The organism is Zavarzinia aquatilis, from assembly GCF_003173035.1.
In the GTDB taxonomy this organism is placed as follows: Bacteria; Pseudomonadota; Alphaproteobacteria; order Zavarziniales; family Zavarziniaceae; genus Zavarzinia; species Zavarzinia aquatilis.
In genome coordinates, this window is the sequence record NZ_QGLE01000002.1 from 506,996 (window position 1) to 597,761 (window position 90,766).

Here is a 90,766-nt window from a genome sequence, read left to right on the forward strand (position 1 = left end):
GACACCGCCGTCGCCGCCATTCTCGTGCCGACGATCAGCGCCGCGCTCGACGCCGCCGGCCTTGAGGCGGGCGACATCGCCGCCGCCGTGGTGCACGAGCCGGTCACCGGCACTTACAAGGCCGTCGCCGGGGCCCTCGGCCTGAAGGTCGCCAATCTGGCGGAGGCGGTGACGGAAGGCGCGGGCGACCTTGGCACGGCTCATGTCTTCTTCGCCCTCGGCCTCGCGCTCGAAAAGGCGGTGGTCGGCGACCGCATCCTGCTGGCGGGATTCGGTGGCGGCTGCGACGTGCTGGTGCTCGAAGTGCGCGCGCCGGTCGCCGGGGCCGGCCATGCCGGGGCGGCCCTCGGCCAGGGCCTCGGCCTTGCCGACTACGTCCGCTTCCTCAGCCTGACCGGCAGCCTCGACCTCGACTGGGGTCCGCGCTCGGAGCTGGAACAGAAGACCTCCGCCTCGGTGCTGGAGCGTTACGGCCGCGACATGGCCGGTTTCATCGGCGGGCGCGACGCCGCCGGCAATACCCAGTTCCCCAAGACGCGACTGCCTGTCGCCCCCGGCGTCGAAGCGGCGCCGATGACCGATGTCCGTCTCGCCGACGAGACCGGCACCATCGTCTCGATCACCGCCGACCGGCTGAACTACTGCCCGGACCCGCCCTTCTATTTCGGTCTCGTCCAGTTCCCGGGCGGCGCTCGCGTGTTGATGGAAGTGACCGACATCGCCGGCACCCCGCCCGCCGTCGGCGATCCGCTGGCCATGCGATTCCGCGTGAAATCCGCCGACCGGCGCCGGGGCTTCCGCACCTATTTCTGGAAGGCCGCCCCGGTGGCCCGTCCGTCGCTGGAGGGTTGAGACATGGCAACAGGCATTCGCGACAAGGTCGCCATTCTCGGCATGGGCTGCACCAATTTCGGCGAGCGCTGGGACGCAGGTTCTGAAGACCTGATGGTCGAAGCCTTCACCGAGGCGCTGGCCGACGCCGGCATCGCCCGCGAGGATATCCAGGCCGCCTGGCTGGGCGCCGCGCTCGACGATGTGAATGTCGGCAACTCCGCCCTGCCCCTCGCCTTCGCGCTGCGCCTGCGGCCGATGCCGGTGACGCGGGTCGAGAATATGTGCGCGACCGGCACCGAGGCCCTGCGCGCCGCGGTCTATGCCGTCGCCGCCGGGGCCTGCGACATCGCCCTCGCGCTTGGCGTCGAGAAGCTGAAGGACACCGGCTATGGCGGCCTGCCCTTGCGCACCAAGGGCCTCGCCAATGACCTGTGGATGCCCTATGGCTCCGCCCCCGGCTCCTTCGCCCAGCTGGCCGGGGCCTATGCGAGGCGCCACGGCATCGAGGCCGGCGACCTGAAGCGGGCCATGGCCCATGTCTCATGGAAGAGCCACCAGAACGGCGCCCTGAACCCCAAGGCGCATCTGCGGAAGGCCGTGTCCATGGACACGATCCTGAACGCGCCCCTGATCGCCGATCCGCTCGGCCTGTTCGACTGCTGCGGTGTCTCGGACGGCGCCGCCTGCGCCATCGTGACGACGCCCGATATCGCCCGGGGCCTTGGCAAGCGCGACATCGTCACGGTGAAGGCGATCCAGCTGTCCGCCAGCAACGGCTGGGAAAGCCAGCATGGCACCTGGGACGGCTCCTATGTCCGCAACACGCGGGAAGCCTCGCGCCGCGCCTATGCCGAGGCCGGCATCAACGACCCCCGCGTCCAGCTCGGCCTGACCGAGGTGCACGACTGTTTCTCGATCACCGAGCTTGTGACCATGGAAGACCTCGGCCTGTCGGACGAGGGCCGCGCGCCCTTCGATATCCTGGACGGCAGGTTCGACCGGGACGGCACCCTGCCCTGCCAGATCGACGGCGGCCTGAAGTGCTTCGGCCACCCGGTCGGGGCATCCGGCCTGCGCATGGCCTATGAGGTCTACAGCCAGTTGCTCGGCCGCGCGGGCGAGCGCCAGCGCGCCACCGTGGACTTCGGCCTGACCCACAATCTGGGCGGCGCCCCCTTCAATAGCGTGGCCGCGGTTTCGATCCTCGGCCGGCTCGACTGACAATAACGGGAGGAAAACATGGCAGGGCGTTATTTCGAGGAATTCGAGGTCGGCCAGACCTTCGTGCACGAGGTCCGGCGCACGGTGACGGAGATGGACAACATCCTGTTCTCCAGCCTGACCTATAATCCGGCGGCCATTCACATCGACGCCGAATACGCCAAGGGCACGGAATTCGGCAAGCCGCTGATGAACAGCATCTTCACGCTGGGCCTCGTCGTCGGCCTGTCGATCTATGACACCACCCTCGGCACCACGGTCGGCAACCTCGGCTGGGAAGAGGTGCGTTTCGCGAAGCCCGTCTTCGCCGGTGACACGCTGCGTTCCGAATCCGTCGTCGTCGGCATCCGCGAGTCGAAATCCCGCCCGACCCAGGGCATCGTCACCTTCGAGCACCGCGGCTTCAACCAGCGGAACGAGGAAGTGGCCTATTGCCGCCGCGTCGCCCTGATGCTGAGGAAGCCGGCATGAGGCTGCGCTCCCTGCTCTTCGTGCCCGGCGACAGCGAGAAGAAATTCGCCAAAGCCGCCACCGTCGGCGCGGACGCCCTGATCCTCGATCTCGAGGACGCGGTGGCGCCCAGCCGCAAGGCCGAGGCCCGCTTCATCGTCCGCGACCTGATCGCGGCGGCGACCGACCGACGCTGGCATTGCGTCGTCCGCGTCAACGCCCTCGACACCGGCCTCACCCTCGAGGACCTCGCCGCCGTGGTGCGCCCCGGCCTCGACGCCATCCTGGTGCCGAAGTCGAACGGCGCCGCCGACATAATGCGCATCGGCCATTATCTCGACGCGCTGGAAGCCCAGGCCGGCATGGCGCCCAGCACGGTGAAGATCCTCGTCGTCGCGACCGAGACGCCGAGCGCCATGTTCAACCTCGGCACCTATGCCCCTGCCCATCCCCGCCTCGCCGGCCTGACCTGGGGGGCGGAGGATCTGGGCGCCGCCATCGGCGCGACCGCCAACAAGGACGCGGATGGCGACTGGAGCTTCCCCTACCGCGTCGCCCGTTCGATGTGCCTTTTCGCCGCCGCCGCCGCCGATGTCGCGCCCATCGACACGCTCTATACGGACTTCCGCGACCCCGAAGGTCTCGCGGCGAGCTGCCGGATTTCGCGGCGCGACGGTTTCACCGGCCGCATCGCCATCCATCCCGATCAGGTCGAGGTGATCAACCGCTGCTTCACCCCGGCGGCCGAGGACATCGCCCATGCAAGGCGCATCGTCGACGCCTTCGCGGCGGCGCCCGACGCCGGCACCATCGGCATCGACGGCAAGATGTACGACATCCCCCATCTGAAGCAGGCGCGGCGCGTGCTGGCCGCCGCCGAAGCCTGAGGACGCGCCATGAACGCCTTTACCCCGACCGACCTGACCGACAACGAGGACCACCGCGCGATCCGCGAGGGCGTGCGCGCCGTCGTCTCCCGCTTCGACGACGAATATTGGCTGGAACGCGACGAGGACGGAAAATTCCCCTTCGAGTTCCACCGCGCCATGGCCGAAGCCGGCTGGCTCGGCATCACCATGCCGGTCGAATATGGCGGCGCCGGCCTCGGCGTGACCGAGGCGGCGATCATGATGCATGAGGTCGCCAGCCACGGCGGCGGCATGGCCGCGACCTCGGCCGTGCACATCAACCTGTTCGGGCCGCACCCCATCGTCGTCCACGGCACGCACGAGCAGAAATCCCGCTGGGTACCGCGCCTGATCTCGGGCGAGGATCAGGTCTGCTTCGGCTTCACCGAACCCGACGCCGGCCTGAACACGACCCGCATCAAGACCTTCGCCGAGAAGGTCGAGGGCGGTTACATCGTGCACGGCCAGAAGGTCTGGACCTCGACCGCGCAGGTCGCCAACAAGATCATGCTGCTGACCCGGACGACGCGCTACGAGGATGCGAAGCGCCCGACCGACGGCATCACCATCTTCTATACCGATCTCGACCGCTCCAAGATCGAAGTGCGCAAGATCCCCAAGATGGGCCGCAAGGCGGTCGATTCCAACGCGATCTTCATCGACGGCTTGTTCATCCCCGACGAAGACCGCATCGGCGAGGAAGGCAAGGGCTTTTCCTATATCCTGCACAGCCTGAACCCGGAGCGGGTGCTGATCGCGGTCGAGGCCATCGGCATCGGTCAGGACGCCCTGCGCCGGGCGGCGAAATACGCCCAGGACCGCGTGGTGTTCGACCGCCCCATCGGCCAGAACCAGGGCATCCAGCACCCGCTGGCGGAACGCTGGATGTATCTCGAAAGCGCCTGGCTGATGGCGATGCGCGCGGCCCAGCTCTATGACGCCGGCAAACCCTGCGGCGCCGAGGCGAATTCGGCGAAATTCCTCGGCGCCCGCGCCGGTTACGACAGCTGCCTGCAAGCGGTGCTGACCCATGGCGGCTTCGGCTACGCCAAGGAATATCACGTCGAGCGCCTGCTGCGCGAGGTGACCGTCACCCGCATCGCCCCGATCACGGAACAGCTCATTCTCTGCTTCATCGCCGAGAAGGTGCTGGACCTGCCCAAATCCTATTGAAGCCCGCGAGGTCCAGCATCATGACATCGACAATCGCCAGCATGGCGGGCAAGACCGTCCTCGTCACCGGCGCCGGCCGGGGCGTCGGCCGGGGTATCGCGCTCGAGATGGCGGCGGCCGGCGCTGCCGTCGTCGTCAACGATCTCGGCACCTCGCTGAAGGGCGAAGGGGCGGAGGATGGCTCCCCCGCCGAACAGGTGGTCGCGGAAATCCGCGCGGCGGGCGGCAAGGCCATCGCCAACCACGGCAGCGTCGCCTCGAATGCCGACGCGAAGGAGATGATCAGGGCGGCGGTCGAGACCTTCGGCCGCATCGACGCCGTGGTGAACAATGCCGGCAACCTGCGCGACACGCTGTTCCACAAGATGGAAGAGGCGGATTTCGACGCCGTTCTCGCCGTCCACCTGAAGGGCTGCTTCAATACGAGCAGCGCCGCCGCGCCCTATTTCAAGGAACAGGCCTCGGGCGCCTTCGTCCATATGTCCTCGACCTCGGGCCTCATCGGCAACATGGGGCAGGCCAATTACATGGCGGCCAAACTCGGCATCGTCGGCCTGTCGAAGTCGATCGCCATCGACATGGCGCGCTTCAACGTCCGCTCCAACGCCGTCGCGCCCTTCGCCTGGACCCGCATGGTCGATTCGATCCCGGCGACCACGCCCGAGCAGATCAGGCGGGTGGAGGGGTTGAAGAAACTCGTGCCCGAGAAGATCGCCCCCTTCGTCGTCGCCCTGACCTCGGATGCCGGGGCCAAGGTCACCGGCCAGATCTTTGGCGTGCGCAACAACGAGATCTATCTGTTCTCGCAGCCGCGCCCCATCCGCACCGCCCACACCAGCGACGGCTGGACCCCGGACACCATCGCCGAGCGCGTGTTCGCGATGTTCGAGAATGACTTCTATCCCCTGCACCGCTCGGGCGACGTCTTCACCTGGGCCCCGGTCTGAGGCCGCGATGACCATCTCCGCCGAACGGCTTCTCGACTGGGTGTTCCCGGTCAGGAGCCAGTCCTATGACGCGCGGGACGCGATCCTCTACGCCCTCGGCCTTGGCCTCGGCCGCGATCCGCTGGACGCGGCCGACCTCGGCTTCCTGCTCGAGGACCGGCTGAAGGTCCTGCCCACCTTCGGCGTCACGCTGGCGACGCCGGGTCTCTGGGTGAAGGAGCCGGAACTGGGCATCGACTGGGTGCGCCTCGTCCATTCGGCGCAGGCCGCGACCTTCCACGCGCCCCTGCCGGCCAGCGCCCGCGTAACCTCCCGCGCGCGCATCGTCTCGGTCGCCGACCGGGGCGCGGGCAAGGGCGCCGTCGTCGTCCTTGAGCGCCGGATCGAGAGCGAGCTGACCGGCCTTCTGTTCTGCACCCTGCGCCAGACCCTGCTGCTGCGCGGCGACGGCGGCTTCGGCGGTCCGCCGCCGGTCCGGGACGAGCTGCCGGCGCGCCCGGAGCGGGAAGCGGATGCCGTCGTCGCGGTGCCGACCTCGCCCCGCGCCGCGCTCATCTACCGCCTGTCCGGCGACTGGAACCCGCTCCACGCCGATCCGGCGGTCGCCGCCAGCGCCGGCTTTTCCCGGCCGATCCTGCACGGTCTCGCTTCCTATGGCATGGCCGGGCGCGTGGTGCTCGGCGCCTTCGCCGGCAACGACCCCTCTGCGCTGCGCCATCTCGCCATGCGCTTCTCGGGCATCGTCCTGCCGGGCGATACCCTGAACTTTCGTCTGTGGCGCGAAGGCGACCACATCCATTTCACTGCCCACCTCGGCGAGCGCCTGGTGCTCGACCAGGGTTACGCCGAACTGAACGGGGAGAGCACGCCATCATGACCGTCATGCACAAGGGCTCGCGGGAACTCGCCCATTCCCTTCGCCGGGGCCTGCGGCTGCCGGTCTTCGCCGGCCCCATGTTCATCGCCTCCACGGCGAAACTGCTGGTCGAGCAATGCAAGGCCGGCATCATCGGCTCCCTGCCCGCGCTCAACCTGCGCTCGACCGCCCTTCTCGATCAGGCGCTGACCGAAATCCGCGCCGAGCTCGCCGCCCATGACGCGGGCCATCCCGGCAAGCCGGCGGCGCCCTATGCCATCAACATCGTGGCGCATAAGTCGAACGACCGGGTGGCCGCCGACCTCGAGGTGATCGTCGCCCACAGGGTGCCCATCGTCATCGTCTCGCTAGCGGCGCCGGCCGAGATCGTCGACGCCATCCACGGTTACGGCGGCCTCGTCTTCAACGACGTGATCAACAACCGCCATGCCGTCCGCTGCGCCGAATCCGGCGTCGATGGCCTGATCGCCGTCGCGGCCGGGGCCGGCGGCCACACCGGCAATATCTCGCCCTTCGCCCTGATGCAGGAAATCCGCGCGTGGTGGGACGGGCCGCTCGCCCTGTCGGGCTGTATCGCCAACGGTCGCAGCGTGCTCGCCGCGGAAGTGCTGGGCGCCGACCTCGCCTATATCGGCTCGCCCTTCCTCGCCAGCGAGGAAGCGAATACCCAGCAGGGCTTCAAGGACATGATCGTCGCCTGCGGGGCTTCCGACATCGTCGTGACCAATTGCTTCACCGGCGTGCCGGCGACCTTCCTGCGCCCCTCGATCGAGGCCAACGGTCTCGATCCCAAGGCGCTGGTCCGCGCGCCCGACGCCGAGATCAACATCAAGGACGGCGGCAGCAACGCCAAGGCCTGGCGCGACATCTGGAGCGCGGGACAGGGCATTGGCGCCATCGACCGCAGCGAAAAGGCATCCGAGTTCATCGGTCGTCTCGCCCGTGACTACGAGCAGGCGAAACAAGGCCTGGCGGGTTACTGACTCTCCTCCCCCGCCAGGGCCTAAACTCGAACGCCCACCGGAGATGATCCGGTGGGCGTCTTTTTTTGTCCGCTCGTCGTCAGGGTTACAGCGATGCGAGCGATGCCAGCGGCAGAGACAGCGGCGACGGCAGCGGCACGTCACCGAGCACACCGCCCAGCAGATTGCCGAGCGACCCCGTCCCGAGATTGCCCAGCATACTGGTCAGGGTCGCCGGGTCGGTCAGGCCGCCGAGCAGGGACGGTACCAGGTTCTCGAGAACGAACTGCGGCTGTAGGCTGCCCAGCAGCGCCGGCACGCCCTGAGCGGGCAACAGGCTGACGAGATCGCCAACCAGCGGCAGATTCGCGAGCGCGCCCGGCGCCGTCGGCAGATCGCCGACCCGTGTCGTCTCCGGCGACAGGAGATTGACCACCGAGCCCAGCAGATCGCCGACGACGGGCACGCCGTCCAGCGGTGTACCGGTATCCGTGGTGGGAAGGACCGAGTTCAGCACATCCGTGACCAGCGACAGCGGATCGCTGGCCGCCGCGGCCGCGTTGGCCCCGACCGACGAAGAGGGCGTGGAGACCGGCTGGATTTCACCGAAACCATCGCCGCCCGAGAGCGCACCAGCCGCCTGGCCGATGAAGCGCGTGCCGACCACGGACGACGACGCCAGGAAGATGTTGCGCCGGCCGAGGTTACGGTGAATTTCCTTCAGCGAGGGCAAGCCGGATTCGGTCTGCCCCTTCATGTCGTTGAGGTAGAAGCGCACCCCGGCGAGGCCGAGATCGCCGTTCTTGTCGAAGGCGCCCGAGGCAAAGAGCGCGATGCCGTTCTCGGGCGCGATGCGGTACTCCATCTCGACATCGGCGCCGAGCTTGTTCTCGTCCGAATAGCTGACCCCGCCACCGAAGCGGAAATCCTCGCCGCCATAGAACGAGAAGCCGACACGGGCGAAGGCGCTGCCGTCGAGCAGATCGCCGCTGTTGAAGCCGGCCATGGCCTCGAGCGTGACTTTATCCAGGTAATATTCGCCGATCGCCGAGACGCTGAATTGCGTCTCGCCGTCGACGACGAGGCCGGTCACCGCCGCGCCGAGCAGGAGTTGCTGCGGGTCACGATAGAACAATTGCGCCGCGCCGCCGTAGTAATCGACGGAATCCGAGGCCATGCCCCCGATGCCGTCGATCTGCAGCCCGAGGTTCTGGCTGAGCGGCACTGTAACGCTGGGCGCGCCGCCCCAATAGCCGCCGTTCTCGTCGCCGCCACCGAAGGCATCGAGCTGGAAGCTGGTCTGCGCCACCGCGGCAGTGCTGGCTTCGCCCGTGCCCTGCGCGGCGACCCAGGGCGCCCCGATGACCATGGCGCCCGCGGCGACCGACGCCCAGATGTGTGAGAGTCGCATTCTTTCCCGTCCCCTGTTCCATCCCCAAACCGGCTCCTGTGCGGCCGGCATTTCGATGGCTTATTCTAGCCGAGCATGGCCCGGGCAGACGGGGGTTCGTGCCGAAACGGGACTAACCTAAGTATGGGAGTCCAACCGCTTTGTGGCACGAAAAAGGGCGGCCGAAGCCGCCCTTCCGGACTGTTCGCCGTCAGGCGACAGAGCGTTGCAGGCCGGACCAGTATTTGGTCCGAAGATCCTTCTTCGATATCTTGCCGGTTCCCGTCATCGGCATGGTCTCGACGATGTCGAAGCTCTTCGGAACCTTATAGGTGGCGAGATGCTCGCGGCAGAACGCGGTCAGCTCGGCCGGGTCGATCTCGGCGCCGGCCGCCGGCACCACGACCGCCTTGATCGCCTCGCCCCAACGCTCGTCCGGTACGCCGATGACGGCAACGGCGCCCACGGCGGGATGGACCGACAATACATGCTCGATTTCAGCGGAATAGACATTCTCGCCGCCGGTCACGATCATGTCCTTCGCCCGGTCGACGATGTAATAGAGACCTTCGGCATCCTTCAGCGCGATATCGCCGGTGCGATACCAGCCGTCCCTGAACACCGACTGGGTCGCCTCCCTGTTCCGCCAGTAGCCGAGGGCAATGGCGGGGGAGCGGACGAAAAGCTCGCCCGGGCAGCCGTCGGTCACCTCCTCGCCCCTGTCGTCGAGAATGCGCATCTCGATCAGCGGCAGAGGCCGGCCGCAGGATTTCAGCTTGGCCTCGTCGGTCAGGTCATGCTCCTCGGGCCGCAGCAGCGAGACGGCGCCCGCGGTCTCGGTCGCGCCATAGAACTGCATGAAGCGGCAGGGCATGGCGGCGATCGCCCGCTTGATCAGGCCAAGCGAGATGGGCGAGCCCGCGTACATGGTCAGGCGCAGCGACGAATAATCGGTCTTGGCCGAATCCGGATGGTCCAGCAGCATCTGGATCATGGTCGGGGTCAACACCAGCAGGGTCGGGTGCTCCTTGCTGATCGCCGCCAGCGATTCAGCGGGATCGAAGCGGCGCAGGATGGTCAGCGACAGGCCGTTGTAAAGGCACTGCAGCGACAGACCGATGCCGAGCAGGTGGAAGTTCGGCAGCGCGAACAGGAAACTGTCGTCGTCACGCCACTGATAGGCGGCTTCGAGATGCTCGCACAGGCGCATCCGGTTGATGCCGCCGTGGGACAGCATGACGCCCTTGGGCCGGCCGGTGGTGCCCGAAGTATAAAGCAGGATCGCCGTGTCATCCTCGGACACGAAGAGGTCGGGCGCCGTCGCCGCCTGATCGGCGGCATAGGAATCGAGCGCCAGCCCCTCGCCGATCCGCATCATCGGCGGCAGGACGAAGGGCGCGCCCGGCAGCTGGGCCTGATGCTCCTTGTCGGCGATGATCAGCCTGGGCTGGCTGTCGGCCAGCACATCGGCCAGTTCCCCGGCGGCGAGGCGCCAGTTCAGCGGCAGGAAAGCCGCGCCCACCTTGGCCACGGCCAGCATGGCGACGAAGAACTCGTCGCTGTTCTTGCCGAGGAAGGCGACGCAATCGCCGCGCACGATCCCTTCCGCGATCAGGCGATGGGCGAGGCGGTTGGCGCGCTCGTCGAGCGCCTTCCAGGTCACCTCTCGCCCCTCGAACGAGAAGACGCGGCGGTCGGGGGCCTTGCGGCCGTAATAGGTGCTGAGATCACCAAGGGTGCGGATTTCGGGATAGACCCACATCGTTTCTGTCTCCTGGCCTTTCGTCGCCGTCAGCGGCCCGCGAAGGTCGGGCGTTCCTTGTCGCGGAAAGCCAGCAAGGCCCCCCGCGCATCCTGCGTGCCCGCCGAACGGGCGATCGAAGCCGCCTCGAGGGCGAGCTGCGCCTCCAGCGGCTCGTGGCCGACGGTCTGGAACAGGCGCTTGATCTCGCCATAGGCGAAGCTGGGGCCGGCGGCCAGCTGGCGGGCCAGGGCTTCGGCCCGGGCGGTCAGCTCTTCCGGCGCGGTCACCTCGTCGGCGAGGCCGGCCGCCTGCGCCGCCGCGGCATCCAGCGTCTCGCCCAACAACAGGAAACGCTTGGCCCGGGCATGGCCCAGCCGGCGCGACAGCATGATCGAGGCCCCGGCGTCGCAGCTGTAGCCGATGCCGGTATAGGCCGAGACGAAACGGGCCTTGTCGGACGCCAGCACCACATCCGCCCCGGCGACGAAGGCCGTCATGCCCCCGGCACAGATACCGTGAACGGCGGCGATCACCGGCGCGTTCAGGCGCTGCAGGCGGGCAATGCCGTCATGCAGATCGCCGGCCCAGCGCGTGACCTTCGCCGGCAGGCCATCGAGGTCGGCGGTGAAGGCATTGATGTCGCCGCCGACGCTGAAGGTCTTGCCCTCGGCGGTGACAAGGACGGCGCGGACGTCGGCCCGGGCGCCGAGTTCGATCGAAACCGTGCGGATATCGGCGCAGAAATCGCCGTCGATCGGATTGCCGCGTTCGCCTTGCGTGAAGGTCAGGTGGGCGACGCTGTCACGCACGTCGAGCCGCATGGACGGCAGGTTCATGGTCATTCCTCCTCAGCCGACGGTGCGCTGCTGCTTGTCGCGTTCCGACGCGGCGCGGATTCTCTCGCGCGCGGCCGACCATTGCATGTCGGTGAGATCGGAGAGCCCGGCGAAAGTACTGGGGGCCGCGAGATGGTGACCGCCGTCGACGGCGATGGTCTGGCCGGTCAGATAGTCGCAACCGTCCGACATCAGGAAGATCATCAGGTTCTGCAGCTCCGGCATCCGGCCAAAGCGGCGCAAGGGCACCTGATCCGACTGGGTCGCCCCGGCCGAGGTCTCGGGGATGGGGTTCAGCTTCTCCCACGCGCCTTCCGTCGGGAACGGCCCCGGCGCCACGGCGTTGAGGCGAATGCCATAAGGCCCCCATTCGACGGCGAGGGACATGGTCATGGCATGGATCGCCGTTTTCGCCATGGCGGCGGGCACGACGAAGGCGGACCCGGTCCAGACCCAGGTGACGAGATTGCTGATCACCGAACCGCGGAGGCCCTCCGCGATCCAGCGCTTGCCGAGCGCGAGGGTGACGAAGAAGGAGCCGTCCATGACGGTCGAGCGCACGGCCTCGTAGCCGCGCGGCGACAGGGTCTTGGTCGGCGCGACGAAATTGGCCGCCGCGTTGTTGACGAGACCGGTCAGCGGCCCGTCGGCCCAGATCCGTTCCAGCATCTCGTCGATCATCTCGGGCCGGCGCAGATCGCAGACCACCGGCAGAACCTTGCCGGACACACCTTCCGCGGCGATTTCCGCCGCCGTTTCCGCCAGCACGGCCTCGCGCCGACCGCAGATATAGACCGTCGCGCCATGACGGGCGAACCCCCGCGCGATTTGGGCGCCAAGGCCGCTGCCACCGCCGGTGACCAGGATACGCTTGCCCGCCAGGGCATCGTCGCGGAAAGGCAGGCCGACCGGCGCCGCCGCATCACTCTTCGTCATTTCCCCCCCATGGGCCCGCGGGCCATTAGGACATATGATTATTGTTAGCTAGTGTATTATTTGTTATGCCCCTGTCAACCTCCCCGTCCGGGAGCCTGTGGACAGCCTGAAAGGACGACATGGTGACGCGAGCGAAAAAGGTCTACCCGGACGCGGTGACGGCCCTTGCGGGGCTGCTGCGCGACGACATGGTGATCATGGCCGGGGGCTTTGGCCTCTGCGGCATTCCCGAGAACCTGATCGAGGGCATCCGCCTGTCGGGCGTGAAGGGGCTGACCTTCATCTCGAACAACGCGGGCGTCGACGGTTTCGGCCTCGGCGTCCTCCTCGAGACAAAGTCGGTCAGGAAGATGATTTCGTCCTATGTCGGCGAGAACAAGCTGTTCGCCCAGCAGTATCTGTCCGGCGCGCTCGAGCTCGAGTTCAACCCGCAGGGCACGCTCGCCGAGCGCATCCGCGCCGGCGGCGCCGGCATCCCCGCCTTCTTCACCAAGACGGGCGTCGGCACCCTGGTCGCCGAGGGCAAGGAGCTGCGCGAATTCAACGGCGAGACTTACGTGATGGAGACCGGCCTCGTCGCCGATCTCTCCATCGTCAAGGCCTATTGCGGCGATACCGCCGGCAATCTCGTCTACCGCAAGACCGCGCGCAACTTCAACCCGATGATGGCGACCGCCGGCAAGGTCACCGTCGCCGAGGTCGAGAATCTGGTCGAGCCCGGCAGCATCGACCCCGACCATATCCACACGCCCGGCATCTTCGTCCAGCGCATCATCAAGGGCGCGGCCTACGAGAAGCGTATCGAGCAGCGCACCACCCGGAAGAAGATCTGAGGAGACCGCCCATGGCCTGGACCCGTGAACAGATGGCCGCCCGCGCCGCCAAGGAGCTGCAGGACGGTTTCTACGTGAACCTCGGCATCGGCATTCCGACGCTGGTCGCCAACTACATCCCCGACGGCGTGCATGTCACCCTGCAGTCCGAGAACGGCATGCTCGGCATGGGGCCCTTCCCCTTCGAGGGCGAGGAAGACCCGGACCTGATCAATGCCGGCAAGCAGACCATCACCGAGCTGCCGGACAGCTCCTTCTTCTCCTCGGCCGACAGTTTCGCGATGATCCGCGGCGGCCATATCGACCTGTCGATCCTCGGCGCCATGCAGGTCGCCGAGAACGGCGATCTCGCCAACTGGATGATCCCGGGCAAGATGGTCAAGGGCATGGGCGGCGCCATGGACCTGGTCGCCGGGGTGAAGAAGGTCGTCGTCGTCATGGAACATGTCGCCGGCAACAGCCCGAAACTGCTGAAGGCCTGTAACCTGCCCCTGACCGGCACCAAAGTCGTCGACATGGTCGTCACCGACCTCGGCGTCTTCAGGATCGACAAGCAGGGCGGCACCGGCCTTACCCTCATCGAACTCGCCGAGGGCGTCACCCTCGACGAAATCACCTCGAAGACCGAAGCCGCCTTCGACGTCGACCTGTAAACGAGCCGCTTCGCGTGCCCGTCACCAGGCGGGCGCGCGAAGCAGCCTCAATCCGCCATTCCCTGCCATGGCAGACGATAGCCGGTCTCGTGCAAACCGTAACCGATGGTGCCGTCGGCGAGGCGATATTCCATCATGTGTTCGCGCAGGACGAAAGTATCGAAGGGGAACAGCCAGCCGAACAGGGGGCGGGCGGTCATCTCGTGGCGGCGCCCCAGTTCGTCGGTGAATACCCAATGCGCATGTTCGACCGCGAGACCGTCCGGCGAGAAGGTCAGGCGGTCCTCGATCGCCGTCACCCTGCGCCAGGCCTCGCCATCGTGCATCATGCGCATATAAGCCGAGCCGCCAGCGGTCGAAATCCCCCGGATGCCGCAAAACGCCATGCCATTGTCGAACACCGGCCAGGCCAGCCGATAGTGAAGCAGGGCGTCCCAGTTGCGCGGACCGGCGGCGATGTCGCGAAAGCCCTTGCCGTCGAGCGCGGCCATTTCGCCCCGGTGAGTGATGCTGCCCGTCACCGTGCTGGTGCCTTCGAGGTGGATGTGGGCGACCTCTCGGGCGAAGGCGCCGTCCTTGTCCTGCGTCATCGCGATACAATCCGCGAGGGGATGCAATTCGCTCCACACCAGATCGAAGCTGCAATCGGGTGAGGAGAAGGTGATGCGGGTGCGTTTCAGCGGCACCTCCGCATGGATGCGCATTCCCGCGATCTCGACCCCATCGGCGGGCCGGGCCAGCGTATGGGGCAGGTTGAGGTTGGTGCGCGTGAAAAGGGGGGAGCCATTCCTGAACACGATCACCCAGCTGTTGGCCTCCCCCTGGTTTTCGAGAAAGCCGAGGCGGATGAAGACGCCCAGGCACCGCACGGGATCATAGGCATTATAGTAGTAGCTCTGACCCCAGCGCGGATGGCCGTCGCCAGGGATGAGGCCTTCAAATTTTTCGTAACTCTCGCTCATGATGAACTCATATCCCTGAATGGCGGATCAACGGACAGTGTCTGCAGGCAGAAGCAGGGCGATATCGGGCGGCGCGCCTGGCCCCGTTTCCCAGCCCTGCGTCGCCATCAAGGCGCGGTCGCGCAGCAACTGCTCACGCGACTGGGCCAGGATTGGGGCTTGCAGGCGCTCGAATTCCGCGGTGCTTGCCTGCGGGGCAACCCTGTCGATCACCTGGGCGAGGGCGGCATTCAACCGGCGCAGGCCACCGCACAAATCCTCCGGTCCGGCCTGACAACGGGCAAGCAGATCGCGACCGGCCTGCAGGGCCGCCGTCAGGTCCGCCGCCGCCTCGGGCCAGGGAGCCATCGCTTCCGCCAGACCATCGCAACAGTCGAGCAGGCGGGACAATTCGTCCCGGTCGAAGGCGAATTGCAGCGGCAGCTGGCACGCCATCAGTTTCAACATGCCGACGACGAGGCGGCCCTGTTCGGCCGCGAGGCCCTGCCCGGCCGGGATCGCCGGCAGGATGGTGTCTTCCAGCGCCTTGATCATGCTGGATATCTGGACATCGGGACGCATCTGCATGATCAGGCCCCCTTTTCCAGCTGGTCGCGCATGTCGTCCAGGATCGTGTAACCGATACCGATCAGCCAGGCGACCAGCACATCCTGATGAGTCTTGCCGGCACGGGCGACCCGGTAACCGGTGGCGAGCAGGAGGACGACGAGACTGAAGGCGTTGTAAACCTTGTGCCAGTGCAGCGATTTCGGCTGGACTGTCAGACCCGAGGCTATCTCATAAGCCTCGAAGAAGGCTGCCTCCGGCATCATTGAACAGATCAGCGGCGTACTGCCGTCGTCGGCCGGGGTCGAGAAGGCCCGGCTGGTGGTCCAGGCCAGATCCTGGTGACGGTCGCCGATCCGCCCCAGTTCCCAGTCCAGCCAGGCGGAAATCCGGCCGTCCTCCTCGGTGAACAGGAAATTGCCCAGGCGATAGTCGGCATGAACGATCGATGCCCGGTCGAGTGGCGGCATGTTCCGGCGCAGCCAGGCCGCGGCGAGGCGCAGCAGCGGAATATCCTCGTCGCCATCCTCCGCCCACACACGCTCCCACCAGTCGAGACCCCAAGCGGCACATTCCGTGGTCCCGGTTGCCGGACGGTCGAAGGCGGAGAGATCGGCGCCCGAGAAGTCGACCGTATGGATACGCGCGAGATGCTCGACGAATTGGGGCGCCAACCGCGCCCGCAGATCGGCATTCAGCACCGAGCCGACACCGGAAACCCGGTCGCCGTCGTGCCGCGGCTTGGCGACACCGGGTGCGAAGCCGTAGACGAGACCTGGATAGGGCAGGAAATCACCATCCTCGTCGCACCAGAAGACCGGCGGCACGGGCACCACGCCCTCCATCGCCCTGATCAGCTGGAATTCGCGCAAACGGCTGGTCTCCACGATGGATTCGGCCGGTTCCATGCGCAGGACCATGGCGGTGCGCTCCCGCCCCACCCCCGGCCGATCCCATTCGAGGGTGAAGGCGACCTGCAATTTCGACGCCCCACCCCAGAGCCAGCGCGTATCGCGAATGGCGAAGCCGCCGCCGATGCGGGCGGCCAACAGCCGCCCCAGCGCCGCTTCCATTTCCTCGAGTGCCAGCGGCCGGAAACCTGGGCCGGCCCGCCGTTCCAGTTTGCGGGTCAGCAGACGGTCGATATGCCCCTCGGTCCGGTAACGGCGTCGCAAGGCAGCGATCCAGGCCGGCGAAGGCCTTGCCTTGTCGACCGCGGGCAATCTGTACATTTCGTTCATCTCGTGTCCTCACCCTTGCCGGTGCTCCGTCACCGGCCCTGTCCGGCGGGATCTGCGTCCCGCTTGGCCCGTGCAGGATAGGTTGGGCCGGAACGCGAAAACCCATCCTCGCGGCGGGGGTGGAGGCCGGCCCGGATCGGTAGAGTACGGACAGGAAACGCTGACCCCTAAGGTGCGGAGACACCGAGATGGCGCGGAAAGAACAGATTCAGAACCGCAACATGGGTGAAGGCCGGCACGAGCCGCCCGTATTCATGTTCACCCCTGTCGATCTGGCGGCGCTCGGCAGCCTCGCCAGCCCGGCGGGCCTGTCGCACAAGGCTGTGGCTTTCGCCGCCCCGGCCGGCTTCGGCAAGACGCTTCAGATGGCGCGCATCCACGAGACGCTGCGGCAAGCCGGGCATGATTGCCGCTGGCTCTCGCTCAGGGAACAGGAGCAGAGTGTCGATGCCCTGCTCTCGGCCCTGGTTTCTCTGATCACACCCGGCGGCGCCCCCCGCCATCCGACCGAGGCCCTGTTCAGCGGCGAGCCGCTGGACAAGCAGATCGAGCGCTGTCTCGCCCCGCTTGCCCAGGCGGGCCGTCCCGTCACCATCTTCATCGACAATCTCAATTTCTGCTACGATCCCGGCCTGCCCAGGCTGCTGAACCGCCTGCTGTTCGACACGGACCGCGCCGTCCGGCTGGTGCTGGGTAGCATACTGCCGCTGCCGCTGGACCGGACGCGCGCCCGGCTGGAAGGCCATCTGCTCGAAATCGGACCTGCCGACCTGTCCTTTTCAAGGGCCGAGGTCACCGCCGTCCTGGGCGACAGGCTCTGCGAACAAATCGAAAGGGATGGCATCGCGAAAGTCGTCACGCTGACCGAAGGATGGCCAGCGGCCGTCCGCCTGTTCCACATCATGCTGGAGCGCGCGGCCGTCCCCCGCGAGGCACTCGCCGCCATCGCCGGTCCGGACGAGAACATTGCCAGCCTGCTGAACGACCGTGTGTTGTCCAGTTTCGATGATGCCTCGCGGCTTTTTATCGTCGGCCTCGGCCAGTTCGACCGCTTCTGTCTCGAGTTGTGCCGCGACGTGGGCGGCGGCGTGGTCGCCGACAAGGTTCTCGGTCAACTGATCACGGGCAATATCCTGATCGCCCCGCTCGATCCGGATCGACGCTGGTATCGCTTTCACGGCCTGTTCCGCGATCACCTGCGGCAGGAGGGCCTCAGGCTGATCCCGCCCGACGCGCGGCGCGCGCTTCACTGCAGGGCCGCCGTCTGGTTTGGTGGACAAGGGCTTTGGCAGGAGGCCATCGAACACGGCCTTGCCGCCCACGATCTCGACTTCGCCGAAAACTTGCTGGAATCCCTGGCCGCCCGTTTCGTGCGGAACAAGGGCGATGTCCTCAACTTCATCCGCTGGATGGAGACGCTTCAAGAATGGGGCCGAGGCGCGACACCCGAAGCTTCCTATTGGTACACTTGGGCGCTGGCCCTGTGCCGGCGCTATGACGACGCCCGGCGCCACGCCGACCGCATGGCCGGGTCCACCGGAAACACAGCGCCCGATCTCGACCAGCGCCTGACCATGCTGCGCGTCTCGCTCGACAGCATCGCTGACCGCATGGCCGAAGCCAGCGATGGCGCGCGGCGCTGGATTGACCGCCGCGCCGGTCCCTCCGACCCGTTCGACGGCACTGCCGCTCATTGCATCGTCGCCTATCACCTGACCGCCAGTTTCGCCTTCGCCGACGCGCGCCGGATCCTCGTCGCGGCGCGGGAAGCCGCCTGCCAGTCCGGCAGCGCCTATGTCCAGGGCTGGGCCGCCGCCTACAGCGCGCTCGTCACCATCTGCGAGGGCCGGCTGGACATCGGCCATCACGAACTGGGCGCCGCGCTGGGCCGGGCCCGTGCCGGCCTCGGCGAAGACGGCGGCATTACCGGCACCCTCGCGCTGATGCAGGCCAAATGCGCCCTCGAACTCGGCCGCGACGACGAAGCCCGGCGATTGCTCGACTATGGCTTGCCGACGGCGCGGACGCATGGCTTTCTCGAATCCGCCGCCTGCGGCCTCGAGGCGGCAGTTAAACTCGCTCCGGCCGATGGCGGGGACAGCGCCCTGTCCCTGGCCAACCTGAGGGATGTGACGACCGCCTATCCTTCCCGCCTATCGGACATGCTGTCGTGTTTCGTGGTCCGCCGCCTCCTCGAGCGGGACGATGTCGAGGCCGCGACGGCGGAAGCCCAACGCTCCGGTCTCGTCGGCAAGGCCCGCGTCACAGGGGTCATGGCCACGGTCTGGTCTCGCCTGCCCCTGATGCGCGACCTGATAAGGATCACGGAGACAGAATTGATGATCGGGGCCGGACGCCTGAAACAGGCACTGCCCCGGCTCGACGCCGACCTGCGTCAGAGCCGGCTGGAAGGCCGGGCGGCGCGGGCGGTCGAGCTCGCCCTGCTACGCGGCATCGTCGCCAGCCGGCTCGACCAGCGCGACCAGATGCTGCGCAGCCTCACGCTGGCGCTGCGGCTGGCGACGCCGGCGCGATTGCTGCGGCCCTTCCTTGTGCGGGCGGAGGCCCTCGTTCGCTGCTTCGAGGCGGTTGGCCTTGGCGAATGGGCATTTCCCTCGCCGGACGAACGCGGCTTCTTCCTCCAGGTCTGCCGTGCCCTGCCGTCAGCGCCGAAAGGCCTGCACGATCTGTCGGCTGGTCCGACCCTTCTCGCGCCGCTGACGCGGCGCGAAATGGAACTCGTCACGCTCATGGCTTCCGGCCTCAGCAATCGTCAGATGGCCGAGCGAATCAATCTCTCCGTCCCCACGGTGAAATGGCACCAGAACAATCTCTACGCCAAACTGAATGTGGGCAACCGCCAGGCCGCGCTCGCCAGCGCGAAAGCCCTCAACCTTCTGCGGGAGTGATCAATGGCCTCGGCCCGCCGCGAGGGGATGATCGAAGCCGATGCTGGTGATGCTCTGGATCAGGTGATCAATCAGGCGATCAATGGCGCTTTCCTCGCCGCCGGCAAAACGGAACAGAGCCACCGTGTGGCCGCCGCCGACGAAAAGCTGTGCTCCGGCCCCGGGATCGAGGCCGGCTGACAGTTCGCCAGACCGGCGCCCGCGTTCCAATGCGCCGCGAACGATGGCATACAGGCGCTCCTGCATCTGCAGATAGCGCGGCCAGACATCGGCCCGAAAACCAGTGCTCCAGTCGAGCCAGATCTTGACCACGTCGGGATCGTCCTGCGCTGCCTTGTCGAAGCCGCGCACCATGATGGTCAGGGCTTCCCGTGCAGAAACCTCGGCGATGCGAGGGTCGGCGAGGATCGCCAGCAAGTGTTTCTCCACCTCGACCAGCGTCTCCGCGACCAGATCCTCCCGCGTGCGAAAGTAGGAATGGACCGCGGGGACCGAAACCCCTGCCCGCTCGGCGACATGAGCGTGCGTGGCCCGGGCGATGCCATGTTCTGCAAAAGCGGCGAAAGCGCAGCGGATCAGCTGCGCCCGGCGTTGAGCCGGAGGCAGGCGGGTTCTCGAAATACTACGGGTCATGTCCAAGGGGGGCTGAGCTTCCATCGGTGTCTTGGCTTCAGTGTGCCGCATTCCAGCCGGCAGCGAAACCGTTCGCAAAATATTATTGACTAAATACTCAATATCATTATTGATATTTTAATCAATAAGGCACGGCAAGCCACAGGGAGGAACCATATGGATATCGCCGTCTCCGACATCGAACGCGCGCGCAGCATCCCTCTGGACAAGATCGACGTCAGCGCCCCCGATCTCTACCTGCGGGACGCGGCCCATCCCTATTTCGCCCGCCTGCGGAACGAAGCCCCCGTGCATTACTGCCGCGAAAGCCTTTATGGCCCCTACTGGTCGGTCACGAAGTTCAACGACATCGTCGAGATCGACACCAACCACAAGGTCTTCTCGTCGGACGCCAGCGTCGGCAGCTTCGTGCTCGACGACACGACGCTGAACCCGGTCGAGGGCGGCATTTATCTGCCCAATTTCCTCGGCATGGACCCGCCGAAACACGATATCCATCGCCAGACCGTCAGCCCCATCGTCGCCCCGCAGAATCTCGCCAATCTGGAAGGCCTGATCCGCCAGCGGACGCGCGGCGTACTGGACGGATTGCCGGTCGGCGTGCCGTTCAACTGGGTCGACAGGGTCTCAATCGAACTGACCACCATGATGCTGGCGACCCTGTTCGACTTTCCCTTCGACGAGCGACGCAAACTCACCCGCTGGTCGGACGTCGTGACAACCCGCCCTGGCGACGGCGTCGTTGACAGCTGGGAACAGCGTAATCAGGAACTCTACGAATGCGCCGCCTATTTCCAGCGCCTCTGGGCCGAGCGGGCGGCGGCGGCGCCGCGGCCGGACCTGATCTCCATGCTCGCGCATTCCCCGGCCATGCGGACGATGTCACCGGAGGAGTTTCTCGGCACGCTCGCCCTCCTGATCGTCGGCGGTAATGACACGACCCGCAATTCGATGTCGGGCGGCGTTCTCGCCCATCACTTGTTTCCGGCCGAATGGTCCAGGGTCAAGGCGGACCGCGCGCTAATCCCGAACATGGTTTCGGAAATCATCCGCTGGCAGACCCCCATCGCCCACATGCGGCGCACGGCGCTTGCCGATTTCGAGTTCAGGGGCCAGCACATCCGCAAGGGAGACAAGGTGGTGATGTGGTACCTCTCGGGGAACCGGGACGACAGCGTGATCGACCGGCCCTTCGATTTCGTCGCCGACCGCCCGCGCGCGCGCCATCACCTGTCCTTCGGCTTTGGCATCCACCGCTGCCTCGGCAACCGGTTGGCCGAGCTGCAACTGCGCATCCTCTGGGAAGAAGTATTCGAGCGTTTCAGCGCCATCGAAGTCGTCGGCACGCCTGTCCGCATTCCTTCCAACCTCGTGCGCGGCTACGCCGACCTCCCGGTCGTCGTTCACGCCTGAAGCCAATCCCAGCGGAGAGCGACGCTCATGGTCAAGATCACCTATATCAGCCACGCGGGCGAAGCCCGTCTTGTTGAAGCCGCCTCGGGGCAATCGGCCATGGAGGCCGCTGTCCACCATAATATCGCCGGCATCGACGGCGATTGCGGCGGCGTCATCGCCTGCGGCACCTGTCACGTCCATGTCGACGGCACCTGGACCGACCGCCTCGCCCCGCCCGGCGAGAAGGAACGCGACATGCTGGCCTATATCGACAATGCACGACCGAACAGCCGCCTGTGCTGCCAGATCGTCCTTGGCGAAGAGCTGGACGGGCTCGTGCTGCATCTGCCAATCGCCCAACACTGAGCCCGCGACCATGCCCGACTATGTCATCGTTGGCGCCGGTTCTGCCGGCTGCGTGCTGGCCAACCGGCTGAGCGCCGACCCTTCCATCCATGTCACCCTGATCGAGGCCGGCGGGCGCGATCGCTCCTTTCTCTACCGGATACCCGCAGGTTTCTTCGCCCTGATGAAATCCGGAAAGGGCAACTGGAACTACGAGACCGTGCCTCAGCCGGGCCTCGGCGGCCGCACCATGTATTTCCCGCGTGGCAAGGTGTTGGGCGGCAGTTCGTCGATCAACGGCCTTGTCGTTTCACGCGGCAACCCGGGTGATTACGACCGCTGGTCCCAACTCGGCAACCCGGGCTGGTCCTTTCGGGATTGCCTGCCCGATTTCCGCCGGATCGAGGCCTATGCCGAAGGCGATCCCGAATGGCGAGGACAGGCCGGTCCGATCACCGTATCGCTTACACCGGTCGAGGCGATGAATCCGATCTCGCGCGCCTTCATCGAAGGCGGCCGACAAGCGGGCTTTCCCCTCAACCGCGACGTCAACGCCGCCAATCCACACGGCATGGCACAGATGCAGGGCAATTACGCCCATGGCGAGCGCCAGAGCGCTGCGGCCCGTTACCTCCGGCCGGCGCTGACGCGGCCCAATCTCAGGGTGATAACTGGGGCACTGGTCACCCGTGTCGTCGTTCGGGCGGGGCGGGCCGTCGCTGTCGAATACCGGCATGGAGGCCGACTGAACACGGTCGAAGCCGAACGCGAAGTCATTCTGGCCGGAGGCGCGGTCAACTCACCGCAACTTCTGCAACTGTCGGGGATAGGCGATCCAGGCGACCTCCGGCCCCACGGCATCCGGGTGATCGCGGAATTGCCGGGGGTCGGAAGGAATCTTCGAGATCACCTCGCCATCTCGCTCAAACAGCGCCTGAAACAACCCATATCTCTGCTCTCTGGCCTGAAACCCTTGGCGATGGCGCGGGCCCTCGGCCAGTATCTGCTGTTTCGCGGCGGCCCGGCGGCGGTCAGCGCGCTGGAGGCCTGGGCCCACCTCAAGTCCCGCGAGGGCCTCGAATACCCGGACTTGCAGCTTTATTGCGTGCCCCTGATGTACAACGACCACGGACGCGATGTGATCCCCGTCGAAGGCTTCATGACGACTATCACGGGCCTGCGCTCTGAAAGTTGCGGAAGGATCGCCATCCGTTCCGCCGATCCCGCCGAAGCCCCGGCTATCGACCCACGATATCTCTCGGCCTCCGAGGATCTGCGCGTATTGCGTGACGGCATCCGTCTGTCGCGCCGGATCGTCGCGCAGCCGGCCTTCGATGCCTTCCGGGGCGACGAATATGCCCCCGGCGCGGCTTGCACCTCCGATCAGGAGCTCGATCACTATATCCGCGACCAAGCGGCAACGCTTTATCATCCCGTCGGAACTTGCCGCATGGGATCAGACGACAAGGCTGTGGTCGATCCACAGCTGAAGGTCAGAGGCATCGACGGCTTACGCGTTGTCGATGCCTCGGTAATGCCGGATATTGTCAGCGGCAACACCAACTTCCCGACCATGATGATCGCGGAAAAGGCGGCCCGTTCGATACTTGGCCAGACTGCCGGCCCCTGACCGGGATCGCTGCCGCGATCCCGGCGACCAGCCAGACATGTTCTGGCCGTACGGCCTGCCAGGTCGACGAATCGCAGCCAGGTCAAGCCTCACGCAAGATCCGAGCCCTGCAGCCTGTTCGGCGCGGGGGCTTTGAACTGGAGATTTCGACGACCCAATGGGCTGGGCGCCGACTTGTCCGGGACCATCGTGCGGATCGGCCTCCCGCGAATGATGCTCTGCCGGCTCATCAACCTCATCAGCTCGCCGGCGGCGCAACGGGCGACATAAAATCTCGCCACGGTCGCCGCCTCCAACACGGGGAATGGTGTTTGTCCGCTCTAGCTTCCCAGAATCGCCCCGGCACCGAGGCCGAGCCGCGCCAACGCACGCCGGTATTCGATCGACATACGATCCGCGGGGATATGGATCTCGTCCCGAAGATCGAGAGGTAACTCATGCGGTGATTGCGCCTCGACGAGGGGGGCGTCCTCTGAATTGATCCTTTGCTGAAAGTCGATCATATCCCGTTCGGAAAGCCCGCCCGTCATGTCGACGAGAATCTGGAAGATCTTCGACACATCTGTGGAGACCGGGGAAGCCACGTCGAAGATGTGGAATGCCGAGCCCTTGGCCTCGTCGGTAATCTCCAGCCAGGAGGCAAAGGGCAAAGTCAGGTGGTAGTTGTAACGGCGACGGTTCAGTGGATGGAGGCCGCCGTCCTGGCGCTGGCCGGCGTACCTAGTCTGCTCGACATATTCCGTTTGGAAGGTCAGGCAACCATCCCCGATATCGACGCCGTAGGCCTCGATGGTACGATCCTCTTCGCCGCCGAACGTGCCCCGGTGGACAAAGGGGATGTGGCAGAGATCGTTGAAATTCTCGACATGCCTCGCCGCCGCCGCACGCCAGACGCCGGGCGGCACGACGACGACCTTTCCCTCTCCAGCCTCGATCAACGACCAATCGGGCAACGGGAGCGGCTGTTCGTCCGACAGGCAGACCCACACGAGCCCGTAGCGCTCCTGGCACGCATAGCTCTCGATCCGCAGCTTCTTGGGAATGGGTACCGCCGGCGCCAGTGCCGGAACCTTGCGACAGGCGCCATCACCGTCGTAGCGAAAACCGTGCAATGGACAAACGATCATCCCGTCGCACACCTGCCCGAGGCTCAATTGGCCACCGCGGTGCGGACACAGGTCTCGTGCTGCGTTAACGCCATCGCCATCGCGCCACAACACGAGTTGCCGATCGAGAAGCCTGACGGAAGCGGGCTTGTCGACGATGGCCGCCGACGCCGCCACCGGGTGCCAGTAACGCGAAAGGATCGTCCAGTCCCCGGGACAGAATCTGGTATCCGCAGGAATGCCGGACGTGGGGGTATCGTTTTTCGCTGGCAGGAACATGTGAAGACGCCCTATCAAAGGTCAAGAATGAGGTTACTGCCCGGCTTTGCCCGGGAGACGCAGATGACGATTGATCGCCCCTCCGCCTTCTCCATGTCCGACAGGAAATAATCCTGGTGCAGAATCTCACCGGCGATCACGGCCGTCCGGCAGGTTCCGCAAACACCGCCCTCGCAACTCGTGTCAGGGTTACAGCCATGCGCGCGCAGTACCCCCAGAATGGTGCTGCTCTCATCGACCCGGAAGCGGCGTCCGTCCGACGCCAGAGTGACCTCGAACGCCTCGCCGGATCGTGGCGGCGCGGCTGAGAACCGCTCGGTGAAGAGCGTCAAATCCCAGCGCGCCTCTAGCGCCGTCTCGACCGCCTCCAGCATACCCGTCGGTCCGCAGACATAAATGTCCGCACCCTGGGGCGCTGCCGCGATGATGGCGGGAATATCCAGCCGGCTTTCGCTGTCGACATGAAATGCCACGGTTCCCATCGCGTCCGTCGACAGTTCGTCGGCAAAGGCGAGATGCCGTCGGCTTCTGGCGGCGTAGTGCGTCCGGGTCAGGCAGCCCGCGTCGGCCAGGGCCCGCCGGATCGAGAGTATCGGGGTGATGCCGATGCCACCGACGATCAATAACGCCTCTCTGGCCTTGCCGAGGGGGAAATTATTGCGGGGCGCGGAAACTTCGATCTCCCGTCCCATTTGCCAGAGCCGGTCGATGGCGCGGGAGCCACCGCGGCCATTCTGGTCGATCGCGACGGCGATGTCGTAGCGCGCGGGATCATCGCCGGTCAGCGAATAGTGTCGCAAGCCGACACCTTCGACCCGAACCTCGATATGGCTGCCCGGACCATATGCCGGCAAGCATGTGCCGTCGGCATGTGCGAGGCTGAAGCCGACGATGCCTTCGGCGACCGTGCGGCGGCCGACCACTACCAGCTTCAATTCAAGTGCCCTCATCGTCTAAATTCCCGTCGCGACGCCAAGCTCCTCGATCCACTTCTGATATTCGATCAGCGGGAGATCGCCGGGGCCGAGTGGCAGTTCGATTTGAGTCCAGAACGGGGGAAGCAGCCATGGACGCTGGCTTTCGATCACCGACCGGTCCTGCTCGCGCACATGCGCTGACATGTTCCGGTAGACATCGTCCTGGGCCGGATCGAGATCGTAGTTGCGTGCCGAGACCCAGAAATTGGACGTGATATTGTAGTCGACCGGGCAGGTCGCCAGCCATACGACATAGCGGCCGGCCGGCATATCCTTGACCAGACGGATCACATTCGGCATTCCGACGTGGTCGGTATAGGTAAGCCGCACCTGCGTTTCGCGGTTCGAGCCCGATTGCGACATATCCGCCGTCATGAGGCCGGCAGGTTGCTCGACCTCATATTGGACAATTAGTTCGTTGCGCTCGCGCCAGGCCCGGTGCGAGGGCGGCTCGGGCCGGTCCCGGCTGCCCAGGATGCCCTCGTGCACCCAGGGAAAATGTGTGTCGTCCAGCGTTCCCATGATCATACGCGTCGCACTGGTTCGCATCGGTTGGCCTTCAAGCAGCCGTACCTTGCGGAAGGCCGGATCGTCCATTTCGGGGAAGTCCGGAATCGGGAACATCGCTTCCGCCGCCAGGCAGACCCAGATGATGCCGTGCCGCTCGGAAACGAGATGAGACGCGATACCCGCGCCCTTCGGAATGGCACGGCCCTCAGGCAGCTGCGGGATCAGCACGCAACCGCCATCCTTGCCAAAGCTCCAGCCATGGTAGCCGCATTGGAGCGCCGCCCGGCCGTTCACGCGAACGACCCGGCCCAACGACAATTGGGCCTGGAAGTGCCGGCAGGTATCCGGAAATGCGGCCAATTCGCCGTCAAGCCGCACAAGGACGAGACGGCGGCCGAGCAGTGTCACGGAAACCGGCGTGTGACCGAGATCCCCAGCCAGGAATACCGGATGCCAGAATGGCGCCATGCCCTTGCGGAAGGCGTCGATCGCTTCGGCACTCGGCCCATCCTCTGCGTTCAGGGCCGGTCCCTTTGATCCAGCCTGCATCATCGACATCATGAAATTCTCCCAGCAAAACGCATTGCACTGGCGCACCACGGGCTCCGGAACAGCGGCGCGGCGTCCATGCCGATGTCGGCGGCGCCGTCCCGGGTCGCGGCGGCCGCCTTGCGGATCGTGCCGAGTTCCGCGACAACGCCGGAGTAGTCGAGAGGCCATCTGCGCATAACGGCCTCACTTGCCAATATCGCGAAGGCCGAGATGGGCGGGCTGTCCGGAGCGGCTGCGAAAAATCATCAAGGTGGCGAGCGACGCGATGTAGGGCAGCGCCAGCAAGAACTGATAGGGCACAGGCAGGTTCAGGACCTGGGCGTGACTGGCAATCGCCTGCAGGGCGGCAAACGCGAAGACGGCGGTAATCGTGCCGAAGAGGCTCCAGTTTCCGGCAACTAGGGCCACCACCACGAGCCATCCCCGGCCGGCGGTAATCTCGGGAATGAAGCGGTCGGAAAGGCCGAGCACAAGGAAAGCCCCGCCAAGGCCCGTCAGGCCGGAACCGGCGACGATGATGAGCCAGAGCCGGGGCGCGACGGCGATGCCACGCGTCTGGAGCACTTTCGGATTCTCTCCGAGAACACGCAGCTCGAGCCCCTGGCGCGTCCGGTGCAGAAAAAACCACGCCAAGGGTATCAGGGCCAGCGCCAGATATGTGGGAAGCCGTTGCTGGAAGAAAATCCGGCCAATGACCGGGATGTCGGCGAGAAACGGGACCGCCACCGGCGCAAAACCTGTAAAGTTACCTGCGCTGAACACCGCATGATTGCTTCGAAATAGGTAGAGCGTCAGGCCACTGGCGACGAGATTGATGGCGAGGCCGGTCACGAATTGGTCGAGTTTGAGCGCGACGGTCAACATGGACGTCAGCGCGCCCACAAGAGCGCCCACGAGAACCGCCGCCACGGTGGCGAGCGGGAGCGACCCGGTCGCGACGACGACTGCATAGGCCGCGAAGGCGGCCGACAGCATCGTCCCCTCGACACCGAGATTCCAGATGCCGGCTCGCTGGATCGCCAATTCCCCGATCGACGAAAGCAACAGCGGTGTCGCCGAACGCAACATCGTCACGAAAACCGATATCAGCAGCGCATTGTCCAGAAGGGCATCCATCATCAGGCCCTCTCGATCCGGTAGCGGCGAACGGCGCCCGCGATCAGGAACAGGATCAACACCACGCCCTGGATGGCGGTCACCAGCGCCGTCGGAACACCAGTGATAACATTCATGAATAGCGACCCATTATGAAGTGCGCCGAAGAACAGGCCCGCGACGAGAGTTCCGAGCGGTGAAAGACCGCCGATCAATGCAATGATGATGCCGTCGAATCCCATGCCGCTCAGGTTGTCGCCCGTGAGACGGTGACTGACACCAAAGACTTCGCCGACCCCAGCCAGCGCGGCAATGACACCCGAGATGACCATCACCGTCAGGACCAATCGCCGCTTGTCGACGCCACGCTGCGACAGGGCCGTAGCGTTGAAACCCATGGCGCGTATCTCGTAGCCGAGGGGCATACGCTTGAGCAGCACCTGCAGCCATATGACGACAATGAGCGCCAACACCACGCCGATGTGCATCTTGCCGACATCGACAATGTTCGGCAGCCAATAGGCCCGCTCCAGCAGCCCCGTTTGCTGGTAGCTCGCCGTGCCGCCGCTCGCCATCCAGGGGCCCGAGATCAGCCAGGCCAGCGCAAAGAAGACGATATAGTTGAGCATCATGCTCGAGACGATTTCGCTGATACCGAAGCGCGTCCTGAACCAGGCGACCAGGGCGCCGAGAGCGGCTCCACCGGCGAGCGCCGCCAGAACACAAAGGACGATGACGACAACAGGCGCCATGCCGGTCGTCCACAAGCTCATCTGCCAGGCAGCCGCCGCTCCGGCGACGACCTGCGACTCTTGCCCGACCGTCCAGAGACCGGCCCGATAGGTCACGCAGGTCGCCAGTCCCGTCAATATCAGGGGCGTCGCCTTGACGACCGAGGATGCGATCGAGGCCGGGCTTCCTGCCGCGCCTTGCCCCAATGCGACGAGGGAGGCTCCAACCGGAGCCCCTGAAATGGAAATCAGCACGATGGTCATGAGCAGGCCGACCACCGCCGCAGCGCCATAGACAGCGATCGACCAGGTCACGGACGGCCCGGATCGGGTGATTATGCGCATGTCGCGCCCCCTGCTGGAGCGCGGCCGACCATCATGCTCCCGACAATATCCCGCGACGTGGTTTCCGGGCTGACGATCCCGACGATCCGTCCGGCGAACATGACACCGATACGATCACAAAGATCGAACAGGTCGTCGATATCCTCGGAAACAAGAATGACGGCGACGCCTTCGTCGCGTTTCCGACGCAGCTCCTCATGCACTGTCGCGACAACGCCGATGTCGAGGCCACGCGTCGGTTGATTGGCGAGAAGCAGCACGCTTGCCTGATCGAGTTCACGCGCCAGCACGACCTTCTGGGCATTTCCGCCCGACAGGCGGCTGACAGGGGTGTTGATGGCCGGCGCGGCGATGCTGTATCGCCGCATCGCCTCTTCGGCCTTGGCGACCACTCTGTCGCCCGCGATGAAGAGCCCCCGGCACAGATCCTTGCTGCGGTGCCGCCCCAGTATGATGTTCTCGGCGATCGAAAAGGGACCGACGAGGCCTTCGGCATAGCGGTCCTCGGGAATGATACCGACGCCGGCCCGCATGAAATCAGCCGCGCTCAATCCCTCGAGTTGCCGATCTCCGATCAGAAGCGATCCGCTTTCGGGCTCGCGGATGCCCGCGAGCATTTCCAGCAGGGGCTTCTGGCCGTTGCCCGCCACCCCGGCAATGCCGAAAATTTCTCCCGAGCGGACCATCAGGGAAACGTCATCGACGATGGTTTCCCCCCAGGAGCCTTTCGCCATCAAGCCGGTCGCCTGAACAGCCACGCGCCCCGGGGAATTTGACGACCGGGCTGGAGATGACGCGAGATCGCCGCCGATCATCAACCTTGTCAGGCTTTCCACCGTGGCATCCCGGCCATCCAGCGTCCCCACCTTCCGGCCTCGCCGGAGGACGGTGATGGTATCGGCTTGCAGAACTTCCCGCAGCTTGTGCGTGACGATGACGACCGCGAGTCCCCGGTCGCGCATCTTGCCGATCATCCCGAACAGCTTGCCGGATTCCTGCGGTGTCAGAACCGCGGTCGGCTCATCCAGAATGAGCACCCGGGCGTCGAGATAAAGCGCCTTGAGGATCTCCACCCATTGCTGCTCACCGACCGACAATTGCCACAACGGCGCATCCAGTTCGATCGCAATGCCGAGATCGCCACATAGTCTGGAGAGACGCTCACGCGCCTCGGTCAGCCCGAGACGCCATCCCGACCGGCTGGTGCCGGCAACAATGTTCTCGATCACGGTCAGGGCGCGCGCCAAGACGAAATGCTGGTGAACCATGCCGATGCCTTCGGCAATAGCATCAGCCGGCGAACGGAAATCGGTCCGTCGCCCGTCGACCTCGATATGCCCCGCGTCCGGCTGCAATTCGCCGTGCAGCATGGCGGAGAGGGTGGACTTACCCGCTCCGTTTTCGCCGAAAAGGCAATGCAGCTCGCCGGCGGCCACATCGAGGGAAACGTCGTCATTTGCGACGACGCTCCCAAATCGCTTCGTCAGTCCCACGGCACGCAGGACGGGGCGATGCAGGGTCATTTGGAGACCGGCAGCGAAACGTCCAGCGGGATCTGCAGCTTGCCGGCGTCATACGCCGCCTTTGCCGCCTCGAAGGCGGCGATCGCCTTGGCCGGCACCAGGCTTTCGCGGCCATGGAAAGACGCGACGGCGGCCCCCCCTTCGGCCATCGTGGACCACAGCATCTGTGTATTGCCGGCGTAGGGCGTGCCGTTGGCCTCGTGGTCATACCAGACGTCGACCAGTCGCTCGATATCGGGATCCCAAAGGGCCAGCGGCGCGGACAGAATGCGCGGCGAACGCTGCCAGTCGTCACGGAAGTTGCCGATGCAAACCACCGTCTCCTTGTGCTCGTCGCAAGGCGAGAAGTTGTCAACGAGCGAGAACATGACATCGACGCCGGCGGCGATCTGGCTGTTCATGTATTCGGCGGCCTTGGCCGGATCGTACCAGCTCTGAATAAACGCCACCTTGGTCACGATGCCGGGATTTACCGACCTGGCGCCGGCGAAGAACGCGTTGATCTCGTCGTTCACATCGTCCGCCGGCAGCGTGCCGACACTGCCGACGACACCGCTCGTGGTCGCGTGGCCGGCGAGGACCCCGAGCAGATAAGCCGGCTCATGCACGCGCTTGTAGTTCCAGTAGACATTACCGCCCAGCGGCGCATTGCCCGAGCCGGTCATCACGAACATGAGATCCGGAAACTCGTCCTTCAGCTGCGCGATCTGATCGCTATAGGTGGAGTGGCCCCAGATGATGTCGAACTGGCCCGACTGCGCGTAAAGGCGCATGGCGCTCTCGACGTCATTGCCCCACAGGGGATCGGAGACTTTCGTCGTGATCGTCAAGTCGTGCGGCTTGGCCTTCTTCACCCGCTCCAGCGCCTCGAGAAAAGTTCCGTCCCAGGCGGATTCCGGGCCATTGCCGATGATCACGGCAATGCGCAGCTGCTTGGGCGGGTCCGCCTGCGCAAGCGTCACCGGGGCTGTCGAGAACAGAAATGCGGCGATGAAGGCTTTCCATTTCAGGCGAATTTGCATGATGTCCCCTTAAGATCAGGAAGAAGGCGGCGTTACGGCGGGTGTCTCGGGAAGGATCGGTCCGTGGACGAGCTTTAAGCCGCCATGGGAGCCCCCAGGCCGAAGCGCTCGATCAGGCCGCGGCGATACTCCAGCGATACCCGGTCCGCCGGGATGTGTATTTCAGCACTCAGGTCGAGCGGCAGATCTTCGGGCCGCTGCTCTTCGACCATGGGCCGGTCCTCTTCGTTGACGAGGGCCTGGTCTTTCACCCAGAAGTCGCGATCCGGCATACCGGCGGTATCGCTCAGAACCTGAAAGATGCGGGAGACGTGGGCCGACTCGGGACATACGACATCACCAATGAAATAGCGGGCCGCGGACCCCTCGGGTTCCATGATCAGCAGCGTCGCGAAGGGATACGTCAGCTCGTAGGTGTATCGGACCTCGCGTTCGGCGCCCTCGAATCCGTCCTGATACCGGTTGGCGCCCTCGACATAGTCAACGACGAAGCGAAGTCCGAAATCGGTGCGTTCGACCTCGTGCCGCGGAATGGCCACCGCCTTGTCACCGCCGAAGGTGCCGGCATGGACCCAGGGGAAATGGGCGAGATCGTTGAAATTCTCGACATGGCGGGAAGCCGCCGCCTTCCAGACGTCGTTGGGCAGAAAAATCGGGCGCGCGGCGCCTCCGACGGCGGCGTCCCAATTCGGCATCGGATGACGAGGTTCATCGGCCAGGCAAACCCAGACCATGCCGTATTTCTCGACCGCCTGGCAGCTTTGCAGACGCAGCTTGTCGGGCACCCGGTAAGGTTTCGGCATGGACGGAATTTCGGTGCAGCGGCCGTCAGCGGCGAAATGCAGGCCATGCATCGGACAGACAAGGTGGCACCCTTCGACCCAACCGGCAGAAAGGCGCGTACCGCGATGAGGGCACAGGTCGCGAGCAACGCCGATGCCCTCCTCTGTCCGGTAGACGACCAGATCGACATCGAGCAATCGAGCGCGTGCCGGTTTGCTTGTAACTTCGCTCGAAAAAATGACCGGGTGCCAAAACGACGACAGGATATGCCAATCGCCTTCTGCGAAAGTGCACTGGCGCGGCAGCGGAGAGGCGCATTTTTGGGCGTCTCGAGGGCCGAACATGTCGATTTTTCCTTCGCTATCCGTCTGGTGACATGACTAGGGTCGAGCAGCGCAGCCGAATTCACAATGACCCGCTCAATTGAGAATTTGTCTAAAACTACGATTCAAATGCCGACCCACTTCGTGCAAATTTAGCCGGTTCGGGCACGAGTCCCGGTTGACGGAAAACCAAGACAAAAGGAGATCGAGGTCCATGGAGGAGCGGATCATGGCCGTCCTGAATGAGCAGCAGGCGGGCATTTCGCCTACCGATTGCACCATTGGCGCTGAGACGCCGCCCCGTTCGTCCGTCGCCACAGGTACGACTCCGCCCACCTTGGCCAGACGCATCCACCTCGGGCAGATGACGAGCGAGGCAGCGCAGATGGATCGAGTGAATGTCCATCATTGAGCTGATCGAAACAGGCCGCGGCCTGACTTTCGGAACGCGGAGCTACCTCAACGGCGGTGTTTACGGTGCCCTGCCGCCCGGTTTCATGACCCTTCTCGTCGTGCATCGCGGGGCGGCCAGCGTTACCTACGACGGCCGGCAACTCGTCCTTGTCGGCGGCGAATGTGGCATCATCGTCAACGAACAGCTCGCTCACTTCACCTACCAAAAACATCTGCGCACCGAAGTCAGCTGGTGTGAGGCGCGGCTTGGCGCGAGGAAGCAGGATGAGGCAGTTTCCGGCAGAGGGGTGGCGCCGAAGCTCCCGATCTCCGACAGGATCAAGTCCATTCTGGACATGGGACTTGAGACCGGTCTCGAATCCTCGACAACGCGCAACGAGCTGCGTGACTCTCTCGGCCGCGCCATCTTCGCCGCCTATCAGTTCGAAAGTTCGCAAAGCGAGTCGGCGCAAAACACGTCACGCGGATTGCTGCGGGTGCGGACCTTCATCGACGAGCACTTCTCGGAGGACATAACCCTGCTGAAGCTCGCGGACGTCGCGGCCATGACCCCCAATCATCTCGTCTCGGCCTTTGGCCGCAAATTCGGCACGACGCCGATACGCTATCTCTGGAAACAGCGGGCGGCCCACGCCGTGCGATTGCTTGTACACACCGCGATGACGGGCTCCGAAATCGCCTATGCTTGCGGCTACAAGAGCCCCTATCACTTCTCGCGCAGCATCCGCCTCTCCTACGGCAGTACCCCGACCGAAATTCGCAAGCAGAAAGGCTTCATCGCCCCCAGCGATATTCGCGAGAACGTTCAAAACGTGCTGTTCTGACCACCTCCACCGATTTTCGTCCGGGTCGCCCAACCCGCCCCGCGGCCTCCCGCCGTGCCGGAAATGTGGCCGTGTCGATCGGTCGACCTTGGCCACGGCCTTTCCGCATGGCCTGCCCCCTGAGAGGACTTCGCGGGTGGAGCAGAATCCGACCGTGCGGGAAGGATTTTGAGATGAAGCGGAAGCCGCTCGGCGGCAAGGCCGATCATCTCGCGCAGGAAATCAGTATCGCGGCTGTTCTCCCCCAGGCCCGATTAATCTCGGTCGGAGGTGGGGGGGTCAATCCTCGGTGAAGGTTCGGGCGATCTGATCCTGCAGGGGTCTGACGAGGAAGCTGAGCACGGTGCGGGGCCCGGTCTCGACGAAGACTTCGGCCGGCATACCCGGCCGCAGTTCGGTGGCGACGGTGTTGGGCAGATCGGCCCGCTCGACACCGATCCGCGTCAGATAATGAGTGAGGCCGGTCTGCGGATCAGTGACCGCATCGGGCGAGACGGTGAAGACACGGCCGGAGATTTCCGGCGTGCGGCGCTGGTCGAAGGCGGTCAGGCGGATGCGTGCGACCATGCCCGGCTTGACCTGGTCGATGCCAGTCGGATCGACCCGGGCTTCGACGATCAGGCGGTCGTGCTCCGGTACCACCTGCATCAGGGTCTCGCCAGCGCCGACCACGCCGCCGGGGGTATGCACGGTCGATTCATGCACGATGCCGCTGGCCGGCGCCAGGATGTCGATACGGTGCAATTGGTCCTCAGCCGCAACCCGGCGCTCCGCCAGTTCGGCCAGCCGGGTTTCGACGTCGCTCAATTCCGCCAGCACGTCGCGTGTGCGCAGGGTATCGACCTGAAGGATCTGGAGTTCGATTTCGGCGATGCGCTGGTGGGTCTGAGCCACGGTCGAGCGTAACTGACCGCGTTCACCTTCGATGCGGGCCTCCTCGCGTTCCAGCGCCTTCAGCCGCGACAGGGGCACCAGGGCCTTGTCGCGCAATTCGCGGACGCCCTGCAATTCATCAGCGATCAGGGCCAGTTCCCGGCCCTTGGCGGCAATCTGGAGTTCCTGCCCCTCGACATTGCGTCCCGCCTGGGCGATCTGTTCGCGCAATTGCGCGATCTCGCCGTCGCGGGTCTTGCGGAGCGCCTGAAGGATGCGGGCTTCCGCCGTCCAGGCCTCCAGGGCCGGACCTGGGGCCGCCGGCCGGTCGGCTGGAACCGGCAGTTGGTCGCGTTCCGCGATCAAGCGGATCCGGCGAAAGGCAAGGGCTGTCGCCTGGCTTTCGATGATGCCGAGGCTGGCACGGGGCTGGGTCGCATCCATGCGCGCCAGCAGGTCGCCGGCCTCGACCCGGTCGCCGTCGCGGGCGTGGATTTCACCGATGATGCCGCCTTCGAGATGCTGGACCCGCTTCACCTCGGATTCGACCACGATGCGCCCGGGCGCGACCACGGCGCCGGCGATTTCGGCGAGGGCGCTCCAGGCCAGGAAGCCGCCAAAGATGCCGACGACGAGCGTGACGCCGACGAGCGCGTGAAGGCGCAGGCCAATGTCGTCGCCGGTCATGCGAAGCCGCCCGCAGGCACGGGCCCCGCGGCCCGGCCCGGCGCCAGCACCCGCCGCAGGACCTCGTCCTTGGGACCGAAGGCGGCGACGGCGCCATCGACCAGCATCAGGGCCTTGTCGGCATGGGTGAGGGCCGATGGGCGGTGGGTGACGATGATGGTGATCGCGCCAGAAGCCTTGGCGCCTGCAATGCCCCGGGACAGGGCCGCCTCGCCTTCGCCGTCGAGATTGGCGTTCGGCTCGTCCAGCAGCAGCAGGAAAGGACGGCGGAACAGGGCCCGGGCCAGGGCGATGCGCTGGCGTTGACCGGCCGAGAGTGCCATGCCGCCCTCGCCGATCTGCGTCTCGTAGCCATCGGCGAAGCCGCGCACCAATTGGTCGACGCCGGCCGCCCGGGCCGCCGCCAGTATATCTTCCGTCGTCGCCTGCGGGTCGAAGCGGGCGATGTTTTCAGCGATGGTGCCAGCGAAAAGGCCGACGGATTGCGGCAGAAAGCCGATGAAGCGGCCTGCCGCCGATGGCGACCATTGGCGCAATTCCGAACCATCGAGGCGGATGGAGCCCCGCAGCGGCGGCGACAGTCCGGCCAGGGTCCGCAGCAGGGTCGATTTGCCGGCACCGCTCGGCCCGATGATGCCGAGCACATCGCCAGCCTCAAGCTGAAAGGCGACGTCCTTGAGGACGAGACGGTGCCCGCCCGGCACGGCGACGGCAAGGCCGTTCACGGATAGTGCCCGCGCCGGTGCCGGCAGGTCGACCGAGACATGGGGTTCCGGGTGGGCGGCGAGCAGGGTCTCGATGCGGCGCCAGGCCTGTCGGGCGGCGATGAAGCCGCGCCAATGGCCGATCGCCAGTTCGACCGGCGCCAGTGCCCGTCCCAGCATGATTGAGGACGCAATGATGACGCCGCCCGTGGCATCGCCCCGGATCACCAGATAGGCGCCGAGCGCCAGCATCAGGGATTGCAGCAGCAGCCGGAAACTCTTGGACAACGTACCGAACAGAGCCGCGCCGTCGCCCCCCGTCAGATGGGCGGCGGCGGCCGAGGCCGTCGCCTGCCGCCAGCGTTCGCGCAGCGGTGCCTGCATACCGAGGGCGATCGCGGCATCGGCATTCAGGGCGGCGGCATCGCCGATGTCCTGGGCGGCGGCGGCCAATTGGTTGGTTGCGGCCTGCGGCCCCCGCCCCAGCCGGTCGGTCAGCACCGTCAACAGGGTGAGCACCAGAATGCCGAGCAGCCCGAGGGCGCCGAGCCAGGGATGCAGCACGAACAGCAGTCCGGCATAGAGCGGCATCCAGGGCAGGTCGAACAGGGCCCCCGGCCCCCCGCCCGCGAGAAACGCACGAATCTGTTCGAGATCGCGGAGCGGTCGGCCACCCCGCCCCCGCCCCACGGTCACGGTTTGGCGCAGGTCGGCATCGAACAGGGGCGGGCCCAGTGCCGCCGCCAGCAGGCCGGCGATGCGTGCGAACATGCGCGTTCGCACCAGATCAATGAGCCCCTGCACCAAATAGAGGAAGACGACGATCACGATCAACGCGACCAGGGTCTCCAGGCTGTGACTGGCGAGGACCCGATCATAGACCTGCAGCATGAACAAAGGGCCGGTCAGCATCAGCAGATTGATCGCCCCGCTGAGCAACGCGATCAGGCCGAGCCAAGGACGGCAGCCGCGAAGGGCCGCCGCCGTCGGTCGATCGGGATCCGCCATCACCACGCCCACGCCGCGTCAAAAGATGTGGAAATGGTCCTGGCCGACGGCGGCCAGACCCTTGTCCTTCATCGCGCTTGCGCCGAGCCAGCCGAAGAGCCCCGGCACGTCGCTGGTCACCACCTCGCCGACATCCGCCAGCAGGCCGCCGACGGCCGAGCCGGCGGCACCAGCCAGGGCGCCGATATCGCCAGTCAGGGCGGGGGCAAGACCGTCGACCAGGATGTCGCTCACAATCGGCAGGACATTGCCGGCCAGAAGGTCGGTCGCGACATCGGTCACGCCGACGATCGCGGCGGATACCGGCGGCAGCACAAAGTCGAAGATGTCGTCGGCGACAGCTTCCGGCAATTCCGCATCCATGGTCAGGGCCGGGGCCACGTCATGGGCCAGTATGTCGCCGACCACAGGCAGGGTCGTCGCGACGAAATCGGCGGTCGCCGGCAGGGCGTCGGCCAATATCCGCGCGATCGCCGGCGCAAGATGACCCCCCGTACCGTCCGCGATCGCGCCTAACCCCGCAAAAATATCGGCTCTGAGCGTGTCGAACCAGGCACCGGCGTCATCCTGCGCCGCCCCGGTCAGGATCGGCGAGACACCGTCGCGCAGCAGGGCGCCAATGGTCGGCAGGACATCGTCGACCAGCACCTCGGTCACCGGACCGACCAGCGTGTCGACGGCACCGGTCAAGGTCGGCACGGCGAAGGTCAGGGCTTCGCTCAGCAGGATGTCGAGGTTCTCGAAATCGCCGGTAAGGGCGGGGACCAGGCCGTCGACGATGAACTTCTGGTTGATCGCTGGAACCACGTCGTTCAGCAGGAAGTCGCTCAACACTGGCAACAGGATTGAAAGGACGTCGCCCGTCGCCGGCAGCAGCAGATCGGCGATTCCATCGACCACCAGCCCGGCGGCGCTCAGGGACGCGGCCAAGGCGGGACCAAGGGCGGCGAAATCGCCGGTCAGCAGGGGCACCACGCCTTCGCCGACCAGGGCTACGAGGAAGGGGCTCAGGTCCTCGACCACGAATTCCGTCAGCACCGGCACCAGGAGTTCCACCACCTCCAGCACGGCGGGCGCGACCTTCTCGTTCATCGTGCCGATCGACTGGGCGAAGTTGGCGACGATCAGATTCAGCGCGGTCAAAATGTCGAGATCGCCATTTTCGAGCCAGACCTCGAAGGACGTCGGCGACCATTCGGTGCCATCGTCGAAACGGATCACCTCGATCCCGCCATAGCTGCCGCCAGCAAGGCCGCCCTTCAGGGTGATCACGGCGCCGTCGCCGGCCCCTTCGTGGCTCGCCGCGATGGTGATCAGGATATCGGTGCCGTCGGCGGTGAAGCGGACCGCCGACGTTGCCACCCCGCGCAACTCGAGGACGTCGGCCTTGTCGGCCTCGCCCGTCTCCGCGATCGTATCGTCGCCGTCACCCCTCATGTAACGATAGATGTCGTCGCCGGTACCGCCGCGCAGCAGGTCGGCGCCGGCCCGCCCTTCGATCAGGTCACCGATCCCGCTGCCGTCGAGCGTATCGTCGTGGCGGGTACCCCTATGAGTGACGATCGTCCCGTCGCTCGCTTCGGCCCGATTCAGCAGATTGGCCCGACTCCAGACCCGCCCATCGTCGAACACGATGCGCTCAATGCCGCCGTCCGGATCGAACTGGTCGGTCAGGTAGATGCGGTCGCCCGGGCTGTCGCTGAACAGCAGGATCATCCTGTCCGCATGTTCGATCACGCGGACCCGTGCGGGCAGGATGTGGGCGAGGATCAGGGTATCGATGTCAGATGATGACCCGCCATCCGCGATCTGGTCGACGCCATCGCCCTTGGCGAAGTAATATGTATCACTCCCTCGGCCGCCGACGATGCCATCATCGCCCAGTCCACCGGCGATTTCGTCGTCTGTTCCAAAGCCCCGGATCGTATCGTCGCCACCGGTCGATGTCCGGTCGAGCAACTCCCGGCGCAGGTCTGCCTTGCTCCAGACCACGTCGTCGTCGAAGGCGATGCGATCGACCCCATAACCGTAGTCCCAGTCGAGCGACAGGCTGAGAAAGATGGAGCCTGCATCATTCGCTTCCGTCGACGAAGCCGGTATTTGGAGCGTTACATTATCGCCGTCTTCGCGCGACAAGGATATCTGATGGGAGGTGACGCCCTGAAGCACCAGTGTATCGGCGCCATTGGAATAGGACGAATCCGAAACCGTGTCGTGGCCGTCGCCCCTTGTATAGAGATAGATATCGTCGCCGGCACCGCCCTGCAACTCGTCGTCACCGGCGCCGCCCGCCATGACGTCCTTGCCGGAAGTCCCAGTGAGATGGTCATTCCCCGGCGTACCCGCCGTCACCGGGACACCCTGATATACCGCCTCGAAGACGTCGGTGACGGCTTGCGAAACGCCGTAATCGCCCATGATCCGGATCGCGACCTGGGCCAGGGCTTCATCGGACCTGGCCGCGAAATCGGTCTGCAGCATGGCGGCGATGGCGGCGATATCGGTAATGTCGTCGATGCCGAGGCTGGCAGGGCCGTAATCCTCGTCCGCGTAATAGGGGGTGGCGCCATCGATCACGATGTGGCGGATCACCGCCTCGAAATCGCCGAACAGGGAATCCGTGGCGTGGTCGTAAACCAGCCACATGAAGGCCGTCGCCGGTGGCTCGAAGCTGCCGGTCTCGCCGTCCTCGACCCAGAGCTGATAGGCGGCGACATTGACCTGCGCCATGAAGCGGGCGGTCATCGAGCCGACGATGGCGGCATAATAGGATTCGAGGGCATTGCCCGCGTTCCAGCGCGGATCGCTGGCGCCGCCATAGGCGACGAAGGGAACGCCGTGGACTTTCTCAAGGAAGGCCAGGTGGCGGCCGTCGACATAGGGGCCCCGGCCATCGCTCGGTACATCCTCGACCCCGGCCCAGCGCAGCAGGAATTGCTCCACCGTGTCGGCCATCACCTGATAGTCGCCGTCATGGGCATTGCGGACGAAGGCTTCGACGTCGGCGCGCAGCGATTCATCCGCCGCCATGGCCGTCTGGAAACTCGACAGGTCGCCATAGCCGACCAGATTGGGCAGCACCGCGACGTCGGCGGGGGGCGGCGTCTCGTCCTCGTCCGGGTCGATGGCATTGGTCTGGTCGTTCTCGAACCAGACATCGTAGATGGCGCCAGAGCCGCCCGCTCCCTGATAGGTGCCCTCATGGCTGATCCAGTTGCCGCCGACCCAGCGATCGACGAAGGCGGCGCCGAGGTCGATCGAGGTCACGCCCGCGCTCGCCAGGGACGTCAGTTCGCCGGCGTCGGTAACACCGTCGCCATCCTGGTCGCGCCACAGCACAAGATCGGCGAAGATCGCGTCCTTAGCGTCGATCACGCCGTCGGCATTCCCGTCGTGGACCGCCAGCGCGGCGAAACCGTCCTCGTCCTGGCCGCCGAAGAGTTCGGAGAGATCGTCGATCTTTCCGTCGCCGTCGACGTCATGGGCCAGGAAGGCATCGTCCGCGCCGATCCAGGCCGTCGCCTCGGCACGGCCGTCCTCGTCCAGATCGAAATGCGCCGAACTGTCGTCGAAGGCGATGAGATCGAGGCCGTCCCCATCCATGTCGAGAACCAGCGGCGAGATCACCGGGCTGTAGAAGATGTTCGCGAGACCCTGCCAGAAGGAGCCGAATTCGCCGTTCGCCATGTCGGTGAGGATCTTGTCCCCCAGTTCGGCAAGGTTGGTGATGGCATCATAGACACCATAGGCCGCCCAGAAGGCGGACATGGCCGCGGCGCCGATCGGCCCCGCGACGGCGCCCGCCAGCGCAATGCTGGAAAAAGCGAGGCCGGCGCTGAGAACCGCCGAAGCACCATAATTGATGACATTCTGGCGGAAATCGCTCCAGTCACCGGTATTGATGCCCTTTTTCAGCGAGTCATAGGAAACATTGAGGAATTCGCCGACATCGCCGATGAACCCGCCCCCCACGCCCGTCAGGATATGATTGAAGCCCGCATGGATATCGGCGCGGACCTGGGGCGAGAAATCGCCGAGATGCTGGGGCAGGTCGCCGTCATAACGCTCCATGCGCGAGATGTTCTCCACCAGGGCGTCCATCGTCCGGTCCGGATCGAGATGGTTCGGCAAGGGGGTGTCGAGCGCGTGCTGGGCGACGGCGTTCTCCAGTGCGACCCTGGTGCTGTCGTAGTCAATATGGTTCGGAAAGACGTCGCCATGCTTGCCGGCATCATAGGTCGCGGCGCGCCCGAGGGCGGCGACCTTCTGCCGGACGTCAAGCGAGTCGCGCTGCCCGTCGGCGATCAGTCCCCGGACCTCGGCGATATCTGCGGCGTATTTATTGTATTTCGCCTCGGGCAGGTCGCCCGCCGCATGGGTGGTCTCCACCAGACTCTCGATGGCGTCGAGGCGCGCCTCACTGTTGCTCCCGCTGCCGGCATCGGTCAGGGTCGCATCGAAATTGGACTGGTGGCCGCCCTGCTCGAAACTGGGAACGAAAACCTTCAACGGGTCGTTGTGACCATTGTAGTTCCCGTCCTTGAACAGGGCATAGGCCTCCTTTAGCGTCGCCGCATAATCCAACTTGCCCGAGATCGGCATCAGGTTGCCTTTGTAGGTCATGGTGCCCATCGAGACGCGGGTGGCGAACTCGTGCAGATTCCAGAGTGCGTTCTGTTTTTGTGTCTTGCCCAACGACGCGTCGTCGATGATGGCGGAAATCTGCTCACGTATGAAACCGTTGTACCCTTGATGGCTGCCCGACGGGTGCAGCCCGCCGCCGAAGCCGGCGTCGGCAAGCCTGGAATCGCCATTCAGATAGGATTGAAGTACCTGCGCGGCGGCTGCCGGATCGGTGAAAAGCGCGATCTTGTTGCCATTGGCGTCGAGCAAGATGGATTTGCTGGCACCTTCGAATATCTCCTCCAATGCCATGGCAAACGTCGGGTTGCTCAGAATTTCTCTCGGAAAAATATGGTGAATCTGAAAGGAGAAGGATGTCACCGAATTCGTTCCAGAAACCATGACCATCCTCCTCGTTCAATTCATGTGGTCGCAGCCGGATCTCAATGGGACCGCGCGGGTGTCGTCACTGCCCTTCGATCCGGCATCGAAACAGGCCGAGATATCGTGTCAATTTGGCATCGCGGAGCGCGGTCACCAGCCGATCGCTCAGGAAGAAAGCCCGCGTGAATCTTGGCTCCTCAGTCCAGAGATCGACACCTTCGAGCGCATTGGCGCTCAAGGCGATGTCGTCGTTCTTTGGGGCCAAGGAAAGCGCCCAAATGTCCTGATTGGGATAGACCTTGTTGGCCCGCGGCGAGGCGTCAGCCAGAAAGCTCGCTTTCCGTTCTCCGAAGTTGAGGCAGTAATATTCGCCCTCTACCGGTGTCTTGCGGTCGTGTTGATAGACCCTGGTGGGATAGAGCGACGTGTGCCCCAGATCGAACTGGCGAAGAACATCCGCCATCGCCGCCGACACCACCCAGTAACCAAGTGCATCGCAGAAATCGGGAAGTTTATTTATTTTCTTGAGCGAGTACTTGCCATAGAGTTCCGCCGGAAACCGTTCTGCCGGCAGGGCTTCACCGCGTTGATTGCGGGTCATCGTGTCGGCCAGCCAGCGCAGGTCATTCCAGCGCGGGTCGATCAAGTTTCCCTCGGGTGTCACATACCGGACGAGCATCGTATTCATGAACGCGCGGCTGACCCAGGCGCAGGGTTCGGTCTTCTTCATCGGGGGGCTCCTTCTCCTGGACGGCCACGGCCGGAATCGGCTGCCGGCCGGGAGAAGCCGATCGTACGGCGCACAGCCGATTCCTTGCCTTCAGGGCCATACAGGGACCGGTCGCGATGGGCAAGCCCGCACCGAAGCGGCCGGGGACAGCCGAAGTCCATACAGACGTATTCGGATGTTTCACAGGCCGAAATCTCAAGCCGGAAGTCCGCCGAAAGCGGCCCATCGCCGCTGTTCGGGGATGTGCTTTTGCGCGTCCCGCAAAAGCAATGCGCGCAGCCGCTCCCCATCGCGGATGGCCTTTCGGCCGGCACTGGCAGGCGCATACCGGATTTGACGATGGGGCTCATCGAGAAGCCATTCCGAATTGTCATAAAGCGTTTCACGGAACAGATCGGCTGCATCATTGAAATCGAAACTACCTTAGGAACTCATTCGTGGGCGCAGAGTCCCGATTCCCCCCATATCACCGACGAAATCGGAATTTTAGACCACTTTTGGTTGTTTCGCGGTTAATCGAATGGGACATGCAGCGTTATGGACCCAGACAAGGGCGGGTTCCCGACAGGCCCCTATTGTCAGATCTCAGGGATGATCCGGCATCGAAACAGGCCGAGATATCGTGTCAATTTGGCATCGCGGAGCGCGGTCACCAGCCGATCGCTCAGGAAAAAGGCCATGGTGAACCGTGGCTCCTCGATCCAGAGAGCGACGCCTTCGAGCGCGCGTGCACTCAAGGCGAGATCATCGTTCCGCGGATCCCCGGTGAGCGCCCAAATGTCCTGATTGGGATAAACCTTGTAGGCCCGCGGGGAGGCGTCAGGCAGGAAGCTCGCCTTCCGTTCTCCGAAGTTGAGGCAGTAATACTCGCCTTCCACCGGTGTCTTGCGGTCGTGTTGATAGACCCTGGTGGGATAGAGCGAGGTTCGCCCCAGATCGAACTGGCGAAGAACATCCGCCATCGCCGCCGACACCACCCAGTAACCAAGTGCATCGCAGAAATCGGGAAGTTTATTTATTTTCTTGAGCGAGTACTTGCCATAGAGTTCCGCCGGAAACCGTTCTGCCGGCAGGGCTTCACCGCGTTGATTGCGGGTCATCGTGTCGGCCAGCCAGCGCAGGTCATTCCAGCGCGGGTCGCTCAAGTTTCCCTCGGGTGTCACATACCGGACGAGCATCGTATTCATGAACGCGCGGCTGACCCAGGCGCAAGGTTCGGTCTTCTTCATCGGGGGGCTCCTTCTCCTGCACGACCAGGGCCGGAATCGGCGACCTATTGCTTGCCTTCAGGTTCCGACAGGGGCCAGCCGCGGCGGGCGGGCCCGCACCGAAGCCGCCGGGCGCAGCCGAAGTCCATATAGATGCATTGGGTCGTTTCGCGGGCCGAAATCTCGGACCGGAAGTCGCCGGTGGGGAGCCATCGAGAAGCCATTCGGAATTGTCATCAAGCGCCTGGCAGGCACCATTCGCTGGCATCGTTTGAGTTTAAACTACCTTAAGAACGCATTCCTGGGGCACGCCCCCCACTTCCCCCACATCGTCGACGAAATCGGAATTTTAGACCGCTTTTGGTTGTTTCGCGGTTAATCGAATGGGACGTACATCGTTATGGCCCCAGACAAGGGCGGGTTCCCGACAGGCCCCCATTGTCAGATCTCAGGGATGATCCGGCATCGAAACAGGCCGAGATATCGTGTCAATTTGGCATCGCGAAGCGCGGTCACCAGCCGATCGGCAACATCCCGCCAGCCGAGGCCGAACAACGCAGGCGGGACGAGCAAGAGCAGGCGGCCTTCGCCGCCTGACTCAAAACACCAAGCTCCCGACAAACCCGGCGCGGTTCGGCAGCGATCTCCGTGCGGATTACCTCTGCATCATGCCCCTTGTCGGCGGGCAGCGCTCGATACCGTCGGCCAGCATTCGGGACAGCAGGCCCGTGGCATCTGGCGCGCGACCTGAAGGTCAAGCCACCGCGCGACAGGCCCGAGCCCCTCGTGCTCCAGACTCCCTTTATTTTTTGAAGCTCAGGCCCCGACGATGCCGTCGAGGATCTCGAGATCGGGGCGCCCGGCCAGAACACTCCCCAGGGCGGGGCCAGCGGCCTTGAAATGATCACTTGCCCCATGGGCCTTGAACGCGGCCTCGTCGCTGTAGATTTCCAGCACCTTATAGGTATTGGGTTCCGCGCGGCTGCGCGTCAGCTGGTAGGTGAGGTTTCCCGGTTCATTGGCGCGAACCTTGGCGGCGAGATCGAGGAAGACGCGTTCGAACTCCGCTGTCTTCCCGTCCTGGATACGCATGGTCGCAATCAATCCAAGCATCTGCTTCTCCCCTGTCTGATTTCCCGCTTCCCGATCCGGGAAGGGTTCCGTTGGCCTCACGTCGGCATGACCATATAGGTTATCCGCCCGCAACATGCGGCGCGCCACCATTCCTATGCCTTCTGCCGCCATCCCCCGCCGACGGCGCGAGCATGATAGTCGGCATCGCCGAACATCGCGTCGATGACGAGCAGCCGCTTCAGAAGATGTCCGATCGACAGTTCATCGGTCATTCCGATGCCGCCATGGATCTGCACCGCGGCCTCACCGATGGCGACGCCTGAGCGCCCGACCAGGCCCTTCAGCACCGATAGGGCTTCCGGCCCCGCCCGTCCGGCCTCCGCCAGGGCAGCGGTATAGAACAGGCAGGCCTGTGCCTGGACATAGGCCATCTTCATGTCGGCCAGACGATGGGCGGTAACCTGAAAGGCGCCGATCGGCCGACCGAATTGTTTCCGGGTCGCGGCATAGGCGGTTGTTGCGTGCATCAAGGCCCCCATCGCCCCCACGGCCTCGGCGGCGAGCGCGATCATGCCGTCGCCGATGACGGCAGCGATCGCCTCGCCGCCATCACAAGCCAACACCGCGGACTCCGGCACCTCGACATTGTCGAAACGAACATGGGCGGCACCCCGTCCGTCGATCAGCCGCAGGGGCGTCGCGGCGACCCCGGCCGCGCGGGCACCGATGGCAAGGAGCACGAACCTGTCCGTCGCACCGCTCGACCGGGCTGAAACGATCAGCACATCCGCATCGGCGCCCCCAAGCACCAGGCGCTTTTCCCCGCTCAGGCGGAAGCCGCGGCCAACGGCTTCGGCGCGGGTCCGTATCGCCGACGCATCGGGACAGCCCTTGCCCTCGTCATGGGCAAAGGCGGCCAGCGCCTGACCCGCCAGAATGCGGCCAAGCCAGCCGGCGGCATCGCCATTCGCCCCCGCCCGGGCCAAGGCCCGGCCCGCCATCACGATGGACGAAAGATAAGGTTCGACGACCAGATGCGCGCCGAACAGTTCGGAAAGCGCGACGATATCCACGATGGACCCGCCGAGGCCTCCGCCCTCCTCGCCGATCGGCAAGGCCAGGATTCCCTGATCGCGAAAATGAGTCCAGGTTTCTCCTGAATGCGCCCCACCAGCCGAAAGCGCCGCCTGTCGCTGGCTGAAGGCATAGTGATGGGACAGGTACCGATTGATGCCGTCCCGCATCATCGCCTGCTCCGCCGTGAAATCGAAGTTCATGCCCGCCCCCTCCGTCAGGACCGCGTGAGACTGCGGGCGATCAGGTCGCGCTGGACCTCGTTTGTCCCGGCATAGATCGACGTTGCCCGGCTGTTCAGGTAATAGGGCATGGCGATCAGCTCGAAATCCGATGTCAGGGACTCGGGCCCGGATCCGATGTCGAAAGCCGCCAATTGCATGGCCAGCGCGTCGATCCCCGCCGTCCGCCTCATCAGCACCGAGATGCGCTGGGTCAACTCGGCGCTGACCGTCTTGTTGATCGACGGAAAGGCCGGGTCATCGCCGAGCGCATGACCGCTGAACGCCAGCAGCTCGAAATGCTGGAAGGCCGTGACGTCGATTTCGAGTGCCCCCAGATCGCGCTGAAACACCGGGTCGTCCACCAGCAGCCCCCCGGTGGGCCCCGGCGTCGTCGCCGCCGCATCCCGGATCATGCGCAGATAGCGACGCAGTGACGGACTGACCGCACCGCCGCCCCGCTCGTATTTCAGCAAGTGCTTCGCCACCGACCAGCCGTCGTTTTCCGCCCCGACACGCGCGGATTGCGGCACGCGGACATTGTCGAAGAAGACCTCGCATTGCTCCGGCACGCCGTCGAGGCCGACGATCGGTCTCACGGTCATGCCCGGGAAATCCATCCGATCGAGCAGGAGAAACGTGATCCCGTCCTGTTTCCTGTCCGAGCGAAGCGTGCGAACCAGCATGAACATGCGGTTGGCCTTGTGGGCCAGCGTCGTCCAGATCTTGCTGCCATTGATGATGTAGTCGTCGCCTTCGGCGACGGCGGCACATGAAAGCGCCGCCAGATCCGAACCGGCGTTCGGCTCCGAGTATCCTTGAGCCCAGTAGTCCTCACCGGAAAGAATGCCCGGCAGGTACTTCATCTTCTGTGCCTCGGTCCCGAGGTCGATGATCAGAGGGCCGACCATGCGCAGGGCATTCGGGAGCAAAGGCGGCAGATCGCGTTTCCCGTATTCCTCGGCAAAGACGTATTTCTGTTCTACGGTCCAGCCCGTTCCCCCGTGCTCAACCGGCCAGTCCGGCGCGGCCCAGCCACGCCGGAACAGCATCCCCTGCCATTCCATGACCGCCTCGAAGGGCGCGAAAATGCTGGTGGTCTTGCGCCCTGCCTCGAGGATGGCGGGCGTGGGCGCCGTATCGAGGAACGACGCCACTTCGAGGCGAAACGCCTCCAGTTCCGGAGCCGGGTCGATGTTCATCCCCGCCCCCTATCGGCCCTTGGCCGCGAAGGCCGCGATCCTCTCGGCCATATCCGGCCCCACGCCTTCCCACTCCATCACTTCCCATTGCAGACCCGCATCGAGCGGCCGGCCATCCGTCGCATCGAGAAGCCGCTTGTTGGCGGCATGGGAGAAGGGCGAATTGGCAATGATGCGCTGGACAAGAGCCGCAATCGCTTCATCGAAACCAGCGATCGGAACGACCAGTTCGGCAAGGCCAATGCGGGCGGCTTCCGCCGCGTCGATCATGTCGGCCGTGAACATCAGGCGTTTCGCCGTGGCGACCCCGACCCGGCGGGGCAACCGCTGGCTCATACCCCAGATGGGCGTCAACGCCCATTTCGCATGGGTATCGCCGAAGCGGGCGTTGTCGGCCGCCACGATGAAATCAGCCGCCAGCGCGACCTCGAGCGCCCCGGTGTAGCAATGGCCATGCACCGCCGCGATCACCGGCTTCGGCAGCTTTTCGAGGAGCCTCAGGGTCTCGCTGTGCCAACCGCGCGAAGGAACATCCTCGCCATCGGCAATATCGGCAAGATCGTGACCGGCGGAGAAACATTTGCCGGCGCCCCGGAGCACGACGCAGCGTATGGCGTCATCGCTGGCCAGGGCTTCGACATGACCACGCAACTGTCGAAAGAGATCGACCGTCAGAGCGTTCAGTTTCTCCGGGCGGTTCAGCCAGAGCACGCTCCACCCGTCGCGATCCTCGCGCCGCACCAACTCTTGCATCTCAAACTCCCCCCGGCGCGGCGACACGCGCCGGCACCCGATATTTGGCGGCTTCCCCGCTCTTTTTACTCGACGGAATCATCGTCGCCCAATTCCATACCCCATGGTATTAATATGATCAATACGATGGAATTCCTTTCTTTCCGAATTCCGGGCGGCGTGACCGCAGCCCGTTCGGCCTGATAGGAGCGCATCTCCGGCGCCCTGCCCAACAGGGACAGGGTCAAGCGAGCGGGGCCCCGCCCGATCCGCACACCGCGAAACACGAGAGGGTAATGCTGTGAGTTCATTCGCGTCTCATGCACCGACACTGATCCAACCCGGAAACAGCCTGCTTCGCAGAGGCATCGCCGCCGTCATCGGCTCCCTCGCTCTTTGGCTTTCGGCCAAGATTCAGGTGCCGTTCTTTCCGGTGCCCATGACGATGCAGACATTGGTCGTGCTCGGCCTTGCCATGGCCGCCGGTCGTCGACTGGCGCTCTCGACCTTTGGCCTCTATCTGGTCGAGGGCGCGCTGGGCCTGCCCGTTTTCGCCGACGGGGCGGGGCTCGCCTACATGGCCGGCCCGACCGGGGGATATCTGTTCGGCATGTTCGTGGCATCCGGCATTCTCGGTCACCTCGGCGAGAAGCGGTGGGACCGGTCGCCGCTGGGCACGGTGATGGCGATGGCGATCGGCACGATCGCGATCTACGCCTTCGGCCTTGCCCGGCTGGGCACATTCGTCGGCTACGATCAGGCGCTGATCGAGGCCGGCCTCCTGCCTTTCGTTCCCGGGGATATCTTCAAGATCGCACTGGCAGCCCTGTTGCTGCCCGGGGCGTGGCGTCTCTTCACGACGCTGCGGGGCTGATTTCGCCGGACCGGCCCCACCTGCGCGGGGCCGGTCCGAAGCCTGGGCTCGTCAGAGACCGCCCGCGCACTCCAGCACCTGCCCGGTTATATAATTGCTCTCCGGCAGGCAGAGCAGATAGACGGCCCCGGCCGCTTCGTCCGGCGTCCCCAGCCGTCCCAGCGCCGTCCGTGCGAGAAAACCGGCTTCCTCTTCCTCCATGAGGCCGACCTTCAGGGGCCGGCCTGCGACGCTGATGGTTTTCGGGCCGGCATCGACGCGCTGGGTCAGGCGCGTCTCGATCAGGCCGAAAGCCACGCAATTGACCGTGACGTTGAAGCGTCCCCAGGCCTGGGCCAGGCTCTTGGTCAATCCGACAAGAGCCGATTTTCCAGCGGCATAGGCCACCATGGTCGCGGCGCCATGGGTTCCGGCCACCGATGTCACGTTGACGACCTTGCGCGCGCGGACCCCGCCAAGACGGGCCATGTCGGCCTTGGCCGCCTTGCGGAAATAGTCCCCCGTGACGCGCAAAAGCCGAAACGGCGCGCCGGCGTGGATGTCGAGCATGGTTCGCCACTGCTCGTCCGTCGTGTTCTGGATCATCGAATTCCAGATGTAACCCGCATTGTTCACGACGATGTCGACCTCGCCGAACCCGTCGAGCGCGGCCGAGAGGATGCGATCCGGAAATTCCGCCTCGGTCACGTCACCCGCCACGGCCAGCCCCTGTCCGCCGGCATCGCGGATTTCCGCCAGCGTCTCCGCAAGCGGGGCTTCGTCGAGGTCATTCAGGACCACGCGGGCCCCGTCCGCCGCGACCTTGAGCGCCATGGCGCGCCCGATCCCCCTGCCGGCCCCTGTGATGATCGCGACTTTTCCATCGAGCTTGCCCAAGTGTGCCTCCCTTTGCCTTGGCCGTTCCCTAAATTTCAGTATTGGTCCATACTCACTGGTATCGTTGACGTCGAACATGCCCTTCGAGAATAGTGCCTGGATGAAGCCCGAGACCGCATCGACCAAGCCTGCACGCCGAGACCTCAAGTTCGAGATCGGCCAGATGAAGCGCGAGAGCATCCTCGCCGCCGCCGCGGAACTCTTTGCCTCGCGGGGTTATCACAATGTCTCGATGGGCGAGGTCGCGGAGGCCCTGGGGGTCACCAAACCCTTCGTCTACGCCAAGTTCCGCGACAAGAACGATCTGCTTTTCGCCATCTGCCGGCGCGGTGCCGACCTGACCGTGTCCGCCATCGAAGCCAGCAAACTGGAGCATGGCCCCCCGCTGGGACGCTTCACGTCCTTCTGCCGCGCGCTGAGCGACATCATCATCGACAATCGCACCTTCATCACGATCTACTCCCGCGAGGAAGTGAATCTGACCAAGGAACAGCGAAGCGAAATCGCCCATCTCCGCACCGAAATCGACCGTCATCTGGCCCATCTGATCTGTGAGGCCGTGAATGCCGGCGATGCCGATGCCCTGGACCCGATGACGACGGCGACAGCGATCGGTGTGATGATCTCCGCTCTCTGGTACTGGTACCGCGAAAGGGGCGAGGAGCATCGCAGCCATATCGTCGACACGCTGAGCGGTCTGGCGCTGCGCATGATCGGCGCGCGCAGCGCCTGAAGCTCCGCCGCTCGGCTCACACCTGGGCGTCACGCCCAAGCTGCTCGATCGCGAAGTCCCGGGCCAGCCTGTAATCCGCCTTGCCGTTCGGCGCCCGGAACATCCTGTCGACGAAAACGACGCGCTTCGGCGCCTTGTAAGCCGCCAGATGCGCCCGCACGTGGCCTCGGTAGAGGTCTTCCGTCCGCTCCCCCCGGTCCGCGAGTTCGATCACCGCAGTGACGGCCTGGCCCCATTTTTCATCGGGCAAGCCGACGACGAGCACATCCTCGACGTCGGGATGAAGCTTCAGGACTTCCTCCACCTCTTCCGGAAAGACCTTTTCACCGGCCGTGTTGATGCAGCCGCTGCCGCGCCCGATGAGCGTGATCGTGCCATCCGCCTCGACCGTGCAATAATCGCCGGGGATGGCATAGCGGACGCCGTCGATCACCTTGAAGACCGCGGCGGTCTTCACGGGATCCTTGTGGTAACCGGACGGGATCGGCTCGCCCCGCGCGACCAGGCCGATCTCGCCGCTGCCGGGCTCGACGGCCTTGCCATCGGTGGTAAAGACGCGAGTCTGTTCGCCGATCTGGAACCGGGCGGTGCCAACCTCGCCCGCCGCCGTCATGATCGACATGCCAAAGCCCATCGCCTCCGACGATCCGAAGGAATCGACCAGCGCGACCTTTGGCAGATGTCCGAGCAGCGCCTGCTTCACCTCGACGCTCCACATGATGCCGGACGAGATGATCGCGACCAGCGACGACAGGTCGAAGCCTGCGGCCGCGCCCTGAAGCCCGCGGAGCATGGGCTTGGCGAAAGCATCGCCGACGATGATGATCTGCTCCACCCTGCGATCGCGCACGGCACACCACAGCTCGTCGACATCGAGGTGGGGCGATGTCAACGTCACGACCGTGCCGCCGACGATCATGGCCGAAAGCGCGGTGAATAATCCCGTGCCATGCATCAGGGGGCACGCCGGCAGGCAGACCGGACCACGGCCCGTGGCCTCCACCATCGCCCGATGCTGTTCGAGATCGGCCGGGATGACGGGTGACAGCGCGGGGTTCAACAGCACCTTGCGGGCGGCATCATGGCGCCAGATCACCCCTTTGGGCAGGCCCGTGGTGCCGCCGGTGTACAACATGATCTGATCGTCGGGAGAGCGAGACAGCGACAATGGCGCCCCGTCTCCGCCGTTTGCGAGGGCCTCGTAGGGGATGGCGAAATCGGGAACATCCGCCGTGCTGCCATCCTCGACACAGAGCCACAACCGCACCCCCGGCAGATTGCCGGCGATGGCCGCGACGGCGGGTGCGAACGCGCGGCCGAAGATGACGATGGCGGCATCGGAATTGTCGAGGATGTAACGAACCTCGTCCGCCACATAGCGGTAGTTGACGTTCACATGAACGAGACGGGCCTTCAGGGCGGCCGCCACCCCTTCCATGTAGGCGGGATGATTGCGGAGGTAGAAGGCGACCCTTTCCCCCGGCTCGAAACCGCGTGACAGCCAATTCGCCGCCATGGAGTTGGTGCGGTGGCGGAACGCCCCCCAGGTGACGACCTGATCCCCATGGATCAGTGCCGGATTTTCCCCGGGGATGACCGCTTCGACCGCGTCGAAGAGATCACCATAGTTCCATTCGAAAGCCTTGTCCGGCTGCCCCATTTCTTCCTCCCTTAGCCTTTTGGCGGCTTATTCTCGTTTCACGCGCACTCGAGTCCCTTCAGGCCACCGTCTTCGCGCCAGGCTTCCAGGAGCTTCACGAAGGCGATCGGCCCCCTCCAGTACTGGCTGTTCTTCGTTTCACGCAGGTCGAATCCGCCCCCCTCGTTGTTGTAGTAGCCGGGGGTACAGTCCTGGAGATAGGCTTGCCGTCCCCGGGCGGAGCGGATGATCTCGTCCACCCAGGCCTTTTCCGCCGCGGCGCTCGGCTCGAGACGGCTGAGGTTCAAGGCCCGGGCGCGCTGGATGACATAGGCGACATGCTTCGACTGCTCGTCCAGCATGTGCTGGAAGTTGGCGCTCTGACCGGACTGTGTCGGCGAGATGATCATGAAGTTCGGAAAGCCGTGAACGAAGAAACCATGCATGGTTTCGGCGCCGTCCTGCCATTTCTCGCTCAGGGTCAGGCCGTCGCGGCCATGAATCTCGAAGCCCATGCGATGGGTGAAGTCCGTCCCGACCTCGAAACCCGTCGCGAAGATGAGGCAGTCGAGCGCGTATTCGCGGCCGGCGACGACAACGCCCTGCTCCGTCACCCGCTCGACCCCACGCCCCCGGGTATCGACGAGATGCACATTCGGGCGATTGAAGGTCTGGAGGTAACCATCATGGAAGCACGGTCGCTTGCACAGCGCGCCATACCAGGGCTTCAGGGCCTCCGCCGTCGCGGGATCGCGGACGATGGCGTCGACCCGCGCCCGGATGCGCTCCATCATCTCGATGTCGGCGATTTCCATGAGGCGGGCGGGATCCTCGACGGGCGCGCCGGTGGCGGCCCGGCGCCGGGCCGCCAGAACGATCTCGCCGATCACTTCGGTCCAGCCGTCGTTCACCAGATCAACGTCGAAATCGCCGCCCGAGATGACGGCGGTGAAATTGTCCATGCGCTGGCGTTGCCAGCCCTTGTGCAGCGACCGGGCCCATTCAGGGTCGGTCGGCCGGTCGTTTCTCGCCCCGATGGCCGAGGGGGTCCGCTGCAGGACGAAGAATTCCTTCGCCGACGCCCCGAGATGCGGCACGCATTGCACCGCCGTCGCGCCGGTTCCGATCAGGCCGACGCGCTTGTCGGCGAGACGGTCCAGCCCCCCTTCCGACGAGCCGCCAGTATATTCGTAATCCCAGCGGCTGGTGTGGAAGCTGTGGCCCTTGAACGTCTCGATCCCCGGGATGCCCGGCAGCTTGGGCAGGTGCAGCCCGCCGCCCGCCAGGATCACGAAACGCGCCCGGATCACATCCTTGCGACTGGTTTCCACATGCCATCGGCCCTCGCTCTCGCACCAGCGCATGGCCGTGACCGCGGTCTGGAACAGGGCCCGGTCATAGAGGCCGAAATGCCGGCCGACGCGCCTTGAATGCTCGAGAATTTCCGGGGCCTTGGCGTATTTCCGCACCGGCATGTAGCCGGTTTCCTCGAGCAGCGGCAGATAGACGTAACTTTCGGTATCGCAGGCTGCCCCCGGATAGCGGTTCCAGTACCAGGTGCCGCCGAAATCCCCCGCCTTTTCGACGATGAGGAAATCATCCACGCCGCCGAGCCGTAGCCGGGCACCGGACAGCAAGCCACCGAAGCCGCCACCGACGATCACCGCCTCCACCTCGCCGGTGACGGGCGCGCGGTCATGGCCCGGCTCGACATAGGGATCTTCGAGATAGCGGGCATATTGCCCGCTCATCGCCACATATTGGTCATTCCCCTCCGCCCGCAGGCGCCGGTCCCGTTCCTCCCGGTATTTGCGGCGAATGGCTTCCAGATCAACCGTTTCATTGCCTTTGTCGTCGCGGCTCATGGCGCTGCTCCCCGTCGTGGCCGCGCCGGACTGTCAGCGCGACATTGCATTGTTCTTATTCTCCATTTTCATACCCGTGAGTATTTTTTCGGTCAATAGGAACATGGCGGCGCCCCGCATTGCACCTTGCCCGCTGCTGGAAAGCGCCCGAAAAGACCCGGCGGCCTCCTGTCCGGCGATGGCACCCGGGCCCGCATCATTCGGCAGACAGCGGGTCCGCGCCCGCCAATCTCCCGATTGCATGGCGGAAATCATCGCTCGCCTGTCCGCCGCCACCCAGGTCGAAGGCGGCGTTCGGCCCGAGGTCGCCCCTCCTGCTGTCCCGCCGCGGCCCGACATATACCGGCCGGGGCAGCGATCTGGAACGCGAGCTGGTGATCCTGGGCATCACAGGCGACCTCGTGTCGTTGTGCCCGGATCAGTCTTGGTGTGACAGGGGGGAAGGTGCGAATCCGACCGGCTCGCCCTTCTTTCCCTTGCGCTTCAGATGTTCAACTTTGCCCGCAGCGCCGCCTGTAGGCACTCGGCGTTTCGCCGAAGCGGCGGCGGAAGGCGCGCGTGAAATTGGCGGCGTCGCTGTAACCGAGATCGTGGGCGATACGGGTAATGGCGAGCGGGCTCGAGCGCAGCAATCGACAGGCCCGCTCGAAAGCCTCCTCCTTCTGAAGCGTGCGGAAATCGCAGTTCTCCCGCTGCAACCGCCTGATCAGCGTCCTGGTGCTCAGGTCGAGCAGGCGCGCGAGGTCTTTGAGCGACGGCAGCGTGGCGTCCGCCTCCCGGAGCATCATGCGCACCCAGTCCGCGAAACGGCCTCGTGACCCCAGCAGGCTCATCACCGCCTCGCAGCGGGCTTCGGCCACGCGGCAGGCCGCCGCATGGGCCAGTCTGGGCTTGTGCATCATCTCCTTCGCGGCGAAGACGATCGTCATGCCGAACGCCTCGCGATCGCCGAAAGTGCAGGTTGCCCCCTGAATGCCGCGATAGCGGGCGACATGGGGAGGCGGCGGAAATCCCAGTTCGATCCTGTGGCCGGGCAGCCAGTCGTCGAAGAGGTCGCGCAGGATGCCATGAGTTCCCATCAGCACCGCTTCGATATGGATCATGAGGCTGTCGTGGCCGAGTGGGAGCACGGGATCGAATTCGATCCGGCCTTCCGTTTCGTCGCGCCGGTATCTCATCCGCAGGACCGGCGTGATCAGACTGAAGCAACGCGCCATGAGGCGAAGCGCGGCATCGACCGACGCGCTCGTCAACATCGCATAGCCGATCACGCTGTGTGAACTGATCCGCAGTTTCTGGCCGAGGTCGAAACCGATGTCCCGTCGCCCCAGCGCGCCGACCAGGCCTTCGAGAAAGCGGTCGACCTGACCGAGAGTCAGCAAACCCTCGGCATGACCCAGCAGCCGCCGGGAAATTCCGGCATCACGTAGAAGAACATCGGTATCCAGTCCCTCGCCACGCAGGATCTCGTCGAGTTGCGAGAAGTAGCGCGCCGGAAGCTGCGGCACCCCCGCGGTCATGGCCAGACGCCCCGTCCGAAGGCGGCCCTGCTGTCACCGGATGACAAGTCCGCGTCCTCAAATGACAGGCGGCGGCGCGGGCCATCATGTGACCCTGCACGGGCGTCGGCCGTCAGGTGGACAGGAAACGACGCGGGAAAAGAGGCACGGCGCCCCACGGACAAGGCGGCGGTGCGGCCCCTCTTCTCCAAGAACAAGGCGTCCATCCTGGAAGGAGACCGACATTGCAGACTCTGGAGACATTGAACCGGCAGGCGCTCGCGGCCGCGCATAAGCGGATGGGCGATTTCGCCTGGCTCACCGTCCTGCTGGCCGTCGGCGTCGCCGCCGCCCATATCGCCACGGTGTGGCTTTTCATCAGTGGCGCGATGCCGCCCTGGCTCGCCTTCTTCGCCATCGCGGCGCTGACCTATGCCTCCTACACGCCCCTCCACGAGGCGGCTCACAGCAATATCCAGGGACGGCACGCAGGTTTCCGGTGGGTTGGCGAAATATGCGGCTACCTCTGCGCGCCGATGATCATGCTGCCCCATTCCAGCCACCGGTTGGAGCATCTCGATCATCACCGCCACACCAACGACCCGGACAAGGACCCGGACTTCCACATCAGCACCATGGGCTCCGGGATCGGGACTTTCCTGCTGGCGCCCTGGAAACTGCTGTTCATTCACAGCACCTATATCTTCCGCCATCATTGGCACACCCGGGCGACCTTCGCGGCCAAATGCGTCTATGTCGCGGAACTCGTCTTCGGCCTGGGCTGGCGCGTCGCCGTGCTGACGCAGGTGCCGCTGGCCACCGGGCTTCCGGTGATCGTCGGCGGCTATGCCGTCGGCGCCTATTTCACGATCTACTGGTTCGCCTACCGTCCTCACTGGCCCTATGACAAGGTCGGCCGCTATGTCGATACCTGCAGCATGATCGTTCCCGGTTGGGCGGCGCCGCTGTACTGGATTCTGCTCGGCCAGTCGCTGCATTCCATCCATCACGCTTTCCCCCGCGTGCCCTTCTATCGCTATTACGGCGTGTTCCGGGAGGCCGAGGCCGCGATGCGGGCCCATGGCGCTCATGTCGTCGACATCTTCTCCAGTGCCCCCGTCCCCGCCGCCGCGTCGGCCAGTGCACACTCCAGCAAAGCCGCCGCCCCATGATCGTCCGCGCCTGTCGCGAGGGACCGGGTCATTCGCGTCCCCCCGGCAGGCCTTGTCGAGGCGCCACGTCCGCGGAATGGTGTATATACACCTATTAGGCGACAGCGTCACGGGAACACCGCCCATGGCCTGGCTCAATCGTCGCGGTCCCGGCTCTCGCCGGGATCGAGGCTCGCCAGCAGCCGCAAGCCCTTGAAAAGGTCACCCCATTGCTCGCCGCCAAGCCGCTCGTGCAACACCCGCTGCGCTTCCTGCCAGCGCGGGATGGCGATCTTCAGGGAATCGAAGCCCTTGTCGGTCAGCCGGACCAGGCGCTTGCGGCGGTCCTCCCCCTCGACCACCGCGACATGCCCGGAGCGTTCCAGAAGCTGCACGTTGCGGGCGAGCGTGGTCCGGTCGGTCTCGAGGTTGCGGGCGAGGCGGGACATCGTCACCTCGCCGAAATAATAGAGCCGGATCAACAGCGAAAGCTGGGCAATGCCGATATCCGCGTCGCCCAGATGCTCGGTATAGAGCTTGTTGATGGTCCGGTTCGCCGCGCGCAACTGCTCGGCGAAACAGACGTGCCGCTGGCTGCGGACAGCCTCGAGGTAATCGAGATGATAGCGCCTGTCGGTCATTTCAGTGTATATACACCAATAGAATAAAAATGTCTTGCGCGCCGGAGCGAGGGGCGCAGGGACGGGAGGAGAGATTAACATGCCGGGCGCACCGTCGGTCACGCCATCCGCTGTGGGCAGCCGCAGCATTCCCCGATCGAATCCTCGGCCCGGTGTCGAGACACGCAAGGCCCTGTGCGCCAGTTGCGATATCGCCTGCAGCGTCGTCACCGAGATCCAGAAAGGGCGGGTGACCCGCGTCCGCTCGTCGGACAATCCGCTGTTCAAGGACAATATCTGCGTGAAGGGGATCGTCGCCCCCAAGAATTTCGCCAATCCCGACCGCGTTCTCCATCCCCTGAAACGGGTTGGCGAACGGGGCTCCGGCCAATGGCAGCAAGTGACCTGGGACGAGGCCATGGCCGACATCGGCGCCCGGCTGACGCGGATCATCGACACCCACGGGCCAGAGGCCTGGGCCGTCTCCACGAGCCAGTGGAACACGGGCACCGATCATGGCCTTGGCCGCCGGCTGATGAATCACATCGGCTCGCCCAACTGGATCAGCGGTGTCGCGCTCTGCGCCGGCAACACCGCCGCCGTCAACCGGCTGACCTATGGTTGGTATCCCTGGCCGGATTACGACAACACGAGCTGCATCGTCCTGTTCGGCCATAATCCCGGGCGTAACTCCTGGGTGCCTGTCTACAACCAGATCCAGCGCGTGAAGGCCCGTGGCGGCAAGCTGATCGTGCTCGATCCACGCAAGAGCGAATGCGCGGAACTGGCCGATCTCTGGCTGCCGCTGAAGGTTGGCACGGATGCCGTCATGATGTTCGGCTGGCTGAAGGTCATCTTCGACGAGGGGCTTTACGACCGCGCCTTCGTCGACCGCTGGTGCACCGGCTTCGACGAGCTGCGCCGGCGCGTCGACGAGTTTCCGCTGTCCCGGGTCGCCGCGATCACCGGCTGCTCGCCGGAGCTGATTGCCCGGGCAGCCCGCATGTATGCCACCATGGGGCCGTCGGTGATCCCCTGGACACCGATCACCGACCAGCAACGCAACAGCACCTCGGGCATCCGCCTGCAGAGCATCCTTCGCGCCGTCTGCGGTTACCTGGACGTGCCCGGCGGCGAGGCGATGATGGGCTTTCACCCGAAGATCGTCTCGGAATCGGAAATCGAGATGCATCACGTCCTGCCGGAAAGCCAGAAGGCGAAGCAGCTCGGTTCGGACAGGCACCCTGCCTTCACCTATCGCGGGCAGGCGGCGCTGCGCGAGCCGTGCAAGCGGGTCTGGGGCCATGAATATGCCAATCAGGTCACGGGCTGTTACATGGCCAACCCGTCCGCCCTGTTCCGCGCCATGGCCGGCGACGGCCCCTATCCGGTGAAGGCCCTGTTCTCGCTCGGCAACAACACGCTGATGAGCTACGCCAACATGCCGCTGATCCTGCGGGCCTTCATGAATCAGGAACTGATCGTCGTGCAGGAGCATGTGATGACGCCGACCGCCCAACTGGCGGATTATGTCCTGCCCGGCGATTCATGGCTGGAGCGCCCCTGGATGTTCGATGGTTACGGCTGGCTTTCGCTTTACAAGCCGTCGCAGAAGTCGATGGAGCCGCCTGGTACCTGCAAGAGCACATTCGAATTCTGGAAGCTGATGGCCAATGCGCTCGGCCGGCCCGAGATCGTGCCCTGGCCGACCCTGGAAGCCTTCTACGACTGGCGCATCGCCGGCCTCGGCCTCGATTTCGAGACATTCGCCCGGACCTACGACGTCCACGCCGACAAGCTCGAATTCCGCAAATACGAACGCACCGGATTCGCGACCCCCAGCGGCAAGGTCGAGCTTCGCTCGTCCATCCTCGCCGACCTCGGCTTCGATCCCCTGCCCTATTGGCGCGATGCACCGCCGCCCGATCCGGACTATCCGCTCGAAATGTTCACCGGCGTGCGCGAAGCGGAATATTTCCAGACCGGCGGGCGCCATATTCCGGAAATGCGCGCCCGCAAGCCGGAGCCCGTGCTCTTCGTCAGTCCGGCCACCGCGGCGGCTGAGGGGCTCGGCGAAGGCGAATGGGTCACGGTCGAGACCCGCACCGGCGCAATCGAAATCACGGTCGGCATTCGCGCCAACATGCCCGATGGGCTCGTTCGCATTCCCCATGGCTGGTGGAAACCGGAAATGGAGCAGGGCGCGGGCAGGCTGTCCGGCGCGCTGCGCTATGCCGACGCCCTGCTTTGTCCCGACGACGAGGATTTCCTGGACGCGGAGCAGGGCATCCCGCACCTGAAGGGCGTCCCCTGCCGGATCGTCAGGCGTTCGGGAGGCGCGGCATGAAATCCTATGCCCTGCGCGCCATCGCGGCCAAGGCGGGCTTCGCCCTGGCCAAGAAGGCCTCGCGCAACATCACGCTCGGCGACCGCCTGGCCCGGCGTCTGCTGGAGCGCGTCCTCCGTTTCAACTTCGATCTCGACGACATGGTCCTGAACGATCGGGGCTATGACCCCGACGAATTGGAGCGTTACCAGAAACGGCTATAGCCCGCCGCCTTCCGCGATCGCTTCGGCCAGGAACGTCTCGAGTTCCTGGCCTACATCGTCGAGGGCTTGCGGACTTCGCGACGATCGGCAGAGCGCCACCGTGCCCTCGACAGAAGCGATGACCAGTGTGGCCAGGCGACGCGCCCGTTCCGTCGCCACGCCTTCCCGCGTCAACCCCCTGGCCAGGACATCCTGCCACTGGCCGAAGATTCCTCGGGTCATGTCGAGCAGGCGAGCCTGCCCCTCCGCATGGGGAAAGCCGTCCTCGCCGATGAATTCCTCGACGGCAACGGCCAGCACCGGACAACCGGCCTCGAAAGCACTGTCCGTCAGGATCTTGCGCCATCCCGCGATAAAGGCGCGAAGCCCCGCCCTGACGCCATGAGCCTCGACCAGCAGGGCCAGGGGTTGACCGGCCTCGTTCCCCGCGAAAGCCAGCGCCTCCTCGACCAGCTGCAACTTGCCGCGCGGGAAATGATGTCCCACCGATCCCCGGGGGGTTCCGGTGTGCCGCACGATTTCCCGGATACTGGTGGCATTCAGCCCGCGACGCCGGATCAGGTCCGCCGCGCCAGCCACCATCCGGCCTTTCGTATCGCCTCTCATGCCTACCCCGCACGATGAATAGGTCGCACCGCGAACAAGATTGACTATGACGCATGGCATAATCTACCGTCCAGGCACTATGCCATGCGGCATAGAACCACGAAACCATCACGGCAGGAACCGCCCATGGCCTGGACGCTCAGGATATACAAGGCCCTTATCTGGCTGTCGCTCTATGGCGCCGCCCTGCATTTTTTCGATAATGTCTATTTCTTCGATCAGTATCCGGAGCCGGCCTGGTTGAATCCCGTCGCCGTCGCGGCACTCCTGATCCCCTTGGTGCTGCTGGCGCATCGCGCGGTCGACTACATCTATATCGGCAAAGCCGACCGCAGCTACTCGCTGGTCCACGGTTTCGTGTCGGGCAGCTGGCTCTCGCTCGGGCACTATCTATTCGCCAGCCCGGCGCAGATCCTGCCACGCATCAACATCATCATCGCGATCCAGGTCGGGCTGGCGACCGTTCTGTTCGTCTATGCCCTCTGGCTGCAGCTCTCGCGTTCGCCCTCGTCGATCCGCTACACCGGACGCGCCTGGGCCAAGAATATCGCGCTTTACGCGGTGGCGATCGTCATCCTCGAGACCCTGTGGCCGTCCAGATTCAGCGACTGGTGGACGTTCTGGTGACGGACAGTCTCTACGACCGGGTCCTGATCTTCTTCGCCTGGGCGGGGCCGTTATGCCTCGTCGCGCTCGGCGGCTGGCAGACATCGCTCGAAACCTGGTACTTCACCCCAGCGCGTGCAGCGACGGAGGCCTTCGCCGGCAACTTCGTTGCCGACGTATCGCGCTGGATGAATGCCCATGCGGATGACGAAACCCGCATCACCCTGATCGTCGACCGGGAATGCCCCTGCACGCGATCGACGATCATCAAGATCGAAGCCGAACGGCGCAGGATCGGAAACCTGCCACCGCTGCGGGTCGTCTATCTCGACGACACGGCAGGGCCGGATCGGGTCGCCCTCGCGGCGGTGCTGGACGGCATCCCCTCGACCCCAACCCTGATCGTCATGGATGGGGCCAGCCTGCGATACGCCGGCCCCGCCGTCAGCGGCGGGACATGCACCGGATCGGAGCAACGCATCCTCGGCCTCGCCACATTGACGGCCCGGCCCGCATCCCCCGTTCTCAACCCGATCGACCGCGGCTGCTATTGCCCCCTGTCCAGAGGGTGAAGGCGGACCTGCACTTCCTCGTAGCCGTTGACGAAATTCGACAGCACGCGCCTTGGCGGCGCCACGAGCTCGATGCGGGAAAAGCGCTTCATGATCTCTTCCCAGAGCACGCGAAGCTGCATCTCCGCCATGCGATTGCCCATGCAGCGATGGATGCCGAAACCGAAGGCGATGTGATGGCGGGCGCGGGTCCGGTCGACGCGAAATTCCTCGGGGTTTTCGATCACGCCATCGTCCCGATTACCCGAGCAATACCAGAGCACGACCTTGTCCCCCTTCCGCATCCGCTTGCCCTTGAAGGTGAAGTCCTCGGTCACCGTCCGGCGCATGTGGGAAAGCGGCGTCTGATACCGGATGATTTCCGAAACCATGTTGGTGATCAGGGCCGGGTCGGCGCGCAGCTTGTCGTATTCTTGCGGGTTCTGGTTCAGGAACACGACGCCGCCCGAAATCGAATTCCGCGTCGTGTCGTTGCCGCCGACGATGAGCAGCATGACATTCCCCATCAGCGCGTTGGGATCCTGGACCAGATTTCTCGTTTCGGGATTGTGGGCGAGCAGCGAAATGAAATCCAGCGATGGCGGCGCCGCGGCCCGCTGGTGCCAGAGCCGCGTGAAATACGCGAGACATTCCATCAGGATCTTCTGCCGGGCCGTCATGTCGGTCTGGACACCGCAGGCTTCCGAGTTCGTCGACACATCGGACCAATAGGGCAGCAGGTGGCGATCCTCGAAGGGGATGTCGAACAAGGTCGCCAGCATTTGCGCCGTCAATTCCTTCGACACCCTCTCGACCCAGTTGAAGGTGGGTCCGACGGGCAAGCCGTCGAGGATGGCACCGGCCCGGCGCCGGATCAGATCCTCGAGTTCGGCAAGCCGGGGCGCGCCGACGGCGGGCGCCGCCGCCTTCCGCTGCACGTCATGCACCGGCGGATCCTTGGCGATGAACATCGGCATCAGGTATTCCGCCGGAACGTCGCCGATCACGATCACCGGTTCGGACGAAAACACTTTCGTGTTGGTCTCGATCTCGACGATGTCGTCGAAGCGCGTGATCGACCAATAGGGGCCGAAGGCACTGTCGGCGCAGTAATGCACCGGGTCCTCCCGGCGGAGCCGGCGGAAATATTCTCCCTGGGCGTTGTTCAGGAAAATCTCCGCCTGGCTCGGGTCGATCTCGGCCAGCGGCAGCGCCCAGGGATCCGGCACGCCCCTATCAGAAATACGCAAGGTCTCCATTCGTCTCCTCCGTTGTCTTCTTCGTTATGATCGGATCAGAGCGCATTGGGGTCGGGCGGCTGGCCCCCCGCCGCCCGACCCGTCAATATCCCGCGCGGCGGGCGATCTGGTCGGCCAGGAAGTCCGTGTCACCGAAGCTTTCCGCGAGGACACGACCACGCTTCATGTAAAAGCCGATATTATATTCATCGGTCATGCCGATGCCGCCGTGCATCTGGACACCTTCCTGAACCGCCAGTGTCGTCGCCAGGCCCGCCATGGCCTTGGCGACCATGACGGCCTCTTCGGCCCGGGCATCGGCGGCATCGACAAGCTGCTGGGCCTTGAGGATCGCGGCCCGCGCCACCTCGAGTTCGGCATAGAGATGAGCCGCCCGGTGCTGGAGCGCCTGGAACGAGCCGATGGTCTGGCCGAACTGCTTGCGCTCCTTCAGATAGCCGACGGTCATGTCCATGGCGCCCGCGCCGACGCCAAGCAGCTCCGCCGCCGCGCCGACGCGCACACTGTCGAGGATCGCGGTCAGCGGCCCCCAGCCCCCGTCGATCTCGCCGATCACCGCGTCGGCCGAGACCTCAACGCCGTCGAAGCGAAGGTCGGCCACGATGCTGGCGTCCGCCAGCCGCCGCGGCTCGGCGTGAAGCGCCGCCGCGCCCTTTTCAATGGCGAACAGCGTAATGCCCTCGGTATCGCCGGCACGTCCGGCGGTCCGCGCCGCGACCACGACGAGATCGGCGACATGGCCGTGCGTAACGAAGGTCTTGGCCCCGGACAGCCTGAAACCGTTACCGGCGCGCTCGGCCGTCAGCGCGGTCGCGGCCGGCCGGTGCTTCGCCCTCTCGTCGATCGCGAGGGCCGCGACCGCGTCCCCCGAAAGAATGGCCGGAAACCAGCGCCCGCGCTGGGCGGCGCTGCCGGCCTTCAGGGCCTCGACCGCGCCGATCGCCGTGGACAGGAACGGCGACGGCGTCAGGTTGCGGCCGATTTCCTCCAGCACGATGCCGGCCTCGACCGCGCCGAGGCCAAGGCCGCCCTCCGCTTCCGGGATCAGCATCCCGGTAAAGCCCATCTCGGAGAACTGCTTCCAGAGGGCGGGCGCGTAACCCTTCGGCTCCTTCGCGTCGCGGAGACCGCGCATATGCGCGATCGGCGCGGTTTCACCCACGAAGGCGCGGGCACTGTCGCGCAGCATCGACTGCTGATCGTCGAGATACAGGGGCATGGCGATCCTCCTCAGGCGCTCGGCAGGTCGAGAATGCGTTTGGCGATGATGTTGAGCTGAACCTCGCTGGTCCCGCCCTCGATCGAATTCGCCTTGGTGCGCAGCCAGGCGCGGGCCGCGGCACCGCCATTGGAGGCGGCGCTTTCCCAATCCAGCGCACCCGAGCCGCCGGCGGCCATGATCAGCTCATGCCGGGCCTTGTTCAGTTCGGTGCCGTAATATTTCATCATCGACGGTTGCGCCGGATGGGCCTTGCCGGCCTTCAATTCGTCGATGAAACGCTCCGACATGGCCCTGAAGGCGGCCGCCCGCACCTCGAACAGCGCGATGCGGGCGCGCAGCACCGGCTCGTCCAGCAGCCCTCGGTCGTCACGGCCCATGGACTGCAGGGCGATCTCGGGCAAAGGCACGCCGGCCTCGCCGAGGCCCATGGCGCTGATCATCTCCCGCTCGTGGCCGAGCAGATATTTGGCGACGTCCCAGCCCTTGTTCAGTTCGCCGACAAGGTTTTCCTTCGGCACCTTCACGTCGTCGAAAAAAGTCTCGCAAAACGGCGAATAGCCCGAGATCAGCAGGATCGGCTTGGTGCTGACCCCTGGCGAAGCCATGTCGAAAAGCACGAAACTGATGCCGTTGTGCTTGCTCGTCCTGTCGGTCCGGACGAGGCAGAAAATCCAGTCCGCCTTGTCGGCATAGCTGGTCCAGATCTTCTGGCCGTTGACCAGGAAATGGTCGCCCCTGTCCTCGGCCCGGGTGGCGAGACTGGCCAGATCGGACCCCGCGTTGGGCTCGGAATAGCCCTGGCACCAGCGGATTTCGCCCCGGGCGATGCGCGGCAGATGTTCCCTCTTCTGCGCTTCGTTGCCGTATTTCAGCAGCGCCGGCCCCAGCATCCAGATGCCGAAGCTCGACAGCGGCGACCGGCAGCCGAGCCGCGCCATTTCCTGTCGCAGGACTTTGGTCTCCGCCGGATCGAGGCCGCCGCCGCCATATTCCCGGGGCCAATCCGGTACGGTCCAGCCCCTGGCCGCCATGCGCTCCAGCCACAGCTTCTGTTCGGGACAGGAAAAGACCGGATTGCGCCCGCCCCAGCACATGTCCTCGTCGCCCCTGGCCGGCTGCCGCATGGCGGCCGGGCAGTTTTCCTCGAGCCAGGCCGCCACCTCGGCCCGGAAGCCTGCGAGATCGCTCATGTCCTCTCCCTCCGCCCCATTGTTTTCGGGTACATACCCATATTTCTAAAACAAATTTTCGAGGCCGCACAAGGTGAACGTCTCAAGCCGCGGGGACGCGACGTAAGGCAAAGGGCACAAGCACCAATGGCGATCAGGAGCCATAAGATATACCTGCGCCGCCGACATACCGATTCTCTGAATTGGCAAACGACCGGCAATCATCGAGACTGGCGCGATCGCGGCACGCGCGGTCGCGGCGCTTCGGCCGCGCCCCACTCCCGCCCTAGCGAGTAGAATCCGTGACCCCAGCGACCGCAGAAACCCGGCAATATCTCGCGAAGCGCGAGCGCATCCTCGACGCGGCGGCGGCCCTGGTGAACAGCAGCGGTGTCCGCGCCCTTTCGATCGCCGACGTCGCGGACAGCGTCGGCCTCGGCACGACCAGCATCACCTACTATTTCCGCCGGAAGGAGCTTCTGGTCGCGGCCTGCTTCGATCGCGCGCTCGACCGGCTCGACAGGCTGGTCAGCCTGGCGGAGCAAGAGCCCGATGCCGAGCGGCGGGTAACCCGCTATGTCGAGGAGAATTTCGCCATGCTGGGCCGCGTGGCCCGGGGGGAGGAGACCCCGGTGGCCCGCCTGTCGGATCTGCGCGCCCTCGATGAACCCCTTCGAGGCCAGCTCATCGGCCGGTACCTGACCATCTATCGCCGCGTCCGGCATTTCTGGGACAGCGACGGCAGTCCCCTGCAACGCGCCAGACAGACCGCCCGCGCTCATATCCTGCTCGATACCGTGTTCTGGATGCCGGCCTGGCTGCCGCTCTACGACCCTCGGGATTATGGCCGGGTCTGCCATCGCCTGCTGGAGTTGCTGCGGCACGGCCTGCTGCCGGCGGGAGCGCCAGCGGCAGGATTGGAGACGGGAAGCCTCCAGGTCCCCGATCTCGCCACCTCGCCCTTCCTGGCCGCGGCCATCCGGTTGATCAACACACGAGGCTACAAGGGTGCCTCGGTCGATCTGATCGCCGCCGAACTGGGCGTCACCAAGGGCAGTTTCTACCATCACCTCGACGGCAAGGACGATCTGGTGCAGGCCTGCTTCGAGCAGAGCTTTCAGTGGATCGACGATGCCCAACGCCAGGCGGACGCCGCCGGAGGGCCGCATGGCGAGCGCCTCGTGAAAGCGATGCTTTCCCTGGTGACGCGCCAGCTGTCGCCGTCGGCGGCCCCACTGCTGCGTAACATCGCGCTACACACGCTGCCCCAGGCGATCAGCGCGCAGGTCATGGCGAAATCCCGGCGCATCACGGCGCGTTTCGCCGGCACGATGATCGACGGCATCACGGACGGCTCGATCCGGCCGATCGACCCCTGGATCGCCGCCCAGACGCTGATGGTTACACTCAACGCCGCCTATGAGTTACGGCATTGGGCGGCGCGCTGCGGCCTGGAAAATGCGATGGCGACTTACGCCCAGGCCTTCCTTTTCGGATTGTTCAACGAATGAACCGCTGCGAAATGCTCCTGCCGCCGTCGGCGGGGCTGACCCGTCCGCTCGGCACAGAGGACCTCCGGTCCGAGGGTTAAGATCTCTGACGGCGAATGAGGGGCCAGACCGGCTTCAAGCCCCCTGGAGTCGTCGCAGCGTCAGACGGAGCAGTTCTTCGTAGCGAGCCCTAAGACAGTCCGGCTCGACGATCTCGACACTGTCGCCCCAGGTGAAGAGGTGCCAGCACATCTCGAGAAGTCCGCCGGCACGAAACCGCACCGTGACAGAACCATCCGGTGCCGTGGTCACGGTCTGAGCGGGATGGAAGGCGAAGGCGGCCGCATCTCGTGCCGCGTCGCCCCGGAAGCGCCAGACGACGTCGACCGGATCCTCATGAAAGACGCCAAAGGATTGCGCGACGAAACCCGCCATGGAGACAGCGGGATCGCGGACAAACGGCATGTCCTCGAGGCTCGCCTGCTCGATGCCGCTGACGGCGAAGAGGCGCAGGAACGGGCCCTTGTCTTGGCCGACATCATGACCGACGAGATAGGTGCGGGCGCCGAGTAACAGGCCATAGGGCTCCACCGTCCGCCGCTGGCGGGGGCCCACCCCCCGCCTTGCCCGGTAGCTGACGGAAAGACGACGGCTGGCCTTGATCGCCTGCCGGATCGTCGACAGCACGTCGCCCGACACGATGGGCCTCGGCCCGGGCCGATGGGCGATTCCTTCGGCCTCCATCAGGGCTTCGACATCCGGCTCCAGCCGCATGGCCAGTTTCGGCGGGATCAGCGCGGCAATCCTGCTCGCCAAGCGGCGCAGGCGACCGGCACCATCGTCGTTCCCCTGGGCGGCCATCATGCCGGCGGCACTCGCGAGCAGGGACAGATCGTCGGCGCTGACATCGACCAGCCGATCGACCGTCTGGGGCGGCAGATACCAATACTTCCGCCCGTCATCGCCCAGCCGGAAGTCCAGCGCCGGAAAGACCTGCGCCACCGCGTCGCGCAGTCGATGCGCCGTCCGTTCGGAGACCCCGAGGCGCGCGCCAATGTCGTCGAGCGTGAGCCCGGCATGGCTGGCCCTCAGCGCCAAGGCGAGGTCCAGAACTTTGGCGACTTTTTCCTGACGCATGTCACCTGACCGAATCTGGCAGTTCACAATGGTACTTGAAGATCGCGGCGGATGACGAGCCAAAGTTAACGTCAATGAAACCATGGGTTAAGAAAAATAACTCAGCGCCACCCTTGGCATTAATCGAACGCACGCCTCCGCCAAAAATGGAAGCTTGAAGGAGAACGAAATGGCAATCGGCAGCGCGGTGGAAAAGGGACCCACGGTCTATGTCTATGACGAACGGGGGCGACAGCTCTTCACCAAGTCGCGGGGCAGCCAGCCGACGGATGGCCTCAAGGGTTACACCTCCGGCACCGTGAGCATTCGGCATGGCTTCACCATCTTCACCTATGACGACAAGGGCCGGCAGGTGTCGAGCACGAGCGCGCGGTAATGCCCACGTCCAGGCAAAGGTCAGAAGGCATGACGATCTTCTCTCGCCGGTTCCGCCCGCTCGATGCCGCGACCGTGGAAAACGACGGCCTGTTCACAGCCTTGTCGAGACATTGGCAGCCGGCTGGCTGCGATGATCCGCGGCAACCGGGATTGCGGCTGGCGGTCCGAAACGGTTACCTGAACTTCTACCGTCTCGGCCAATCGGTCGCGAAGCTCGGCTTCGACAGGCGTGGCCGGCTTCATGCCGAAGTCCATCACAAGTATCTCGACGGGAATGCCGCCGGCCAGAAGTACGAAAAACTGACGACCGCCGACGGTTTGTCGGAATGGATCGAGCGATGCGAGGGATTTACGTCGAAGGAAAAATGCTTCGTCGACAGGGTCGTCGGCCGGAACGCCGGGGTGATCGACCTCGAGATGGCCTTGCCGGCCGGCCATGACAGCGCCGGACGCAAGATCGCACCCCGGGTCGATCTGGTCGCCCTGGAGCGCACGACCGCAGGCCACCGCATCGTCTTCTGGGAGGTGAAGCTCGCCACCGACGCCCGCGTCCGGCGCCAGGGGGATGCACGGCCCGAGGTCGTGGAACAACTGGAGACCTATGGGGGCTGGCTGCGCGACCACGCCGACATGGTCGCCGAAGCCTACCGCGAGAACTGCCGCGTGCTGCGTGATCTCCACCACGCCGCCGCGACACGCCATCCGCTCGGCGAGACGATCCTCGATGTCGCGAACGGCGACCTGCCCCTCGAAGTCGATCCGGTGCCCCGCCTGCTGATCGCCGATTTTCGGGGCGACGATCAGAAGGGTGCTGGCAGTTTCGCGGCGAACGGCCACGAGGCAAAGCTGCGGACGGCCCGATGCCGCCTCCATGTCGTGCGGAACGAGAGCGATCTCACCTTGCCGGTCCTGCCATGACCGTCGAGTTGATCGTTCATCGCGGCACGCGGGAAATCGGCGGCTCCTGCATCGAGATCCGGCATTCGGGCGGCGACCGCCTGATCCTCGACGCCGGCCGCCCGCTGGACGCGCCGGACGGCGCGAGCGGACTGCTGCCCGCCAGCCTCGACCGGCGTGGCCTCGCGACCGTCCTGATCAGCCATCCGCATCAGGACCATTGGGGATTGAGCGAAGAATTGCCGGCCGCCTGGCCGGTCTGGACCGGCGCCGCCTCGGCTCGCCTGATCGGCCTGACCGCGGACACGATGCGTCGTCCCCTGTCCCGCACCTTGTCCACCTGGGACAGCCGCGGCGGCCCCCTCGCGCTCGGGCCTTTCACGGTCACGCCGATCCTGACCGATCATTCGGCCTTCGACGCCCATATGCTGCTGATCGACTGTGACGGCCGGCGCATTCTCTACACGGGGGACTTCCGGCGTCACGGCCGAAAGTCGGTGCTGGTGGACCGCATGATGGCCACCCCGCCGTCCGCGATCGACGTGATGCTGACCGAAGGGACCAATCTCGGCACCGACAAGCCCACCGTCTCCGAAGCCGATCTCGAAAAGGATTTCGCCACCCTGATCGACCGGACGCCGGGCCGTCTCTTCGTCTCCTGGTCGGCGCAGAACATCGACCGGACGGTGACCCTCTTCCGGGCGGCGCGGCAGTGCGGCCGGACACTCGTCATTGATCTCTATACCGCCGATGTCCTCGACCATGTGGCTCCGGGAACCCGGCTTCCCCACCCCGGCCTGCCCGATATCAAGGTCGTCATGACCCACGGACTCGCGGCCGCCTATCGGCGCCGGGGCCGCGAGGATTACGTTCGCCGCATGGTGAAGCAGGGAATTTCGGCGGCACGCCTGCAATCCCGCCGCGATGTCGTCATGCTTCGCCAAGGGTTGCTGCACGACTACCAGCACAAGGGCGTGGTGCCCTGCGCCGACGACGCCCTGTGCTTCTCCATGTGGCGCGGCTATTTCGACGATCCGCGTTTCGCCGGCCCGCTCGACTGGTGCCGGTCCCATGGTGTTCCGATCCACCAGATCCATACCAGCGGCCATGCTTCGCCCGCCGACCTCCGCGCCTTCGCCGGCGCCATGAAGCCCGGGGTCGTGGTGCCGGTCCACGGGGTGAAATGGGACGAGGCGGCAGAAGGGTTTCCGCCCCTGCGCCGCCTTGATGACGGCGACATCATGAGACTGCCATGACCGGTCGGGGGCCTTGTGTCGGCATTTTCTGGAAAGTCGGCGCCTTCGTGCCGCTCGACCGGACGCCGCTGGCGCAGGCCGCCCCCTATGGCGACGGCCTGACGCAGGGCACCGATCATGCCGACCGGCGGCTTCAGGCTCGTGCCCTCATCACGCGCCTCGCAGCCCTCGACGTTACCTCGGGCACGGCCGGCGTCAGACAAAGGCTGGCAGAATTGGTGGCGGATCGGGTGAATGCGGCCTGACACGGGGTCAAAGGCCGAGGCGGTCGCGCAGCCTGTAATAGGCCATGCCGGCTGCCAGCAACGGGGCTCGCAGGGCAGGCCCTCCCGGAAAGGCCTGCGCGGGCAGGCCGGCGAACAGATCGAAGACCGCCGAGCGGCCCAGGGCCGCCTCCGCCAGGACCTGTCCCATATAGGGCGCCAGCACGACACCCCGGCCGGAGAAGCCACCGGCGGCCAAGCCCGCCTCGCCGATTCGCCGGACATAGGGCATACGGCTCATGGTGATGCCGAGCGTGCCGCCCCAGGCATGGGCGACAGCGACGCCGCCGAGTTGGGGAAAAACCCGCAGCATGTGGCGGCGGACGAAATCCGCAAGGTTACGGGGATCGCGATAGGAATAGGTTTCCCCCCCGCCGAAGACGAGGCGGCGGTTGCGATCGACCCGGAAGTAATAGACGACGAAACGGCTGTCGCTGGCGGCGGCCCCCCCGGCGATCAGACTGGCGGCCAGCGGGGGCGGCAGCGGCTCGGTCGCCAGGATATAGTTGCGGATGGGCATGACGTGCCGGTCGATCGCAGAGACCAGCCCGCTCGTCATGCCGTTCCCGGCATGGATCACCTGGCGGGCCGTGACCTTGCCGCCGGGGGTCACGATCCCGGCGGGCACGCCGTCCCGGACCGCCAGCGCGGGTGTCGCCTCGAAGACGCGGACGCCGGCCTCGAGCGCCCGCCGGGCAAGCCCGAGCGCCAGCTTGAGCGGCTGGACATGGCCCGAGGCGGCATCGTGCAGGCCGCCGCAATAGGCATCGCTCGCCACCCTTTGCCGGATATCCGCCGGCCCCAACGGCGTAAGCGCCTCGAAGCCATAGTGGCGGCGCATGTGTTCCGCATGGCGGGACAAGGCCTCCACCGCCCGCGGTCGGTGTTCCAGGCGATAGACCCCCGGGGTGTAGTCGCAGTCAAGGCCGGAAGCGATCAACCCCTGGAAATGGGTCATGGCGTCGAGCGCGACATCCCACAGGCGATGGGCGACCTCGAGACCATAGAGGCGTTCCAGCTCCTCCTGTTTCAGGCGCAATCCGGTGCTGGCATGGCCGCCGTTCCGCCCGCTGGCGCCGTCGCCGACACGACCGGCCTCCAGCAGGACGACATCCCGTCCCGCCTGCGCCAGGCGAAGGGCCGCCGCCAGTCCGGTGAAGCCGCCGCCGATCACGCAGACATCGGCGGTCACGGCCTCGCGCAGCACGGGCTGCTCCGGCAGGGGGGGACAGGTCGCGGCATACACCGTGCCTGGCGGCGGCGCGGGGCTCACAGATACCATTCGTATTCCACCGGCGAATAGAAGGACAGCAGGCGGCGATATTCACGCGCCCGGACGTCGACGAAAACATCGACCAGCGACGGGCCGAGCGCCTCCCGCAGGGCCGCGCTGCCCGCCAGCACGGCGAGGGCGGCCGGCAGATCCGTGGGCACCGCGGGGTCGGCCAGCAGATTGGCGTTGCCGGTCGACGGCGGTCCGGGGTCGATCCGCCCCTCGATCCCGTGCAGCACACTGGCAAGGACCGAGGCCATGACCAGATGGGGATGGGCGTCGCCACCAGCGACGCGATGCTCGATCCGCCGCGCCGACGGGTCGCCACCAGGCACCCGAAAGGCGACGGAGCGGTTGTCGAAGCCCCAGCTGCGGTTGATGGGCACGAAATTGCCCGGCACGAAGCGGCGATAGGCATTGTGATGGGGGGCGTGAAGCGCCAGGCAATCGGGCATCAACGCGCGGATGCCACCGATGGCGTGGCGCAGCAGCGTCTCCCCGCCCTCGGCGGCGAAGAGATTGCGCCCCGCCCCGTCGACCATGGAGAGATGAAGATGCAGGCCGTTGCCCGGCTGGTCGGCGAAAGGCTTGGCCATGAAGGTGACGTCGAGATCGTGGGAACGCGCGGCATTCCACAGGATCTGGCGCAGCAGCAGAACCTCGTCGGCCGAGCGGGCGGGATCGTCGCCGTGGTGAAGATTCAGCTCGAACTGGCCGATTCCGGTCTCTGACGTCACCCCGCCGAGGCGCAGCCCCATCGCCTCGGCGTAACGGCGCACCGTCTCGAAGAACGGATCGAGTGTATCGAGCACCGGCGTGCCATGTGAGCGCGACCAGGCCGGTACGTCGCGGAACAGCGGCGGCAGCACGGGCGAACCGTCTGGCCCGCGCTTGCGGTCGATGACGTGAAATTCGACCTCGAAGGCCGTGACCGGCCGGAGACCCGATGCGCGGAGACGCGCCAGCACGCGATCGAGGACATTGCGGGGATCATGGCCGAGCGGATCGCCGTCGCCCCACACCATGCGCATCAGCACCTGGGCGGTGGGCCGCGCCGTCCACGGCAGGCGGGTGACGGAGCCGGGCACCATGACGCCCGCGCCGTCGGGATCGCCGTCGGAAATGCCCCGCCCGTCGGCATCCAGGCATTCGCCCGGTGTCGTCAGGGCCATGATCGCCTGGGGAATCCTCAGTCGTCCGCCGGACAGCGCCGCCGCCTCGGCGCGGGGCAGACGCTTGCCGCGCAGACGGCCGGAGAGGTCCGGGAAGACGGCGTCGATTTCGACGATATCGGGATTGTCGGCAAGGAAACGGTCGATCGTCGCGTCGTCCATGATTACTCCGCCGCCCGGCCCGGGCCATAGGCGGCCCGGGCCGCCGCCGGGGAGACCTTGCCTTCCCGCAAGTCCCGGGCGATTGCCTCCAGGTCGCGGCCCGCCGGCGGACCCCAGCCGCCGCCGCCGCCGGTCACCGTGACCAGGCGATCGCCCGCCTCGACGATCAGACGATTCTTGGTGATGGCGACCGAGCTGCCGTCCGCCCGTTCGAGCACGAGGCGGGCCGGCGCCCCCGGCTGACCGCCCCCCGCCCCCCAGGCGGCGAATTCCGGCCTGGTCTGTTCGGTGTAGAAGACGACGTCGCAACGATCGAGGAACTCATAGATGCGCCGGATGCCGAGACCACCGCGATGGCGCCCCGGGCCGCCGCTGTCGGGTTCGAGTTCGGTCGTCACGATGCGGATCGGATACTGCCGCTCGCAGATTTCCATCGGCAGCAGGCCGACATTGCCGAGATAGGGATCGACCGCCGACAGCCCGTCGAAGGCTCGGTTGCCGCCCATGCCGCCCCCCAGGTCGTCGGCCATGACGACGGTCAGGCCGGTGCGCGGGTGCCGGCATTCGGCGGCGAGGCTGGAGAAGCCCACGAAGGCCCCGGCGACGGCGAGATCGGGCCTGAAGCCGGCAATCGCCCGCACGATCGTGTCGGTGATGCGCTGGGCCGCCAGATGGCGCAGGCTGACCGCCGCCGGGAAAGCCGGGTTCACCGCGCTGCCCGGCGGCAGCAGGATCTTCAGCGGGCGCAGGCTGCCCGCCGTCTGTTCGGCCTCCGGATCGAAGGCGGCCTTCACGGCGAAAATGACGGCCGAGAGCGTCGCCGTCCGCGAACAGTTGAGGCCGCCCGCCATCTGCGGATCGGTCCCGGCGAAATCGACGATCAGTTCGTCGCCCCGCTTCTCGACCGAGACGGCGATGCGCACCGGCGCCATGCCGATGCCGTCATTATCGAGGAAGCCTTCGGCCGCGGCCTTGCCATCCGGCGCCGCCGCCAGGACATGGCGAATGCGCCGCTCGCCCTGGGCGAGGCGCTCGGTCATCGCCGCTTCGAGCACATCAATGCCAAAGCGCGCGACGATGTCGGCCATGCGCCGCAGGCCGAGGCGCGCGGAAGCGATCTGCGCCCGCAGGTCGCCCATGCTGGAGGCCGGATCGCGCGTGTTGTTCTCGAAATAGCGGATGAGCGCGGTGTTCTCTCGCCCTGCCTCGACCAGCTTGACCCAGGGAAAGCGCAGGCCTTCCTCGAAGATCGACTGGTTGGCGAACCCCTCCGTCCCCGGATTGCTGCCGCCGATGTCGGTGTGATGGGCGAGGTTGCCGACCCAGGCGATCAGCCGGCCTTCCGCGAAGACCGGCGCGAAGACATGGATGTCCAGCGTATGGGTGCAGCCGCGATAGGGATCGTTGCCGATGAAGATGTCGCCGGGCTGAACCGTCTCCCGGGGATTTTCCGCCAGGAGATGGGGCATGGAATAGGTCATGGAGCCGAGCAGGGCGGGAATATTCGCATCCTCCGCCACCGCGTCGCCCGCCGCCGTGAACAGGGCGCAGGAGTAATCGAGCATTTCCCGGATGATCGGCGAATGGGCGCTGCGCCGGAGCGAATCCCCCGCCTCGCCGACAAGGGCGCGCAGGGCGCTGCCGATCACCGCGACGGTGACCGGATCAATGGTGGCCGTCATGGCGCGATCTCCTCGATGATGAGGCAAAGACTGTCGTGGACCGTGGCCCGCCAGCCGGGCGGCACGACGGTGGTGGTATCGAGCTGTTCCAGAATGGCCGGACCGTCGATGGTCTCGCCCCGCGAAAGGCCGAAGCGCGCGATCACCGGCGTCTCGACGAAGCCGCCCGCTTCGGTGAACCAGACCTGCCGCGTGGCCTTCGGCGGCGCGGCATGGGGCGCGACCCGGGGCATCTCCCGGCTCTCCGCGACGCTGCGCCCGGTGACGCGGATCGCGGTGATCTCGACCGGCGTGCCGGGGGCCGCGTGACCGTAGATGCGGGCATGGATTTCGTGGAAACGCCCGACCACGGCCTCGATCGCCTCGCCCCGACCGGCGGGCACCGGCAGCGAATATTCCTGACCGACATAGCGCAGGTCGAGCGCGTGGTCGCAGCGCCAGCGCCCCGGCGCGATGCCGTCCTCGACCAGATCGCATGTCACCCGGGCCTCGAGTTCGGCCTGTTGCCGGTCGACCAGGGCCTCGTCGGGCGCCAGGGCATCCATCATCACCGGCAGGGCGAGATCGTGGCGCAGGTCGGCGGTCAGCAGCCCCGTCGCGCTGAGGAGGCCCGGATGGGGTGGAATGACCACCCGGGGAATATCGAGGGCCAGGGCAAGAGCGCAGGTCGAAAGCCCGCCCGCGCCCCCGGCCGCGACAAGGGCGAAATCGCGCAGATCATCGCCATGGCGCGCGGCGGAACGCCGGATCGCCCCGGCCATGTTGGCCTCCATCACCGCGACGACGCCGATCGCCGCTTCCTCGACGCCGAGGCCAAGGCGGGTGGCGAGGCCGGCGATGGCGGCCCGGGCGGCCGCTTCGTCGACCTTCAGCCCACCATTGAGGAGACCGGCAGGGTTCAGCCGGCGCAGCACGACCTGGGCATCGGTCACCGTCGGCTCGGTACCGCCGAGACCGAAGCAGACCGGCCCCGGCCGCGCGCCCGCGCTCTGCGGCCCGACACGGAGAGCCCCGCCGGCGTCGATCCAGGCGATCGAGCCGCCGCCGGCGCCAATCGTCTCGATCTCGAGATTGGGGACATGGAGCGGCATTCCGTTCGGCAGCTCCATCTCGAAGCGGACACGGGTTTCAGCGCCCGCGACGATGCCGATATCGGCACTGGTGCCGCCGACGTCGAGCGTCACGAGGTGAGTAATGCCCGAAATTCCGCTGGTGACGACGCCGCCAATGATGCCCGCCGCCGGCCCCGACAGGACGAGATGATGCGCCCGCTCGCCCATCGAGCGACGGGCCGTGGCGATGCCGCCGCTGCTCTGCATGACATAGAGCCGGGCGGTAAAGCCGGCTTCGGCGATCTTCGCCTCCAGCCGGCGGATGTAGGGATCGAGCTTCGGCGCCAGGGTGGCGTTCACCGCCGTCGTCGCGAAACGCGGATATTCCCGCACCTCGCGCGAGATGTCCGACGAAATGACGACATAGGTTCCAGGCGCTTCCTCCGCCACCAGTTCGGCGATGCGCCGCTCGTGCACGGGATCGACGAAGGAGAACAGGCCGGTCACCGCGATCGAGCCGATACCCTCGGCCGCGAGCGCGCGGACCGCCCGGCGCGTGGCGGCTTCATCGAGTGGAACCACTTCCATGCCGTGCGCGCCAAGGCGGCCGGCCACTTCGTGGCGGCGGTCGCGCGGCACCGGCACGGGCTTCGGCCGGTGCAGGAGATCGTAGGGGCGCAGGCGCTGCTGGGTGCCGATCTCGACCACGTCGCGGCAGCCGGAGGTCGCGATGATGCCGGCCGGGGCGTAGGTCTCCTCGATCACGATGTTGGTCGCGATCGTGGTGCCGTGGATCACCGCGTCGATGTCGCCGGGGCGGAGCCCCGCCCGCGCGACAAGGCGCAGCAGGCCGTCGAGAATGGCGAGTTCGGGACTGGCCGGCTGGGATGGCACCTTCTCGACCGTGATCGTGCCGGCCTCGTCGTCGATCAGGACGCAGTCAGTGAAGGTTCCACCGGTATCGACACCAATTCTACGCAAGGGCCTGGCTCCCGTTCCGGCATGGGGCGGCAGCGATCCGGTCGGACGAACGACCTGATTTCCGGCGCGCCATCACCTCGAAAAGTGTGGTCATCTGATCCTGCTTCGAGGAAACGGGATTTTTTATTTCTGGTCAATAGACCAAAAAATTAATGCGCCGCGTTGCGCCAACCGCGAATGCCCGTCGCCACGCACCGCGTATTTCACTATAGAGAAGGATGCGACGAGAGCAGGAGAGTCGGGGATTGACGACGAGCGACGCGCCCGAGGCGGACGATGCCGGCCAGGAAGCGGCCCCGGCGCGCCGCCGCGCCGGACGCAAGGCCCGGGAAACGCGGGAACGGCTGATCGAGGGCACGTTGCTCGCCCTCTGCGACGAGGGCGTGACCGGCATCACCACGCGCAAGATCGCCGAGAAGGCCGACGTTCATCTGGGCACGCTGCATTATCATTTCGAAAGCAAGGACGCCCTGCTGATGGCCGTCCTCGACACGCTGGGCGCTCGATTGGCGCAGCAACTGCGCCTCGGCGTCGCCGGCAGCCGAGACCTCGACGAATGCATCGAGCGGGTGCTGGAAACCGACTGGATCATCGCCGAACGCAATCTGGCGATTCAGATCGTCCAATACGAGTTGACGCTCTATGCCCTGCGGACCGAAGGCGCCGCCTGGATGGCCCGGCGGCAATATGACGACTACATCAAGGCCCATGACGACGCCTTCGCGGGCCATGCGTCCGGCGCCCCGGCCGAGGCGATCCGCCGCCTGTCGCAGGCGGTGATGGCGGGCATAGACGGCATCATCCTGCAGGAACTGGCGGCGCCCGATCTCGCCCGTTCGCGCGGGGCCGTGCGCGACCTGATCGCCGCCATGCAGGCCCTGGCACGCACCCTCGGCCTCCACCGGCCGCGCTAGAGCATCTTCAGGCGAAGTGGAAAAACGCTCCGCCGTCCGAAGATGCGCAAAGCAAAAGGGTAGAGCATCGGCGGCACGACGCTCATGTCGCCGATGCTCTAGTCGCCGGCGTCGATCCGGTAGCGGAACTTCCGCACCTCGGCCATCAGGAAGACGTCGGCGTCGACGAAGCCGTCCATCGCCGCGAACAACTCCTGCTTCAGGCGGGTGAAAGCGGGGGTACTGGCCGCCGCCACCTCGATCATGACGTCATAGCCGTTCATCATGACGCCGACCCAGGCGACCTCGTTGCGCGCATCGAGGACCGCCACCGCCTGATCAATCGTGCCCGGCCTTAGCCTGATGCCGATGGTGGCGTGGCACGCGAGACCGAGACGCCAGTGATTGGGCACGGCGATGACGTCGATGATGCCCTGCTCCTGCAACTGGTGATAACGCGCCCGCACCGTGTTGGGCGACACGCCCAATCGTTTGCCGATCTCCCGGAACGACATGCGCCCATCTTCCTGCAGGGCGACGATGATGCCCCTGCTGAGCGCGTCGATTCCACCATTGCCTTCGTCCGCCATCGTCCCCCGCTGCACCCTCGTTGAGCATTTGCGCAAAATTTGCGCTTTTTTCTGACCATATGCTTCACATATTCGAGTTTGCTGGAATTTTTGTTCTTCGCAATCGCAGAAAACGGATTGACCAATATGATCAAATGACCAAAAAATTATCCGCCCGCCGCCCTTGCAGGCGGAAGCCGCCCCAAGCGGGGCCCCGGGCGCGGATCGTCAGTGCTCAGTACGGAGGGGATCGAATGCGTCGGAAATCCGAGGATCGTGATCATTGCGGCCGCCCGGCAGCGGCCTCCGGCGTTTCCCGCCGCGCCTTGCTCCAGGGCGCCGCGGCCGCGGGCATCGCCGCCGGCCTTGCCCTGCCCTTCCGTCCGGCCCAGGCCGCGACCAGCCGGATTTCCTTTGTCGGCTGGGAAGGCTATGACGCCGCCTTTGCCGTCGGCGACATCCTGGCGAAGAACGATGCCGCGCTGGACACCACCTATATCAATGCCAGCGAGGATATGATCACCAAGCTGCGCTCGGGCGGCATGGGCACGGTGGATTTCACCACCTTCAACCACATGTACAACCCGGTGATGGGCGAGGTCGGCCTGGTGACGCCGCTCGACACCGGTCGCCTGACCAATTTCCCGAAACTGATGCCCAAGTTTCAGTCCATGGCCAAGGAAGCGGACGGCAAGGTCTACGGCATTCCCTTCACGTTCTCGTCCTGCGCCCTGCTCTATAACCCGAAGCTGGTCACCGCACCGCCGACCTCGTGGAAGGATTTCCTGAAGCCCGAATACAAGGGCAAGGTCGCGCTCTTCGCCGACGTGCTGACCAACATCCTGGTCTGGGCCCCGGTCGCCACCGGCGTGAAGGATGCGACAAGGCTGACCCGCGAACAGCTCGACGCGACCATCGAATTGCTGATCACCCTGAAGAAAGGCCACATCAGGGCCATGCCGGCCAGCCTCGGCGACGGCGCCGAGTTGCTGATCCGGGGCGAGGCCGCGATGATCATGGGCTGGGAGCCCATGGTGCTGTGGTGTCGCGACAAGGGTGTCGAGGTTTCGATCGCCAAACCGGTCGAAGGCACCTGGGCCTTCGTCGATACCTATAACATCGCGGCCGAGGCACCGAACCTCGAGCTCGATTACAAGCTGCTCGACCATATCATCGGCGCCGAGGCACAGGCCAAGTTCGGCAACGACAATTTCCTCGGCGTCGCCAACGCGGACGCGGTCGCCCTGCTCTCGCCCGAGGCCAGGGCGCTCTACGACTACGACAATCTCGAGGCCTATTTCGAACATGCCCACATCTATCCGCGCATGTTCCCGACCGAGAGCGACGGCACGCATGTCACCTACGATCAGGTCCTCGACGGTTACGACCGCTTCCTGAAGGCCTGAGCGCGGTGATGTCGGACCGCCCCCTGCTGGAGCTTCGGGATCTGAGCAAGCGTTACGGCCGTTACCAGGCCGTGGCGCCGGCCGGGCTCGAGATCGGGGCCAACGACTTCTTCGCCATCCTCGGCCCGTCCGGCTGTGGCAAGACCACGCTGCTGCGCATGATCGGCGGCTTCGTCGAGCCGAGCGGCGGCACCATCCTGATCGACGGACAGGACGTGACGCATCTCCCGCCCGAGAAGCGCCCGACCGGCATGGTGTTCCAGAACTACGGCCTGTTCCCGCACATGACCGTGCGCCAGAACATCGCCTATGGCCTGAAACTGCGCCGACGCCCCCGGCGCGAGATCGAGACCGAGGTGGAACGCATGATGGACCTCGTCCATCTGACCGCCCTCGCCGACCGACCGGCCCCCGCGCTGTCGGGTGGCCAGCGCCAGCGCGTCGCCCTTGCCCGGGCTCTCGTGCTGAAACCCAAGGTGTTGCTGCTGGACGAGCCGCTGGCCGCCCTCGACCTCAAGCTGCGCAAGGCCATGCATCAGGAACTGCGCAGCCTGCACCAGGCGATCGGCGGCACCTTCATCCTCGTCTCCCATGATCAGGCGGAAGTGATGACCCTGGCCAATCGCGTCGCCGTGATGAACCATGGCCGGATCATCCAGGAAGGGCCGCCGCGCGAGATCTATTCGCGGCCGGCCGACGCCTTCGTTTCCGGCTTCGTCGGCGAAGCCAACATGATCCCGACCGAACGTCGGAGCGGTCGGGTCGAGATCGGCCCCGGCGCCAGCCTGCCCAGCCCGGGCGCGGATGGCCCGGTCACGGTCATGATCCGGCCCGAGCACCTGCGGCTCGGGGCTGTCCAGCCCCCCCTGCGCCTCGAGGCGCGGGTGCTCGACGCCATTTTTCTGGGCGCCCACGCCCATGTGATCTGCGCCGCGGCGAACGGACGCCCCCTCACCATCCAGATCGGGGGTGAGGCGATCGACACCCTGCCGGCGATCGGGGAAGGCGTCACGATCGGCCTCACCCCCGAAACCGTCCTCGTGCTCGAGGGACATTCATGACGGCGCGGCGTGGCACGCTGGCGACCGGCCTGCTGCTCCTGCCGGCGGCGCTGGCCTTCCTTGGCCTGTTCGTCGCGCCCCTCGGCTATTTCTTCGTGCAGAGCTTCTGGAAGGCCAGCAGCTTCCGCATCGTGCCCGATTTCCAGTTCGACAATTACGCGCGGGTCTTCACCGATTACGGCGGCGCCCTCGGCTTCACCCTCGGCGTCGCCTTCATGGCAGCGACGGTCGCCACCACGATCGCCTTTCTCTTCGCCTATGCCGTGCGCTTCTCGCTCGGGCGCGCCGGCAATGTCCTGCTCGTGATCGCCCTGATCACGCTGTTCGGCGGCTATCTGGTCAAGATCTATGCCTGGCGCACCATCCTCGGCCTCGACGGGATCCTGAACTCGGCACTGCTTTCCACGGGCCTGATCGCCGAACCCTTGCCCTTTCTGCTGTTCAATACCGGGGCGGTGATCGTCACCCTGACCCATTACCTGCTGCCGCTCGCCATGCTGCCGCTGTTCGGCGCCCTGCGCGACATCGACGACAGCGAGATCGCGGCCGCCCGCGACATGGGGGCGGGCGTGACCCGCGTCATCATCGACGTCGTCCTGCCCCAGATCCGGCCGGCGCTGCTCGCCGCCTTCGCGATGTGCTTTCTTCTGGCGGCCGGCGACTATGTCACGCCGTCCCTGGTGGGCAGCCCCGGGGGCGCCATGTTCGGCAATTTCATCCAGTCGCAATTCGGCCTGCGCATGAACACGCCACTGGGCGCCGCCATGGCCTTCAGCCTGATCGGTGCAAGCCTTCTCGTGCTCGGCGCGACCGGGCTTGCCCTCCGCCTCGGGTTTCGCGCGCGATGACGATACGGCGTCTGGTCCCAATCGCCTTCACCGGCGCCATCGTGCTGTTCCTGCTGGCGCCGCTCGCGCTCTGCATCCTTTTTTCCTTCACCACGGGGCCGAATGCCGCCTTCCCCCTGCCCGGTCTCGGCCTCGGCTGGTACCGCGCCCTGTCGGACGACCCGCAGTTCGGCGCGGCCGTGGCGACGACGGCGCAGATCACCCTCGGCTGCGGCCTGCTCTCGACCCTGATCGGCCTGTCGGCCGCCCTCGGTCTGGCCCGGCTGCCACGGGGAGCCGCCGCGGCCCTGCTGCTCGTGCTGTGTCTGCCGCTGATGCTGCCGCCCCTCGTGCTCGGCCTGTCGCTGCTCACGTTCTTCAACGCGATCGGACTGAAGCCGGGCGTGCTCGCGACCATGCTCGCCCATCTTCTTTTCACCCTGCCCTTCGTGACCGCGGTCATTCACGCCCGGCTGGTCACTCTCGATCCGGCCGCGCTCGAGGCGGCACGGGATGCCGGTGCCTCGCCCTTTCGCGCCTTCCTCGGCATCACCCTGCCGGTGATCGGCGCCACCATCGTCGGCGCCATGCTGATCGCCATGGCGCTGTCGCTCGACGATTTCGTCATCACCTTCTTCACGACCAGCAGCAACACGATGTCCACCCTGATCTGGGGCATGATGCGGACCTCCATCTCGCCCTCGATCAACGCCATCGGTACCGGCGTCATCGTCGTGTCGCTTGCCGTTACAGCCCTCGCCCTCCACGCCACCCGCTATCGCGGCTGACCTTCTGACAAGAGGAAACAATCATGACCAAGCGCTTCCATCTCGGCTGGTTCCTGGGCTTTTCGCCGGACGAATGGAACGAGCCCTTCGCCAACGGCGGCTCGCCCTGGAACGGCGATTTCTACGTCGAGATGGCGAAGTCGCTGGAGCGGGCCTGCTTCGACTTCATGATGGTCGAGGATACGCTGATGGTCTCGGAAGCCTTCGGCCATTCGATGGAGGTCTATCTGAAGCACGCCCTGATGGCGCCCAAGCACGACCCGGCGCCGCTGGCCGCGCTGATGACGGCGGCGACCCGCCACATGGGCGTCGTCACCACCATGTCGACCATGGCTTATCCGCCCTTCATGCTGGCGCGCCTGTGTTCCACCCTCGATCACATCTCGAACGGGCGTTTCGGCTGGAACATCGTCACCACGGGCGAGAATGCCTCGGCGCAGAATTTCGGCATGGAGGCCCTGCCCTCGCGCGAGGTGCGCTACGACATGGCTGACGAATATGTCGACCTCGTCTGCAAGCTGTTCGAGACCTGGGAGCCGGACGCGGTGGTGAAGAACCGCGAGACCGGCTATTACGCCGACCACACCAAGGTCCACACCATTGATTTCGAGGGCAAATACTACAAGTGCCGGGGGCCGCTGAACACGGTGCGCTCGCCCCAGGGCCGGCCCGCCTTCGTCCAGGCCGGCGGCTCGCCGCGGGGCAAGGATTTTGCCGCCAAGCACGCCGACGCCATCGTCGCCGTCGGCAACGGCATCGAAGGCATGAAGCGCTACCGCGACGACATCCGCGCCCGAGCCGAGAAATTCGGCCGTAATCCGGACGATATCAAGGTCTTCTTCTGCATCACCCCGACCCTGGGCGAGACCGAGGCGGAAGCGCGCGAGCGCCATGCCCGCATGATCAATTCCGACCGCTTCATCGAACAGTCGCTCGCCTTCATCGCCGGCGTGACCGACATCGACTTCTCGAAATTCAGCCTGGACGACCCCCTGCCCCATCTGACCACCAACGGCGAACAGGGCTCGCTCGACAAATTCGCCCAATGGGGCAGCGGCAAGACCCTGCGCCAGCTCGTCATCGAGGCCTCGGGCGGCCTCGTCTCCTCGATCGAGCTGATCGGCACGCCGGACCAGGTCGCCACGCGCATGGGCGAGGTGATGGAGGAGGTTGGAGGCGACGGCTTCCTGATCACCTCGCCGTCCCTGCGCATGAACCGGCGCTACATCGTCGAAGTGACGGATGGTCTCGTCCCTGCCCTGCAGCGCAAGGGCCTGGTCCGCACCGAGTACACGACCCAGACCCTGCGCGAGACCATGAAGGAGTTCTGAGCCGCAGTCCCGGTGACCTGACCGCCGCGAATTCATGCAGCTCGGCGCTGGAGACCAGACCCCGGCGGCTCGCGCCGCCGGGCTAGAGGCCATCAGCCCGGACTCGGCGCCGCGGCGGAGCAGCGGGCCGGACAGCAATGGCGCCTGCAAAACCGTATGGCCTCAAGGGGTTGAATTTGTTTGCGGGGGGGGGGGAGGCGCCACCGCTGTGGCCGGAAACGGATGGCCGGCACGAGGGCGCCCCCAGGCGCTGCCGGCCTTGCCGAACCAGTGCGGGAGCCTGGACTTCGTGCACCATCAGCTCGGTGGCCTGCTGACGGTTTCGGGTGCTGAACATCGTCGATGACGTGACGCGGGAGTGCTTGCCGGCCGTGGTCGATAGCTTGCTCTCCGGCCGGGGTTAACCCCGGCAGATGAAGGACCGAAATTCTCATTCAGACCGGACACGAAACCGGGAGACCGTCACATACGGTGGAGATGCCTCATCACACCGAGCGGCAGCGCCGCTTCTCGTCGGATACCGAGCGCCGTACGCTATTGCGCGAGATGCGGCGCCACGGGCTCGCCAGTGACGTGGAACAGGCGACGGACTACGTCTGCTCCCGCTTCCTTCTTTCGACGCCCCCCTGATGCCGGACTATTTCAGGCCCTTGGCGACGATATCCGCCGCCTCGCCCTCGCCGCCTTCCGCGCCGTCGGCGCCCAGCGAATAGAGGCGGTAGTCCTTCGCGCCGGCGGCGCGCTTGTAGAGATAGGGCCGGCTCCAGGGATCGATGATGCCGTCGGCCCTGTTGAGATAGGGGCCGTTCCAGACGCGGGCGCCGTCCGGCTTTTCGATCAGGGCCTTCAGCCCCTGCGCCTCGCCCGGAAAATCGCCGAGATCGAGGCGATAGAGGTCGAGCGCGGCGTCGATCTGGGCGAGCTGAATCTCCGCCGTCTTCACCTTCGAGCCCTCGAGATAGCCGACGACCCTCGGCACCGCGATCGCGACCAGAAGGCCGAGGATGGCCAGCACGACCAGCAATTCGATCAGCGTGTAACCGTCCTCGCCCGTCGCCACGCGATACCGCTTTTCCGTCGTCATTCCTGATCCTCGATGGCTACACGTTCGACTTCCGCCCGCGAGGTGATGCCGGCGGCGACCAGCCGCAACCCGCAGGCGCCGAGGGTTTCCATGCCCGCCGCCCGGGCGATCGCTTCGATCTCGCCCGCCGTCGCCTTGGCGACCACGGCGCGGCGCAAGGGCTCGTCGACCGTCAGCAACTCGTGGATGGCGATGCGACCGCGATAACCGGTCATGTTGCAGGTGGCGCAGCCCCCGGCCCGGAAGGCGCCCGCTTCCGCGACCCGGCATTCGGGGCAGAGCTTGCGCACCAGGCGCTGTGCCAGCACACCGCTGACGGTCGAGGCGATCAGATAATCGTCGACCCCCATGTCGAGCAGGCGGGTGACGGCGGCGGCGGCGGAATTCGTGTGCAGGGTCGCCAGCACGAGATGACCGGTCAGCGCCGCCTGGGTCGCGATCTGCGCCGTCTCCGGATCGCGGATCTCGCCGATCATGATCACATCCGGATCGAGCCGCAGCACCGAGCGCAGCACCCGGGCGAAGGTGAGGCCGATGTCCGGTTTCACCTGGATCTGGGTGATGCCGTCCAGCTTGTTCTCGACCGGGTCCTCGACGGTGACGATGTTCCGCTCCGGCCCGTTCAGCTGATTGAGCGCGGCATAGAGCGTGGTCGACTTGCCGCTGCCGGTCGGCCCGGTGACGAGCAGAATGCCGCTGGGCCGGGCCAGCAGCCGGGTCAACCGGTGCCGTACATCGCCGGCGAAGCCGAGGGCATCGAAATCGAGCGCGACATGGCCGCGGTCGAGAATACGCACCACCACCGCCTCGCCATGGACCGCGGGCGCGAAAGCGATGCGCAGATCGATCTCGCGCCCGCGCACCACCAGTTTCACCGCGCCATCCTGGGGCAGGCGCCGCTCGGCGATGTCGAGGCCGGCGAGGATCTTCAGGCGCGAGACCACCCCTTGCGCCAGCTCGCCCGAGACCGGCTCGAAATCGCGCAGCACGCCGTCGATCCGCATCCGCACCCGCAGGCGCCGCTCCTGCGGCTGGAGATGAATGTCCGAGGCCCGGGCTTCGACCGCGCGGGACAGCAGCCCGTCGACGAGGCGGATGACCGGCGCGTCGCTCGCCCGCTCGCGCAGCCGGGCGAGGTCGAGTTCCGTCGTGTCGCCGTCGGACGCCGGGCCCTCGGACGCCCGGGCATAGAGCCGGGCTAGCGCTTCCTCGACATCGCTGGCCGCGGCGATCTCGAGCACCACGCGCCGCCGCGTGGCGAGGCGAAGCCCGTCGGCCGCCGTGCGGTCGAAGGGATCGACCACCGCGAGATGTAAGGCGTCCCCCGTCATCGCCAGGGGCACCACCCGCCGCTCGCGCAGGAACTGGGGCGAGACGCGGCCGATCTCCACCGCTTCGGCCGGCAGCCGTTCCGGCCCCGCCACGGCAAGGCCCAGCATCCGGCCGAGGTGACCGGCGAGTTCCCGCTCCGCCAGCAGGCCGAGTTGGGTCACGGCGTCGACGAGGGCGATCGGGCTCCGCCCGCGCACGCGCCGCAGGCGCTGCACGGCATCGTCGTCGAGCACGCCCTCCCCCTGAAGGCGGGCGAGCACGCCGTCTTCGTCCGCCTCCGCCTGTTCGGGAAAATCTCTTGCCTGCGCCACGACTCGGTCCCCGCTGCCCGCCCGGATTGTGGCGCCGCCACCTCCGCTTGCCAAAAGAATTCAGCCGATCAGCAGCGGGCCATGAAGGAAGCTGAGCCAGATCCCGAGCGCGAGGGCGGGTCCGAACGGCAGGGCGGTATCGGCCGTCACCGCGCCCCCGCGCAGGCGAAAGGCGAACACCGCAAGCAGCGCCGCGACGGCGGCGATGAACAGGATGCCGCCGAGCCCGGCCCAGCCGACCCAGGCACCGCCCGCCGCCAGAAGCTTGGCATCGCCCCAGCCGAGCCCGTCGCGCCCGCGAAGGGTTCGGTAGGCAAGACCAGCCAGCGCGATCACGCCATAGCCCGCCGCCGCTCCGATCACATGATCGGCAAGCGTCCCAGGCACCACGACGGCGGCGAACAGGAGCCCGCCCGCCAGGAGCGGCAGGGTCAGCGCGTCGGGTAGCCGCCAACAGCGCAGGTCGACCAACGCCAGCACCAGCAGTCCCCAGCCGAGACCGCAGGCCCAGCCGAGGACCGGCGCCGGCACGACACTCCCGGCCCAGAGACCGAGGGCCGCGCCAGCCCCGCCCGTCAGCAACGGCGAGGCGCCCGCCGCCGGCCATACGCCCCCGCCGTCCCGGCCCAGCCACCCGGCGACGTGGTCAAGCGCCCCGCCGACGATAAGGCCAAGGGCGGCGGCAAAGACGAGGGGCCAGGGCGCCGCCATCACCGGGCCGCCGGCCCCAGCCCGGGCGGACAGGCGGCCTCCGCCGCGGCTTCGAGCGGGCCGAGGTCGCGGCGCTCCAGCACCTGGACGGGTTCGGCCATGTTGCCGGTGATGCGCAGGATCCAGCGCCGGCTGTAGCGATCGACCCCGGCCTCGCCGGCGATGCGGGCTTCGAGCGCGACGACATCGCCCGGCATCGGCGCCTCCACCGGCGGGGCCGCGCCGGCCTCCGGGGCAAGGCCGAGGGCCCGGCGGATCAGGGGGGAGGCCCCGGCCGGCACCAGCGGCCCCGAAGGGTTGAACAGGGTCAGGTCCGGCAGGATGCAATCGGCGACCGCAGGCGGCAGGCCCAGCACGTTCCGTACCTCGAGCACATCCTCGAAGGGCCGGTTGGGCGGCAGGCCGGCCAGGCCCCGGGCGGCATAGGCATCGGCCTCGGCGCCGCCGTTGCGCAGGAAACCGTCGGCATCCCGCCAGTCGGCGATCGCGGCGGCGACGCCCTGCGCCTCGCCGTCACCGAGGCCGGCGGCGCGCAGCAGGGCGGCCAGCTGGACTTCGTCCGCCCGGTTCAGGTCTAGTTTGGCGGCCTCCGGCCGAACCCGGACATGGACCGCGACCTCGCCCACCATCAGGTCGATCCCGGCGGGCGACATCTCGGGCAACACGCCGCCTTCGGCCCCCGCCCCTAACCCAGATCCAGCTCCGGACCCGGCAGCGATCAGGCGCCCGGCGACCCGCCATACCGCCCCTTCCAGCGCGGCATCGGCGCTCACACCCGCCAGATCGCGGCGCGCGACATGGGCCTGCTGGCGGACGGCGGCGATGACGCCGGCCGCCAGCACCACCATGACCGCCAGCGCGCCGACGACGATCAGCAGGGCGACACCCCGCTCCCCCCGCCGTCCCGGATATCGCCGCCCCGGATCTCGCCCCACCCAATCTCGCGGCACCGACCCCGGCGTCATCGCCCGCACCCGAGCTCGCCCGGCGCGACGGAACAGGCGGAAACCGCCCCCACCGGCAGGCGGATCAGCACTTCGCGTGCCTGACCGTCTGGCGCCCGCCAGCGCAGGCGCATGAGATCGGGCAAGGGCCAGTCGGCCCGCCACAGCTCCGACCAGCGCCCGGGCACCATGCCATCGGCCCGCCAGGCAAAGTCGATACTCGCCGCCGTCAGTGGCAGCCATTCCGCCACCGCGTCGCCCCCCGCCCCTGTGCCGGCCCCGATCGCGGTCCCGGCCAAGACCCGGCGCAGGCGCAGCCCCTGCCCGCCCTCGCCCAGCGTCTCCCGCCGCAGGGACCAGTCGACCAGTTCGCCCCCCTCACGGGTGCGCAGGGATATCGCCTCCCCCCCGGCCTCCAGCCCACCGCGCAAGCCCCCGGGATCGCGGCGATCCGGCACGGCATTGCCCACGGCCCGCTGCAGCCTGTCCACCGTCCCGCTCACCGCCGCCTCGGCCGCCATCCGCCCCGTCACCTGGTCCCAGGCCCGCGAGCCAAAACGCACACCACCACTCGCCAGCAGACCGATCAGGCCCAGCAGGACTGCGACGACGAGAAGCTCAACCAGCGTGAAGCCGGCATCCGGCGGATGGCGCCGATGCTTGGGGAAGGTGGAAGGGGCGGGGATTTGGCGCGGCATGGACCCGACGATGCCGGAAGGCGGGTGGGAAGCATAGGTTTGTTGGGGGACGAACATCTGCCGGTGTACCTCGATGTCGAGGTGTAGGCCGAACTATCAGCACGCGCCAACGCTCTCAGCGTCGAGATCGGCAAACCTGTCAATGAATTGCTCGGGAACGACTAGAATTTCAAGAAGTTGCGCGATGATGGTCAATAGGTATTGACGCCCGCGCAAGGCGGGTGCCAATTCAATTTTCGCCTCGATTAATAATTTTGCAGTTCCGCCTCAAGAGCCGACTTCAACTCATCTACCGAAGGCGTGACCCCCTTGCTCGTCGGCGTGAAGAAGACTCCTGGCAAGACACCATCCAGTTCCAGCTTTGGTAACAGCACCTCCAAGAAGTCACTTAGGCTGATCGAACGCGGCTCGTAACCAGCCCACTCGTTGGCAGCACATACTTGCGCATATTCCTTGGCAGGCCACAGCGGGAATACGGTCGCCCCATCATCCGCCAGCGCAAGAGCCCACCCGTCCTGGTACAGGCCCCAGACCTCTTGCCAATCTGCAATGACCTTGATGAAGTGCTGGAAGCGCTTGATGCCCGGTAACGCAAGCACCGCCTCCATTTGCTTTGGATTCACCTTCATCGCTTACGCTCCTCAAGGCAGAGGCCGCTCAGTATTTGCTCGACCGAAATCATCGTACTTGTGCTGCAAACGATGAAGGTCTCGATCCTGAAGATTCGAGTGACTGTAGTCATAGCCTTTCGCCGCCTCTCTGCCCCGCTCGTGGGCAAGATCCTTACCGGGTGGATTGCGAATCGTCGATCGTTGTCCTCGATCGATGGAGTTTAGCTCTTGCCTGATCCAACCACGGTCCGCGGCGCCAAGCGTGTCGTCATTGACGAGTTCTCGCAACCGAGCTTGCCTACCGAATCGCCCGACATCCGCTGCCTCCATTGCGGCCCTGCGCGCCGCCCCGAAAAGAGCTTTTCCACCGGGGACCGCACTCGATATGGTCCCCAAAAAGGCAAGAGCAGCCATTGCAGGATCATCTTCAGCGAGATAGGCCATGACCTGACCCCCGCGAGTTCATCCGCTGTGGAGTAGAGTCCGACCGAGAAGGAAGGGCTTTGAGATGAAGCGGAAGCAGTTCAGCGAAGAGCAGATCATCGGGATTCTGAAGGAGGCCGAGGCGGGAGCGGTGGTGACGGAGCTTTGCCGCCGCCACGGGCTGTCGAGCGCGACCTTCTATGCCTGGAAGGCGAAGTACGGCGGGCTGGAGGTCTCGGAGGCGAAGCGTCTGCGGGCGCTGGAGGACGAGAACGCGAAGCTGAAGCGGTTGCTGGCGGATGCCATGCTGGACAACGCCGGGCTGAAGGAACTTCTGTCAAAAAAATGGTGACGCCCGCCGGCAGGCGAGAAGCGGTCGCGCATC

Annotated in this window: 80 protein-coding genes and 3 pseudogenes (1 of these 83 only partly in view); 35 read left to right on the forward strand and 48 right to left on the reverse strand. The window is 65.7% G+C overall.

The genetic code is table 11. The annotated features are described in order from the left end of the window. The 8 genes in view from DKG74_RS05840 to DKG74_RS05875 are tightly spaced (at most 20 nt apart) and all read left to right on the forward strand, a layout consistent with a single transcriptional unit that may run on beyond the window. Positions 1 to 852, forward strand: the 3' portion of a protein-coding gene (locus DKG74_RS05840; RefSeq protein WP_133251510.1) for a 3-oxoacyl-[acyl-carrier-protein] synthase III C-terminal domain-containing protein. The gene continues 579 nt to the left of window position 1, outside the view; 852 of the gene's 1,431 nt are visible here — the last part of the coding sequence; its start codon lies beyond the left edge, outside the window; it ends in the stop codon at positions 850 to 852. A gap of 3 nt (positions 853 to 855) precedes the next feature. Continuing rightward, positions 856 to 2,055, forward strand: a complete 1,200-nt coding sequence (locus DKG74_RS05845) for an acetyl-CoA acetyltransferase (RefSeq protein WP_109903584.1) — start codon at positions 856 to 858, stop codon at positions 2,053 to 2,055. Positions 2,056 to 2,073: 18 nt separating this feature from the next. Beyond that, positions 2,074 to 2,526 carry a MaoC family dehydratase gene (locus DKG74_RS05850; protein WP_109903585.1) on the forward strand — a complete coding sequence of 151 codons (453 nt, stop codon included), beginning with the start codon at positions 2,074 to 2,076 and terminating at the stop codon, positions 2,524 to 2,526. Next, positions 2,523 to 3,392, forward strand: a complete 870-nt coding sequence (locus DKG74_RS05855) for an HpcH/HpaI aldolase/citrate lyase family protein (protein ID WP_109903586.1) — start codon at positions 2,523 to 2,525, stop codon at positions 3,390 to 3,392. Before DKG74_RS05850 ends, DKG74_RS05855 begins: the two co-directional genes overlap by 4 nt. 9 nt (positions 3,393 to 3,401) lie before the next feature. Continuing rightward, the gene (locus DKG74_RS05860; protein ID WP_109903587.1) at positions 3,402 to 4,586 is read left to right on the forward strand and encodes an acyl-CoA dehydrogenase family protein; all 1,185 of its coding nucleotides are present in this window, start codon (positions 3,402 to 3,404) and stop codon (positions 4,584 to 4,586) included. A gap of 20 nt (positions 4,587 to 4,606) precedes the next feature. Continuing rightward, complete coding sequence (locus DKG74_RS05865) at positions 4,607 to 5,533, forward strand: SDR family NAD(P)-dependent oxidoreductase (protein ID WP_207779250.1); 927 nt, start codon at positions 4,607 to 4,609, stop codon at positions 5,531 to 5,533. A 7-nt stretch (positions 5,534 to 5,540) separates the two neighbouring features. After that, entirely contained in the window at positions 5,541 to 6,410 is an 870-nt protein-coding gene (locus DKG74_RS05870; RefSeq protein ID WP_109903589.1) for a MaoC/PaaZ C-terminal domain-containing protein, read from the forward strand. Further along, positions 6,407 to 7,393, forward strand: coding sequence for an NAD(P)H-dependent flavin oxidoreductase (locus DKG74_RS05875; protein WP_243404032.1), 987 nt, complete (start codon positions 6,407 to 6,409; stop codon positions 7,391 to 7,393). Before DKG74_RS05870 ends, DKG74_RS05875 begins: the two co-directional genes overlap by 4 nt. A gap of 85 nt (positions 7,394 to 7,478) precedes the next feature. Here DKG74_RS05875 and DKG74_RS05880 read toward each other — a convergent pair whose 3' ends face one another. From DKG74_RS05880 to DKG74_RS05895, 4 genes are all read right to left on the reverse strand, one after another. Then, positions 7,479 to 8,783 (reverse strand): hypothetical protein, encoded by a 1,305-nt coding sequence (locus tag DKG74_RS05880; RefSeq protein WP_109903590.1) that lies wholly within the window; start codon positions 8,781 to 8,783, stop codon positions 7,479 to 7,481. Between the two features lie 190 nt (positions 8,784 to 8,973). Continuing rightward, positions 8,974 to 10,524 carry a long-chain-fatty-acid--CoA ligase gene (locus DKG74_RS05885; RefSeq protein WP_109903591.1) on the reverse strand — a complete coding sequence of 517 codons (1,551 nt, stop codon included), beginning with the start codon at positions 10,522 to 10,524 and terminating at the stop codon, positions 8,974 to 8,976. 29 nt (positions 10,525 to 10,553) lie between these two features. Then, complete coding sequence (locus DKG74_RS05890) at positions 10,554 to 11,342, reverse strand: enoyl-CoA hydratase/isomerase family protein (protein WP_165837549.1); 789 nt, start codon at positions 11,340 to 11,342, stop codon at positions 10,554 to 10,556. Positions 11,343 to 11,354: 12 nt separating this feature from the next. After that, the gene (locus tag DKG74_RS05895) at positions 11,355 to 12,278 is read right to left on the reverse strand and encodes an SDR family oxidoreductase (RefSeq protein ID WP_109903595.1); all 924 of its coding nucleotides are present in this window, start codon (positions 12,276 to 12,278) and stop codon (positions 11,355 to 11,357) included. 119 nt (positions 12,279 to 12,397) lie between these two features. On the opposite strand from DKG74_RS05895, the gene DKG74_RS05900 reads away from it, so the two are divergent. Further along, complete coding sequence (locus tag DKG74_RS05900) at positions 12,398 to 13,111, forward strand: CoA transferase subunit A (protein ID WP_109903597.1); 714 nt, start codon at positions 12,398 to 12,400, stop codon at positions 13,109 to 13,111. A gap of 11 nt (positions 13,112 to 13,122) precedes the next feature. Continuing rightward, positions 13,123 to 13,764 (forward strand): 3-oxoacid CoA-transferase subunit B, encoded by a 642-nt coding sequence (locus DKG74_RS05905; RefSeq protein ID WP_109903599.1) that lies wholly within the window; start codon positions 13,123 to 13,125, stop codon positions 13,762 to 13,764. Between the two features lie 47 nt (positions 13,765 to 13,811). Here DKG74_RS05905 and DKG74_RS05910 read toward each other — a convergent pair whose 3' ends face one another. From DKG74_RS05910 to DKG74_RS05920, 3 genes are read right to left on the reverse strand one after another with little or no spacing between them, the layout of a single operon-like run. Further along, the gene (locus DKG74_RS05910) at positions 13,812 to 14,726 is read right to left on the reverse strand and encodes a DUF7064 domain-containing protein (protein ID WP_109903601.1); all 915 of its coding nucleotides are present in this window, start codon (positions 14,724 to 14,726) and stop codon (positions 13,812 to 13,814) included. A 27-nt stretch (positions 14,727 to 14,753) separates the two neighbouring features. Continuing rightward, positions 14,754 to 15,293, reverse strand: a complete 540-nt coding sequence (locus DKG74_RS05915; protein WP_109903603.1) for a hypothetical protein — start codon at positions 15,291 to 15,293, stop codon at positions 14,754 to 14,756. Positions 15,294 to 15,295: 2 nt separating this feature from the next. After that, the gene (locus DKG74_RS05920) at positions 15,296 to 16,504 is read right to left on the reverse strand and encodes a phosphotransferase family protein (protein WP_109903605.1); all 1,209 of its coding nucleotides are present in this window, start codon (positions 16,502 to 16,504) and stop codon (positions 15,296 to 15,298) included. Positions 16,505 to 16,701: 197 nt separating this feature from the next. Here DKG74_RS05920 and DKG74_RS05925 point away from each other — a divergent pair, with 197 nt between their 5' ends. Next, a complete protein-coding gene (locus DKG74_RS05925; RefSeq protein ID WP_109903607.1) occupies positions 16,702 to 19,422 on the forward strand; it encodes a winged helix-turn-helix domain-containing protein in 2,721 nt (906 codons plus the stop codon). Here the strand turns inward: DKG74_RS05925 and DKG74_RS05930 are convergent, their stop codons facing one another. Further along, entirely contained in the window at positions 19,423 to 20,055 is a 633-nt protein-coding gene (locus tag DKG74_RS05930; RefSeq protein ID WP_243404038.1) for a TetR/AcrR family transcriptional regulator, read from the reverse strand. Between the two features lie 156 nt (positions 20,056 to 20,211). On the opposite strand from DKG74_RS05930, the gene DKG74_RS05935 reads away from it, so the two are divergent. The 3 genes from DKG74_RS05935 to DKG74_RS05945 are packed head-to-tail and all read left to right on the forward strand — an operon-like array spanning position 20,212 to position 23,425. After that, positions 20,212 to 21,468 (forward strand): cytochrome P450, encoded by a 1,257-nt coding sequence (locus tag DKG74_RS05935; RefSeq protein ID WP_109903611.1) that lies wholly within the window; start codon positions 20,212 to 20,214, stop codon positions 21,466 to 21,468. Between the two features lie 27 nt (positions 21,469 to 21,495). Continuing rightward, positions 21,496 to 21,816: a 2Fe-2S iron-sulfur cluster-binding protein gene (locus DKG74_RS05940; RefSeq protein WP_109903613.1), complete on the forward strand. Its 321-nt coding sequence runs from the start codon at positions 21,496 to 21,498 to the stop codon at positions 21,814 to 21,816. 10 nt (positions 21,817 to 21,826) lie between these two features. After that, entirely contained in the window at positions 21,827 to 23,425 is a 1,599-nt protein-coding gene (locus DKG74_RS05945; protein WP_109903615.1) for a GMC family oxidoreductase, read from the forward strand. Between the two features lie 98 nt (positions 23,426 to 23,523). On the opposite strand, the pseudogene DKG74_RS05950 reads toward DKG74_RS05945, so the two are convergent. From DKG74_RS05950 to DKG74_RS05990, 9 genes and pseudogenes are all read right to left on the reverse strand, one after another. Then, a pseudogene (locus tag DKG74_RS05950) lies at positions 23,524 to 23,697 on the reverse strand (IS3 family transposase); the annotation flags it as partial. Positions 23,698 to 23,745: 48 nt separating this feature from the next. Beyond that, a complete protein-coding gene (locus DKG74_RS05955; RefSeq protein WP_109903617.1) occupies positions 23,746 to 24,810 on the reverse strand; it encodes an aromatic ring-hydroxylating oxygenase subunit alpha in 1,065 nt (354 codons plus the stop codon). A 14-nt stretch (positions 24,811 to 24,824) separates the two neighbouring features. After that, on the reverse strand, positions 24,825 to 25,760 hold the full coding sequence (locus DKG74_RS05960) for a PDR/VanB family oxidoreductase (protein WP_109903619.1): 936 nt from the start codon (positions 25,758 to 25,760) through the stop codon (positions 24,825 to 24,827). Between the two features lie 3 nt (positions 25,761 to 25,763). After that, positions 25,764 to 26,858, reverse strand: coding sequence for an aromatic ring-hydroxylating oxygenase subunit alpha (locus DKG74_RS05965; protein WP_207779251.1), 1,095 nt, complete (start codon positions 26,856 to 26,858; stop codon positions 25,764 to 25,766). Positions 26,859 to 27,032: 174 nt separating this feature from the next. Continuing rightward, positions 27,033 to 27,968: an ABC transporter permease gene (locus tag DKG74_RS05970; protein ID WP_207779252.1), complete on the reverse strand. Its 936-nt coding sequence runs from the start codon at positions 27,966 to 27,968 to the stop codon at positions 27,033 to 27,035. Further along, on the reverse strand, positions 27,968 to 29,020 hold the full coding sequence (locus DKG74_RS05975) for an ABC transporter permease (RefSeq protein WP_109903623.1): 1,053 nt from the start codon (positions 29,018 to 29,020) through the stop codon (positions 27,968 to 27,970). Before DKG74_RS05975 ends, DKG74_RS05970 begins: the two co-directional genes overlap by 1 nt. Further along, positions 29,011 to 30,543 carry an ABC transporter ATP-binding protein gene (locus tag DKG74_RS05980; protein WP_109903625.1) on the reverse strand — a complete coding sequence of 511 codons (1,533 nt, stop codon included), beginning with the start codon at positions 30,541 to 30,543 and terminating at the stop codon, positions 29,011 to 29,013. Before DKG74_RS05980 ends, DKG74_RS05975 begins: the two co-directional genes overlap by 10 nt. Beyond that, complete coding sequence (locus tag DKG74_RS05985; RefSeq protein WP_109903627.1) at positions 30,540 to 31,565, reverse strand: BMP family lipoprotein; 1,026 nt, start codon at positions 31,563 to 31,565, stop codon at positions 30,540 to 30,542. Before DKG74_RS05985 ends, DKG74_RS05980 begins: the two co-directional genes overlap by 4 nt. 74 nt (positions 31,566 to 31,639) lie before the next feature. Further along, on the reverse strand, positions 31,640 to 32,692 hold the full coding sequence (locus tag DKG74_RS05990) for an aromatic ring-hydroxylating oxygenase subunit alpha (protein WP_109903629.1): 1,053 nt from the start codon (positions 32,690 to 32,692) through the stop codon (positions 31,640 to 31,642). A gap of 377 nt (positions 32,693 to 33,069) precedes the next feature. Here DKG74_RS05990 and DKG74_RS06000 point away from each other — a divergent pair, with 377 nt between their 5' ends. After that, the gene (locus DKG74_RS06000; RefSeq protein ID WP_109903633.1) at positions 33,070 to 33,909 is read left to right on the forward strand and encodes a helix-turn-helix domain-containing protein; all 840 of its coding nucleotides are present in this window, start codon (positions 33,070 to 33,072) and stop codon (positions 33,907 to 33,909) included. Positions 33,910 to 34,188: 279 nt separating this feature from the next. On the opposite strand, the gene DKG74_RS06005 is transcribed toward DKG74_RS06000, so the two are convergent. The 9 genes from DKG74_RS06005 to DKG74_RS06050 all read right to left on the reverse strand — a co-directional run bounded on the left by DKG74_RS06005 (position 34,189) and on the right by DKG74_RS06050 (position 48,477). Then, entirely contained in the window at positions 34,189 to 35,469 is a 1,281-nt protein-coding gene (locus DKG74_RS06005) for an HlyD family type I secretion periplasmic adaptor subunit (RefSeq protein ID WP_109903635.1), read from the reverse strand. Beyond that, positions 35,466 to 37,181: a type I secretion system permease/ATPase gene (locus DKG74_RS06010; protein ID WP_109903637.1), complete on the reverse strand. Its 1,716-nt coding sequence runs from the start codon at positions 37,179 to 37,181 to the stop codon at positions 35,466 to 35,468. The genes DKG74_RS06005 and DKG74_RS06010 overlap by 4 nt, the downstream gene beginning before the upstream one ends. 18 nt (positions 37,182 to 37,199) lie before the next feature. Then, the gene (locus DKG74_RS06015) at positions 37,200 to 42,074 is read right to left on the reverse strand and encodes a calcium-binding protein (RefSeq protein ID WP_133251511.1); all 4,875 of its coding nucleotides are present in this window, start codon (positions 42,072 to 42,074) and stop codon (positions 37,200 to 37,202) included. A 196-nt stretch (positions 42,075 to 42,270) separates the two neighbouring features. After that, entirely contained in the window at positions 42,271 to 42,918 is a 648-nt protein-coding gene (locus DKG74_RS06020; protein WP_109903641.1) for an imm11 family protein, read from the reverse strand. A 578-nt stretch (positions 42,919 to 43,496) separates the two neighbouring features. After that, positions 43,497 to 44,147: an imm11 family protein gene (locus DKG74_RS06030; protein ID WP_109903645.1), complete on the reverse strand. Its 651-nt coding sequence runs from the start codon at positions 44,145 to 44,147 to the stop codon at positions 43,497 to 43,499. 795 nt (positions 44,148 to 44,942) lie between these two features. After that, positions 44,943 to 45,350 (reverse strand): putative quinol monooxygenase, encoded by a 408-nt coding sequence (locus DKG74_RS06035; RefSeq protein WP_207779253.1) that lies wholly within the window; start codon positions 45,348 to 45,350, stop codon positions 44,943 to 44,945. A gap of 2 nt (positions 45,351 to 45,352) precedes the next feature. Next, a complete protein-coding gene (locus tag DKG74_RS06040; RefSeq protein ID WP_109903649.1) occupies positions 45,353 to 46,477 on the reverse strand; it encodes an acyl-CoA dehydrogenase family protein in 1,125 nt (374 codons plus the stop codon). A gap of 14 nt (positions 46,478 to 46,491) precedes the next feature. Next, positions 46,492 to 47,697: an acyl-CoA dehydrogenase family protein gene (locus DKG74_RS06045; RefSeq protein ID WP_109903651.1), complete on the reverse strand. Its 1,206-nt coding sequence runs from the start codon at positions 47,695 to 47,697 to the stop codon at positions 46,492 to 46,494. A gap of 9 nt (positions 47,698 to 47,706) precedes the next feature. Next, positions 47,707 to 48,477, reverse strand: a complete 771-nt coding sequence (locus DKG74_RS06050) for an enoyl-CoA hydratase/isomerase family protein (protein WP_207779254.1) — start codon at positions 48,475 to 48,477, stop codon at positions 47,707 to 47,709. Positions 48,478 to 48,862: 385 nt separating this feature from the next. On the opposite strand from DKG74_RS06050, the gene DKG74_RS06055 reads away from it, so the two are divergent. Continuing rightward, a complete protein-coding gene (locus DKG74_RS06055; protein WP_279340858.1) occupies positions 48,863 to 49,303 on the forward strand; it encodes a biotin transporter BioY in 441 nt (146 codons plus the stop codon). Positions 49,304 to 49,354: 51 nt separating this feature from the next. Here DKG74_RS06055 and DKG74_RS06060 read toward each other — a convergent pair whose 3' ends face one another. Continuing rightward, a complete protein-coding gene (locus tag DKG74_RS06060; RefSeq protein WP_243404033.1) occupies positions 49,355 to 50,305 on the reverse strand; it encodes an SDR family NAD(P)-dependent oxidoreductase in 951 nt (316 codons plus the stop codon). Here DKG74_RS06060 and DKG74_RS06065 point away from each other — a divergent pair. Further along, positions 50,280 to 50,912 carry a TetR/AcrR family transcriptional regulator gene (locus tag DKG74_RS06065; protein WP_165837551.1) on the forward strand — a complete coding sequence of 211 codons (633 nt, stop codon included), beginning with the start codon at positions 50,280 to 50,282 and terminating at the stop codon, positions 50,910 to 50,912. The two genes, DKG74_RS06060 and DKG74_RS06065, sit on opposite strands and share 26 nt — an antisense overlap. A gap of 16 nt (positions 50,913 to 50,928) precedes the next feature. On the opposite strand, the gene DKG74_RS06070 is transcribed toward DKG74_RS06065, so the two are convergent. The 3 genes from DKG74_RS06070 to DKG74_RS06080 all read right to left on the reverse strand — a co-directional run bounded on the left by DKG74_RS06070 (position 50,929) and on the right by DKG74_RS06080 (position 55,936). Continuing rightward, entirely contained in the window at positions 50,929 to 52,572 is a 1,644-nt protein-coding gene (locus tag DKG74_RS06070) for an acyl-CoA synthetase (protein WP_109903661.1), read from the reverse strand. A 38-nt stretch (positions 52,573 to 52,610) separates the two neighbouring features. Next, positions 52,611 to 54,416 carry a flavin-containing monooxygenase gene (locus DKG74_RS06075; RefSeq protein WP_109903663.1) on the reverse strand — a complete coding sequence of 602 codons (1,806 nt, stop codon included), beginning with the start codon at positions 54,414 to 54,416 and terminating at the stop codon, positions 52,611 to 52,613. 491 nt (positions 54,417 to 54,907) lie between these two features. After that, positions 54,908 to 55,936: an AraC family transcriptional regulator gene (locus DKG74_RS06080; protein ID WP_109903665.1), complete on the reverse strand. Its 1,029-nt coding sequence runs from the start codon at positions 55,934 to 55,936 to the stop codon at positions 54,908 to 54,910. 224 nt (positions 55,937 to 56,160) lie between these two features. Between DKG74_RS06080 and DKG74_RS06085 the strand changes: the two genes are divergently transcribed. Continuing rightward, the gene (locus DKG74_RS06085; RefSeq protein ID WP_133251513.1) at positions 56,161 to 57,087 is read left to right on the forward strand and encodes a fatty acid desaturase family protein; all 927 of its coding nucleotides are present in this window, start codon (positions 56,161 to 56,163) and stop codon (positions 57,085 to 57,087) included. 134 nt (positions 57,088 to 57,221) lie between these two features. Here DKG74_RS06085 and DKG74_RS06090 read toward each other — a convergent pair whose 3' ends face one another. Continuing rightward, on the reverse strand, positions 57,222 to 57,707 hold the full coding sequence (locus tag DKG74_RS06090; protein WP_109903669.1) for a MarR family winged helix-turn-helix transcriptional regulator: 486 nt from the start codon (positions 57,705 to 57,707) through the stop codon (positions 57,222 to 57,224). Positions 57,708 to 57,786: 79 nt separating this feature from the next. Between DKG74_RS06090 and DKG74_RS06095 the strand changes: the two genes are divergently transcribed. Both DKG74_RS06095 and DKG74_RS06100 read left to right on the forward strand, forming a co-directional pair. After that, complete coding sequence (locus DKG74_RS06095; protein WP_109903671.1) at positions 57,787 to 60,033, forward strand: molybdopterin-containing oxidoreductase family protein; 2,247 nt, start codon at positions 57,787 to 57,789, stop codon at positions 60,031 to 60,033. Next, positions 60,030 to 60,236, forward strand: coding sequence for a hypothetical protein (locus DKG74_RS06100; protein ID WP_109903673.1), 207 nt, complete (start codon positions 60,030 to 60,032; stop codon positions 60,234 to 60,236). The genes DKG74_RS06095 and DKG74_RS06100 overlap by 4 nt, the downstream gene beginning before the upstream one ends. Here the strand turns inward: DKG74_RS06100 and DKG74_RS06105 are convergent. Next, a complete protein-coding gene (locus DKG74_RS06105; protein WP_207779256.1) occupies positions 60,231 to 60,818 on the reverse strand; it encodes a TetR/AcrR family transcriptional regulator in 588 nt (195 codons plus the stop codon). The two genes, DKG74_RS06100 and DKG74_RS06105, sit on opposite strands and share 6 nt — an antisense overlap. 150 nt (positions 60,819 to 60,968) lie before the next feature. Between DKG74_RS06105 and DKG74_RS06110 the strand changes: the two genes are divergently transcribed. Both DKG74_RS06110 and DKG74_RS06115 read left to right on the forward strand, forming a co-directional pair. Next, positions 60,969 to 61,469, forward strand: coding sequence for a hypothetical protein (locus DKG74_RS06110; RefSeq protein ID WP_109903677.1), 501 nt, complete (start codon positions 60,969 to 60,971; stop codon positions 61,467 to 61,469). Beyond that, positions 61,430 to 62,020, forward strand: a complete 591-nt coding sequence (locus DKG74_RS06115; protein ID WP_133251514.1) for a DUF6436 domain-containing protein — start codon at positions 61,430 to 61,432, stop codon at positions 62,018 to 62,020. The genes DKG74_RS06110 and DKG74_RS06115 overlap by 40 nt, the downstream gene beginning before the upstream one ends. Here DKG74_RS06115 and DKG74_RS06120 read toward each other — a convergent pair. From DKG74_RS06120 to DKG74_RS06130, 3 genes are all read right to left on the reverse strand, one after another. Further along, on the reverse strand, positions 61,996 to 63,249 hold the full coding sequence (locus tag DKG74_RS06120) for a cytochrome P450 (RefSeq protein ID WP_207779257.1): 1,254 nt from the start codon (positions 63,247 to 63,249) through the stop codon (positions 61,996 to 61,998). The two genes, DKG74_RS06115 and DKG74_RS06120, sit on opposite strands and share 25 nt — an antisense overlap. Before the next feature lie 91 nt (positions 63,250 to 63,340). Next, the gene (locus tag DKG74_RS06125) at positions 63,341 to 64,477 is read right to left on the reverse strand and encodes an acyl-CoA dehydrogenase family protein (RefSeq protein WP_109903683.1); all 1,137 of its coding nucleotides are present in this window, start codon (positions 64,475 to 64,477) and stop codon (positions 63,341 to 63,343) included. Between the two features lie 11 nt (positions 64,478 to 64,488). Next, positions 64,489 to 65,670, reverse strand: a complete 1,182-nt coding sequence (locus DKG74_RS06130) for an acyl-CoA dehydrogenase family protein (RefSeq protein ID WP_109903685.1) — start codon at positions 65,668 to 65,670, stop codon at positions 64,489 to 64,491. A gap of 281 nt (positions 65,671 to 65,951) precedes the next feature. Between DKG74_RS06130 and DKG74_RS06135 the strand changes: the two genes are divergently transcribed. After that, positions 65,952 to 67,160, forward strand: coding sequence for a TetR/AcrR family transcriptional regulator (locus tag DKG74_RS06135; RefSeq protein WP_109903687.1), 1,209 nt, complete (start codon positions 65,952 to 65,954; stop codon positions 67,158 to 67,160). A gap of 114 nt (positions 67,161 to 67,274) precedes the next feature. On the opposite strand, the gene DKG74_RS06140 is transcribed toward DKG74_RS06135, so the two are convergent. Then, complete coding sequence (locus tag DKG74_RS06140; RefSeq protein WP_165837552.1) at positions 67,275 to 68,276, reverse strand: helix-turn-helix transcriptional regulator; 1,002 nt, start codon at positions 68,274 to 68,276, stop codon at positions 67,275 to 67,277. 169 nt (positions 68,277 to 68,445) lie between these two features. Between DKG74_RS06140 and DKG74_RS06145 the strand changes: the two genes are divergently transcribed. The 4 genes from DKG74_RS06145 (at position 68,446) to DKG74_RS06160 (ending at position 71,052) form a co-directional block, all read left to right on the forward strand. After that, on the forward strand, positions 68,446 to 68,652 hold the full coding sequence (locus DKG74_RS06145) for a hypothetical protein (RefSeq protein WP_109903809.1): 207 nt from the start codon (positions 68,446 to 68,448) through the stop codon (positions 68,650 to 68,652). A gap of 74 nt (positions 68,653 to 68,726) precedes the next feature. After that, positions 68,727 to 69,572, forward strand: a complete 846-nt coding sequence (locus DKG74_RS06150; RefSeq protein WP_133251515.1) for a hypothetical protein — start codon at positions 68,727 to 68,729, stop codon at positions 69,570 to 69,572. Next, on the forward strand, positions 69,569 to 70,807 hold the full coding sequence (locus tag DKG74_RS06155) for an MBL fold metallo-hydrolase (protein ID WP_109903693.1): 1,239 nt from the start codon (positions 69,569 to 69,571) through the stop codon (positions 70,805 to 70,807). Before DKG74_RS06150 ends, DKG74_RS06155 begins: the two co-directional genes overlap by 4 nt. Further along, positions 70,804 to 71,052, forward strand: a complete 249-nt coding sequence (locus tag DKG74_RS06160; RefSeq protein ID WP_109903695.1) for a hypothetical protein — start codon at positions 70,804 to 70,806, stop codon at positions 71,050 to 71,052. Before DKG74_RS06155 ends, DKG74_RS06160 begins: the two co-directional genes overlap by 4 nt. A 7-nt stretch (positions 71,053 to 71,059) precedes the next feature. Here the strand turns inward: DKG74_RS06160 and DKG74_RS06165 are convergent, their stop codons facing one another. From DKG74_RS06165 to DKG74_RS06180, 4 genes are read right to left on the reverse strand one after another with little or no spacing between them, the layout of a single operon-like run. Further along, on the reverse strand, positions 71,060 to 72,352 hold the full coding sequence (locus tag DKG74_RS06165; protein ID WP_109903697.1) for an NAD(P)/FAD-dependent oxidoreductase: 1,293 nt from the start codon (positions 72,350 to 72,352) through the stop codon (positions 71,060 to 71,062). Beyond that, positions 72,340 to 73,677 carry a glutamine synthetase family protein gene (locus DKG74_RS06170; RefSeq protein WP_109903699.1) on the reverse strand — a complete coding sequence of 446 codons (1,338 nt, stop codon included), beginning with the start codon at positions 73,675 to 73,677 and terminating at the stop codon, positions 72,340 to 72,342. The genes DKG74_RS06165 and DKG74_RS06170 overlap by 13 nt, the downstream gene beginning before the upstream one ends. A gap of 2 nt (positions 73,678 to 73,679) precedes the next feature. After that, the gene (locus DKG74_RS06175; RefSeq protein WP_165837553.1) at positions 73,680 to 75,359 is read right to left on the reverse strand and encodes a hydantoinase B/oxoprolinase family protein; all 1,680 of its coding nucleotides are present in this window, start codon (positions 75,357 to 75,359) and stop codon (positions 73,680 to 73,682) included. Further along, positions 75,356 to 77,392: a hydantoinase/oxoprolinase family protein gene (locus DKG74_RS06180; protein ID WP_109903703.1), complete on the reverse strand. Its 2,037-nt coding sequence runs from the start codon at positions 77,390 to 77,392 to the stop codon at positions 75,356 to 75,358. Before DKG74_RS06180 ends, DKG74_RS06175 begins: the two co-directional genes overlap by 4 nt. Positions 77,393 to 77,637: 245 nt before the next feature. Here DKG74_RS06180 and DKG74_RS06185 point away from each other — a divergent pair, with 245 nt between their 5' ends. Continuing rightward, positions 77,638 to 78,306 carry a TetR/AcrR family transcriptional regulator gene (locus DKG74_RS06185; protein WP_165837554.1) on the forward strand — a complete coding sequence of 223 codons (669 nt, stop codon included), beginning with the start codon at positions 77,638 to 77,640 and terminating at the stop codon, positions 78,304 to 78,306. Between the two features lie 98 nt (positions 78,307 to 78,404). Here DKG74_RS06185 and DKG74_RS06190 read toward each other — a convergent pair whose 3' ends face one another. Continuing rightward, on the reverse strand, positions 78,405 to 78,875 hold the full coding sequence (locus tag DKG74_RS06190; RefSeq protein ID WP_109903707.1) for an Lrp/AsnC family transcriptional regulator: 471 nt from the start codon (positions 78,873 to 78,875) through the stop codon (positions 78,405 to 78,407). A 233-nt stretch (positions 78,876 to 79,108) separates the two neighbouring features. Between DKG74_RS06190 and DKG74_RS06195 the strand changes: the two genes are divergently transcribed. The 6 genes and pseudogenes from DKG74_RS06195 to DKG74_RS22485 all read left to right on the forward strand — a co-directional run. Beyond that, positions 79,109 to 80,260 (forward strand): ABC transporter substrate-binding protein, encoded by a 1,152-nt coding sequence (locus DKG74_RS06195; protein ID WP_165837555.1) that lies wholly within the window; start codon positions 79,109 to 79,111, stop codon positions 80,258 to 80,260. 8 nt (positions 80,261 to 80,268) lie between these two features. Continuing rightward, positions 80,269 to 81,321, forward strand: a complete 1,053-nt coding sequence (locus DKG74_RS06200) for an ABC transporter ATP-binding protein (protein ID WP_109903711.1) — start codon at positions 80,269 to 80,271, stop codon at positions 81,319 to 81,321. Continuing rightward, positions 81,318 to 82,169: an ABC transporter permease gene (locus DKG74_RS06205; protein ID WP_109903713.1), complete on the forward strand. Its 852-nt coding sequence runs from the start codon at positions 81,318 to 81,320 to the stop codon at positions 82,167 to 82,169. Before DKG74_RS06200 ends, DKG74_RS06205 begins: the two co-directional genes overlap by 4 nt. Next, positions 82,166 to 82,936, forward strand: a complete 771-nt coding sequence (locus tag DKG74_RS06210; RefSeq protein ID WP_109903715.1) for an ABC transporter permease — start codon at positions 82,166 to 82,168, stop codon at positions 82,934 to 82,936. The genes DKG74_RS06205 and DKG74_RS06210 overlap by 4 nt, the downstream gene beginning before the upstream one ends. Positions 82,937 to 82,959: 23 nt before the next feature. Next, positions 82,960 to 84,267 carry an NtaA/DmoA family FMN-dependent monooxygenase gene (locus DKG74_RS06215; protein WP_243404034.1) on the forward strand — a complete coding sequence of 436 codons (1,308 nt, stop codon included), beginning with the start codon at positions 82,960 to 82,962 and terminating at the stop codon, positions 84,265 to 84,267. A gap of 198 nt (positions 84,268 to 84,465) precedes the next feature. After that, positions 84,466 to 84,665: pseudogene (locus DKG74_RS22485) on the forward strand (IS3 family transposase); the annotation flags it as partial. Between the two features lie 239 nt (positions 84,666 to 84,904). On the opposite strand, the gene gspG reads toward DKG74_RS22485, so the two are convergent. The 7 genes from gspG to DKG74_RS06255 form a co-directional block, all read right to left on the reverse strand. Then, positions 84,905 to 85,351, reverse strand: a complete 447-nt coding sequence (gene gspG, locus DKG74_RS06225) for a type II secretion system major pseudopilin GspG (RefSeq protein WP_109903719.1) — start codon at positions 85,349 to 85,351, stop codon at positions 84,905 to 84,907. Beyond that, positions 85,348 to 86,994, reverse strand: a complete 1,647-nt coding sequence (locus DKG74_RS06230; RefSeq protein WP_133251516.1) for a GspE/PulE family protein — start codon at positions 86,992 to 86,994, stop codon at positions 85,348 to 85,350. Before DKG74_RS06230 ends, gspG begins: the two co-directional genes overlap by 4 nt. A 60-nt stretch (positions 86,995 to 87,054) precedes the next feature. Then, positions 87,055 to 87,705 (reverse strand): prepilin peptidase, encoded by a 651-nt coding sequence (locus DKG74_RS06235; protein ID WP_109903723.1) that lies wholly within the window; start codon positions 87,703 to 87,705, stop codon positions 87,055 to 87,057. Continuing rightward, positions 87,705 to 88,640, reverse strand: a complete 936-nt coding sequence (locus tag DKG74_RS06240) for a type II secretion system minor pseudopilin (RefSeq protein ID WP_109903725.1) — start codon at positions 88,638 to 88,640, stop codon at positions 87,705 to 87,707. Before DKG74_RS06240 ends, DKG74_RS06235 begins: the two co-directional genes overlap by 1 nt. 26 nt (positions 88,641 to 88,666) lie before the next feature. Continuing rightward, positions 88,667 to 89,347 carry a prepilin-type N-terminal cleavage/methylation domain-containing protein gene (locus tag DKG74_RS06245; RefSeq protein WP_109903811.1) on the reverse strand — a complete coding sequence of 227 codons (681 nt, stop codon included), beginning with the start codon at positions 89,345 to 89,347 and terminating at the stop codon, positions 88,667 to 88,669. Between the two features lie 245 nt (positions 89,348 to 89,592). Next, complete coding sequence (locus DKG74_RS06250; RefSeq protein WP_109903727.1) at positions 89,593 to 89,976, reverse strand: DUF2750 domain-containing protein; 384 nt, start codon at positions 89,974 to 89,976, stop codon at positions 89,593 to 89,595. Positions 89,977 to 89,988: 12 nt separating this feature from the next. Further along, a complete protein-coding gene (locus DKG74_RS06255) occupies positions 89,989 to 90,402 on the reverse strand; it encodes a polymorphic toxin type 8 domain-containing protein (RefSeq protein ID WP_109903729.1) in 414 nt (137 codons plus the stop codon). Between the two features lie 64 nt (positions 90,403 to 90,466). On the opposite strand from DKG74_RS06255, the pseudogene DKG74_RS06260 reads away from it, so the two are divergent. After that, a pseudogene (locus DKG74_RS06260) lies at positions 90,467 to 90,766 on the forward strand (transposase); the annotation flags it as partial.

What these genes read in the sequence shown, in the direction of transcription:
- DKG74_RS05845 (WP_109903584.1), top strand. Translation starts at nt 856, where the DNA reads ATGGCAACAGGCATTCGCGACAAGGTCGCCATTCTCGGCATGGGCTGC.
- DKG74_RS05850 (WP_109903585.1), top strand. Translation starts at nt 2,074, where the DNA reads ATGGCAGGGCGTTATTTCGAGGAATTCGAGGTCGGCCAGACCTTCGTG.
- DKG74_RS05855 (WP_109903586.1), top strand. Translation starts at nt 2,523, where the DNA reads ATGAGGCTGCGCTCCCTGCTCTTCGTGCCCGGCGACAGCGAGAAGAAA.
- DKG74_RS05860 (WP_109903587.1), top strand. Translation starts at nt 3,402, where the DNA reads ATGAACGCCTTTACCCCGACCGACCTGACCGACAACGAGGACCACCGC.
- DKG74_RS05865 (WP_207779250.1), top strand. Translation starts at nt 4,607, where the DNA reads ATGACATCGACAATCGCCAGCATGGCGGGCAAGACCGTCCTCGTCACC.
- DKG74_RS05870 (WP_109903589.1), top strand. Translation starts at nt 5,541, where the DNA reads ATGACCATCTCCGCCGAACGGCTTCTCGACTGGGTGTTCCCGGTCAGG.
- DKG74_RS05875 (WP_243404032.1), top strand. Translation starts at nt 6,407, where the DNA reads ATGACCGTCATGCACAAGGGCTCGCGGGAACTCGCCCATTCCCTTCGC.
- DKG74_RS05880 (WP_109903590.1), bottom strand. Translation starts at nt 8,783, where the DNA reads ATGCGACTCTCACACATCTGGGCGTCGGTCGCCGCGGGCGCCATGGTC.
- DKG74_RS05885 (WP_109903591.1), bottom strand. Translation starts at nt 10,524, where the DNA reads ATGTGGGTCTATCCCGAAATCCGCACCCTTGGTGATCTCAGCACCTAT.
- DKG74_RS05890 (WP_165837549.1), bottom strand. Translation starts at nt 11,342, where the DNA reads ATGAACCTGCCGTCCATGCGGCTCGACGTGCGTGACAGCGTCGCCCAC.
- DKG74_RS05895 (WP_109903595.1), bottom strand. Translation starts at nt 12,278, where the DNA reads ATGACGAAGAGTGATGCGGCGGCGCCGGTCGGCCTGCCTTTCCGCGAC.
- DKG74_RS05900 (WP_109903597.1), top strand. Translation starts at nt 12,398, where the DNA reads ATGGTGACGCGAGCGAAAAAGGTCTACCCGGACGCGGTGACGGCCCTT.
- DKG74_RS05905 (WP_109903599.1), top strand. Translation starts at nt 13,123, where the DNA reads ATGGCCTGGACCCGTGAACAGATGGCCGCCCGCGCCGCCAAGGAGCTG.
- DKG74_RS05910 (WP_109903601.1), bottom strand. Translation starts at nt 14,726, where the DNA reads ATGAGCGAGAGTTACGAAAAATTTGAAGGCCTCATCCCTGGCGACGGC.
- DKG74_RS05915 (WP_109903603.1), bottom strand. Translation starts at nt 15,293, where the DNA reads ATGCAGATGCGTCCCGATGTCCAGATATCCAGCATGATCAAGGCGCTG.
- DKG74_RS05920 (WP_109903605.1), bottom strand. Translation starts at nt 16,504, where the DNA reads ATGTACAGATTGCCCGCGGTCGACAAGGCAAGGCCTTCGCCGGCCTGG.
- DKG74_RS05925 (WP_109903607.1), top strand. Translation starts at nt 16,702, where the DNA reads ATGGCGCGGAAAGAACAGATTCAGAACCGCAACATGGGTGAAGGCCGG.
- DKG74_RS05930 (WP_243404038.1), bottom strand. Translation starts at nt 20,055, where the DNA reads ATGACCCGTAGTATTTCGAGAACCCGCCTGCCTCCGGCTCAACGCCGG.
- DKG74_RS05935 (WP_109903611.1), top strand. Translation starts at nt 20,212, where the DNA reads ATGGATATCGCCGTCTCCGACATCGAACGCGCGCGCAGCATCCCTCTG.
- DKG74_RS05940 (WP_109903613.1), top strand. Translation starts at nt 21,496, where the DNA reads ATGGTCAAGATCACCTATATCAGCCACGCGGGCGAAGCCCGTCTTGTT.
- DKG74_RS05945 (WP_109903615.1), top strand. Translation starts at nt 21,827, where the DNA reads ATGCCCGACTATGTCATCGTTGGCGCCGGTTCTGCCGGCTGCGTGCTG.
- DKG74_RS05955 (WP_109903617.1), bottom strand. Translation starts at nt 24,810, where the DNA reads ATGTTCCTGCCAGCGAAAAACGATACCCCCACGTCCGGCATTCCTGCG.
- DKG74_RS05960 (WP_109903619.1), bottom strand. Translation starts at nt 25,760, where the DNA reads ATGAGGGCACTTGAATTGAAGCTGGTAGTGGTCGGCCGCCGCACGGTC.
- DKG74_RS05965 (WP_207779251.1), bottom strand. Translation starts at nt 26,858, where the DNA reads ATGATGTCGATGATGCAGGCTGGATCAAAGGGACCGGCCCTGAACGCA.
- DKG74_RS05970 (WP_207779252.1), bottom strand. Translation starts at nt 27,968, where the DNA reads ATGATGGATGCCCTTCTGGACAATGCGCTGCTGATATCGGTTTTCGTG.
- DKG74_RS05975 (WP_109903623.1), bottom strand. Translation starts at nt 29,020, where the DNA reads ATGCGCATAATCACCCGATCCGGGCCGTCCGTGACCTGGTCGATCGCT.
- DKG74_RS05980 (WP_109903625.1), bottom strand. Translation starts at nt 30,543, where the DNA reads ATGACCCTGCATCGCCCCGTCCTGCGTGCCGTGGGACTGACGAAGCGA.
- DKG74_RS05985 (WP_109903627.1), bottom strand. Translation starts at nt 31,565, where the DNA reads ATGCAAATTCGCCTGAAATGGAAAGCCTTCATCGCCGCATTTCTGTTC.
- DKG74_RS05990 (WP_109903629.1), bottom strand. Translation starts at nt 32,692, where the DNA reads ATGTTCGGCCCTCGAGACGCCCAAAAATGCGCCTCTCCGCTGCCGCGC.
- DKG74_RS06000 (WP_109903633.1), top strand. Translation starts at nt 33,070, where the DNA reads ATGTCCATCATTGAGCTGATCGAAACAGGCCGCGGCCTGACTTTCGGA.
- DKG74_RS06005 (WP_109903635.1), bottom strand. Translation starts at nt 35,469, where the DNA reads ATGACCGGCGACGACATTGGCCTGCGCCTTCACGCGCTCGTCGGCGTC.
- DKG74_RS06010 (WP_109903637.1), bottom strand. Translation starts at nt 37,181, where the DNA reads ATGGCGGATCCCGATCGACCGACGGCGGCGGCCCTTCGCGGCTGCCGT.
- DKG74_RS06020 (WP_109903641.1), bottom strand. Translation starts at nt 42,918, where the DNA reads ATGAAGAAGACCGAACCCTGCGCCTGGGTCAGCCGCGCGTTCATGAAT.
- DKG74_RS06030 (WP_109903645.1), bottom strand. Translation starts at nt 44,147, where the DNA reads ATGAAGAAGACCGAACCTTGCGCCTGGGTCAGCCGCGCGTTCATGAAT.
- DKG74_RS06035 (WP_207779253.1), bottom strand. Translation starts at nt 45,350, where the DNA reads ATGGTGGCGCGCCGCATGTTGCGGGCGGATAACCTATATGGTCATGCC.
- DKG74_RS06040 (WP_109903649.1), bottom strand. Translation starts at nt 46,477, where the DNA reads ATGAACTTCGATTTCACGGCGGAGCAGGCGATGATGCGGGACGGCATC.
- DKG74_RS06045 (WP_109903651.1), bottom strand. Translation starts at nt 47,697, where the DNA reads ATGAACATCGACCCGGCTCCGGAACTGGAGGCGTTTCGCCTCGAAGTG.
- DKG74_RS06065 (WP_165837551.1), top strand. Translation starts at nt 50,280, where the DNA reads ATGAAGCCCGAGACCGCATCGACCAAGCCTGCACGCCGAGACCTCAAG.
- DKG74_RS06070 (WP_109903661.1), bottom strand. Translation starts at nt 52,572, where the DNA reads ATGGGGCAGCCGGACAAGGCTTTCGAATGGAACTATGGTGATCTCTTC.
- DKG74_RS06075 (WP_109903663.1), bottom strand. Translation starts at nt 54,416, where the DNA reads ATGAGCCGCGACGACAAAGGCAATGAAACGGTTGATCTGGAAGCCATT.
- DKG74_RS06080 (WP_109903665.1), bottom strand. Translation starts at nt 55,936, where the DNA reads ATGACCGCGGGGGTGCCGCAGCTTCCGGCGCGCTACTTCTCGCAACTC.
- DKG74_RS06090 (WP_109903669.1), bottom strand. Translation starts at nt 57,707, where the DNA reads ATGACCGACAGGCGCTATCATCTCGATTACCTCGAGGCTGTCCGCAGC.
- DKG74_RS06095 (WP_109903671.1), top strand. Translation starts at nt 57,787, where the DNA reads ATGCCGGGCGCACCGTCGGTCACGCCATCCGCTGTGGGCAGCCGCAGC.
- DKG74_RS06100 (WP_109903673.1), top strand. Translation starts at nt 60,030, where the DNA reads ATGAAATCCTATGCCCTGCGCGCCATCGCGGCCAAGGCGGGCTTCGCC.
- DKG74_RS06105 (WP_207779256.1), bottom strand. Translation starts at nt 60,818, where the DNA reads ATGGTGGCTGGCGCGGCGGACCTGATCCGGCGTCGCGGGCTGAATGCC.
- DKG74_RS06110 (WP_109903677.1), top strand. Translation starts at nt 60,969, where the DNA reads ATGGCCTGGACGCTCAGGATATACAAGGCCCTTATCTGGCTGTCGCTC.
- DKG74_RS06125 (WP_109903683.1), bottom strand. Translation starts at nt 64,477, where the DNA reads ATGCCCCTGTATCTCGACGATCAGCAGTCGATGCTGCGCGACAGTGCC.
- DKG74_RS06130 (WP_109903685.1), bottom strand. Translation starts at nt 65,670, where the DNA reads ATGAGCGATCTCGCAGGCTTCCGGGCCGAGGTGGCGGCCTGGCTCGAG.
- DKG74_RS06140 (WP_165837552.1), bottom strand. Translation starts at nt 68,276, where the DNA reads ATGCGTCAGGAAAAAGTCGCCAAAGTTCTGGACCTCGCCTTGGCGCTG.
- DKG74_RS06145 (WP_109903809.1), top strand. Translation starts at nt 68,446, where the DNA reads ATGGCAATCGGCAGCGCGGTGGAAAAGGGACCCACGGTCTATGTCTAT.
- DKG74_RS06155 (WP_109903693.1), top strand. Translation starts at nt 69,569, where the DNA reads ATGACCGTCGAGTTGATCGTTCATCGCGGCACGCGGGAAATCGGCGGC.
- DKG74_RS06160 (WP_109903695.1), top strand. Translation starts at nt 70,804, where the DNA reads ATGACCGGTCGGGGGCCTTGTGTCGGCATTTTCTGGAAAGTCGGCGCC.
- DKG74_RS06165 (WP_109903697.1), bottom strand. Translation starts at nt 72,352, where the DNA reads ATGGTATCTGTGAGCCCCGCGCCGCCGCCAGGCACGGTGTATGCCGCG.
- DKG74_RS06170 (WP_109903699.1), bottom strand. Translation starts at nt 73,677, where the DNA reads ATGGACGACGCGACGATCGACCGTTTCCTTGCCGACAATCCCGATATC.
- DKG74_RS06175 (WP_165837553.1), bottom strand. Translation starts at nt 75,359, where the DNA reads ATGACGGCCACCATTGATCCGGTCACCGTCGCGGTGATCGGCAGCGCC.
- DKG74_RS06190 (WP_109903707.1), bottom strand. Translation starts at nt 78,875, where the DNA reads ATGGCGGACGAAGGCAATGGTGGAATCGACGCGCTCAGCAGGGGCATC.
- DKG74_RS06195 (WP_165837555.1), top strand. Translation starts at nt 79,109, where the DNA reads ATGCGTCGGAAATCCGAGGATCGTGATCATTGCGGCCGCCCGGCAGCG.
- DKG74_RS06200 (WP_109903711.1), top strand. Translation starts at nt 80,269, where the DNA reads ATGTCGGACCGCCCCCTGCTGGAGCTTCGGGATCTGAGCAAGCGTTAC.
- DKG74_RS06205 (WP_109903713.1), top strand. Translation starts at nt 81,318, where the DNA reads ATGACGGCGCGGCGTGGCACGCTGGCGACCGGCCTGCTGCTCCTGCCG.
- DKG74_RS06210 (WP_109903715.1), top strand. Translation starts at nt 82,166, where the DNA reads ATGACGATACGGCGTCTGGTCCCAATCGCCTTCACCGGCGCCATCGTG.
- DKG74_RS06215 (WP_243404034.1), top strand. Translation starts at nt 82,960, where the DNA reads ATGACCAAGCGCTTCCATCTCGGCTGGTTCCTGGGCTTTTCGCCGGAC.
- gspG (WP_109903719.1), bottom strand. Translation starts at nt 85,351, where the DNA reads ATGACGACGGAAAAGCGGTATCGCGTGGCGACGGGCGAGGACGGTTAC.
- DKG74_RS06235 (WP_109903723.1), bottom strand. Translation starts at nt 87,705, where the DNA reads ATGGCGGCGCCCTGGCCCCTCGTCTTTGCCGCCGCCCTTGGCCTTATC.
- DKG74_RS06245 (WP_109903811.1), bottom strand. Translation starts at nt 89,347, where the DNA reads ATGCCGCGCCAAATCCCCGCCCCTTCCACCTTCCCCAAGCATCGGCGC.
- DKG74_RS06250 (WP_109903727.1), bottom strand. Translation starts at nt 89,976, where the DNA reads ATGAAGGTGAATCCAAAGCAAATGGAGGCGGTGCTTGCGTTACCGGGC.
- DKG74_RS06255 (WP_109903729.1), bottom strand. Translation starts at nt 90,402, where the DNA reads ATGGCCTATCTCGCTGAAGATGATCCTGCAATGGCTGCTCTTGCCTTT.